Origin of the sequence: Cellulophaga sp. 3_MG-2023 (assembly GCF_030546975.1) — a bacterium.
Lineage (GTDB): Bacteria > Bacteroidota > Bacteroidia > Flavobacteriales > Flavobacteriaceae > Cellulophaga.
This window is the reverse complement of sequence record NZ_JAUOPS010000001.1, coordinates 346,030-461,372: the sequence shown is the minus strand read 5'-3', so window position 1 is coordinate 461,372 and position 115,343 is coordinate 346,030. Positions and strand designations below refer to the sequence as shown.

Annotated in this window: 96 protein-coding genes (2 of these 96 only partly in view); 42 read left to right on the top strand and 54 right to left on the bottom strand. The window is 31.1% G+C overall.

Annotated features, from left to right (window positions below; all coding sequences use genetic code 11):
* On the top strand, positions 1-219 hold the 3' portion of the coding sequence (locus Q4487_RS01825) for an FMN-binding glutamate synthase family protein (protein WP_303542719.1). Its footprint begins 1,362 nt before the window's first position; only the last 219 of its 1,581 coding nucleotides appear in the window; its start codon lies off the left edge, out of view; its stop codon occupies positions 217-219.
* 33 nt (positions 220-252) lie between these two features.
* Here Q4487_RS01825 and Q4487_RS01820 read toward each other — a convergent pair whose 3' ends face one another.
* Together Q4487_RS01820 and Q4487_RS01815 are read right to left on the bottom strand one after the other, a co-directional pair.
* The gene (locus tag Q4487_RS01820) at positions 253-1,674 is read right to left on the bottom strand and encodes a glycosyltransferase family 39 protein (RefSeq protein ID WP_303542717.1); all 1,422 of its coding nucleotides are present in this window, start codon (positions 1,672-1,674) and stop codon (positions 253-255) included.
* Positions 1,675-1,686: 12 nt separating this feature from the next.
* A complete protein-coding gene (locus tag Q4487_RS01815) occupies positions 1,687-2,436 on the bottom strand; it encodes a glycosyltransferase (protein ID WP_303542715.1) in 750 nt (249 codons plus the stop codon).
* Between the two features lie 189 nt (positions 2,437-2,625).
* Between Q4487_RS01815 and Q4487_RS01810 the strand changes: the two genes are divergently transcribed.
* Both Q4487_RS01810 and Q4487_RS01805 read left to right on the top strand, forming a co-directional pair.
* The gene (locus Q4487_RS01810) at positions 2,626-3,369 is read left to right on the top strand and encodes a hypothetical protein (protein WP_303542713.1); all 744 of its coding nucleotides are present in this window, start codon (positions 2,626-2,628) and stop codon (positions 3,367-3,369) included.
* An 88-nt stretch (positions 3,370-3,457) separates the two neighbouring features.
* Positions 3,458-3,976, top strand: a complete 519-nt coding sequence (locus Q4487_RS01805; protein ID WP_303542711.1) for a hypothetical protein — start codon at positions 3,458-3,460, stop codon at positions 3,974-3,976.
* A 140-nt stretch (positions 3,977-4,116) separates the two neighbouring features.
* Here Q4487_RS01805 and Q4487_RS01800 read toward each other — a convergent pair whose 3' ends face one another.
* The 4 genes from Q4487_RS01800 to Q4487_RS01785 all read right to left on the bottom strand — a co-directional run bounded on the left by Q4487_RS01800 (position 4,117) and on the right by Q4487_RS01785 (position 9,174).
* Positions 4,117-5,190 carry a hypothetical protein gene (locus tag Q4487_RS01800; RefSeq protein WP_303542709.1) on the bottom strand — a complete coding sequence of 358 codons (1,074 nt, stop codon included), beginning with the start codon at positions 5,188-5,190 and terminating at the stop codon, positions 4,117-4,119.
* A gap of 83 nt (positions 5,191-5,273) precedes the next feature.
* Positions 5,274-6,179 (bottom strand): patatin family protein, encoded by a 906-nt coding sequence (locus Q4487_RS01795; protein WP_100896117.1) that lies wholly within the window; start codon positions 6,177-6,179, stop codon positions 5,274-5,276.
* Positions 6,176-7,081, bottom strand: a complete 906-nt coding sequence (locus tag Q4487_RS01790; protein ID WP_303542707.1) for a patatin family protein — start codon at positions 7,079-7,081, stop codon at positions 6,176-6,178. The genes Q4487_RS01795 and Q4487_RS01790 overlap by 4 nt, the downstream gene beginning before the upstream one ends.
* Before the next feature lie 2 nt (positions 7,082-7,083).
* Positions 7,084-9,174, bottom strand: coding sequence for a M1 family metallopeptidase (locus Q4487_RS01785; protein WP_303542705.1), 2,091 nt, complete (start codon positions 9,172-9,174; stop codon positions 7,084-7,086).
* A gap of 68 nt (positions 9,175-9,242) precedes the next feature.
* On the opposite strand from Q4487_RS01785, the gene recG reads away from it, so the two are divergent.
* From recG to leuB, 5 genes are all read left to right on the top strand, one after another.
* On the top strand, positions 9,243-11,348 hold the full coding sequence (gene recG / locus Q4487_RS01780) for an ATP-dependent DNA helicase RecG (RefSeq protein ID WP_303542703.1): 2,106 nt from the start codon (positions 9,243-9,245) through the stop codon (positions 11,346-11,348).
* A gap of 145 nt (positions 11,349-11,493) precedes the next feature.
* Positions 11,494-12,885 carry a 3-isopropylmalate dehydratase large subunit gene (gene leuC, locus Q4487_RS01775; RefSeq protein ID WP_100896121.1) on the top strand — a complete coding sequence of 464 codons (1,392 nt, stop codon included), beginning with the start codon at positions 11,494-11,496 and terminating at the stop codon, positions 12,883-12,885.
* Positions 12,886-12,991: 106 nt separating this feature from the next.
* Positions 12,992-13,588, top strand: a complete 597-nt coding sequence (gene leuD, locus Q4487_RS01770; protein ID WP_100896122.1) for a 3-isopropylmalate dehydratase small subunit — start codon at positions 12,992-12,994, stop codon at positions 13,586-13,588.
* A 34-nt stretch (positions 13,589-13,622) separates the two neighbouring features.
* Complete coding sequence (locus Q4487_RS01765; protein WP_303542700.1) at positions 13,623-15,137, top strand: alpha-isopropylmalate synthase regulatory domain-containing protein; 1,515 nt, start codon at positions 13,623-13,625, stop codon at positions 15,135-15,137.
* 39 nt (positions 15,138-15,176) lie between these two features.
* Positions 15,177-16,232, top strand: coding sequence for a 3-isopropylmalate dehydrogenase (leuB, locus tag Q4487_RS01760; protein WP_303542698.1), 1,056 nt, complete (start codon positions 15,177-15,179; stop codon positions 16,230-16,232).
* 66 nt (positions 16,233-16,298) lie between these two features.
* Here leuB and Q4487_RS01755 read toward each other — a convergent pair whose 3' ends face one another.
* Both Q4487_RS01755 and Q4487_RS01750 read right to left on the bottom strand, forming a co-directional pair.
* The gene (locus tag Q4487_RS01755) at positions 16,299-17,882 is read right to left on the bottom strand and encodes a YgcG family protein (RefSeq protein WP_303542696.1); all 1,584 of its coding nucleotides are present in this window, start codon (positions 17,880-17,882) and stop codon (positions 16,299-16,301) included.
* Between the two features lie 68 nt (positions 17,883-17,950).
* Complete coding sequence (locus tag Q4487_RS01750) at positions 17,951-19,141, bottom strand: MFS transporter (protein ID WP_303542694.1); 1,191 nt, start codon at positions 19,139-19,141, stop codon at positions 17,951-17,953.
* Between the two features lie 233 nt (positions 19,142-19,374).
* Here Q4487_RS01750 and Q4487_RS01745 point away from each other — a divergent pair, with 233 nt between their 5' ends.
* Both Q4487_RS01745 and Q4487_RS01740 read left to right on the top strand, forming a co-directional pair.
* On the top strand, positions 19,375-21,531 hold the full coding sequence (locus Q4487_RS01745) for a TonB-dependent receptor (RefSeq protein WP_303542692.1): 2,157 nt from the start codon (positions 19,375-19,377) through the stop codon (positions 21,529-21,531).
* 107 nt (positions 21,532-21,638) lie between these two features.
* Entirely contained in the window at positions 21,639-22,277 is a 639-nt protein-coding gene (locus tag Q4487_RS01740) for a hypothetical protein (RefSeq protein WP_303542690.1), read from the top strand.
* Positions 22,278-22,310: 33 nt separating this feature from the next.
* Here the strand turns inward: Q4487_RS01740 and Q4487_RS01735 are convergent, their stop codons facing one another.
* Positions 22,311-23,897, bottom strand: coding sequence for an NADP-dependent glyceraldehyde-3-phosphate dehydrogenase (locus Q4487_RS01735; RefSeq protein WP_303542688.1), 1,587 nt, complete (start codon positions 23,895-23,897; stop codon positions 22,311-22,313).
* Positions 23,898-24,054: 157 nt separating this feature from the next.
* Positions 24,055-25,305, bottom strand: coding sequence for a threonine ammonia-lyase IlvA (ilvA, locus tag Q4487_RS01730; protein ID WP_303542686.1), 1,251 nt, complete (start codon positions 25,303-25,305; stop codon positions 24,055-24,057).
* A gap of 292 nt (positions 25,306-25,597) precedes the next feature.
* Between ilvA and Q4487_RS01725 the strand changes: the two genes are divergently transcribed.
* Positions 25,598-26,722, top strand: a complete 1,125-nt coding sequence (locus tag Q4487_RS01725; protein WP_303542684.1) for a hypothetical protein — start codon at positions 25,598-25,600, stop codon at positions 26,720-26,722.
* A gap of 83 nt (positions 26,723-26,805) precedes the next feature.
* On the opposite strand, the gene ilvC is transcribed toward Q4487_RS01725, so the two are convergent.
* From ilvC to Q4487_RS01685, 8 genes are all read right to left on the bottom strand, one after another.
* Positions 26,806-28,281: a ketol-acid reductoisomerase gene (gene ilvC / locus Q4487_RS01720; RefSeq protein ID WP_303542682.1), complete on the bottom strand. Its 1,476-nt coding sequence runs from the start codon at positions 28,279-28,281 to the stop codon at positions 26,806-26,808.
* 46 nt (positions 28,282-28,327) lie between these two features.
* Positions 28,328-28,855 (bottom strand): acetolactate synthase small subunit, encoded by a 528-nt coding sequence (gene ilvN, locus Q4487_RS01715; protein ID WP_100896132.1) that lies wholly within the window; start codon positions 28,853-28,855, stop codon positions 28,328-28,330.
* Between the two features lie 60 nt (positions 28,856-28,915).
* Positions 28,916-30,649: a biosynthetic-type acetolactate synthase large subunit gene (ilvB, locus tag Q4487_RS01710; RefSeq protein ID WP_303542680.1), complete on the bottom strand. Its 1,734-nt coding sequence runs from the start codon at positions 30,647-30,649 to the stop codon at positions 28,916-28,918.
* Between the two features lie 80 nt (positions 30,650-30,729).
* Positions 30,730-32,406, bottom strand: a complete 1,677-nt coding sequence (gene ilvD / locus Q4487_RS01705; RefSeq protein ID WP_303542678.1) for a dihydroxy-acid dehydratase — start codon at positions 32,404-32,406, stop codon at positions 30,730-30,732.
* Between the two features lie 405 nt (positions 32,407-32,811).
* Entirely contained in the window at positions 32,812-34,575 is a 1,764-nt protein-coding gene (locus Q4487_RS01700; RefSeq protein ID WP_303542676.1) for a hypothetical protein, read from the bottom strand.
* Between the two features lie 10 nt (positions 34,576-34,585).
* Positions 34,586-35,809 carry a DUF4249 domain-containing protein gene (locus Q4487_RS01695; protein ID WP_303542674.1) on the bottom strand — a complete coding sequence of 408 codons (1,224 nt, stop codon included), beginning with the start codon at positions 35,807-35,809 and terminating at the stop codon, positions 34,586-34,588.
* A 6-nt stretch (positions 35,810-35,815) separates the two neighbouring features.
* Positions 35,816-38,584: a TonB-dependent receptor gene (locus tag Q4487_RS01690; RefSeq protein ID WP_303542672.1), complete on the bottom strand. Its 2,769-nt coding sequence runs from the start codon at positions 38,582-38,584 to the stop codon at positions 35,816-35,818.
* Positions 38,585-39,313, bottom strand: a complete 729-nt coding sequence (locus Q4487_RS01685) for a hypothetical protein (RefSeq protein ID WP_303571872.1) — start codon at positions 39,311-39,313, stop codon at positions 38,585-38,587.
* 311 nt (positions 39,314-39,624) lie between these two features.
* Here Q4487_RS01685 and Q4487_RS01680 point away from each other — a divergent pair, with 311 nt between their 5' ends.
* The 8 genes from Q4487_RS01680 to Q4487_RS01645 all read left to right on the top strand — a co-directional run bounded on the left by Q4487_RS01680 (position 39,625) and on the right by Q4487_RS01645 (position 46,676).
* Positions 39,625-40,068, top strand: coding sequence for a hypothetical protein (locus tag Q4487_RS01680; protein ID WP_100896139.1), 444 nt, complete (start codon positions 39,625-39,627; stop codon positions 40,066-40,068).
* Positions 40,069-40,186: 118 nt separating this feature from the next.
* Positions 40,187-40,873: an SGNH/GDSL hydrolase family protein gene (locus Q4487_RS01675; protein ID WP_100896140.1), complete on the top strand. Its 687-nt coding sequence runs from the start codon at positions 40,187-40,189 to the stop codon at positions 40,871-40,873.
* Between the two features lie 4 nt (positions 40,874-40,877).
* Entirely contained in the window at positions 40,878-41,885 is a 1,008-nt protein-coding gene (locus Q4487_RS01670) for a glycosyltransferase family 2 protein (protein ID WP_303542666.1), read from the top strand.
* A gap of 53 nt (positions 41,886-41,938) precedes the next feature.
* Positions 41,939-43,858, top strand: coding sequence for a BatA domain-containing protein (locus Q4487_RS01665; protein ID WP_303542664.1), 1,920 nt, complete (start codon positions 41,939-41,941; stop codon positions 43,856-43,858).
* Positions 43,855-45,111, top strand: a complete 1,257-nt coding sequence (locus tag Q4487_RS01660; protein ID WP_303542662.1) for a dihydroorotase family protein — start codon at positions 43,855-43,857, stop codon at positions 45,109-45,111. Before Q4487_RS01665 ends, Q4487_RS01660 begins: the two co-directional genes overlap by 4 nt.
* A gap of 70 nt (positions 45,112-45,181) precedes the next feature.
* Positions 45,182-45,604: a hypothetical protein gene (locus Q4487_RS01655; protein WP_303542660.1), complete on the top strand. Its 423-nt coding sequence runs from the start codon at positions 45,182-45,184 to the stop codon at positions 45,602-45,604.
* An 87-nt stretch (positions 45,605-45,691) separates the two neighbouring features.
* Complete coding sequence (locus Q4487_RS01650; RefSeq protein WP_100896145.1) at positions 45,692-46,015, top strand: hypothetical protein; 324 nt, start codon at positions 45,692-45,694, stop codon at positions 46,013-46,015.
* A gap of 1 nt (position 46,016) precedes the next feature.
* Positions 46,017-46,676 (top strand): alpha/beta hydrolase, encoded by a 660-nt coding sequence (locus tag Q4487_RS01645; protein ID WP_303542658.1) that lies wholly within the window; start codon positions 46,017-46,019, stop codon positions 46,674-46,676.
* A 67-nt stretch (positions 46,677-46,743) separates the two neighbouring features.
* Here the strand turns inward: Q4487_RS01645 and Q4487_RS01640 are convergent, their stop codons facing one another.
* Both Q4487_RS01640 and Q4487_RS01635 read right to left on the bottom strand, forming a co-directional pair.
* Complete coding sequence (locus tag Q4487_RS01640) at positions 46,744-47,256, bottom strand: hydrolase (RefSeq protein ID WP_303542656.1); 513 nt, start codon at positions 47,254-47,256, stop codon at positions 46,744-46,746.
* Between the two features lie 11 nt (positions 47,257-47,267).
* Entirely contained in the window at positions 47,268-48,035 is a 768-nt protein-coding gene (locus Q4487_RS01635; protein ID WP_232732631.1) for an MBL fold metallo-hydrolase, read from the bottom strand.
* A gap of 89 nt (positions 48,036-48,124) precedes the next feature.
* Here Q4487_RS01635 and Q4487_RS01630 point away from each other — a divergent pair, with 89 nt between their 5' ends.
* Positions 48,125-49,570, top strand: a complete 1,446-nt coding sequence (locus Q4487_RS01630; RefSeq protein WP_100896149.1) for a nicotinate-nucleotide adenylyltransferase — start codon at positions 48,125-48,127, stop codon at positions 49,568-49,570.
* Positions 49,571-49,612: 42 nt separating this feature from the next.
* Here the strand turns inward: Q4487_RS01630 and bcp are convergent, their stop codons facing one another.
* Complete coding sequence (gene bcp / locus Q4487_RS01625) at positions 49,613-50,065, bottom strand: thioredoxin-dependent thiol peroxidase (RefSeq protein WP_303542651.1); 453 nt, start codon at positions 50,063-50,065, stop codon at positions 49,613-49,615.
* A 52-nt stretch (positions 50,066-50,117) separates the two neighbouring features.
* Between bcp and nth the strand changes: the two genes are divergently transcribed.
* Positions 50,118-50,780: an endonuclease III gene (nth, locus tag Q4487_RS01620; RefSeq protein WP_100896151.1), complete on the top strand. Its 663-nt coding sequence runs from the start codon at positions 50,118-50,120 to the stop codon at positions 50,778-50,780.
* A gap of 225 nt (positions 50,781-51,005) precedes the next feature.
* On the opposite strand, the gene Q4487_RS01615 is transcribed toward nth, so the two are convergent.
* Entirely contained in the window at positions 51,006-51,587 is a 582-nt protein-coding gene (locus Q4487_RS01615) for an RNA polymerase sigma factor (RefSeq protein ID WP_077405619.1), read from the bottom strand.
* 255 nt (positions 51,588-51,842) lie between these two features.
* Between Q4487_RS01615 and uvrA the strand changes: the two genes are divergently transcribed.
* Positions 51,843-54,620, top strand: a complete 2,778-nt coding sequence (gene uvrA / locus Q4487_RS01610; protein ID WP_303542646.1) for an excinuclease ABC subunit UvrA — start codon at positions 51,843-51,845, stop codon at positions 54,618-54,620.
* Positions 54,621-54,737: 117 nt separating this feature from the next.
* Positions 54,738-55,946, top strand: a complete 1,209-nt coding sequence (locus Q4487_RS01605; RefSeq protein ID WP_303542644.1) for a hypothetical protein — start codon at positions 54,738-54,740, stop codon at positions 55,944-55,946.
* Between the two features lie 62 nt (positions 55,947-56,008).
* Here Q4487_RS01605 and Q4487_RS01600 read toward each other — a convergent pair whose 3' ends face one another.
* The 4 genes from Q4487_RS01600 to Q4487_RS01585 all read right to left on the bottom strand — a co-directional run bounded on the left by Q4487_RS01600 (position 56,009) and on the right by Q4487_RS01585 (position 61,559).
* Positions 56,009-57,478: a lipopolysaccharide biosynthesis protein gene (locus tag Q4487_RS01600; protein WP_303542642.1), complete on the bottom strand. Its 1,470-nt coding sequence runs from the start codon at positions 57,476-57,478 to the stop codon at positions 56,009-56,011.
* Positions 57,462-58,748: a glycosyltransferase family 4 protein gene (locus Q4487_RS01595; RefSeq protein ID WP_303542640.1), complete on the bottom strand. Its 1,287-nt coding sequence runs from the start codon at positions 58,746-58,748 to the stop codon at positions 57,462-57,464. Before Q4487_RS01595 ends, Q4487_RS01600 begins: the two co-directional genes overlap by 17 nt.
* Positions 58,748-61,183, bottom strand: coding sequence for a YfhO family protein (locus Q4487_RS01590; protein ID WP_303542638.1), 2,436 nt, complete (start codon positions 61,181-61,183; stop codon positions 58,748-58,750). The genes Q4487_RS01595 and Q4487_RS01590 overlap by 1 nt, the downstream gene beginning before the upstream one ends.
* Before the next feature lie 109 nt (positions 61,184-61,292).
* On the bottom strand, positions 61,293-61,559 hold the full coding sequence (locus Q4487_RS01585; RefSeq protein WP_100896157.1) for a DUF4834 family protein: 267 nt from the start codon (positions 61,557-61,559) through the stop codon (positions 61,293-61,295).
* A gap of 104 nt (positions 61,560-61,663) precedes the next feature.
* Here Q4487_RS01585 and Q4487_RS01580 point away from each other — a divergent pair, with 104 nt between their 5' ends.
* Positions 61,664-62,686 (top strand): transporter, encoded by a 1,023-nt coding sequence (locus Q4487_RS01580; RefSeq protein ID WP_303542635.1) that lies wholly within the window; start codon positions 61,664-61,666, stop codon positions 62,684-62,686.
* 84 nt (positions 62,687-62,770) lie between these two features.
* Positions 62,771-63,889, top strand: coding sequence for a GTP cyclohydrolase (locus Q4487_RS01575; RefSeq protein WP_303542633.1), 1,119 nt, complete (start codon positions 62,771-62,773; stop codon positions 63,887-63,889).
* Positions 63,890-63,946: 57 nt separating this feature from the next.
* Here Q4487_RS01575 and Q4487_RS01570 read toward each other — a convergent pair whose 3' ends face one another.
* From Q4487_RS01570 to Q4487_RS01560, 3 genes are all read right to left on the bottom strand, one after another.
* The gene (locus Q4487_RS01570; RefSeq protein WP_100896160.1) at positions 63,947-65,206 is read right to left on the bottom strand and encodes an aminotransferase class I/II-fold pyridoxal phosphate-dependent enzyme; all 1,260 of its coding nucleotides are present in this window, start codon (positions 65,204-65,206) and stop codon (positions 63,947-63,949) included.
* 123 nt (positions 65,207-65,329) lie between these two features.
* A complete protein-coding gene (locus Q4487_RS01565) occupies positions 65,330-66,370 on the bottom strand; it encodes a PLP-dependent cysteine synthase family protein (protein ID WP_100896161.1) in 1,041 nt (346 codons plus the stop codon).
* Between the two features lie 74 nt (positions 66,371-66,444).
* Positions 66,445-68,583 (bottom strand): S9 family peptidase, encoded by a 2,139-nt coding sequence (locus Q4487_RS01560; RefSeq protein WP_303542629.1) that lies wholly within the window; start codon positions 68,581-68,583, stop codon positions 66,445-66,447.
* Positions 68,584-68,652: 69 nt separating this feature from the next.
* Here Q4487_RS01560 and Q4487_RS01555 point away from each other — a divergent pair, with 69 nt between their 5' ends.
* Together Q4487_RS01555 and Q4487_RS01550 are read left to right on the top strand one after the other, a co-directional pair.
* The gene (locus tag Q4487_RS01555; protein WP_303542627.1) at positions 68,653-68,979 is read left to right on the top strand and encodes a YbaB/EbfC family nucleoid-associated protein; all 327 of its coding nucleotides are present in this window, start codon (positions 68,653-68,655) and stop codon (positions 68,977-68,979) included.
* 41 nt (positions 68,980-69,020) lie between these two features.
* Positions 69,021-69,476 (top strand): thioredoxin family protein, encoded by a 456-nt coding sequence (locus Q4487_RS01550; protein ID WP_303542625.1) that lies wholly within the window; start codon positions 69,021-69,023, stop codon positions 69,474-69,476.
* Between the two features lie 305 nt (positions 69,477-69,781).
* Here Q4487_RS01550 and Q4487_RS01545 read toward each other — a convergent pair whose 3' ends face one another.
* Positions 69,782-70,882, bottom strand: coding sequence for an OmpA family protein (locus Q4487_RS01545; RefSeq protein ID WP_100896165.1), 1,101 nt, complete (start codon positions 70,880-70,882; stop codon positions 69,782-69,784).
* A 239-nt stretch (positions 70,883-71,121) separates the two neighbouring features.
* Between Q4487_RS01545 and Q4487_RS01540 the strand changes: the two genes are divergently transcribed.
* Positions 71,122-71,427 (top strand): YegP family protein, encoded by a 306-nt coding sequence (locus Q4487_RS01540; RefSeq protein ID WP_100896166.1) that lies wholly within the window; start codon positions 71,122-71,124, stop codon positions 71,425-71,427.
* Between the two features lie 5 nt (positions 71,428-71,432).
* On the opposite strand, the gene Q4487_RS01535 is transcribed toward Q4487_RS01540, so the two are convergent.
* Together Q4487_RS01535 and Q4487_RS01530 are read right to left on the bottom strand one after the other, a co-directional pair.
* Positions 71,433-72,455, bottom strand: a complete 1,023-nt coding sequence (locus Q4487_RS01535; protein ID WP_100896167.1) for a low specificity L-threonine aldolase — start codon at positions 72,453-72,455, stop codon at positions 71,433-71,435.
* A 20-nt stretch (positions 72,456-72,475) separates the two neighbouring features.
* On the bottom strand, positions 72,476-74,875 hold the full coding sequence (locus Q4487_RS01530; protein WP_303542621.1) for a zinc-dependent metalloprotease: 2,400 nt from the start codon (positions 74,873-74,875) through the stop codon (positions 72,476-72,478).
* Positions 74,876-74,967: 92 nt separating this feature from the next.
* Between Q4487_RS01530 and prfB the strand changes: the two genes are divergently transcribed.
* The 4 genes from prfB to Q4487_RS01510 all read left to right on the top strand — a co-directional run bounded on the left by prfB (position 74,968) and on the right by Q4487_RS01510 (position 79,513).
* Positions 74,968-76,066 (top strand): peptide chain release factor 2 gene (prfB, locus tag Q4487_RS01525; protein WP_303542619.1). Its coding sequence is split into 2 segments (ribosomal slippage): positions 74,968-75,030 and positions 75,032-76,066, totalling 1,098 coding nucleotides; the frame shifts between segments, so codons are not numbered across the junction.
* 17 nt (positions 76,067-76,083) lie between these two features.
* On the top strand, positions 76,084-76,425 hold the full coding sequence (gene arsC, locus Q4487_RS01520) for an arsenate reductase (glutaredoxin) (RefSeq protein WP_100896169.1): 342 nt from the start codon (positions 76,084-76,086) through the stop codon (positions 76,423-76,425).
* Between the two features lie 107 nt (positions 76,426-76,532).
* Positions 76,533-77,006 (top strand): hypothetical protein, encoded by a 474-nt coding sequence (locus Q4487_RS01515; RefSeq protein ID WP_100896170.1) that lies wholly within the window; start codon positions 76,533-76,535, stop codon positions 77,004-77,006.
* Positions 77,003-79,513, top strand: a complete 2,511-nt coding sequence (locus tag Q4487_RS01510; protein WP_303542616.1) for a TonB-dependent receptor — start codon at positions 77,003-77,005, stop codon at positions 79,511-79,513. The genes Q4487_RS01515 and Q4487_RS01510 overlap by 4 nt, the downstream gene beginning before the upstream one ends.
* Positions 79,514-79,689: 176 nt before the next feature.
* Here the strand turns inward: Q4487_RS01510 and Q4487_RS01505 are convergent, their stop codons facing one another.
* A complete protein-coding gene (locus tag Q4487_RS01505; protein ID WP_013622269.1) occupies positions 79,690-79,863 on the bottom strand; it encodes a hypothetical protein in 174 nt (57 codons plus the stop codon).
* A 267-nt stretch (positions 79,864-80,130) separates the two neighbouring features.
* On the opposite strand from Q4487_RS01505, the gene Q4487_RS01500 reads away from it, so the two are divergent.
* Positions 80,131-82,563 carry an outer membrane beta-barrel family protein gene (locus tag Q4487_RS01500; RefSeq protein WP_303542614.1) on the top strand — a complete coding sequence of 811 codons (2,433 nt, stop codon included), beginning with the start codon at positions 80,131-80,133 and terminating at the stop codon, positions 82,561-82,563.
* A 113-nt stretch (positions 82,564-82,676) separates the two neighbouring features.
* A complete protein-coding gene (gene fumC, locus Q4487_RS01495) occupies positions 82,677-84,074 on the top strand; it encodes a class II fumarate hydratase (RefSeq protein WP_303542612.1) in 1,398 nt (465 codons plus the stop codon).
* A gap of 73 nt (positions 84,075-84,147) precedes the next feature.
* Here the strand turns inward: fumC and Q4487_RS01490 are convergent, their stop codons facing one another.
* Positions 84,148-85,035 (bottom strand): hypothetical protein, encoded by an 888-nt coding sequence (locus tag Q4487_RS01490; RefSeq protein ID WP_100896174.1) that lies wholly within the window; start codon positions 85,033-85,035, stop codon positions 84,148-84,150.
* 167 nt (positions 85,036-85,202) lie between these two features.
* Here Q4487_RS01490 and Q4487_RS01485 point away from each other — a divergent pair, with 167 nt between their 5' ends.
* Together Q4487_RS01485 and Q4487_RS01480 are read left to right on the top strand one after the other, a co-directional pair.
* Complete coding sequence (locus tag Q4487_RS01485) at positions 85,203-85,670, top strand: GNAT family N-acetyltransferase (protein WP_303542609.1); 468 nt, start codon at positions 85,203-85,205, stop codon at positions 85,668-85,670.
* A 1-nt stretch (position 85,671) separates the two neighbouring features.
* Positions 85,672-86,460 (top strand): MBL fold metallo-hydrolase, encoded by a 789-nt coding sequence (locus tag Q4487_RS01480; RefSeq protein ID WP_303542607.1) that lies wholly within the window; start codon positions 85,672-85,674, stop codon positions 86,458-86,460.
* Positions 86,461-86,532: 72 nt separating this feature from the next.
* Here Q4487_RS01480 and ettA read toward each other — a convergent pair whose 3' ends face one another.
* The 3 genes from ettA to Q4487_RS01465 all read right to left on the bottom strand — a co-directional run bounded on the left by ettA (position 86,533) and on the right by Q4487_RS01465 (position 89,537).
* A complete protein-coding gene (ettA, locus tag Q4487_RS01475; RefSeq protein ID WP_100896177.1) occupies positions 86,533-88,224 on the bottom strand; it encodes an energy-dependent translational throttle protein EttA in 1,692 nt (563 codons plus the stop codon).
* An 87-nt stretch (positions 88,225-88,311) separates the two neighbouring features.
* Complete coding sequence (locus Q4487_RS01470) at positions 88,312-88,488, bottom strand: CAL67264 family membrane protein (RefSeq protein ID WP_170854685.1); 177 nt, start codon at positions 88,486-88,488, stop codon at positions 88,312-88,314.
* A gap of 65 nt (positions 88,489-88,553) precedes the next feature.
* Entirely contained in the window at positions 88,554-89,537 is a 984-nt protein-coding gene (locus Q4487_RS01465; RefSeq protein ID WP_303542603.1) for a Gfo/Idh/MocA family protein, read from the bottom strand.
* A 92-nt stretch (positions 89,538-89,629) separates the two neighbouring features.
* On the opposite strand from Q4487_RS01465, the gene Q4487_RS01460 reads away from it, so the two are divergent.
* Positions 89,630-91,258 carry an acyl-CoA carboxylase subunit beta gene (locus Q4487_RS01460; RefSeq protein WP_303542601.1) on the top strand — a complete coding sequence of 543 codons (1,629 nt, stop codon included), beginning with the start codon at positions 89,630-89,632 and terminating at the stop codon, positions 91,256-91,258.
* A 29-nt stretch (positions 91,259-91,287) separates the two neighbouring features.
* A complete protein-coding gene (locus tag Q4487_RS01455; RefSeq protein WP_303542836.1) occupies positions 91,288-92,562 on the top strand; it encodes an MFS transporter in 1,275 nt (424 codons plus the stop codon).
* 39 nt (positions 92,563-92,601) lie between these two features.
* On the opposite strand, the gene Q4487_RS01450 is transcribed toward Q4487_RS01455, so the two are convergent.
* The 15 genes from Q4487_RS01450 to Q4487_RS01380 all read right to left on the bottom strand — a co-directional run bounded on the left by Q4487_RS01450 (position 92,602) and on the right by Q4487_RS01380 (position 108,399).
* Positions 92,602-94,698: a von Willebrand factor type A domain-containing protein gene (locus Q4487_RS01450; RefSeq protein ID WP_303542599.1), complete on the bottom strand. Its 2,097-nt coding sequence runs from the start codon at positions 94,696-94,698 to the stop codon at positions 92,602-92,604.
* 5 nt (positions 94,699-94,703) lie between these two features.
* Positions 94,704-95,123: a Plug domain-containing protein gene (locus Q4487_RS01445; protein ID WP_303542598.1), complete on the bottom strand. Its 420-nt coding sequence runs from the start codon at positions 95,121-95,123 to the stop codon at positions 94,704-94,706.
* A 92-nt stretch (positions 95,124-95,215) separates the two neighbouring features.
* The gene (locus tag Q4487_RS01440) at positions 95,216-96,271 is read right to left on the bottom strand and encodes an AMP-binding protein (protein WP_303542596.1); all 1,056 of its coding nucleotides are present in this window, start codon (positions 96,269-96,271) and stop codon (positions 95,216-95,218) included.
* Positions 96,261-97,199: a CPBP family intramembrane glutamic endopeptidase gene (locus Q4487_RS01435; RefSeq protein WP_303542594.1), complete on the bottom strand. Its 939-nt coding sequence runs from the start codon at positions 97,197-97,199 to the stop codon at positions 96,261-96,263. Before Q4487_RS01435 ends, Q4487_RS01440 begins: the two co-directional genes overlap by 11 nt.
* Positions 97,190-98,239, bottom strand: a complete 1,050-nt coding sequence (locus tag Q4487_RS01430; RefSeq protein WP_303542592.1) for an o-succinylbenzoate synthase — start codon at positions 98,237-98,239, stop codon at positions 97,190-97,192. The genes Q4487_RS01435 and Q4487_RS01430 overlap by 10 nt, the downstream gene beginning before the upstream one ends.
* Before the next feature lie 12 nt (positions 98,240-98,251).
* The gene (locus Q4487_RS01425) at positions 98,252-98,932 is read right to left on the bottom strand and encodes a metal-dependent hydrolase (protein WP_303542590.1); all 681 of its coding nucleotides are present in this window, start codon (positions 98,930-98,932) and stop codon (positions 98,252-98,254) included.
* Positions 98,933-98,954: 22 nt separating this feature from the next.
* The gene (locus tag Q4487_RS01420; RefSeq protein ID WP_303542589.1) at positions 98,955-100,985 is read right to left on the bottom strand and encodes a sensor histidine kinase; all 2,031 of its coding nucleotides are present in this window, start codon (positions 100,983-100,985) and stop codon (positions 98,955-98,957) included.
* 301 nt (positions 100,986-101,286) lie between these two features.
* The gene (locus Q4487_RS01415) at positions 101,287-102,033 is read right to left on the bottom strand and encodes a LytTR family DNA-binding domain-containing protein (RefSeq protein WP_100896187.1); all 747 of its coding nucleotides are present in this window, start codon (positions 102,031-102,033) and stop codon (positions 101,287-101,289) included.
* A 37-nt stretch (positions 102,034-102,070) separates the two neighbouring features.
* On the bottom strand, positions 102,071-102,976 hold the full coding sequence (gene menA / locus Q4487_RS01410; RefSeq protein ID WP_303542585.1) for a 1,4-dihydroxy-2-naphthoate octaprenyltransferase: 906 nt from the start codon (positions 102,974-102,976) through the stop codon (positions 102,071-102,073).
* A 2-nt stretch (positions 102,977-102,978) separates the two neighbouring features.
* Positions 102,979-103,587 (bottom strand): SPOR domain-containing protein, encoded by a 609-nt coding sequence (locus tag Q4487_RS01405; RefSeq protein WP_100896189.1) that lies wholly within the window; start codon positions 103,585-103,587, stop codon positions 102,979-102,981.
* Between the two features lie 152 nt (positions 103,588-103,739).
* The gene (locus Q4487_RS01400; RefSeq protein ID WP_100896190.1) at positions 103,740-104,567 is read right to left on the bottom strand and encodes a S1 RNA-binding domain-containing protein; all 828 of its coding nucleotides are present in this window, start codon (positions 104,565-104,567) and stop codon (positions 103,740-103,742) included.
* A gap of 83 nt (positions 104,568-104,650) precedes the next feature.
* A complete protein-coding gene (locus Q4487_RS01395; protein WP_100896191.1) occupies positions 104,651-104,995 on the bottom strand; it encodes a DUF2853 family protein in 345 nt (114 codons plus the stop codon).
* Positions 104,996-105,036: 41 nt separating this feature from the next.
* The gene (gene menD, locus Q4487_RS01390) at positions 105,037-106,794 is read right to left on the bottom strand and encodes a 2-succinyl-5-enolpyruvyl-6-hydroxy-3-cyclohexene-1-carboxylic-acid synthase (protein ID WP_303542581.1); all 1,758 of its coding nucleotides are present in this window, start codon (positions 106,792-106,794) and stop codon (positions 105,037-105,039) included.
* A 65-nt stretch (positions 106,795-106,859) separates the two neighbouring features.
* Positions 106,860-107,969, bottom strand: coding sequence for a chorismate-binding protein (locus tag Q4487_RS01385; protein ID WP_303542579.1), 1,110 nt, complete (start codon positions 107,967-107,969; stop codon positions 106,860-106,862).
* 4 nt (positions 107,970-107,973) lie between these two features.
* Entirely contained in the window at positions 107,974-108,399 is a 426-nt protein-coding gene (locus Q4487_RS01380) for a PaaI family thioesterase (RefSeq protein ID WP_100896194.1), read from the bottom strand.
* 90 nt (positions 108,400-108,489) lie between these two features.
* Between Q4487_RS01380 and Q4487_RS01375 the strand changes: the two genes are divergently transcribed.
* On the top strand, positions 108,490-109,137 hold the full coding sequence (locus tag Q4487_RS01375) for an alpha/beta hydrolase (RefSeq protein ID WP_100896195.1): 648 nt from the start codon (positions 108,490-108,492) through the stop codon (positions 109,135-109,137).
* Complete coding sequence (locus Q4487_RS01370) at positions 109,134-109,700, top strand: GNAT family N-acetyltransferase (RefSeq protein ID WP_303542578.1); 567 nt, start codon at positions 109,134-109,136, stop codon at positions 109,698-109,700. The genes Q4487_RS01375 and Q4487_RS01370 overlap by 4 nt, the downstream gene beginning before the upstream one ends.
* Before the next feature lie 2 nt (positions 109,701-109,702).
* Here the strand turns inward: Q4487_RS01370 and Q4487_RS01365 are convergent, their stop codons facing one another.
* Together Q4487_RS01365 and dnaK are read right to left on the bottom strand one after the other, a co-directional pair.
* The gene (locus Q4487_RS01365) at positions 109,703-110,644 is read right to left on the bottom strand and encodes a hypothetical protein (RefSeq protein ID WP_303542576.1); all 942 of its coding nucleotides are present in this window, start codon (positions 110,642-110,644) and stop codon (positions 109,703-109,705) included.
* Between the two features lie 123 nt (positions 110,645-110,767).
* Positions 110,768-112,666, bottom strand: a complete 1,899-nt coding sequence (gene dnaK / locus Q4487_RS01360; protein ID WP_100896198.1) for a molecular chaperone DnaK — start codon at positions 112,664-112,666, stop codon at positions 110,768-110,770.
* Between the two features lie 235 nt (positions 112,667-112,901).
* Here dnaK and Q4487_RS01355 point away from each other — a divergent pair, with 235 nt between their 5' ends.
* Entirely contained in the window at positions 112,902-114,326 is a 1,425-nt protein-coding gene (locus tag Q4487_RS01355) for an L-serine ammonia-lyase (RefSeq protein WP_303542572.1), read from the top strand.
* A 24-nt stretch (positions 114,327-114,350) separates the two neighbouring features.
* Positions 114,351-115,343: the 5' portion of a Xaa-Pro dipeptidyl-peptidase gene (locus Q4487_RS01350; protein ID WP_303542570.1), read on the top strand. Its footprint extends 855 nt past the window's final position; 993 of the gene's 1,848 nt are visible here — the first part of the coding sequence; its start codon is at positions 114,351-114,353; the stop codon falls past the right edge of the window.

Here is a 115,343-nt window from a genome sequence, read left to right as displayed (position 1 = left end):
GAATTGATAGAGATTACGCATGCCTCTGGTTATGAGCATCCTTGCCAATATACGATGGATGATATACAAGTAAACTTAGATGATAATGAACTAAATAGAAGTTTAGCTTTTACATACGGTTATAACAAAGCAAAAGTTCCTTTTAACGGTATGCAAGAACTATATGATTGTGATCACTTAGGCGGAAAAGAGTATATGAAAAACGAGCCTAAAAAATAGACTCGTTTTATACATTAATATTTAGAAAAGCACTTATTTATTATAAAGATAAAGACGTGCTTTTTTTGTTGTATCTATTACCTGTAATTTACTTACGTACTTTTTAGGTAAAAGGTAAAACTCTCTTTTATCCGATAAAATATAAAGTTTATCATAAGCCCCTAAAATAGAATCTATTTTAGCAGGTTCATCTCTAGTATCTATAACATTACCCTTATTATAAAACTGACTAGAATAGGTTTTAGAGTCAAGGTACAAAATAGGCGGGTTCTTATCAATTTTTAATTCTTCTGATTTTGCTATAAGTAACTTATCAGAGTTCATATATACTTTCCACTGGTCTGTAACCAAAAGTCCTGCACCAGCTATAAAAACTAAAACAGGAAATATAGAGCACGCAATTAAAGCCCTTCTTTTATGCTTGTACTCTGGCCACCAATGCGCTATTAATAATGCCAAAGGTATTGTAGATGGTAAAATATAAGTATGCAAAATGTTTTTAGAAATAGTGAAGAAAATTGGTGTCCACAACAACCAAAACAATAAAAAAGCTGTGTATTTATCATCTAAAATACGCTTTTTAAGCTTTACTATTTTTGCTATTACAATATAAAACCAAGGCAAACAAAAAGACAACATAAATACCCAAATTAAACCTAATGGTTGTGTTTTTGGCTGACCATATAAATCACCACTCCATCCTGGTTTTAAAAACCTATTAAAATGTTCACCTACTATAAAATAATCTATAAAGCCTGGTGATCTTTGTTCTGTTAACAAATACCAAGGTAAAGCTATTATTATAGTTGTTAGTAAACCAACTATCCAAGGTAATTTGCCTAGGTTATAAAAAAATGTTTTACGGTCTAACAACAACCAGAAAAATACTGGAGCTCCCGTTAACACCAACACTAAAGGCCCTTTAGCTAAAAACCCTAAACCTAAGCCAACAAAAAATAGATAGTTCCAAATTGTTTTTTTATCTGTTGTAATACTTTTCCAGAATGATAGCATAATTAACATTACACTAAAACACAAAGCAGAATCTGTAGACACTACCCCCATGTGTATTAAAAATTCTGGAGTTGTAACTAAAACTAAAGCTGGGAGTAACGGAGATACTTTTGTTTTTTTAACAAAATATCCTAATATAAATAACATTGCCACACCTAATAAAAACGAAGGTAGCCTTGCAGTTAATTCATTTACACCAAAAAGTTGAAAACTCATTGCAGACATCCAAGTAGATAATGGTGGTTTTGCCCAAAAGGGTTCATTATAATCAATTTGTAAAACAACCCACTCCCCTGTTTCTTGCATTAATCTAGATATTTCTGCATAACGAGCTTCTGTTTTATCTAGTAATGGTATGGCTCCGGTAATAATAAACCTAAATACAACGATAGACAAAACGGCTATCAACATATAATTAATGGTAGTTTTTTTATCAGTCATTTTATACTGTTATTATTGTGCATTAGCACTTTGTTTACAAATTTTATTAATTTTATATAAGTCTAACCAAAGCTGAAAAAAGTAAGATGTTTTTACTTTAGAATCTCCTTGATCTACCCAACGTTTAAGTGGAATTTCTAACATTTTTTCTAATGCTTTTTCTTTACCATAAAGCACTACAATTCTGTTAAAAATTTCTACATCAAAAAGCCAACGAGAAACAAAAGGTTTATTAAAAACTTCTATAGCCAATTCTTTCTTAAATAGTTTACAACCACATTGTGTATCGTAAACTTTTAAATCTAATATAATAGAAATTACAGTAGCTATAAATCTTCCAATAAAAAAACGAGACGTTTTACGCTCTATTGTAGAACCTAGCTTCATAATTCTAGATCCAAAAACAAAAGAAACATTTTGGTCTACATAGTTTGTTAATGAAGTAAACTCTTCTAAAGATGTTGCCAAATCTGCATCTAAATAACCAACAAGGTTTATATTGTAATTAGTGCAAACAAAGTTTACTCCGTTCCTTACAGACTCTGCTTTTCCTGCATTTTTTGGATTTTTGTAAACAACAACTTTATTAGGGTATTGTGCTTCTAACGATTTTAGCTGTGAGTATGTACCATCTGTGGAGCCATCATCTACAAAACAAATAAGTGTATCTGTATTTTCTTTTAAAAAACCATCATAAACTCTATTTTTAAGTTCTTTAACTTCATTATAACAGGGTATTACTACACATGTAGTATAAGACATTTGCTGCAAACTAATTAATTTTGGGCTGCAAGATATTAAAAAACAATATGACAGTCATTATTACGGTACATCTTTAAGTTAATATTAAAGTATAAAGAGTCTATTTTAATTGAAAAAAAGCAACTTCATAAAATTAATTTGTCACCTTAATTAAATGTTTAAATTTGTCTCTTAAATCTTATATGTTTTATGAAAAAAATTACCCTATCTACCCTACTATTTTTATGTTTTACAATTACCACTATCGCACAAAAAAAGAGCGACTTAATAGAACAAGTTGAAACCTTGAAAGATAGTATTGCACAGACTAATATTGCTTTAGCCGAAGCAAAAAAAATAGCTAAAGTTAGCGTTGCAGAAGCTGATTTATACAAAAGCCAAGCAACAGAATTGCAAAATGCAAACAAATCATTACTTACTAACCTTAAGAACTTTACACAAGTATCTAGTCAAAATTCTAAAAATATGGCTAAAACTTTAGAAGCCTTAAAGTCTAAAGAATCTCAGCTTTCTATTATTGAAGATACTTTTAGTAAAAATGATTCTACAGCAATAGTTATACTAACTAATGCCAAGCAGTCTTTAGGAGAAAATGCAAAAATTGCCGTGACTAATGGTGAAGTAGTAATTACAGAGACAGAACAAAATATCTTAGATGCCTCAAAAACCAAAGTAAGTGCTACAGGAGAAGCTTTTCTAGAAAAAATATCTAATATTTTACTTTTAAACGTAGATTCTAAAATTACAATATCTAGTACAGCTACAAGTTTATTTGCCATACAAAACTCATTAATAACTAAGTATAATATTCTTGCAGAGCGCATAACTCTAGAAAGCACTACGCAGAGTAATTCTAATGTTAATTTTAAAATACATACAAATTACGCTAACTTTTACTTACGTGTTAGAGAGCATATGAAAAGTATAAAGTAATTTTAGTTACTTGATATTTTATAGTCATATAATTTTTGTGAAAATTGTGCGTTTTAAAATCGTAATCAAACTTTAAAGATAACCCGCAATGACAACAGAAATAATATTACAAATGTTTGCCTATTTATTACCAAGTGTTGTAACTGGTATGGTAGCTTTTTACTTTTTTAAAATGCATACTAAAAATGAAGAAGGCAGAAGACGTTTTTTATTACATAAAGATTCTCAAAAAAGTACTATACCTACTAGATTACAAGCTTACGAGCGTATGGCTTTATTTTTAGAGCGTATTTCTATACCAAGTTTAGTTGTACGTGTTGCACCTGTTGGTAATGACAAAAATGCATACGAAACTTTATTAATAAAAAATATTGAAAAAGAATTTGATCACAACTTATCTCAACAAATATACTTGTCTGATGAAAGTTGGAATGTTATAAAAACAGCTAAAAGTGCTACTGTACAAACCATACGTAAAGCAGCTATGAGTGAAGCTGACTCTGCAGATAAATTAAGAGAAGATATTTTAAGTAGCACTATGGATAAAGCATCACCATCTGCAACTGCTTTAACGTACATAAAAAAGGAAATAAGCGAATTATGGTAACATAAGAAGTTTATTGCAAAATATAAAAGACTGTCTTAATAGGCAGTCTTTTTTTTACGATCATTTTTAAATTTATTATAAAACAAAAGCATCTAAAGTAACTCTTAGATGCTTTGTTAGTACTGTAAATAATTTAGTTGTTATTCTTTTTTAGGTGTTGGAATCTCTATATTTAAGGTTGCCTTTTCTTTAGTAGCTTGCCAAAAATTATAGGTATTACTCCAAGAAGCATCTGGCGCACTATTTCTTGAAAAATTCTCTATGTCATCTTCTATCTTTTGTAGTTTATCCTTAGATATAGCATTTTTAGAAATTACAACTACAATAGCATTAAATGCTTTTTGAGAAGTAGCTACTGATGGCTTTCTTTCACCATGTTTAGCTACTATATCATTAGCAGTTAAGGTTATTATTTCATCTGCAGTAAACTCGCCATACTTTGTGCTTTTGGCGTTTTTAGCTATTTTAATGTCCTTTAATTCGTCTGCACCAATTAAACCCATTATATAAAGTTCTGCATTACCATAAGCAATACTATTACCACCATTAGCAAAAGTTCCAAATCCTTCTTCGCCATTTAATTTCCCTATGTATGTGCCATCTCCAGAAGCAATTAACTCATCAAAACCTCCCAATTGACCACCTACTGAAGAAAAACCCCAATGTCCGCTTTCTTGCGTTTCTATAAAGTTATAATTTCCCCAATAATGCATTATTTCATGTAAAAAAGGACCATTTTTAATATACTCTGTTTTAGGCATATGAATAATGCTTTTTAATCTTCCTAAAGAACCATATTTTGCAGTACCATTATAAAGGTTTCCTCCTATTCCTTCAACATCATTTTGCGCAGTATATGAGACACCGTAATATAGTCCGCTAGGCTGATCATCTTCTGTAGAGAGAATAAAAATAAAATCGAACTCATCTTCAAAATGACTATATACTTTCTTTGTTATTTTTGAAAAATCTTTCTCTGTATCAGGCACTAAAAAAGAATTGTAATCTTTTGCTGAAAGAATGTAGTTTGCAACAGTTTTATCTTTATTTAAATAAAAATCTTCATCTAACTTTAACTCATCTTCAACAACCTCTTCTTCTTCTTCATTATTATTACTAGTATCATCCTTACTACAGGAGGTAAAACTAAAAATACTTACAGAAAGTAAAGATATAAACAAAGGAAATCTATAAAACTTAGGTCTTATTATCATAATTTAAGTATACATATTTTTGTAAACATAAATAACGATAAAAAACAGCTTTTCGTATTAAAAACACGGCAATTATGAAGAGCCTATTGTAAGATTTTTTTAAATTTTGCTGCTTTCTTTTCGGCATAGTTAAACCCTTGTTCCCACCATTGTGCCATTAATTTTTTATTAAACACCAATGAGTTTTCTGTTAATTTAGTTGGCGTGTAGTATAAATTTAATTTAACACCTTTGTGCTTTGCGTAAATTACACCTTCAGAAATGTCATGATGCTCTATTTGGTCTAAAACAAAACCGTAAATACTTAGCATTAAAGAAAAAGGGTTTTTTCCTAAAACCTTATTATGCTCCATTTTTTCTGACTCTAAAATTATAGCATCTACCTCAGTAGCACCGCGTTCTATAGCCTCTCTAATTGGTAGTACGCAACCTAAGCCGCCATCACCATACTCATAACCATCTTTTTTTACCAAAGACATAAATGGTATGTAATTGCAAGAAATCCATACCCAATCACAAAACTCTTCATAACTAAAATCTCTAATAGACTTATACTCTACTCTATTTTTAGATAAATTAGATACTGTAACAACTACATCTTTAGACGTATTTTCTATAATTTGCCTATAGTCTGATATTGTAAAATGTTTTTTTATTGTAGAACGTAAAGACCTACTTTCTCCAAATGTTCTTTTACGCTTTATAAACTGTAATAAAACATTAAAATAATTAATAGATACAAACTCCCTATCTCCTTTGCGTTTAACTACAAAAGGATTTAAACTAAAAATTTTACGCTGATTTACATTGGTATACAAATCATACAGCAAACCAACATTGTCTAATGCCAAATGAGAAATTAATAAACTACCTGTAGAAGTACCAACAAGAATATCGTATTTTCTATTTTCAATTTCCATTAAATACTGAGCTACACCACCAGCAAATGCACCTTTACTACCACCACCACTTATTACTAATGCTCTCATTCTATATCTATATGGTTTGTTTCTGTATTCTTGTTTTTTGCAAAATCATAACCACTCTTCCACCAAGTAGTCATTTTTTTCTCTTCAAAAATAAGAGAATTTGTAGTTAAAATTGTAGGAGTATAGTAAAAGTTAATAATTGCGTTATTATGATTGGCCACATATTTACCTATACGTATGTTTTGTTGCTCTATCCTATCTACCATAAAAGCAAACATATTTGTTAATAAAGAGAATGCGTTTTTAGATGGCATTCTATTAAATAAATTAGTTTCTGTTTGTAAAACAATAGCATCTACAATGGTTGCTCCTCTTTTAATAGCTTCTTCAATTGGCACCATACTACCTAAACCACCATCTGCATATTCACAGCCATTTTTTTTAACTAAGCTCATAAAAGGCGTATAGTTACAAGAAATCCATACCCACTCACAAAACTCATTATAAGTACAATCTTTTATAGACTTATACTCTACTTTATTTAAAGACAGGTTGGCAACAGTAACAACAATTTCTGTATTATTTTTTTTAAGTTGATAAAACTCTTGCTCCGTAATAGATTTTTTTATCAATTTTAAAAGGCTATAGCTCTCACCAAAAGTTTTACTACCACGTAGTATATTTTTTAAGACTCTAAAATGATTAATACCAATGGTTTCTATACCGTGTTTTTTTGAAATAGTATACGGACAAGAACTAAAAATATCCTGTTGATTAACAGACGTATAAATTTGCTTTATTTTATCAATTTTTTGCAATGCTAAATGAGAAATAAGTAAACTTCCTGTAGATGTACCAATAAACATATTGTACTTATGCATAGCATCTTGTATTAAGTATTGTGCAACACCACCTGCAAAAGCGCCTTTGCTACCACCACCAGAAATTACCATTGCACGCATATTTACAACTTACTTTTTACATAGTTAAAATTAGACTTAGAAACCTTTGCTTCTAAAGCTACAAAAAGCTTTTTATATTCTTTTTTTTGTATTAAATCATCAACCATATTTCTAGCAAACTTTTTAAACTGCCATACTGGGTGGTTTGTAGCATATATTAAATCTACTAAATTAGTTTCATCTAAATAAAACAAATCATTTAAATAAGAAAAAGCTAGTTGTCTAGTTTCAAAATACTCGCTATTATTTGTATATCCTTGTAACTCTTTTAGGTAATCACTTTTGTAATCTACATCATATTCCTTTGTCATAATAGCCAATGCCAACCACAATTGTCTAACGTTTTTGTTAGAAAAACCTATAACACCTTTTGTTTTATTTAAATATGTAGCTCTTTTAGCAGGGTTATATATCCATAATTTATACAGTGCATTTTCTATTATAGTATAACTTTTATCAGTTAAAAAAGATTCAAAATAAGTAACATCTTCACCTAATAACTTTTGTGTATTTAGCAATAACGTTTGTCTTAATACTACATCATTAGAATTTAAAATCTCAGTTTTAATTTTAGAAGATAAGAATTTAGAATAAAATTCTACAATGTATTTTTTTAGTTGGGCTGATGCTGCTTTATCCCAATACCTTTCTATAATTACATTATTTTGCTCTTTATTAACAGTGAGCTCTTTTTGTAATTTATAAAACGTTGCTATTGATGAAGAAGATTTTTTTAAAATTGACTTAGCCTTACTTATAGGAAATTCTTTTGCTGTTAACCAGTTTAATTTATAATCCTGTAAACTAACACCACTAGCCTCTTCTATACTAGATATAAAATCTGTTACTTTAACATTTTTATACTTATACTTTTGTAAGTAACTTTTAACTCCTTTATTAAAAGCATCTTTACCAACCTTGTGTACTAATGCGTGTAGAGCCCAAGCTCCTTTTTCATAAAAAGTTAAACTACTAGCTTTTGGGTTTAACAAAGCTTCGCCTCCGTTTTCCCTACTAAATTTATCTAGTTGTAAGCTTGTAGCAAATAGTTTCCAATTAAATTGCTCTTCGCCTAATACTTCTTTTTCTGCTAAATACGCATAGTAAGTTGCAAAACCCTCATGTAACCAATGACTTTTACTATCTACTTCTGTAACTAAGTCTCCAAACCATTGGTGAGCCAATTCATGTGCATTTACATTTATATAATTTTTATCATTATAAGCAATAGAATCTACAACATAAGCATCAGAAAAAATAGTTGTTGTTGTGTTTTCCATACCTGCGTACAAAAAGTCTCGTACTGGTACCTGCTTGTAAACTTGCCATGGATATGCTATACCAATTTCTTGTTCTAAAAAATTAAAAATAGCTTTGCTATACCTATATGTTGGCTCTACTTTTACAGAATCTTTTGGGTAATAATACAGCTTTAGTGGTACACCAGAGTCAGAAATTTGTTTATGTACAGTGTACTTACCAATTGCAAAGGCCAATAAATAACTAGACATTGGATTATTCATACCGTACTGCCACCTTTTTAAAGTATCTTTTACACTCGTATTTTTAAGTTTTCCGTTAGCAATTACTTGATAGTTTTTATTGAAAGTGATATTTAAATTAAAAACAACTTTCTCGTTCATATCATCAAAACTCGGTAACCAATTACTAGTATATTTTCCTTGTCCTTGTGTCCAAATTTGATTGTTTTCATCATCACTATTATTCCAACCAAAAAAGTACAACGCTTGCTTTGGCTTTGCACTGTAAACTAATTTTAAGGTATATTTCTTATTCTTTTTTAGTTTCTTAAAAATTGTAATTTTACTATCATTAATAGTAAATTTTACACGCCTATTATTAAGTAAAACTTTTGTGAAATTCATTTTTTTAGCATCTAAAAAAACCGAATCTACTGCTGCCAACGTAGTAAAAACATAGTTAACAGTACCACTAATCATTTTTGTTTGTACATTTGGTTGTACATCTATATCTGCTGTTAAAAAGTCAACTTTTGACTGCTCTTGTGCCTGTAAAACAAGACATTGTGCGCATATAAAAAGTAAAGAAAAGTATCTAAAAAAAATCATCATTCTAATTTTCAACCAAAATAAGCATTTTCATCTTTTGTGGTTGTTCAGATTCGGTTTATTTTAGTCGTATGAATCCTAATTATTTACAAACTCCTATTGCATACCTAAAAGGTGTTGGTCCTAGTAGAGCTCAAACTTTACAAGGAGAGTTAGGTGTGTATACCTATCAGGATTTATTAAACCTTTTTCCTAACAGATATTTAGATAAAACCCAGTTTTACAAAATAAATTTATTACAGCGTAATAGCGCAGAAGTACAAGTAATTGGTAAAATAATACACTTAAAAGAAATTGGTCAAAAAAGAGGAAAAAGACTAGTTGCAACCTTTGTAGATGACACCGGAAAAATGGAACTTGTGTGGTTTAGAGGTCAAAAATGGATTAAAGAAAATATTAAACTAAATGTGCCGTATGTTATTTACGGTAAAACAAATTGGTTTAACGGTACATTTTCTATGCCTCACCCAGAAATGGAACTACTAGAAGACCATAAAAAAGGGCTTAAAGTTAGTATGCAACCTATTTACCCTTCTACAGAAAAACTAACAAATAAAGGCATTACTAATAAGGTTACAAGTAAATTACTACAGCAACTATTTTTAGATACAAAAGCAAGGTTTGCAGAGACCTTACCTAATTATTTATTAAATGAATTAAAGTTAATTGGTAAGAGTGATGCACTACTAAACATACATTTTCCTAAAAGTCAAGAAGAATTAGCAAAAGCACAATTTAGACTTAAGTTTGAAGAGTTGTTTTACATACAAATGCAGCTTATTGCTAAAAAAATGGTTCGTAAAAACAAAATTAAAGGCTTTCCTTTTAATGCTGTTGGCACCTATTTTGGTGATTTTTATAACAACCACTTACCTTTTGAGCTTACAAACGCTCAAAAACGCGTAATAAAAGAAATTAGAGCAGATTTAGGTAGTAATGCACAAATGAACAGGCTTTTGCAAGGAGACGTTGGCTCTGGTAAAACCATTGTTGCTCTAATGACTATGTTGTTGGCTTTAGATAACAATTTTCAGGCGTGTTTAATGGCTCCTACAGAAATTTTAGCAACCCAACATTACCACGGAATAACAGAGTTGTTACAAGGTTTAGACATTAAAGTATCTTTACTAACAGGTTCTGTAAAAAAATCGGCAAGAAGAATTATTCATGAAGAATTAGAAAGTGGTGAATTACACATATTAATAGGTACGCACGCACTTTTAGAAGATAAAGTGCAATATAAAAATCTAGGGTTAGCAATTATAGACGAGCAACACAGATTTGGAGTGGCACAACGCGCTAAACTATGGCGTAAAAATACGATGCCACCACATATTTTGGTTATGACAGCTACACCTATTCCTAGGACTTTAGCTATGAGTTTATACGGTGATTTAGACATTTCTGTTATAGACGAACTACCACCAGGACGTAAACCAATTAAAACTGTGCATAGGTTTGACTCCAACCGATTAAAAGTATTTAGTTTTTTAAAGGACGAAATAAATTTAGGCAGGCAAGTATATGTTGTATACCCATTAATTAAAGAATCTGAAGCTTTAGATTACAAAGACTTAATGGATGGTTACGAGAGTATTGCAAGAGATTTTCCTGCTCCAAAATATCAAATATCCATTGTACACGGCCAAATGAAACCAGATGACAAAGAGTTTGAAATGCAACGCTTTATTAAAGGAGAAACTCAAATAATGGTTGCCACAACTGTAATAGAGGTTGGTGTAAACGTGCCCAATGCATCTGTAATGATTATAGAAAGTGCAGAACGTTTTGGCTTATCTCAGCTACACCAATTGCGCGGTAGAGTTGGTAGAGGTGCAGACCAAAGTTATTGTATTTTAATGACTAGTCATAAACTATCTGAAGATGCAAAAACAAGACTAGAAACTATGGTGCGCACCAATGATGGTTTTGAAATTGCAGAGGTAGATTTAAAACTTCGCGGTCCTGGAGATATTATGGGTACACAACAAAGTGGAGTTTTAAACCTTAAAATAGCAGATATTATTAAAGACAACGACATTTTACAAACGGCTAGGCATTATGCTATTAAAATTTTAAAAGAAGACCCAAGTCTTAGCAACCCCAATAATTCCGTGGTTTCTGAAGCTTATGCACAACTTATAAAGCATAAAAACATATGGACTTACATAAGTTGAACATCGTAATTTAAAACTATCTTTTAACAGTTAAATTATAGTATTCTTTATTTTTGAGAGTTAGAGGTTTTATATAGATTATAAAACAAGAATAGCGTAATAATACCCTATTTTTTATCTAAACCAAGACGAAAATAAATTATACATGAAAACACTGTTTGACAAGGTGTGGGACTCCCACGTAGTAAGAAAAATAGAAAACGGACCAGATGTTCTTTTTATAGACCGACATATGGTACATGAAGTTACAAGTCCGGTTGCATTTTTAGGTTTAAAAAGTAGAAATATTGGAGTAAAACATCCAGAAAAAACATTTGCTACTGCAGACCACAACACACCAACTATTAATCAGCACTTACCGGTTAAAGATCCTTTATCTGCTAACCAATTAAAAGCATTAGAAGAAAACTCTAAAGCACACGGTATTAGCTACTGGGGATTAGGTCATGAAAAAAACGGTATTGTGCACGTTGTTGGTCCAGAATATGGTATTACACAACCAGGAGCTACTATTGTTTGTGGAGACTCACACACCTCTACTCACGGTGCCTTTGGCGCTATTGCTTTTGGTATAGGAACCTCTGAGGTAGAAATGGTTTTAGCTACACAATGTATTATGCAACCTAAGCCAAAAAGTATGCGTATTAATGTTGTTGGCGACTTAAACAAAGGAGTTACACCTAAAGATGTTGCCTTATATATTATATCACAACTTACCACATCTGGTGCTACAGGTTACTTTGTAGAGTATGCTGGTGATGTATTTAAAAATATGACTATGGAAGGCCGTATGACGGTTTGTAACCTAAGTATAGAAATGGGCGCCCGTGGCGGTATGATTGCTCCTGATGAAAAAACATTAGACTACGTAAAAGGAAGAGAGTTTACACCAACTGGTGCAGCTTGGGATAAAGCAAAAGCATACTGGGATACTTTATATACAGAAGAAGACGCTACTTTTGATAAAGAACTAACATTTAATGGCTCAGATATAGAGCCAATGATTACCTATGGTACTAACCCTGGTATGGGAATGGGTATTGGTAAAGATATACCTACTGCAGAAAGCTTAGAGGGTGGTGTATCTACCTATAAAAAGTCTTTACAATATATGGCTTTTAATGAAGGGGATTCTATGATTGGTAAGCCAATTGATTTTGTTTTCTTAGGAAGTTGTACTAACGGAAGAATTGAAGATTTTAGAGCTTTTACAGAGATTATTAAAGGAAAACAAAAAGCACCAAACGTTACTGCTTGGTTAGTTCCTGGTTCTCATAAAGTAGAGGCTGCAATTAAAGAAGAAGGATTGCTAGACATTTTAACAGCTGCTGGTTTTGAGCTTAGAGAACCTGGTTGCTCCGCTTGTTTAGCTATGAATGATGATAAAGTACCTGCTGGTAAATATGCGGTAAGTACATCTAACCGAAATTTTGAAGGAAGACAAGGTCCTGGATCTAGAACCTTATTAGCTTCTCCGCTTGTGGCTGCCGCAGCTGCAGTAACCGGTAAAGTTACAGACCCTAGAGAATTGCTATAAAATAGCTGTTAGTTGTTAGCGCTTAACCCTTGGTTAAAAGCTACATAAAAATTGATAATTAAAATATACCAATAGCCAAAAGCTAGAGGCCAAAAGTAAATTTAAAATGGCATACGATAAATTTAATATATTAAAAAGTAGCATTGTACCGCTACCTATAGAAAACGTAGATACAGACCAAATAATACCAGCAAGATTTTTAAAAGCTACTGAACGTGTAGGTTTTGGAGATAATTTATTTAGAGACTGGCGTTACAATGCAGATAATACACCTAAAGAAGATTTTGTATTAAACCAAGATAAATATTCTGGTAAAATATTAGTTGGTGGTAAAAACTTTGGATCTGGTTCTTCTCGTGAGCACGCTGCTTGGGCTGTTTACGATTACGGATTTAGATGTGTAGTATCTAGTTTCTTTGCTGATATTTTTAGAAATAACTGTTTAAACGTTGGTGTTTTACCTGTACAAGTATCTGCAGAGTTTTTAGAAAAAATATATGCAGAAACAGAAAAAGATGCTACTGCACAGGTTGAAGTTAATTTACAAGAACAAACAATTACTATTGCGGGTACTGGTGAAAAAGAATCTTTTGATATTAATGCATACAAGAAAGAAAATATGCTTAATGGATTTGATGATATAGATTACCTATTAAATATGAAAGAAGAAATTACTGCATTTGCAGAAAATACTCCTTTGTAACTTAATACGTACCAGAATAACCGCCAACACTAGAATGAAAAGAAAAATAGAAATAATGGATACCACACTTCGTGATGGTGAACAAACCTCCGGAGTGTCCTTTTCTGTTTCTGAAAAACTAACTCTTGCTAAATTATTATTAGAAGAGTTAAAAGTAGACAGAATTGAGGTTGCATCGGCACGAGTATCTGATGGTGAGTTACAAGCTGTACAACAAATAACAAGTTGGGCAGCTACGCATCAGTTTTTAAATAAGGTTGAAGTTTTAACTTTTGTAGACAAAGGTGTCTCTATTAAGTGGATGCAAGATGCGGGTGCTAAGGTTCAAAATTTGCTAACCAAAGGCTCTTTAAATCATTTAACTCATCAGCTTAAAAAAACACCTAAACAGCATTTTAAGGAGATTGAAGAAACTATTTTGCTTGCTCAAAAGCATCAAATAGAAACAAATGTTTATTTAGAAGACTGGAGTAACGGTATGCGTAATTCTAAAGAATATGTGCATCAATTTTTAGACTTTTTATCACATCAACCTATAAAAAGAGTTTTACTACCTGATACTTTAGGTGTTTTAACTCATACTGAAACGTTTGAATATATCTCAGAATTAGTACAAAAATATCCTAATCTGCATTTTGATTTTCACGGTCATAACGATTATGATTTAAGTGTTGCCAATGTAATGGAAGCCCTAAAAGCAGGTTGCCACGGTTTGCACTTAACTGTAAATGGTATGGGAGAACGCGCTGGTAATGCCCCTATGGCTAGTGTGGTTGCTGTAATTAACGATTTTTTACCAGATATTGAAATTGCCTTAAAAGAAACATCTTTATACAAAGTAAGCAGACTTGTTTCTACGTTTACTGGTTTTGGTATACCTGCTAACAAACCTATTGTTGGTGAAAATGTGTTTACGCAAACCGCAGGTATTCATGCAGATGGAGACAGTAAAAAGAATCTTTATTTTAATGATTTGTTACCCGAGCGTTTTGGCAGAAAAAGGCAATATGCTTTAGGCAAAACGTCTGGCAAGGCTAATATTTTAAAAAACTTACAAGATCTTGGATTAACATTAAATGATGATGATTTAGGTAAGGTTACCCAACGTATTATAGAGCTTGGTGATAAAAAAGAAAAAGTTACTAAAGAAGATTTACCATTTATAATTTCTGATGTTCTTGATAGTGATAGCTATCAAGAAAAAGTAATTATAAAAAGCTATGTACTAACCCACTCTAAAGGTTTAAAACCAAGTACAACAGTTGCTGTAGAGATTGAAAATGAGGTTTTTGAAGAAAATGCTCAAGGAGACGGACAGTATGATGCTTTTATGAATGCAATCATCAAAATTTTTAAAGCTAAAAAAATTAAGCTTCCTAATTTAATAGATTATGCTGTGCGTATACCACCTGGAAGTAATTCTGATGCCTTATGCGAGACAATTATAACATGGCAAAACGGAAGTAATGAATTTAAAACTAGCGGATTAGATTCTGACCAAACAGTATCTGCTATTAAAGCAACAGAAAAAATGCTAAACATTATTTAGCAAAAAAATAGAAATAAAACTAAAGAGAAAAACATACTTATGAAATTAAATATAGCTCTACTAGCAGGAGACGGTATTGGTCCAGAAGTAATAGACCAAGCAGTAAAAGTATCTAATGCTATTGCAAAAAAATTTAATCATGATATTAACTGGACACCAGCATTAACTGGTGCTGCAGCTATTGATGCTGTTGGAGAACCTTACCCAGATGAAACACATGCTATTTGTGAAGCTGCTGATGCTGTTTTATTTGGTGCTATTGGTCATCCTAGGTTTGATAATGACCCGTCTGCTAAAGTAAGACCAGAACAAGGTTTGCTTAAAATGAGACAAAAATTAGGTTTATTTGCTAATGTTAGACCTACATTTACATTTCCTTCTTTAATAGATAAATCGCCTTTAAAAAGAGAGCGTATTGAAGGCACAGACCTTATAATTTTAAGAGAACTTACTGGCGGAATTTATTTTGGTGAACGTGGACGTAAAGACAATGGCGATACTGCTTTTGATACTTGTACCTATACAAGAGCTGAAGTACAGCGTTTGGCTAAAAAAGGATTTGAATTAGCTATGACACGTTCTAAAAAGCTTTGTTGTGTAGATAAAGCAAATGTATTAGAATCTTCTAGATTGTGGAGAGAAACTGTACAGGCAATGGAAAAAGAATACCCTGAGGTAAAAGTTTCTTATGAGTTTGTAGATGCTGTAGCTATGCGTTTGGTACAATGGCCAAACTCATATGATGTAATGATTACAGAAAACCTTTTTGGTGATATTTTAACTGATGAAGCTTCTGTAATATCTGGATCTATGGGATTAATGCCATCTGCATCTGTAGGAAAAAAAGCAAAGTTATACGAACCAATTCACGGATCTTACCCGCAAGCTGCTGGTAAAGATATTGCAAACCCATTAGCAACAGTATTATCTGCTGCAATGTTATTTGAAGATTTTAAATTGACTGAAGAAGCACAGGCCATAAGAGATGTTGTAAACAAATCTTTAGCAGAAGGCATAGTTACCGAGGATTTATCTGAAGGTGGTAAAGCATACAAGACTAGCGAAATTGGAGACTGGCTAGCCAAAAACATATAATCTTAGTACAATTATATAGTAGTTAAAAGCCTCTAAATTTGATTTCAGAGGCTTTTTTTATGTTTATTACCAACTAACACCTGCTCCACCACCACCAGAACTACCACCACCAAAACTTGATGATGAATAGGATGACGATGATGATGAAGATGAATAACTACTTGAAGAACTAGAACTGCTTGATGAACTAGAGCTTTCTCTAACCAACTTAGCTAAAACAACTACTTGAGATGTTTTATCATTACAATTTTTACACTCGTAATAATCTACACGTTCACCTTCTCTATCGTAATTTGGACTTTTTGTAACCCTTGACCTAGTTTTACCTTTAGTTTTATAATTACACTGGCTACATTTTGAATATTTTCTACTAGAATTACCATCATATTTTAATATTAAAATATCACTTTTATCCTTAGTTACCCAAACATCATAGTCTACAGAATTTATATCTTCTTCTACAATTTCACCCTTTTTTAAAAAATCTCTTTCTTTTTTAGAATCTAATAAAATTAAAGGTTTACCATTCACTTTACTAAATCTTGGGTCATATCTATATTGCTTTAACCTTGTTTTTATAGTTTGACTCATACCCCATAGAGGAAAAGGAAATAAAAAAGCAAAACAACCTATTTCTATCTTTTTTAAGCTATTGTATTTATCATAATAATCTTCTTTAGATGTATCTATAAATTTAATTTTTAGAGAATAATAAATGGTAAGAAAAATTAGAAAAAACACATATATAATCGAAAAAAGAATCCACTTATTTATTGCTATTACATCATCTATAAATAATAAAAATGCAGAATCGCCATCATCTACTTCATAAGTAACATCATTAGAGTATATATAATCTATAGCATCTGGAGTTTCTACAAACTCTTTTACCCTTTCTGTTGCTTTTAAAAGGCCTTCACCATATTCACCTTCTTTAAAAAACGGAACAATTTCATCTGTACCAATTCTGTAACAAATATTATCTGTTAATATAGCCTCTAAACCATAACCAGTTTCAAACTCGGTTCTACGTTGGTCCATTACGGTTAAAATTAGTAAACCATTATCTTTATCTGCTTTACCTATACCCCATTTATTAAAAAGTTGTGTTGCAAATTTTTTAGGTATTTCATCACCTATACTTTTAACAACAACAATGGCAACCTCTGCAGATGTATTCTTTTCTAACTCAAATAATACTTTATTAATCTCCTCTTCATAAACAGCAGAAATATAACCGTCTGGGTCTGATACATATCCTAAAACACCTTTTCCTCTTGGTTTAGGAATTTCTAATATAGAGTAATAGTCTATTTCTCTATTAGAATATTTTGGTGCTTTAAAAACAGGGTATTTAAAAGGCTTTTTAGTATGTTTAGTAGATGTTGTTTCATCAAAAGTTGCATCATCAACTGTTTCTGATATTTCTTCGTTTGTAATATAGCCTTGAGTTACAACTTCTTCTACTTCTTCTACTTCTTCTACTTCTTCTTCAACTGTGTTTAATTGTATTGGTATTTCATCTTCTGAATCATCATAAATTACAGCTTCTTCAATTTCAGAATAATCTATTTCTTCGGTATTTTTCTCTTTACAAGACGCAACTAAAAAAAAGAACAGTAAAAAATAGCAGTAGTGTTTAAATTTCATAGGTTAGTTATATAAAAAACTAATCTAGAAATAAAAAATAAGGCAGGCAAACTAAAATTACTTGAGCATTAATCTTCAGAAATATTTAATTTTCTTTTTCTCCTTCTACTAATCACAATACCAACTGCTATTAGTGCTCCTGTACCAGCCAATATAGCACCTACATAACTAGAAGAAACCACACTATACCCCATTGCAATTGGTAAACCTGCCAAAAATGCACCAGAAGCATTTCCCATATTAAAAGCACTTTGGTTCATAGAAGAACCCAACATTTCTGATCCTTTAGATGCATTAATAATAGCCATTTGTAAAGGTGTAACGACGCTAAAAGAAATAGCCCCTATAACAAATGTTAGCACTAATACTAAAACCGGACTAGCAGCCACTAATGCATTAATTATTAAAACAGTTGCCATTAGCCCTAAGCTAGTAATTACAGCTCTCATTGGCGACAATTTTTCTGTTAGTTTTGCTCCTAAAAAGTTACCGGCAACCATACCCAAACCAGCTAAAATCATAGCATAACCAATCATATACTCTGGGTATTTAGAGACATCTGTAATTAATGGTGCTATGTAACTATACCAAGCAAAAAAGCCACCTGTACCTACAGTTGTTAATAGTATTAATATCCAAAGTTCTATTCTTTTAAAAATTTTAAAATCTTGTTTAATACTAACTGTAGATGCTGGTTGTAGTTTTGGCATCCAAAAATAAACCGTTAGCATTGCCAATATACCAACAACACCTACCATTATAAAAGCTACATTCCAGCTAAAATGATGTCCAAAATATGTACCTATTGGCACACCAATAACATTAGCCACAGTAAGACCTGCAAACATAATTGCCATAGCTTGTGGCTCTTTACCTGGTGTTGCTAATTTACCTGCAACAACTGCTCCTATTCCAAAAAATGCTCCGTGAGGTAAACCAGATAAAAATCTGAAAATTAATAAAGACGTGTAATTATCTGCAAAGGCAGATAGCGTGTTAAAAACTGTAAACCAAAGCATTAAACCAAGTAGCATTTTATGAGATGGCCACTTACTCCCAAGACTAGACAGGATTGGGGCACCAACTACTACACCTAAAGCATATACGGCAATAAAATGCCCTGCCTCTGGAATTGTTATATTTAATGCATTAGCTACATCTGGCAAAATTCCCATAATAACAAACTCGGTCATACCAATACCAAACCCACCAATTGCTAAAGCAAGTAACGCTTTTTTATTCATCTTTTTTGTGCTCATTTTTCTACTGCTTTCTAAATAAATTAGAGTCTCTTTTACATTTAAAATAAGCAGACAAAGGTAGCCAGAATACAATTGAAACTAGTATGTAGAATTAACACATTTATGTTAATTAATGCATAAAAAACAATTGGTCTCTAAAATTCTACAATTGGGTATTTCTTTTTATTAAAGCATTAGAAACAAGATCACATTTGTAGCATCAATCAAAATAAACAATAAAAAAAATTAAAATGAAACAGCTTATTTTTTTACTCTTTACATTATCAACTTGTTCTTTAATTGCACAAACAACAATTAGTGGTAAGGTTACAGACAATAAAGGTGTGCCAATAAGTGGTGCTAATGTATATTTAAATGGTACTTATGATGGTACAGCAACTATAAATGATGGTACCTTTAAATTTACAACTGAAGAAATAGGAGAGCAAACTCTAATAATTTCTTTTGTTTCTTTTGAAAGCTATAGTAAAACCGACTTAGTAAAGAACCTTAATAACCTACAAATAAAACTTAAAGAAGATGTAAATACTTTAGATGCAGTTATTGTAAATGCAGGGTCTTTTAAAGCAGGTGAAAATGCTAAGGTTACAGCGTTAAAACCCTTAGATGTAGTTACAACTGCTGGCGCAATGGGAGATTTTATTGGAGCTTTGCAAACATTACCAGGTACCTCTAATGTAGCAGAAGATGGCAGATTATTTGTACGTGGTGGCGATGCAGAAGAAACTCAGATTTTTGTAGATGGTATGCGTGTTTTTACGCCCTACTCACCTACAGCCAATAATATACCTACACGTGGCAGATTATCTCCTTTTTTATTTAAAGGAATTACTTTTTCTACTGGTGGATATTCTGCTGAATACGGACAAGCATTATCTAGTGTTTTACTCTTAAATAGTATTGATGAGCCCGATGAAGAACGTACAGACATATCTTTAATGACTGTTGGTTTAGGCGTAGGAAACACACAAAAATGGGAGAAAAACTCTTTAAGCGTAAATGCTTCTTATATAAATTTACAGCCTTACCAAGAACTTTACCCAGACAATAATGAGTGGCATAGACCAGTACAGTCTTTAGGTGGTGAAGCTGTTTACAGACATAAAATTAATGACAATGGCTTACTAAAATTATACGGCGCTTTTAGTGCTTTGGATTTTGATTTAACACAAGAAGATATAAATATTGATGAAGGTGTGCGTTTTGGAATGAAAAACAGAAATTTATACTTTAATGCATCTTACAAAGACTTTTTTAAAAACGATTGGAGCATACAAACTGGTTTGTCTTATGCCAATGATTATTCTGATTTAGATATTGTAGATGATACAGTACAAGACACAGAAAACTCGGCTCACTTTAAAATAAAACTAAGTAAGTTTTATAATAGCAGATTTCGTTTAAATTTTGGCTCAGAATATTTTATAACCAACTTTAATGAAGATTATATTAATAATCTTAACCAAAAATATAATTTAGATTTTAGCAATAATATAGCAGCTTCTTTTGCTGAGACAAATATCTTTTTCTCTAAAAAATTAGCTGCAAATGTTGGCTTACGTGCAGAATACTCTAGCTTATTTAAAGATTTTACAATATCACCTAGAGCATCTATTGCATACAAATCTGGTCAAAATTCTCAAGTTTCATTAGCGTACGGACAGTTTTATCAAAATCCTAAAAACGATTATTTAAAATTTAATACCAATTTTTCAGCTCAAAACACAACGCATCTAATTGCTAATTATCAATATGTAAAAAACAAACAAATATTTAGAGCGGAAGCATACTACAAAGATTATAATAGTCTTGTAAAATATAACACAGAACAGCCCATAGCAACTTCAAATTATAGCAATAATGGTTCTGGTTTTGCAAAAGGATTAGATTTATTTTGGAGGGATAATAAAAGTATTAAAAATACAGAATACTGGGTGTCTTACTCATATTTAGATACTGAACGAGATTATAAAAATTACCCAACTAAAGCTACTCCAAGTTTTGCATCACAACATAACGCCTCTTTGGTTCTAAAGCATTTTATAAGCGATTTAAAAAGTCAGGTCGGTATAAGTTATAATTTTGCCTCTGGGCGTAACTATACAGACCCAAACAAAAGTGGTTTTTTAAATAGTAAAACAAAAAACTACAATGCTGTAAATGCTAACTGGGCATATTTAATTAATCAGCAAAAAATATTGTATTTCTCTGTTAGTAATGTTTTTGGTACGCAAAATGTAAATGGGTATCAATTTAAAAATCAATTAAATAGTAATGGTGTTTTTGAAAGTAGAACTATAAGACCAGCTGCGGATCGTTTCTTTTTTGTTGGGTTCTTTTGGACTATTAGTGATAATAAAAAAGACAACCAACTAGATAATTTATAAATCTACGTTTCAGAAACTAAAAGTAACAATTGAGTAACTTAAAAATGCATAACCAACCAAAGGTTATAATATTTGAAGAAATAAACAACAACATAAAAATTAATAAGATGAAAAAGATTGCCCTATTATTAGCCTTTGTATGTGTAACAAGTTTAAGTGCACAAACACAATATGAAAAAGGAATGACCAAAGCTTTTGAACTATGGAAAAATAACGAGAGTGCAAAAGCAATACAAATGTTTGAGCGTATTTCTAGTGTAGAAAAAGAAAATTGGCTACCACCTTATTATGCTGCTACCGTAGAAATTATTAGTGCATTTGGTGTTAAGGATGAAGCCGTACTAACTGCTAAACTAAACAAAGCAAAAACATTTTTAGATGCCGCTGACAAACTATCTAAAAACAACCCAGAAATATTAATGTCATATGCGTTATTAAACACAGCATATATTGCTTTTGACGGACAAAAATATGGAATGACGTTATCTGGTAAAAACGTTGCAATTTATAATAAAGCATTAGCAATTGCACCAAATAACCCAAGAGTAGTTTTAGGTAAAGCAGAATGGGATATGGGAGCTGCTAAGTTTTTTGGACAACCACTAGAACCATTTTGTAAAGATGTAAAGAAAGCTATAGAGTTATTTGAGAAAGAAGAACAAACAATTAAATTTTACCCATATAGTGGTTTAGACAGAGCTAAAGAAATATTGGAAAACTGCGAAAAAAAATCCTCTCAAAATTAATTGAGAGGATTATTATATGTTTAAAATTTAATTCTATAAAATATAATCTGTACTAATAAAGTTAGATAATCTAGTCTCTAACAATTGCTCTATAATTTCGTTATTAAGCTCATTGTCTTTAGAAGCTACAAAAGTACGTACAGAAAAAGAACGTAAAGCATCGTGCACACTTAATGTTGCTTGTGCAGAGTCTTTACGACCTGTAAATGGGTAAACATCTGGACCTCTTTGGCAAGAGCTATTTAAGTTTACTCTACAAACTAAGTTTACTAACGTATCTATTAAAGGAGCTAGTGTATACACATCTTTACCAAATAAACTAACTTGTTGCCCATAATTAGATGCAGCCATATCATCTAAAGGTTCTTCTATGTTACTAAAAGAAACTACTGGTACTACTGGTCCAAATTGTTCTTCTTGGTACACACGCATATCTTTAGAAACTGGGTATAATACCGCAGGCCAAATGTAATTATCTGTAGTTTCTCCTCCTTTTTTATTTAAAATTGATGCTCCTTTTGATTTAGCATCATCTATAAGTTCTTGTATGTATGCAGGTTTATTAGGCTCTGGTAATGGTGTTAGTTTAGCTCCATTATCCCAAGGGTTACCAAACTTAAGTTCGTCTACACGTTTAGCAAAACGCTTGTTAAATTCTTCTGCAATACTCTCGTGTACATAAACAACTTTAAGAGCTGTACAACGCTGACCATTAAAAGATAAGGTACCTGCAATACATTCATCTATAGTTAAATCTAAATCTGCATCTGGTAAAATAATTGCAGGGTTTTTGGCTTCTAAACCTAAAACCAAACGTAACCTATTACTTTTTGGGTGCTGATCTTGTAATGCATTTGCAGACTTACTATTACCAATTAAAGCAAGTACATCTACCTTACCTGTTTTCATTATAGGACTAGCTACTGCTCTACCTCTACCAAAAATAATGTTTACAACACCATTTGGGAAAGATGATTGAAAAGCCTCTAACAAAGGAGTAATTAACAAAACACCGTGTTTAGCAGGTTTAAATATTGTTGTATTCCCCATTATTATTGCAGGAATAAGCAATGCAAAAGTTTCGTTTAATGGGTAATTATAAGGTCCTAAACAAAGAACAACCCCTAACGGTCCTCTACGTATATGAGCATAAACACCATCGTGTTTTTGAAACTTAGCAGCATCCCTGTCTAACTGCTTATAGTCTTCTATAGTATCTTTAATATAAATTACTGTACGGTCAAATTCCTTTTCAGAATCTGGTAAAGACTTACCTATTTCCCACATTAAAAGTTTTACAACTTCATCACGCTTAGTAATCATTTTTTCTACAAACTTCTCCATACAATCTATACGTTCTTTAACACGCATAGTTGGCCAAGCTCCTTGACCTTGGTCGTAGGCTTTTAAAGCTGCATTTAATGCATCTAAAGCCTCTTCTTCTCCCATATCTGGAATACTACCTAATAAAGTAGGTTTATATTCTTCAGTAGATGATATTGTAGAAAATACTTCTGTTGTTGCACCATCCCATTTTTTAAGATCGCCACCAACTAAGTATTCTTTTTGCTCTATTAACTCTGTAATTTTATATTCTTCAGGTATTTTTATTGTACTCATTTTATATCAGTTTAAAGACTATTTCTAATATCTTGAGTAGTGAATTTACTAAATCTTACGTTTAAACTTGTTGTTATAATAGATTATATTTTCTGTTGTTAGAGCGAAAACGTTTTCAATTTGATTTTTTAATAAAAAATTAGCAAAATGTTTATTTTTATACTAAATATTGAAACAAATCTGGCTTATTATTTAAGTAGTCTCCAAAGAAATTATTTTCTTTCATTCTAGTAATTAATGGTTCTAAATCCTCAGGAGTTTTCAACTCTATACCAACTACAGCAGGTGCATTTTCTTTGCTCGATTTTTTAGAATATTCAAAATGAGTAATATCATCTGTTGGACCTAAAATTTCTGCAACAAATTCTTTTAGGGCTCCAGGACGTTGCGGAAAACGAACAATAAAGTAGTGCTTCAAATTTGCAAATAGCAAAGCACGCTCTTTTATTTCTGCAGTTCTAGTAATATCATTATTACTACCACTAACAACACAAACCACATTTTTACCTTCTATTTGTTTTGCATATTGGTCTAAGGCTGCAATAGTTAAAGCTCCCGCAGGTTCTACAACAATAGCATCTCTGTTATACAAGTCTAAAATAGTTTGGCATACTTTACCTTCTGGCACTGTAATAACAGCATCTAAATAATCTTTACAAATCTCAAAAGTTAAATCGCCCACACGTTGTACTGCAGCACCATCAACAAATTTATCAATTTGTGTAAGTTGGGTATTTACTCCATTTTCTATACTAGTTTTCATAGATGGTGCACCAGCAGGCTCTACTCCTATAATTTTAGTAGTAGGAGATAACGCTTTAAAAACACCACACAAACCAGCAGCTAAACCACCACCACCAATAGCTACAAAAATATAGTCTATTGTTTTTTTAGATTGATGAATGGCTTCTAAGCCAACTGTAGCTTGGCCTTCTATAGTTTTTGGATCATTAAAAGGGTGTACAAATACCTTTTGGTGCTCTTCACAAAACTGAAGAGCTGCTTTAGAAGAATCGTCAAAAGTATCGCCTTCTAAAACAATAGTAACCCAATCTCCACCAAACATTTCTGTTTGTTCTACCTTTTGCTTTGGTGTAACAGAAGGCATATAAATTGTGCCTTTAATTCCTAAATGATTACACGCAAAAGCTACACCTTGAGCGTGGTTACCTGCACTTGCACAAACAACTCCTTTTTTTCTTTCCTCATTACTTAAAGAGCTAATTTTATTATATGCTCCTCTAATTTTATAAGATCTGACTCTGTGTAAATCTTCTCTTTTTAAAAGGATATTTGTGTTAAATAATTTAGAGTAGCGAATACTCTCTAATAATGGTGTTGTATCTGCAACTGCACTTATTGTATCAGCTGCTTTGCGTATGTTTTCTATATTAGGAAAATAATTCATAGTGTAAATTTAAAAAACCTTTGTTGTTGAAACCTAAATATTTTTATGAATTTATCTTTAAATAGACACTTAAATTAACTTAACAATCTCCAAAAGTTAACACCTACTATTTTTTATAATAAAAAGCTATTAAAACCAATTTTCCCCTCTAAATTATAATTTGTCAGTTCTTGTCTAGTCTGTATACAGTACATTTTTCTTTTTAAAATTTATTTTAGCGACATTATTAATCATTATCAATTTAATACCTATAAAAATATTGAATTGACAATTTATACTCCAAATATATATTATGAAAAACTGTAAAATTTTTATTTACTCACTACTTACTTTTATGTTAAGCTGTAGCTCTAAAGACATAGAGTCTCCTGATTTAGAAAATGAAACATCAGAAATTGTTAATTTAGATATTAATGACCACATAATTTCTACAAAGTCTGATTGTAATCTTACCAATACTCAATTATTTGACACCCCTGCTACTAAAAATGGAGTTTCTGTAAACAGAGGCGAATTTGATATGGGGGCTTGGAAAAAAGTTGAAGAATTATCTGATGAGTTTAATTACCCTGGAGGAAAAACTTCTCCTACCTTTTCTGAAAAATGGAACTTAGGTTATGTAAATAGTTACACTGGACCTCTCCCAACTGTATGGACAGGAAACTCTATTGGTTTTGAAAATCAAGGATCTAATGATAATAGAGTATTGACATTAACAGCACAAGTAGAAGGTTCTGGGAATTCTAAAACATTAGAATGTGGTATGATTTCTACTAAAGCTACAAGCAGTTACCCATTGTTTCAGGAAGCAAGAGTTAAAGTAAGTAATTCACAATTAGCTAATGCTGTTTGGATGATTAGTAATGACTCTGGACAGTTTGAAGAAATTGATAATCTAGAAACATATGGGCCAAGAATTAGACTTGATGGAGAAGAATGTGATAAACCTTATTTTGCTGATAGGTTACATTTAAGCCATCATACCTTTAAAAATGTAGATGGTGAGAGACTAGATTATCAACCTCAGAAAGAAACTTGGATGTCTAGAAAACAAAATTCTTCAAGTTGTGGCAGGGATAATGATGTAAAATGGAATGAAGCATACCATACCTATGGTGTAAAATGGGTAAGTCCTGAAGTACTTGAATATTTTGTTGATGGAAAAAGAGTGAAAATCATATCTGGATTACGAGACGAAGACGGTATTGATCCGGAGAATTATACAACTTGCGGAGATGGTCTTACAAAAGAAATGCATATGCTAATTAGTCAAGCTGCTCAAGTATGGAGATATGGCGGAGTTACTGAGTTTTGGAATAGTACCGATATTAAATTTGGAGCCGACACCAAAATGTCTGTTGATTGGATTCGTGTATATACACCAACTGGAACTACTAATAAAATAACCTGTAATTAAGAGAAAAGCTTAAAAAATAAAAAACGTATTTAACTCCACTGTAATTGTTTTGTTAAATACGTTTTTTATAAAAGATATATTAATTATACAATAGGTTTCATTGCAGTCATAGACGCTCTTAATCTAGCACCAACAATTTCTACAGGATGCTCTCTTAATGCTTTGTTTACAGCAATTAATTTAGCATTATCTACACCATTACCTGCGTCTGCAGCATATGATTTTCCAATAACAGAAGTATCTACTTTAGCCATAAAATCTTTTAATAGAGGTTTACAAGCATGGTCAAATAAATAACAACCATATTCAGCTGTATCAGAAATTACTCTATTCATTTCAAATAACTTTTTACGGGCAATTGTATTTGCAATAAGTGGTGTTTCATGCAAAGACTCATAGTATGCAGATTCTGCAATAATACCAGAGTCTGTCATAGCCTCAAAAGCAAGCTCTACTCCTGCTCTAACCATTGCAATCATTAACACGCCGTTATCATAAAATTCTTGCTCAGAAATTTCTACATCACCAGCAGGTGTTTTTTCAAAGTTAGTTTCTCCTGTAGCTGCACGCCAATCTAACAAGTTTTTGTCGCCATTGGCCCAGTCCTCCATCATTGTTTTAGAAAACTCACCTTCCATAATATCATCCATATGTTTTTGGAATAACGGACGCATTATGTCTTTTAACTCTTCAGCTAATTCAAATGCTTTTATTTTTGCAGGATTAGACAAACGATCCATCATATTAGTAATACCACCATATTTAAGACCTTCAGTAACAGTTTCCCATCCGTATTGAATTAATTTAGAAGCATAACCAGCATCTACGCCTTCAGCTACCATTTTATCAAAACAAAGAATAGAACCTGTTTGTAACAAACCACATAAAATAGTTTGCTCTCCCATTAAATCTGATTTTACTTCAGCAACAAAAGAAGACTCTAAAACACCAGCCTTATGACCGCCTGTACCTGCTGCATACGCTTTAGCTTGTGCCAAACCTTTACCTTCTGGGTCGTTCTCTGGGTGTACCGCAATTAATGTTGGTACACCAAAACCTCTTTTATATTCTTCGCGCACCTCTGAACCTGGAGATTTAGGAGCAACCATTATTACAGTTAAATCTTTACGTACTTGTGTACCTTCTTCAACAATATTAAAACCGTGAGAATACGATAACGTAGCTCCATTTTTCATTAATGGCATTACGGTGTTCACAACATTTGTATGTTGTTTATCTGGAGTAAGGTTAATTACTAAATCTGCCGTTGGTATTAAATCTTGGTAGTTACCTACTGTAAATCCGTTTTCTGATGCATTTTTGTACGATGCTCTTTTTTCTTGTATAGCAGCATCACGCAAAGCATAAGAAATATCTAAACCAGAATCTCTCATATTTAGTCCTTGGTTTAAACCTTGTGCTCCACAGCCAATAATTACTATTTTTTTGCCTTTTAAGGCTGTTACACCATCAGAGAATTCTGTAGTATCCATAAATCTACATTTACCCAACTGAGTTAATTTGTCTCTTAGTGATAAGGTGTTAAAATAATTTGACATTTTCTGTACTCTTTTTTCTCTCAATATCTAAACTGAGAATGATTAATTAATTATGTTGAAATTCTTCTAATAAGCTACTAATTCGCATTTCTGCTTTACTCACTGCAATTCTACCAGAACGTACAAACTGCATAATACCATAAGGTTCTAGTTGGTCATGCATTTTATTAATCTCGTCTCTTTTTCCGGACTTAGAAAGCACAAAAAAATCTCGTGCAACAGTAACTATTTGTGAGTTATTTTCTTTGATAATGTTTTGAATCTCTCGCTCATCAAACAATAAATCTGATTTTATTTTAAACAAAGCAGACTCTTGATAAATAATATCATCATCACAATGGTAATATGCTTTAATTACCTCCACCTGTTTTTCTATTTGACCTACAATATTTATGACCCATTGCTCTGTTGTATTTACAACAATTGTAAATTTAGAAACACTATTGATCTCTGATTTTGAAACATTTAAAGCCTCTATATTGATGTGTCTTTTTAAAAATATGCCTGATATTCTATTTAACAATCCAACGTTGTTTTCAGAATAAACCGATATGGTATACCAATTATTTTCCATTTTTTTATTGCCCCAATTTTACTTTAATAAAAAGTTATTTTGGAATTTTTTTAATTAAACTTATTTTAATCTAACGTCTGATACTGAAGCTCCCGAAGGAATCATAGGAAATACATTATCCTCTTTCTCTACCTTAACTTCTAAAAAATATGGATCTTTAGATGCTAACATTTCTTCTATAGTAGATTTTAACTCACTACGCTCACTAACACGTTTAGATTTAATATGATAGCCTTCTGCAATTTTTACAAAATCTGGATTTACCATTACAGTAGATGCATATCTTTTGTCAAAAAATAACTCTTGCCATTGGCGTACCATACCTAAATGATCGTTATTTAAAACAATAATTTTAACAGGCACGTTATGCTGAAAAATAACACCAAGTTCTTGTATTGTCATTTGATAACCGCCATCACCAATAACGGCAACTACTTCCCTATCCATAGCACCCATTTTAGCTCCTATAGCTGCAGGTAAAGCAAAGCCCATTGTACCTAAACCACCAGATGTAATATTACTTTTTGTTTGGTTAAATTTTGCATATCTACAGGCTATCATTTGGTGTTGACCAACATCACTAACTATAACAGCACTGTTTTGGGAAGCAAGATTTACCTGTTCTATAACCTCGCCCATTGTGAGCTTCTCTTTAGTTGGCTTAATATCTTTTTTTATAACTGTATCATACTCTACTTGATACATGTCTTTAAACTTATTGTGCCAATTAGTATGTTTGTTATCATTTAAAAGAGGAAGTAATGCCTCTAAACTATCTTTAGCATTACCCAATACAGCTACATCTGTAGGAACGTTTTTGTTTATTTCTGCAGGATCTATATCAAAGTGTATAATTTTAGCCTGTTTAGCGTAACTATCTAAATTACCAGTTACACGATCATCAAAACGCATACCTATAGCAATTAAAACATCACACTCATTAGTTAAAACATTTGGCGCATAATTACCATGCATACCAACCATACCAACATTTAAAGGATGTTCGCTATCTAAAGCAGCAACGCCTAAAATTGTCCAAGCAGCAGGTACACCTGTTTTTTCTATTACAGCTTTAAGTTCTTTTTCTGCTTTACCCAAAATAACACCTTGTCCAAATACTATTAATGGCTTTTTAGCAGAGTTAATTAGTGCAGCAGCAGCCTCAACCTTTGCTATATCTATTTTAGGAAACGGATTGTAACTACGAACACCAACACAAGCTTCATAACTAAAATCAAACTCTTCAAACTGAGCATTTTTTGTAATATCTACTAATACAGGACCTGGTCTCCCAGATCTAGCAATGTAAAATGCTTTAGCTAATATCTCTGGGATTTCTTCTGCTTTTGTAACTTGATAATTCCACTTTGTAACCGGAGTAGAGATACCAATAATATCTGTTTCTTGAAAAGCATCTGTGCCTAATAAATGTCTTGGAACTTGGCCTGTAATACAAACCATTGGAGTAGAATCTATTTGAGCATCTGCTAAACCTGTAACTAAGTTTGTTGCTCCAGGACCAGAAGTTGCCATAGCAACACCTACTTTACCAGAAACTCTTGCATATCCTTGCGCAGCATGTGTAGCTCCTTGCTCGTGACGCGTTAAAATGTGCGTTAATTTATCTTGAAATTTGTATAATTCATCATAAACGGGCATAATTGCACCGCCAGGATAACCATAAATTAAATCTACACCTTCAGCTAATAGACAATGTATAATTGCCTCTGCTCCACTTATTTTTATGGTCTTTTTGTTTTTTGATGTCGTCTTTTTTTCTTTTACTGTTTCCATCTTCAAAGAGTTAAAGTAAAAGTGCTATTGTTAAGTTTTTAAAAACCGAACAATGGTACTTTTTTTATTTTATTTTTTAGTTAAAATTCATCAGTTACACAACCCTGTGCAGCAGATGATACTGAACGTGAATATTTATACAATACACCTTTTTTAAATTTTAATTCTGGTGCTACCCAAGCAGCTTTACGCTTTGCTAATTCTTCTGAAGTTATGTCTACATTAATAGCATTTGTTTCTGCGTCTATAGTAATTACATCACCATCTTTAACAAGTGCAATTGTACCACCGTCTTGAGCTTCTGGCGCAATATGACCAACTACAAAACCGTGCGTACCACCAGAAAAACGACCATCTGTAATTAAAGCTACGTCTTTACCAAGACCAGCACCCATAATAGCTGCTGTAGGTTTAAGCATTTCTGGCATTCCTGGCCCGCCTTTTGGACCTTCATACCTAATGACGACTACATCTCCTTTTTTAACTTTTCCGTCTCTAATACCATCATTAGCATCATACTCACTATTAAAAACCTTTGCTGTACCTTTAAATAGTAAACCTTCTTTGCCTGTAATTTTTGCTACAGAACCATTTTCTGCCAAATTACCATATAACATACGTAAGTGACCAGTTGCTTTTATTGGATTTTCTAGAGGACGAATAACATCTTGACCTTCTATTAAACTTGGTACATTTTCTAAGTTTTCTGCTAGCGTTTTACCTGTAACAGTTAAGCAATCTCCGTGTAATAATCCGTTTTCTAATAAGTATTTTAATACAGCTGGTATACCACCAATACGGTGTACATCTTCCATTAAATATTTACCACTAGGTTTTAGATCTGCGATAAAAGGTGTAGTGTCACTAATTTTTTGAAAATCTTGAAGAGTAAAGTCTATATCTGCTGCTCTTGCAATAGCTAAAAAATGCAATACAGCATTTGTAGATCCTCCCATAATTGTTACCAAACGAATAGCGTTTTCTAACGATTTTCTAGTAACTATATCTAACGGTTTAATATCCTCTTTTAGCAAGTAAAACATTTGTTTACCGGCATCTATACACTCTTGTTTTTTTTCTTTACCTGTTGCAGGATTAGAAGAATTATAAGGTAAAGACATTCCTAAAGCTTCTATTGCAGATGCCATTGTATTTGCTGTGTACATTCCGCCACAAGCGCCAGCACCAGGAATAGCTTTTTTAATAATACAACCAAACTCTTCTTGCTGCATTGTACCTGCAACCTTTTCTCCCCAAGCCTCAAAAGCAGAAACAATATCTAACTTTCTATCGTTATGACAACCAGAGGCAATAGTACCTCCATAAACTAAAATAGATGGTCTATTTAAACGTATCATTGCCATTAAAGCACCAGGCATATTTTTATCACAACCAACAACGGTAACTAAACCGTCATAAGACATACCTTGTACAACAGTCTCCATAGAGTCTGCTATAATATCTCTAGATGGTAAAGAGAAGCGCATACCAGGAGTTCCCATAGATATACCATCACTAACACCAATTGTATTAAAAATTAAACCAACAGATTCGTTTGTATTAACACCTTCTTTTACCTCTTTAGCTAAGTCATTTAAATGCATATTACACGGGTTACCTTCATAACCAGTACTTGCAATACCCACAATTGGTTTACTAAAGTCTTCATCTTTAAAGCCTATCCCGTACAACATAGCTTGTGCTGCTGGTTGTGTTGGATCTTGTGTTACGTTCTTACTATACTTATTTAACTCCATTTGGTTATATCTTGTAATTCTTTGACTTTTTTGAATATAATTTACTATTCAAATATAATTCTTTCACTTTCTTCATTTTTTTAACAATGTTTTTTAGTATAAATTCAACCTACTGTATATTTATTTAATTCACTTATAATCAACATATTAAAACCTTATTTTGTATCACATTCAGCTATTTTTATTTGTATAAATTGATAGTTATTTTAAAAAGCACTTATAGTTTAAAACAAAAAAAAGCCTGTGTCAATTTTATATGACACAGGCTTTTCTTAAAATCAATATAAGACCGTATCACCCCCAGAGAGAGATAATAATGACTAATACGATAATAATTACGTTGTTTTTCATTCTAATAACAATATTAGATATTATTTTTATAAATATGCACTATTTTTGAAAAAATTATTCAACTATAAAATCCTTTTCTACTGATACTTCTTTACCATTATCTGTAAATCCTTTTAAAGTTAGCGTAAAACTTCCTTTTACATCTGATGTATAGAACTCTATTTCTTTAGCTTTCAAATCTTTAAAAGTAATATTTGGATCCCATAATAATTGATATCTAAAATCTGGAATATGCTTATTAATATCATTTTTTTCATATTTAGGTTTGTAATAAATTATTTCTTGTGTAGGTTTGAATAAGTTATGATTTAAAATACCAGAGTTAGGATTAGATAATTTGAAATCTCTTTTTTTAGTGAAAATTTCAATTATTCCTTGATAGACTTCTTCTCCATAAACATATTTTCTTTTTAAAAGACTAATACTCTCTATTTTTCTAGCGTCGTAATCCATCATAATTGTATGATCCTGTATTACTACACCATCTACAAGAACAAGAGCCTTTATTTCAGGTAATTCAAAATAATCATAAGCTTTATTTTCCATCCTTACTTGAAAAACATATTTATCATTATTTATTTTTTTAGACCAAACATTGTCTATCACTTCTATTAATGTTTCTTTTACTGTTTTAAAACGAGTGTAATCATCTAGTCTATAAACAATCTTATTATCCATTGTAAAAGGCTCGCTATTTTTATGAATTAAAATTGAATCTGGTTTTAATTCAAAATAAGCATTCTCTATTTGGTTGTGAATACTTCGATTTAATATTAATTGATTAGCCGAATATGGTATTCTTGGTTTTTTATATATTAAGTTTGACAAATCTACTCCTGCATGTGGTAACATTGTTAACTTGTAATCTTCAGCGTTTTTACTAATAACTTGAATAATAGCATTAGCTGCATCATATTCTTTATCCAAAATAAATTCAAACTCCCCTTTATTATTTGTTTTTGAAAATTTTAAAAAGTATCCATTACTACTAGGAATAGAAATAGAAACAGATATATTTTGAATTGGTAAAGAAGTATCAGTTGTTTTTATAGCTCCTTTTATTAGCTCTCCACGTAACTCCGGTAATGAAATATTATTCTCTTTTACTAAGTCTATATAATTAGCTTCTTCAGTTTTAAAATCTTTGTAATTATTTAAAAAGTCACTTTTGTTTAATATTATTGAGTTTTTCTTATAAACAGACACAGAGTAATTACCGTTAGTATGTATTTGTGTTGGAAATAACGATACATTTACCTTTGATCTTTGCTTGTAAACTTTTTTTGATAATTTAACATCAATACTATTATTACTGGAGATATTATTAACTACACCTGGATTATTACTTACTAAATTTTCCTCTGCAACAAAATCTATATTTTGTTTATTTTGATAAGGATTTATGAGAGCTATATCTCCTTCAAAAAAAGATGTGCTTTTATTATTTTTCATCCAATTGGTATACCCTATAATTTTATAGTTTCCAGTAGGTACAGAAACGGGTATAAAAAAATCTCCTCTTCCTAAACCATCAACAAGCCTAACTTTTTGACGAACAATAACCTTATTACCTTTTCCTACTAGTGCTACATAACCAATTTTACTAATACTACTTGGTTCTTGATTTTTTAAATAGGTACAATACATAGTGTAATGTATATACTCACCTACAAATAACAAATTAGAATTATAGTGTATATAAACCTGTTCCTTTAAAGCTTTGGAGGTTACGTGTTTTATATTATTATCCTGACCGTTTAAATGATTAGAAAATTGAATAAAAAAACACAAAATAAAAATTTGATATATTTTTTTCATTAACTAGATTTTAATCTTCCCAAAAATCAGGAACTATACTACTACTAAAAACGGTACAATCTCCACATTCTACTTTTACATAAACATTGGGACCATTTTCTATGTCACCATAAGGGCAAAACTCATTAGTACAAGGCTCTGGCTCATCTGTTACCCATGTGTAGCTATTATTTTTAAGAATTTCTATTACTTTCCTTGCATCTGCAGGTGCTATAAATGAACAAGAATAAGGGTACTTAGCTGTAGAAGATTTATCTGTAAAAATATCTTTATACTCAAAAAATATTCTTTTGGAAGAAACAGATGAAACTTCAAAAAAACCAACGACTTTTTCATTTTCATCATTTATACTCTCTATATTACCCTTTAACAAACCTGGTTGTATTTGAGAAAACAAACCCTCCGAACTAGAAAAATTCTCTAGAGTTTGGTAAAAAGTATGCGCTTCTCTAGATATAATATATTGTTTAACTAATACGGTATACCTGTTCAAAATTTTGTAATCATTTCTATCTATAAACCTTACGGGAAAATTAACTAATTGTCCTGCACTTAACTCCTCTGTAGACCCTATAATTAAAGAATTAGACTTTTTAGTACTAAAACAAACTTTGCCCGTTTCATCATTAAAATATTCAATTTTTATTTGAGGTGGTTCTTCTGAAACAATAACAGCTTTTCTCTTTCTAAACCAAGGTGCTATAATTTTATGTGTCTCTTCATACTCATATCTGTAATACTTTACTTCTCCTGAAGCTTCATTAACATCTACCATTATAGAAACACCTTCTTCTAAATTAGAGTTAGTTGTTTTTTTAACAGATACTTTATCTATACCACTACCTGTACTTAAAAAGCTAGGAGTAGATTTATATTCTTTACCTTTAGCTGTTTTTATATGTAATACATAAGCTATATTTTCTGCTTTAAAAGCCATATCAGACACATATTCTCCTGACTCTAGCTCACTAAAACTATATTCATTATTTAAATCATCTAAAATAGTAACAGTAGCTCCTTCTTCGCTTTTAGCTCCGTCCTCTTCAAATTTAAAAGTTCTACTTAATTTTATTTTCTGATACTTGTACTCGTCTGTTAAAACAGCTTCTACAACTAATATGCTGTCATAGTCTTTGGTTACTGGAGAAAACTCCTCTATACAACCTGCTAATAAAAAGGTAGCTAGTAAAAAAACGAACAAATATTTATAATGTTTTATAATGTTTTTTATCATTTGCAGTTAAAATTTAATATTATAGGTTATGGTAGGAATTGGAATAGAAAAAATAGAGCTTTTATAAGCCTTAACTTCATTGTTCTCTGTTACAAAATAAACCGAATAAGGATTATTTCTTCCTAGTACATTGTATATAGATATGTTCCAAAAACTATGTCCTAACTTTTTAAGTTTATGATTACCTTCTACATTAAAACTTAAATCTAACCTATAATAATCTGGTATTCTAAACTTATTTCTGTCGCTATAAATTGGATAATCTGATCCTTGATATGTAAAATTACCTATAGGGTATGTTACTGGTCTTCCTGTTTGATATGTAAAATTACCTGAGAAGCTAAACCTACGGGTTATTTTAAAATTAGAAACCAAATTTAAATTATGTGGTTTGTCATAATTTGAAGGGAAATAATCGCCATTATTAACTTGCTCTTCGGAAAACTCACTGTTTAACTTTAAAAAAGATTTAGAATATGTGTAACTTAACCACCCATTTACATCTCCTGCATTTTTACGCACTAAAAATTCTACTCCATATGCTTTTCCTTTACCTTGCAAAATTTCAGTTTCAATATTTTCATTTAAAGTTAACTGTGCTCCTGTTTTAAAATCTGGCACATTATTAGACAATTTATAGTACCCTTCTAAACTTATTTCATAGTCGTTACCTGCTATATTTTTATATATTCCTAAAGCAAACTGTTCTGCTTTTTGAGGTTTAATGTTATAGTCTGATAGTTTCCAAGTATCAATAGGAGAACCCGTAGTATTATTAGATAAAGTGTGTATGTATTGATACATTTTATTATAACTAGCCTTAATAGATAAATTATCTTTTAGTAAATATCTAGCAGCTACTCTAGCTTCTAACCCTCCATAAGTTTTTACTTCTTCATTTTTATCAAAGTTTAATATCTCTTCTACTGTTTCATCATTTTTAGGTTCTCCTTCTTTATAAACTCTTGTTGTATTTTCTCCTAAAGTTGTAAAGGTTGAATATCTAACTCCCAAATTAAACATCAATTTATCATTAAATTCAAAGTCATCTGATAAGAAAAGAGCTGATTCTAGTCCTTTTTCTTTATCCAAGTTAATTTTTTGTACATCAGACTCATCTCCTAAAGGCTCTTTATTACCTGGGGTAACATTATATAACTTACTAGTTATTCCATAGTTAATTTTATGCTTGCTATTATATAAATAAGTTATTTTGTATTTAAAACCTGTTTCTACTATTCCGTAATCAAAAGCAAAGTCAGTATTTGTATCCCCATCATAATCTATGTTAAATCCGTAATGAGTATTAAAAAGAGATAAATTCCCTACGTTTTTATCGCTTAATTGATTGTCCCAACTTAGCGAAAAAACTGCATTATTATAACTGTATAAAGAATCTGAAGTTATACTAAAAACATCTTTACTATAGTATGCTGTAGCTCTTATATCATTTTTATCATTAATTTTATGATTATACTTTGCTATTACATCATAAAAATTTGCCTTACTCTTTTTTAAATCATCATCGTCTAATGATTTAAGAACCCAGTCTGAATAAGTAGATCTACCACCAACCATTAATGACGATTTACCTTTAACAATAGGAAGTTCTAATGCTATATTATTTGTAATTGGCCCTATAGATGCCTCGCCTGCAAAATTATCTACATTACCATCTTTAGATTTTATATCAAAGACTGATGATAAGCGTCCTCCAAATTCTGAAGGAATACTACCTTTATAAACTTTTAAACTCTTTGTTGTAAAGGGATTTAAAGCCTGAAAAATACCAAAAAAATGAGATGGGTTATAAATAACAGCATCATCTAAAAGTATTAAATTCTGATCTGTTTTACCTCCTCTTACATTAAAGCCTGTAGCTCCTTCACCTGCAGTGGTAATACCTGGTAATGTAGTTGCTACTTTTAGTATATTTCTTTCTCCTAAAACCAGTGGTATGTTTTTAGACTCTTCTGAATCTATTTCTGAAGTCCCCATTAAGGTTTCTTCTACATTAACATCTTGTGCGCCATCTACTATAATTTCATCTAATTGTTCTATATCTTCTTTTAAGCTAAAATTTAACTGTCCATTATTAAATAAAAAGACTCTTTTTACTTGTGCTTTTACACCTATAGAACTCACTTCTATTAAGTTTTCTCCTTTTGGCAACTTAATTTCGTAAAAACCATTATTGTTTGTAGATACCCCTAAATTTCTATTCTTTACATATATAGTCACATTAGGAATGGGTTCATTATTTAAATGTTGTTTTATGTAACCACTTAATATAAAAGTACTTTTAGTATCATTTATAGTAGACTTACCAATCCTAAGAGTTTCAATAAAACTATTACCTAAATCATTACTTTTTTTATTGTAAAAAACAGGAGTAATAGTATTATTTTTTTTCTCTTTAGTACTAGTTGTATCATTTACTGGAGCAGAAAAAATTTTAGGTAACTCATTATATACTATTCTATTCTGTAAAACATAAACATTTGTTTTATCAACAAAATAATTTAAATCTGTATTTTTAAAAATGTCTTCTAAAATGGTTGTTAATTTCTCATCTTTATAAATACCAGAAACTTTACCATTGCTAAACCAGTTATTAGAAAAATAAAAGTTAAAGTTATAACTGTTTTCAATTTTACTTAAAACGTCTTTAATAGGAGAATCTTTAAATTGAATAGTTATCAAAGTTTCTTTTTGCTGAGAGTAAATTGTAAAACTAAAGAATAATATTAAAAATAAAATTATATATTTTTTCATTTATAACGCTTTAGTTTTTTTATTCATTAATAAATTTATTTTTTTTAATAAATCTATAATATTAGAGTCATTGCTTTTGTAATTCACTGAATATTTTCTAATGACAGATTTATACTCTGGAAAAATTTTACTTAGATTTCTAATTTTTTTTATTTTTATTAGACTCTTATTATAATGTAATAAGTTATAATTCCTATCTGAGAACTGATATAATAACTTGTTATTAGATCTTTTTTCTATTCTACTTTTTATATGTTTTTTGTAAAATTGAAAATTCTCATTATTCAATAATAATTCCACATATCCATTATAACTCCCCTGCTCAACAGTCAAGTTATCTATATTTACAAAGTATTGAGAATTCAACATAAAACTATCTACCTTATTATTTATTGGCTGAATAGTTATTAAGTTATTATTACTGTTTTTTAAATTAATTAGTAATTCATCTTCAAAAACATCATATTTAATTTTTACATTATTAAATAACTGCTTATCATATACTATACTTCCATTAAAAAATTCAAATTGTTTATAATATCTATTTGTATTTTCAAATGATCTATTTTTTTCAAAATAACCATCTCCATCATCTAAAAAACCGTTATAAATAACTGTTTTTTCTAATCCAATTTCTTTGTCAAACCAACTATATAGGTCAACATTGGATCCTACAAAATCATTTTCAAGCTTTAATTGACCATAAGAAAAAGGAGAAATATAAAACATAGTAATACATACTATGATCATTATGCATTTGTGGTTCATTCTAGAGACAGAGGTTTGGTAAGGTTACTTTTTATCTCAAATATATATTTTCTAACAAGAATTAATAAAATTTTAACAAATATTCATAAATTTTTAACAATCTAACAGTTTAATATTTATAATTCTCAGGAACATATAAATATCAATTATTATCCTAAAAGTGTGCATTTCATCTAAAAAGTAAATGCAAGTGTGTATTTCATCGAAACGTAAATAATAAACCTAAAAAAGTACGGTTATAATAACCCCAAACCTTATTAAACCTACTATTAATGACTTGTTTAGAATGTAAGAAAGAGCTTAGCTATATTGACCATAAAAATGCAATAGACGCATTTGGAGTAGAGTTGTGTGCAAAGCATCAAGTGAGATTAAACAGACTCATCTTAAAAAATAATACACCCATAGAGGCCATACAATTATATTATGGACTTAAAAGCAGAGGATTAACACCTATGTTAGAATGGTGGGATGGTAAAAAATCTATAGATATTGCTATTTCTAGAGTTAAATTAAATATAGAAATAGATACCGAATATAATATGCTTACTCACGAGCAAGCAATTAACGACTTAGAAGAGGCTATGCATTCTTTTAAAAACGGTTTTACGACTATCCGAATCCCCAACGATTTAATTAAACATCATTTTACAGAGACTATTAATAATATTCTTGGCATTGTAGAAGGGCTAAACGCTAATATTAAAAAAATATAGAAACGTACTTTACTAAGTAATTTAATAATTTTTAGGCCTACCTACACCCTATTACTTTTATTAAATTACTATTACTTTTTCATTTTTTATTATCTTGGTACTTTAACCTCAATAAAAAATGAAAAAAGTAATAACATTTCGTATTTTAATTCTATGTTTTTTTATGTCATGCAACTCACAAGCACAAGACTGGGCTAACCTAAATAAATATAAAAAAGCAAACACAGAACTAAAGGCTCCTACATCTAATGAAAATAGAGTTGTTTTTATGGGCAATTCTATAACAGAAGGCTGGAGCAATGCAATGCCTAGTTTTTTTGAAAATAAAAATTACATTAACAGAGGTATAAGCGGACAAACAACTCCGCAAATGTTATTACGTTTTAGACAAGATGTTATTAACCTTAACCCTAAGGTTGTTGTAATTTTAGCTGGCACAAATGATATTGCTGGTAATACTGGGCCAACTACTTTAAATGAAATTACCGATAATATTAAAAGTATGGCAGAACTTGCTACCAAAAACAATATTAAGGTTATAATTTCGTCAACACTACCAGCTTTTGATTATCCTTGGGCTCCAAATAAAAACCCAAATACTAAAATACCTAAGTTAAATGCGATGTTAAAATCATATGCAACTGATAATAATTTTATCTACTTAGATTATTTTTCTGCTATGGCTACTAAAGAAAATGGACTTAGAAAAGAGCATTCTGGAGACGGTGTTCATCCTAACAAAAAAGGATACCAACTTATGGCTCCTTTAGCAAAAGAAGCAATTGCTAAAGCATTAAAGAAATAATAAAATGCCAACCCCTTTAGTTAGTATATTAATACCCTTTAAAAATGTTGAAGCTTTTTTAGATGAATGTATTAACTCTATAATATCACAAACCTATACCAACTGGGAAATACTGGCTATTAATGATCATTCTACAGATAGTAGCGCTTCAATTTTAGAAAATTATGCTAAAAAAGATAGCAGAATTAAAACAACACTAAATAATGGGCAAGGTATAATTAAAGCTCTACAATTAGCCTATAAATTATCTAACGGTACTTATATAACCAGAATGGATTCTGATGACATAATGTTGCCTAATAAGATTGAAATAATGCTTTCTTCGCTCTTAAAAAATGGCACCAAGCATATTGCTGTAGGAAAAGTAAAATATTTTGCAAAAAATGGTGTAAATGATGGTTATAAAAAGTATGAAGAGTGGTTAAACCAATTAACTACAACTGGTGATAACTACTCAGAAATATATAAAGAATGTGTGATACCGTCTCCTTGTTGGATGGTACATAAATCTGATTTTGATGCAGTGGGTGGTTTTGAGCCTAACACCTACCCAGAAGATTATGACTTAGCCTTTAGATTTTACAAACACAAAATAGAATGTATTCCGTGTAATACTATTTTACATAAATGGAGAGACTACTCAACAAGAACATCTAGGACTAGTGAACATTATGCGCAAAACTACTTTTTAGAGTTAAAACTTAATTATTTTTTAGAGATAGAATATCTACAAACAAATACACTTGTAATTTGGGGAGCTGGTAAAAAAGGAAAAGAGATTGCTAAAAAACTAATAGAAAAAAATATTCCTTTTCTCTGGGTATGTAACAACCAACAAAAAATAGGCAAAGACATATATAATCAAAAATTAAAACATTTTTTAGCTATAAACAATGTTAAAGATCTACAAATAATAATTACAGTTGCTAACCAAAAAGAGCAATTAACTATTAAAAGTCATCTTAATACATTAAACCTTAAAGCTGTAAAAGATTATTTTTTCTTTTGCTAATGTGCTATTTCCTTTGGTTCAATTTCATTATATTTGAAAAATTAAATTAAGGAATGCAGTTTAAATATCCGGAACTTCTTTGGGCTTTATTTTTACTATTGGTTCCATTATTTATTCATCTTTTTCAACTCCGTAGATTTAAAAAAACGCCTTTTACCAATGTTGCTTTGCTTCAAAAGGTAAAAACACAATCTAAAAAAGCTCGTAATCTAAAAAAATGGCTTCTTTTAGCTGCTAGACTTTTTTTATATACCGCATTAATAATTGCATTTGCACAACCATATTTTGCTAAAAAAGATGTTTTTAAAAAGAGAGAAACTGTTATTTATTTAGACAACTCTTTTAGTATGCAAGCGCTAAATAATGGTACTACCCTTTTACAAAATGCCGTACAAGAACTTATAAAGAGTAACGCCAAAGAAAAAGAGTTTAGTCTTTTTACTAATACTAATACGTATAAAAATGTTGTTTTAAAAGATATTCAAAATAATCTACTTTCATTAGATTATAGTAGTAATCAACTACAGATAAAAGATGTTATTTTAAAAGCAAATACCTTATTTAGCAAATATAATAGTAGTGTAAAGGATATTATAGTTATTTCTGATTTTCAGCAAAAAAATGAAGCTTATACTATAGACAGCTTACAAACTAATATATACTTTGTAAAGCAAAATACTGAGAACTTTACAAATATTAGTATTGATAGTTTGTATGTTTCTAATACAGACGCTACAAATTTAGAACTAACAGCTAACCTTAAAGCTAATACTAATGCAGAGAACACTGCTGTTGCGTTGTATAATAATGATACTTTAATTGCAAAAACATCTGCCTTATTTAATAATAGCAAAGAAGCTAAAGTTAACTTTACATTACCAAAAGACGTTGGTATTAAGGGCAAAATAGAGCTAACAGATACAGGTTTAATGTATGACAACAATTTTTACTTTAACATTAATAAAAGAGATAAAATAAAAGTGTTAGCTATTTCTAACACTGATAACACCTTTTTAAATAAGATATTTACTAATGATGAGTTTAAAACCAATACAACCACTATAAACCAATTAAACTACAGTCTAATTCCTACTCAAAATTTAATTATATTAAATGAGCTTAAGGCAATACCAGAATCTTTAAAAAATGCATTAACTTCATTTACTAAAAACGGAGGTTCGTTGGTTGTTATCCCTTCTTTAAAATTAGACATTAATAGTTACAATGCATTGTTATCTAACTATTTTTCAACCAAACTAAAAGGTTTAATCAATATAGAACGTAAGGTAACTGGTATCAATTTTTCTCATCCATTATATACAAATGTATTTCAAAAAAGAGTCACTAATTTTCAATATCCAACGGTAAACAGTTCTTTTATTACTAACAGTTCTGCTCCTAGTCTTTTAAGTTACCAAGATAATTCTCCTTTTTTAATGGGTGCAAATGGCTTTTACTTTTTTACAAGTAGCTTATCAAAAGAAAACTCTAATTTTAAAGGTTCTCCGCTAATTGTTCCTACACTATATAATATGGGTTACACAAGTTTTAAAATTCCAAAACTATACACAACACTTGGTAAAGCCACAACTGTAGACGTAGAAACTAAAGTTAATAAAGATCTTGTTTTAAAAATTACAAAAGATAAAAACGAATTTATTCCGCAACAACAATCTTTTACAAATAAAACCACATTAACTTTTTCTAACACTCCGCAAAATGCTGGTATTTATACCATAAAAAAAGGAGAGTCAGAATTAGGATCACTAAGTTTTAATTATAATAGAGAAGAAAGTAAACTTATATATACAGACATTAATAGTATTGCAAATATCAAACAAAGTACTAGTATTAGTCAACTATTAACCAATTTAGAAAATAACCAAAAGGTAAATGAGCTTTGGAAATGGTTTGTTATTTTTGCGTTGTTTTTCTTAATACTAGAAGTTCTTATTCAAAAATATTTTAAATGAATATATTAATAAAATCTGCCAAAATTTTTGATAAATCTAACAAAGATTTACATTTAAAAACTAAAGATATTTTAGTACAAAATGGTGTTATTACAAAAATTTCTGATGCTGTAACACCTACAGAAGATGCCGTAATTGTATCTAAAAAAAACCTATGTATTTCTATTGGTTGGTTAGATACTAGTGTATCTTTTGGTGAGCCTGGTTTTGAAGAAAGAGAAACAATAGAGAACGGACTAAAAACTGCAGTTAAAGGTGGTTTTACAGATATTATACTTAATACAAATACAAACCCAATACCATACACTAGCGCTACACTTGCTTTTATTAAAGATAAAGCCAAAGAAGAAGTAACCAATTTACATCCGCTAGGTGCTTTAACTGTAAATAGTGAAGCAATAGATTTAGCGGAATTGTATGATATGAAAAATGCTGGTGCAGTTGGCTTTTCAGACTATAAGAAACCGACTAGCAACTCTAACCTACTAAAAATAGCGTTGCAATATGCTCAAAATTTTGATGGCTTAATTTACTCTTTCCCTTTAGATTGCAAAATTGCTGGAAAAGGAATTGTTAATGAAGGTGATGTATCTACAAGTCTTGGCTTAAAAGGTATACCTGCTTTAGCTGAAGAATTACAAGTTGCCAGAGATTTATTTATTTTAGAATACACAGGTGGCAAATTACACATACCAACCATTTCTACTGCAGGCTCTGTAAAACTAATAAGAGAAGCAAAGAAAAAAGGATTAGACGTAAGCTGTAGCGTTGCTTTATATAACCTACTGTACACTGATGATAAACTAACAGAATTTGACACTACTTATAAAGTATTACCTCCGTTAAGAACAAAAGAAGATATTACTGCGCTTATAGAAGGTGTTAAAAACGGAACCATAGATTTTGTAACTACAGACCATAACCCTTTAGATATAGAACAGAAAAAAGTTGAATTTGATAATGCTGCTTATGGTACCATAGGTCTAGAATCATCATTTGGTATATTAAATACTATTTTTGATACGGAAACTACTATAGAAATTTTAACTAAAGGTAGAGAGCGTTATGGCTTACAAACTCCAAAAATAAAAGAAGGTAATACTGCTTGTTTTACCTTGTTTGATAATGACACATTACACTACATTAACAAACAAACATCTAATAGTAGAGCTAAAAACTGTATGTTTTTTGAAGAAAAACTAAAAGGACAAGTTTTTGGTGTTTTAAATAAATATGTAGCAGAAATACTATAATTTGTTTAGGTGCGTTAATTAATAGACTAAAAGTTAGTCAACTTTTTTAACCAACTAATACCACAAAATTATGATTTTCGGAATTACGCTAATAATACTAGGTATTTTAGCAGCACCATCTTTATTACTATCTAAAAAACCAAATGCACAAGAACTTCTAGACAAAATTACACCTTACCAAGGCTGGATAGGTTTAGTATTTTGTTTTTGGGGGGTATGGGGAATTATTTCTTCTATATTAAACCTTGGGTGGCTTACCACTTATCCTATTTATTGGATAACTTGGATAGCTGTTAGTGCATTATTGGCTGCATTAGGTTTTATTTTAGGTTACGGAATGATAAACAAACTTTTATTATCTAAAAATGAAGAAGCAAAAGCAAAAGGAGAAGCTTTACTTGCAAAACTTAGACCTTTACAAGGTAAATTAGGTATTGCCGCAATTGCTTTAGGAGTATGGCAAATTATTTCTAGCTTATTATTTTTTATGTAAGTATAAGCATCATATAAAAATGTAAAAAGAGGTCTTAATTAGACCTCTTTTTTTTTGCAAAATTTTTACCTTGCACAAAAAAATAAAATGAATAAAAAACCTAAAGGAAAAACTACCGCAATAGTATCTTACTTTACAGGTGTAGGCACCTTAATTGCAATTACTATGAATATGGATGACAAACATGAGTTTGCTCGTTTTCATATTAGACAAAACTTTGGTTTAAATTTATTTTTTGTAGGTTTTGCATTATTTATTAGCCAATGGTTAAGTATTTACGCTTCTATGGGTTTATATATATCATATATTGTATTATGGACCTATGGTTTTATTGGTATGCTAAACAATAAAAAACAAGAAATTCCTTTTATAGGAAAAGCTTCTCAAAAATGGTTCACTTTTATAAATTAGTATGACGACAGCACCACTATCATTAGAACACATTATACAACCAGCAACTATAGAACAAGAAAAAACTCCTGTTTTATTTATGTTACACGGTTACGGTAGTAATGAAGAAGATCTTTTTTCTTTTGCTACAGAATTACAAAAAGAGCTTTGTATTATATCTATACGTGCTCCCTACCCTATGCAGCCATATGGCAATGCTTGGTATGCTATAAATTTTGATGCCGAAAAAGGAAAATGGAGTGATGATGAACAAGCCGCAGAATCTATAGAAAAAATACTTGTTTTTATAGATGAAGCTTGTAAAGCTTACCATCTAGACAAAGATAATGTTACACTATTAGGCTTTAGTCAAGGTGCAATTTTAAGTTATGCTACAGCAATTTCTTATCCTGATAAAGTAAAAAATGTAATTGCACTAAGTGGTTACATCAATGAAAATCTAATAGACAAATTAAAGACTGATAAAGACCCTACTAAGCTAAACATTTATGCTTCTCACGGCACAGTAGACCAAGTAATACCTGTTAGCTGGGCACAAAAGACACCTAATTATTTAAAAGGTTTAGGTATAGATTGTACTTATGAGGAATATCCTGTTGGTCACGGTGTTGCGCCACAAGGTTTTTATTCTTTTAAAGAATGGTTGTCTACTAAAATATAACTTAAAAAAAGTCAAAAAATAACCCCTGAATTTTCATTCAGGGGTTATTTTTATATGGTAAGCTAGATTAATCTCTTCTGTACAAAAGATGATCCATCATTGTAAAATCTACTCCTAAATTGTCTTTAAGGTCATACTTTATAAGTAATTCTCCCCAATATTTGCCATCAGAAAAATCGGCTATAATCCATTTATGGTTTAAAACCTTAATTTTATTTATTTTAAAATTTCCTTCCATACCAGCATATGGCACTAATGGGTTATCTCCTTTAGATTCGTTGGTTTCTATCAATTTATCCTCAATATATCTTGCCGGATTTTCTAACTTTAAATGATCAAAATTAGTTAAAGCATCATCATTATTTTCTAGTAAAAAATACTTTAAATCTAACTGGTTTATAGTGGCCTGTTGTATAGAATCTTCTAACTTAGTATTTTCAGTTTCTAGGTTTTCTATTTTATCCTGTAGCTGTGCAAATCTTGTGTTAGTAGCATCTATCATTTTATTTGCACTTACAAATTGGTATAAGGCTATTAATGCTGCAAAAATAAATAGGTATAAATATAAATACTTTTTCATTTGGTATTATTCTATATGTTTATGGTTAAATTATCGTATGCCAAATGTACATTTTTTGGCAAAGATTTTTCTACTTCTTCATGAAAACCTAACAAGTGACTTATGTGTGTTAAATAAGCTGTTTTTGGCTTTACTAAATTTATAAACTCTAATGCTTCTTCTAAATTAAAATGAGAATGATGCGCCTCTAAACGTAAAGCATTTACAACCAACACCTTTACATCTTTAAGTTTAGCTATTTCTTCTTTAGAGATACTTTTTACATCTGTTAAATACACAAAATCATCTATTCTAAAACCAAAAACTTCTAACCTATTATGTAGCGCTTTTATAGGTATAGCAACTTTATTTCCTATTTTAAAAGGTGTATTCTCTTTAATTTGATGAATAGCTACTGCCGGAGCACCTGGATACCTGTTAATATCTGCAAAAATATAAGCAAAGCGTTTTTTAAGAGCTTCTATTACTTGACTATCTGCGTATATTGGTATATCTCCTTGTCTAAAGAAAAAAGGTCTAATGTCATCTATACCCGCAGTATGGTCTGAGTGTTCATGAGTAAACAATATACCATCTAAATTTGGTATAGGATTTTGCAACATTTGCTGCCTAAAATCTGGACCACAATCTATTACAAAGTTATAGTCATCCCATGAAATTAAAACAGATACTCTTAATCTTTTATCCTTTGGATCCTTACTTAAACATACAGGATGTTTACTACCAATAACTGGTATTCCTTGAGAAGTTCCTGTACCCAAAAATGTGATTTTTAACAATTCGGCCTTTTTTATCAAATTTATAACATATTTATTTAATAGATAAATCTATCTTGTTAACTTTGTATACCGTAAAAAAACAACAAAGAATGTCATCAGTCTTAAAAAAAGATTTTGCTTTTGAGAATATTCCTTCTACTAAAGCCAAAACACTAAGAATAAATTTAAATCCTGATATCTACGGTACTTTTGCAGAAATTGGTGCCGGACAAGAGACTGCCAGACACTTTTTTAGATCTGGTGGCGCATCTGGAACCATTGCTAAAGCAATGAGTGCATATGATAAAGATTTTAGTGACGCTATATATGGCGTAGAAAACGATGGTAGATATGTTACCCAAGCTCGTTTAAAAACGATGCTTTCTCATGAAATGGGATTAATGGAGGAGCGTATTAGTAGAGAAAAACACCCAGAGCGTTTATTTTTCTCCTATGCAAATACTGTTGCCACTATAGATTTTGCTAAAAAATACAAGGGGCACGGATGGATTGGAATTCGTTTTCAATTAGATCCAGACCAAAAAGAATTTGATGAAATTATTATGCACGTTCGTTTTAAACAGAACGAAGCTAGATTGCAGCAAGAAACTTTAGGTATTTTAGGTGTTAACCTTATATATGGTGCTTTTTACAAATACCATAAACCAAGAAAATTACTTAAATATCTTTATGACCATATAGATAAGGATACTGTAGAAATTGATATGATTAATTTCTCTGGTCCAAATTTTGAAAAAGTAGACAATAGGTTAATTAGCTTACAGTTAATTAAAAATGATATGACGGATGCCGTTATGTTTGGCCCTGATGGTAACAACTTATTACCTGCTGCTGTACTTTATAAAAAAAACATACTTGCTTTACGTGGTAGTTATAGACCCGTAACAAAGGTAAATATGGATATGTTTGAAAAGTCTCATAATATTTTTATGAACGAACAAACAGTTAATCCTGATAAAACCATTGTAATTTTTGAAATTACTTTAGCTAATTTAAAAGCTAGTGGAGAAATAGACGAACAAGATTTTATGGACAGAGCAGAACTTTTATGTTCTCTTGGCCATACAGTAATGATCTCTAAATTTCAGGAATACTTTAGACTTGTAGAGTACTTTAGTAATTATACAAAAGCAAAAATTGGTTTAACAATGGGCGTTAACAACCTTGTAGAGGTTTTTGATGAAAAGTATTACAGACACTTAAGTGGCGGTATACTTGAAGCTTTTGGTAAATTATTCTTTAAAGATTTAAAAGTTTACTTATACCCAATGAAAAACGAAGAAACTGGTCAGATTATGACGAGTAACAACGTTAAGGTACACCCAAGAATGAAAGAACTTTATAAGTTCTTTAAGTATAACGGTAAAGTAATGGACATTTTTGATTATGATCCTGAAATACTACATATTTTCTCTAGAGATGTTTTAAAGAAAATTACAAACGGAGATAAAGACTGGGAGAAAATGCTACCAGAAGGTATTGCAGAAATTATAAAAAGAAAAGAGTTATTTGTACGTAAGGCAGATAAAAAATAATAAAAAAGCCACATTTTAAAATGTGGCTTTTTTTATATGATATTATTCTAATATTTGTGCAGCGTGGTCTTTTGTTTTAACCTTATCTATTACTTTGGTTACAACACCGTTTTCATCTATAATAAATGTTTTTCTATGAATACCGTCATAAACTTTATCCATAAACTTTTTTGTACCCCAAACGCCAAAAATATTTAATACAGTATGGTCTTCATCTGCTAGTAGAGGAAAAGGAAACTCATACTTTGTTTTAAAGTTAGATTGTCTTTTTGCAGAATCTGCACTAACACCTAAAAGTTCATATCCTTGGTCTTGCAATTCTTTATAATTATCTCTTAAATTACAAGCTTCTGCAGTACAACCAGGAGTACTTGCTTTTGGATAAAAGAACACAATCAACTTTTTTCCTTTATAATCTGATAAGCTTACAGCATTACCATCTTGATCTTTTGACGTAAAATCTGCTACTTTGTCTCCTACTTTTAAAGTATTCATAAGTAATTTATTTAAATTCGTTTTTTCTAATTTTTAGTAAAGCTAATCAAAAATGACCAAGGCAGAAAAAGTTACTTTTACAATAGACAAACTTAAAGAGTTATACCCAACAATACCAGTACCTTTAGACCACAAAGATCCGTATACACTACTAATTGCAGTATTAATGTCTGCACAAAGTACAGATGTACGCGTAAATAAAATTACACCATTATTGTTTAAAAAGGCCGACAACCCATATGATATGGTAAAACTAACCGTAGATGAAATTAGAGAAATTATAAAACCTGTTGGTTTGTCTCCTATGAAGGCTAAAGGAATACACGGTTTATCACAAATGTTAATAGATAAACACAATGGCATAGTTCCTAAGGATATGGAATCTTTAGAAAAGTTTCCAGCTGTAGGTCATAAAACTGCAGGTGTTGTAGTGTCACAAGCATTTGGTATACCTGCATTTCCGGTAGATACACACATACACAGATTAATGTATAGATGGGGATTTACAAATGGTAAAAATGTAGTACAAACAGAAAAAGATGCAAAAAGATTATTTCCTAAAGAATTATGGAACGATCTGCATTTGCAAATTATTTGGTACGGTAGAGATTATTCTCCTGCTAGAGGATGGAATCTAGATAATGATATAATTACAAAAACGATAGGAAGAAAAACAGTAATTGAAGAATATTATAAAACAAAAAAGAGCCGTTAAGGCTCTTTTTCTAGTTCAAAATGTTTTCAAATTGCATCTCCTTGTATGTAATTACATTCATCGATTTTGAATAATTCAGTAAAAACTGAATTTTGCTTGCCGATGTTGTCATTCCACAAGAATTGTTTTGTTGTTTAGAGTAAATTTTTTCCATATAAAATAGTATTGTTATAGTAAGATAACGGTACTATTTTAGAAATATTATACTCTTAGGTTAAAAACCTATTAATTCGTTAAAACGATATTATGTTTTTCTATAATTTTTCTCATATTAATTAAAGCATATCTCATTCTTCCTAATGCAGTGTTAATGCTAACTCCTGTATTTTCAGAGATTTCTTTAAAACTCATATCCTTATAGATACGCATTAATAAAACTTCTTTTTGATCTTCTGGTAATTCTTCAATAAGAACTTTAAGGTCAGAATCGATCTGATTTTTTATTAATTGTTTTTCTGCGTTTAATTTATCATCACTTATTACAGAAAAAATATTAAAATCATCGCTACCTTCAAACATTGGCATACGCTTATTTTTTCTAAAGTGATCTATAATTAAATTGTGTGCAATTCTCATTACCCACGGTAAAAATTTACCTTCTTCACTATAAGAACCCTTTTTTAAAGTTTTTATCACTTTAATAAAAGTATCTTGAAATATATCCTCAGTAATGTCTCTATCTAATACTTTAGAGTAAATAAAACTACTAATTCTTTGGTTGTGTCTATTTATTAATATTTCTAGAGATTTTTCATCTCCTGTAATATATTTTTTTACTAATACTGAGTCTTCAATTTGTAGATCCATTTCGAGTTACTTTTTTTGGTTATTTAATGCGTACCCCTTCCCTATATGGGAATAAGTTCATTTAATAGTGTTTAATAATTTTTAAAAAAGTAATGTTCGCTATATAGGCCTATAAGTTTAATTACACTTCAAATATATATAAAATAAGAGGTTCCTAAAAAATCTATGTTGTGATTACCCTTATTTTTGATGTAAAAGCGTCTTTTATGGTTATTAAAAGGTACATATTGTATCTTTACAGTATTAATTACGGATATGAATACACTTTTAGACGTCGACCCAAAACACAATATTATTATTAAGGGTGCTAAACTGCACAACCTCAAAAATATAGACGTGATAATTCCTAGAAATAAATTAGTTGTTATTACTGGATTATCTGGTTCTGGTAAATCTAGCCTTGCTTTTGACACGCTTTATGCAGAAGGGCAACGTAGGTATGTAGAGAGTTTATCATCTTATGCACGTCAATTTTTAGGGAAATTAGATAAACCTAAAGTAGATTATATAAAAGGTATAGCTCCTGCAATTGCTATAGAACAAAAAGTAAACTCTACTAACCCGCGTTCTACAGTTGGTACAACAACAGAAATTTATGATTATTTAAAACTGCTGTATGCAAGAATTGGTAAAACCATATCTCCTGTTTCTGGTAAGCAAGTGAAAAAGCATACCGTTACAGATGTAATAAACTTTATTAAAGAATTTAACGACAATACTAAGTTGTTATTGTTAGCTCCTATTAAAGTTAAAGAAGATAGAGAACCTTTAAAAGCTTTAGAAATGTTTTCTAAACAAGGGTATGCTAGAATAAAACATAAAGGTAAAGTTATACGTATAGACGATTCTATTACAGAAATGGATAGAGAATTCTTTTTAGTAGTAGATAGAATTATAACTAAAGATGATGAAGATTTTTATAATAGACTTGCAAATGCTGTAGATACTGCATTTTTTGAAGGAGAAGGTAATTGTATTATAGAAGAACTAGAAACAGAGAAACAAACTCCTTTTAGTAATAAGTTTGAGCTAGACGGAATTAAATTTATAGAACCAAACGTACACCTATTTAGTTTTAATAACCCTTTTGGCGCATGTCCTACTTGCGAAGGTTATGGTGATGTTATTGGTATAGACCAAGACTTGGTTGTTCCTAATACAGCACTATCTGTATATGAAGGTGCAATTTTTCCTTGGAAAGGAGAAAGTATGGGTAAATATAAGGACGACTTTATAGCTGCGGCTTATAAGTTTGATTTTCCTGTGCACAAACCTTGGTTTGAGTTAACCGATGAGCAAAAGCAATTAGTTTGGGATGGTAATAAATCTTTTACCGGACTAAATAAGTTTTTTGCAATGCTTGAAGATAAAAGCTACAAAATACAAAACCGAGTAATGTTATCTCGTTACAGAGGAAAAACAAAATGTAGTACTTGTAATGGCAAACGTCTACGTCCAGAGACAGATTATGTAAAGGTTAATGATAAATGTATATCTGAACTTGTAGAACTACCTATAGAGTTGCTAACAGAATTTTTTAACTCTTTTAAGCTTAACAAGCACGATGCACAAATAGCTAAACGACTTTTAGTAGAAATTACAACAAGACTTAACTTTTTAAATAAAGTAGGTTTAAGTTACTTAACGCTAAACCGAAAATCTAATACATTATCTGGTGGCGAGAGCCAGCGCATAAACCTAGCAACATCTTTAGGTAGTAGCTTGGTTGGTTCTATGTATATATTAGATGAGCCAAGTATAGGATTACACCCAAAAGATACCGAAAACTTAATAGACGTTTTAAAATCTTTAAGAGATTTAGGAAACACTGTTATAGTTGTAGAACATGATGAGGATATTATGAATGCTGCAGACCAAGTTATAGACATAGGTCCTGAGGCAGGTACACACGGTGGCGAGGTTGTTGCTAACGGTACAATGGCAGATATTTTAAAATCTACATCATTAACAGCTAGTTACCTTAATGGTACTAAACAGATAAAAGTTCCTGAGAAAAGAAGAAACTTTACTAATTTTATTAGAATAAATGGTGCAAGAGAAAATAACCTTAAAAATATAGATGTTACTTTTCCTTTAGGTATACTAACCGTTGTAACGGGTGTATCTGGTAGTGGTAAAAGTACATTAGTTAAAAAACTACTATATCCTATAATATTAAAAGAAATTGGAGGCTATGGAGAAAAAGCCGGACAGTTTACTTCTGTAGAAGGAGAATATAAGGATATTAAAAATGTAGAGTTTGTAGATCAAAACCCTATTGGTAGGTCTTCTAGATCTAATCCTGTAACTTATATAAAGGCTTACGATGATATTAGAGCATTGTTTGCTTCTCAAAAATTAAGTAAACTAAGAGCCTACCAAGCAAAACACTTTTCTTTTAATGTAGATGGTGGTCGCTGTGAAAAATGTAAAGGTGAAGGAGAAATTACTGTAGAAATGCAGTTTATGGCAGATGTACACTTGTTATGTGATGCTTGTAATGGTAAACGATTTAAAAAAGAAGTTTTAGAAGTTAAGTTTCAGGATGCTAATATAGATGATGTTTTAACTATGACTATTGATGATGCTATTGCATTTTTTGAAGAGCATCAACAAACAAAAATAATGAATAAGCTTAAACCATTGCAAGATGTTGGTTTGGGTTATGTTACTTTAGGTCAATCTTCTTCTACCCTATCTGGTGGTGAAGCACAACGTATTAAATTAGCATCGTTCTTAATTAAAGGTAAAACAACTAACAAGTCTTTATTTATTTTTGATGAGCCTACAACTGGTTTACACTTTCATGATATTAAAAAATTATTAAAATCTTTTAATGCTCTTATAGCCAAAGGACATTCTGTTGTCGTAATAGAACACAATATAGATTTAATTAAATGTGCAGATTTTATTATAGATTTAGGGCAAGAAGGTGGTACTAAAGGTGGCCAATTAATAGCTACTGGTACTCCAGAACAAATTGCAAAAAGTAAAAAATCGTTCACAGCTAAATATCTTCAAGAAAAACTATAGCTTAAATTTTACTGATTTACAAGTGGTTACAGTTTAAATCTGTTTTTTGGCACGCTGTTTGTATTATAGATACCAGAATGTAAATAGTTACATTCAGAATTTATAAAACCTTATAGTATGAAAAAATCAGTACTACTTTTTACAGCACTTTTAATAGGTACTTTTAGTACAATGGCTGTAACTACAGAAAACACAGAGAATAAGGTTGCAAGCAGCAATACTTTATTACAAAACAACTCTTTTACTTTTATAGAGAACGGAGTTACATTTTCAGTTTTCCCTGATGGCGAATTCGATTTCTTTATTGATAATAGAGTAAATGTAAATGCTAATATAAATTTAGGAAGAAACGCAAATATTACCTTTAACACAGGTTACAACTACAATGCTTACGTACAGTATGATGATTACGGAGCTGTAATACAAGTAGAAAACGTTCCTATTTATTATGACTATTACGGTAGAGTTGAGCAAATTGGTGATATAAACATTAATTACAGAAACAATAGAGTTCATAGATTAGGTGGTATGTATGTATATTATAACTCTAGAGGTTATTATGACTACCATAGAGGTTATATAAACAGGTACAACAGAAACTATACATTTAACAGATACAATAGTTATTTTCATAGACCAGCAGTAAACTTTTGTTTAGTACAATCTAGACCATACAGAAGATATTATGCACCTACTAGATATACATACTATAGTCCTTACAGAAATAACTATAGAAAATCTTATGTAAGAGTTGGTAAGTCTTATAAATATAACAAACGTAACAATTATAGGTCTGCTAATGTGTACAGAAACGATAAAAGAGTTACACCAAGAAGCAACAGAACTGTTGGTATTTCAAGAACAAACACTAGAACCGTAGCTCAAAACTCAAGAAAAAGCGACAGAAATATTATTAACAGAAATAATAGAGCTGCAAGGTCTACAACAGTAACTAGAACAAGTAGTAGAAAACCAACTACATCTAGAACAGTTTCTAGATCTACAACATATAAAACTCCTGCTAAAAGCAGAACAAATAGTAGAGTTGGTAATACTAGAAGTACAACAACTAGAAGTGTTGCTAAAACACCAAATAGAACAAGTACTACAAAAAGCACAACGGTTAACAGAAGACCACAAAGTACAAATAGTAGAGCAACAAGAAGTACTACTAGAACCACTACAAGAGTTACAAAAACTCCAAGTAGAAGTAGTTCTTCTAAAAGTAGAGCTACATCAGTAAAAAGTAGCTCTAGAACATCAAGTAAAGCAAAAACTCCTTCTAGATCTAGTAGAACTAGCTCTAGTACTAGAAGCAGAAGATAATAAAGACAGTTTTTTAGGTTGTTAGTTGTTAAAGCCCTTGGAGAATTTATTCTTCTGGGGCTTTACTTTTGCTTACTTTTTTTCTTTAAATAAGGTGATAATATGCTGTACACATCTTCAGAAACTCTAAGTTTATAAAGCACAAAAATATAAACAAGACTAATTATGATACTTTTTAAAGCAATATTTATTACAGGATAAAAATTAAAATTAACAAAGAAAAATAAACCTCCTAACACACATAAAAGTAACAACACCTTAAGAGTGTCTAAACTAAACGGATGCATTTTAAATTTGGAATACACATAGCCTATTTTTACAGCATTAAAACTTGCTATAGCTATAAATGTTGCCCATGCAGCACCTTCTAAACCATAAGCAGGAATTAGAACATAGTTTAAGACCACAACTAAAATAGCCAGCATTACTCCCATTACTAAAATTGCTCTGTAATAGTCAGAATTAAAAAGGATAGAATTACTATTTCCTAAAAGAGCATCTAAAACTTTTGTTAGACCAATTAAAAAAACAACTAACATTCCTCCTCTATAAGCCACAGGCATTAGCTTGTATAGCTCCTGAAGATTTAAGATTATCAACAAAAAAATAATTCCTGATATAATAAATAAGGTTAAAGAAGATTTTTTATACAATTTACGTAACTCTGGCCTGTCATTATTGTTAAGCAATTTTGCCGTAAGCGGATGTGTAATTTGGTGCATAGCTCTAGACGGTACAGTAATTACAGTAGCTATAAACACAGAAACGCCATAAAAAGCAACATTTTCTATAGCAACATACTGGTTAAGCATAAATTTATCTATCTCTAATAATATAACAGCTGCAGAACCACCTAGTATTATAAGTGCACTGTATTTTACAATTGAAATATAATTTTTTGGAAGCTTAAAACTAAAACCAGGCATTTCTAAACTAAAGGCATAAAGTTTCATTATTAGCAAACGCAGTACGTAAACACCAACCAAAGCTTTTAAAAAAAAGTCTACTCCAATTATGTTGTAATATACCAATACAAGTAAAATAGCTATACAAAGCCTACCAAAAACTTCTTTCATAAAGTTTCCAAAAACAGATTTCATATGCACTTTTACCCAGGAATAAAAAATTTCAAAATAAGACATAGCAAGGCCTACTAAAAAAATATACCAAACATAACCTCTTACTTCTTTATTTTTTTCAGCTAAAAAATCTCCTATAAAATCGGTAGCAAAAAAAGTAAACAGTGCAAATGGTATAATTATAAGTAAAGGCAAATAAAGCATAAGGCTTAAAAAAGCAGTGGACTCCTCACCATCTTTATAACTACTATAAAATTTAACTAGTGTATTTTGTACACCAAACGTTAGCAGAGGCATTAATAACGCAGCAGTTGCCAATATAACGGTTACTAAACCGTAATTTTCTTTAGATAAAAAATTGGTATAAAAAAAAAGAGTATTAATGGCACCTATACCAAAACCAACAAAGGTTACAATAGTATTGTTAAAAGTTTGTTTAAATACGATACCCATATAAATGATTGGCTAATTTAGCTGTACGTTCTTTTCTACTGTATGTATTAATATTAGTAGAATTAACGTTTAATTTTTTTGTTTGATATTTATAAAACCAATCTAAAAGTAAACTTTTTAAATTAGATGTATCATTGTAATTAAAAGCAACTCCAGTATTTGTCTCTTTTATTATGGTACTTACCTCCCAACCTTTAGGTCCTATTGCTAAAATTGGCCTTTTTGCCCGCATATACTCAAACAACTTGCCTGCAATAATACCAATTGTATCTGCAGAATCTATTTCTGAAAGTAACAATACCTGAGATTTTTCTTGATATGCCAATGCTTCTGTATGTGACACGTAACCAATTAAATTTACGTAAGACTTTAAATTGTATTTGTAAATTGTTTCTAAAACATCTTCACTTACAACACCAATAAACTGAAGCGATAAACTATTTTTAAACGCTTCGTTTTCATTACACAACTCAGACAATGCTTGCCACAAATTTTCTGGGTTACGCCCAGTTAGTAAAGATCCTATATGAGATATAGTAAACATAGCATCTAAGGCTACACCACTAGAAATAGCACCATCAAAGCCGTTAGTTATTACTTCTACAGGCTTATCTGTAATTTCAATAAACTCCTTTTTAGTAGTATTACTTGTAACAATAATACTATCTGCACTATTTAGCACTAAGTGTTCTAAATACTTATGTTTCTTAGCTGATGATTTGCTTAGCCTTAATTTTTTATGATACCCAATAGACGTCCAAGGATCTCTAAAGTCTGACACCCAATTTACCCCTAATTTATCCTTTAGTTTTAAACCTATTAAATGTACACTATGTGGTGGTCCTGTTGTTATTATTGTATTTATTTGCTCTTCTACTAGTATTGAAGATAAATAATTAACAGATGGTTTTACCCAATTTTTACGAGCATCAGGTATAAAAAAATTACCACGAACCCAAAGCAAAATTTTTTCTATTACAGATTGATTTTTACTCTGTATTAGACCTGAACTAATTTTCTTTGTTTTATTTTTTGATAAAAAGCTAGCCCAACCATAAGGTTCATTTATTTTATGTTTGTAAATTTTAATGCCATCTGGAATTTCATTTACAAATGAAGTATCTACAATTGGGTAACTAGGATTTTCTGGCACATAAACTACAGGCTCTATATTAAAATCCCTTAAGTATGTAACAAATTTAAGCCAGCGCTGCACACCAGGACCACCTGCCGGTGGCCAATAATAAGCAATAATTAGCACCTTCTGCATTATGCATCTTCCTTTTTAGTTGTTTTTTTAAAACTAAAAATAATACCTCCAATAACTATTAAAGCTAAAAGAATATTACTAGCTAATGCAATTTTACTTCCGTTTTTAACCACTTCTGGTTCAAACTTAAATTCAATTTTATGTTTACCTGCTGGTATCTGTAATGCTCTAAGCGTATAATTTACTTTAAAATATGGAGAACTTTTCCCATCAATATAAGCGTTCCAACCATTTTTATAATACATTTCCGAAAACACAGCTAAAGCTTCATTTTGTGTTGTTGCTGTATACGTTAAATGGTTAGGCTCATACTTATCTAAATTAATAGTAGCTGTAGAATCTTTTGCAAATGAAAACTTAGTTAACAACGGAAATTCTGACGTATTTACAACAGCATCAGTCTTTATATTTAAACTATCTAAAGCCATTATTTCATCATTAGAAGAAGTTACCTTTCTTAAATTCTGAACAAACCAAGCATTACCCATAGCATTAGGGTTTACAGCTGGGTAAGATCGTCCTTCTTCATCTTCCTGAATTACATATTTTACGTTAAGCATACTTAAAACCCTAACGTTATTTTTATAAATATGAAAATCAAATAAATCTTGCATAGTAGCCGGCTTAGCGCCGTGGTAACCACCAATAGAGTTGTGGTAATAAGATGTGCTTGCACCATTTAAACCTTCTTTTGGGTTGTAAACGCGGTACACAGATGTATCTTGATTAATTTGCTTATTTGTAGTTGTTAACGGAAATGGTTGTTCCATTTGTCTAGCACTAACAAAATCATCCTCTGTAACATACCTTTTTGCAACAGGTACTAAATCTGCTAAAATTAATATTCCTATTACTATTACAAATATGTTTAACTTAAGTCTTTTATGTATAAATAAAGATATGGTTACAGCTGCAAGTAATACATAAATTAAAGAACGTAACACATCACTAGTATATACTTCTTGGCGGTCTAGTTTTATCATAGTTAAAACTTCATCACCAAAATATTTTCTATAAGTATCATCACTTAAAGCATCAAAAGTAAAGGTTCCTTTAACTAAAAATAATAGTATTAATGTTCCTAAAACTAATCCCGCGCTTATTAGTAATGATTTGTTGTATTTAGCTCTGTTTTCTTTCTCCTTAAATAAAGTCATTAAAGCTAAAATACCAAGCAAAGGAATACATAATTCTAATACTACTTGTATAGATGAAACTGCCCTAAACTTATCATATAAAGGAAAATTATCTATCATAAAATTGGTTAAACCACTAAAGTTTTTACCCCAAGAAAGTAGTAAAGACATTATTACGCCTGCTAAAAGCCACCATTTTACTTTACCTTTTACAATAAATAATCCTAAAACAAACAAGAAAAATAAGACCGCACCAACATAAGCAGCTCCAGAAACTCCGGGTTGGTCTCCCCAATACAAGGGTAAGCCTTCTGCAAAATCTAATGCTTGTTTTCTTGGCAATCCCTTACGAATTAGAAATTCATATGCTTTAGAATCTGTTCCTAAATTCTCTGAGTTAGAGCCTCCAAATAACCTTGGCACAAAAATGTTTAAAGATTCTGCTATTCCGTAACTATATTGCGTAATATATTCTTTATCTAAACCTCCTGTACTTTCTCTAGGAGACCCATCATTATTTATAGTTAAATTAGATTTTCCTCTAGTACTCCAATCAGAGTATTCTTTTGTTGCCATTAAATTAGTGGCATTTGTAGCAACGCCAATAAGTACAGCTACTAACAATAAACCAACAGAAGTAAAATAATGTTTTAACTGTTTTTCTTTAATTGCATATATTAAGTAAATAATACCCAAAATTAATATAAGCAACATAAAATAATAGGTCATTTGGTAGTGGTTTGCATTAACCTCTAAAGCCATTGCAAATGCTGTAAGTATAAAACCTAAAATATATTTTTTTCTAAACATTAAAACAATACCACCTAATAACATTGGTATATACCCCAGTGCGTGTGCTTTTGCATTGTGTCCAACCCCTAAAATAATTATTAGATAGGTACTAAAACCAAAAGCTAATGCGCCAATAGCTGCTAATCTATAATCTACCTTTAGGCAACATAAAAGAATGTAAAAACCTAAGAAGTATAAAAACAAATAATCTGCGGGTCTAGGTAAAAACCTAATTAGCTTATCTAATTTTTTAATGTAATTATGCGGATAATTAGCTCCTAATTGGTAGGTAGGCATTCCGCCAAAAGCACTATTTGTCCAATATGGTTCTGTATTTGTTTTTTCTCTAAAGTTATTTTGTTCTTTTGCCATTCCTGTATATTGAGCAATATCAGACTGAAATATTTTTTTACCTTGTAAAACAGGAGTAAAATATGCCAAAGAAGCAACTACAAATAAAATAAGAACAAAAAAGTTTATTAAAATTGATTTAAAATTGATTTTCATTATGTTGTTAGTGTTGTATTTAAATTATCACACAATAGTTTAGCAAAATAAGCATTTTTTAATTGCCCAAATACTAAACTCATTAAAGGTTGGTTGTTATTTATTAGGACTATTCTACTTCTTCAAAATCTATATACTCCCCTACTTTTTTTGATGGGTTAGATTTAAATTTTGTTTTCTTTTTTGAAGCAGAAGACTGTGTTGTATTAGGATTACCTTGATTAGGGTTTTGAGAAAATTGTTCAAATTTTTTCTTTAAATGTTCCTCTGTTTTTTTAGCTGCATAGTTCATCATTTTTGGTGCATATAAGCGCACTAAAAACTTTAGCAGGTAATAAACCGTAATAATTACGAGAATAGCTATTAAAAAATCCATAATTGTTGTAAAAATTTATATCAAAAATACAATTCTACCGTTGTATATAAAGATTATATCTCTTAAAATAATAATAAAAGTGACATTTAGGTAAGCTCATAGGTATGAAAAAATTAAAAAATATATTCTCTTTATTTCTTTTTACACTTCCTTTTTTAGGAATATCACAATACACAGACGTTATAAACTCTAACAGACCAGGACAATCTGTAAGCGCATATTCTATTGGTACTGGGGTAATACAAGCCGAAACAGGAATGTCTTATGAAAAACAAAGTCACAACACTTTGCAAACAGACTCTAAATTACTTGGCATAGATTTAGCCCTTAGATATGGTTTGTTTTTTGAAGAATTAGAAATTATTTACGAGGGCACATATACTAATGAAAATAGAACTTATTCTACCATTGGATTCCCTGATCAAAAATATACAGACTTTAAAAGAAACAGAATAGGGCTAAAATATTTAATTTTTGACCCCTACAAGAGTGAAGAAAGAAGAAAACCCAATTTATATAGCTGGAAAGCCAACAATACTTTTCAGTTAAAGAATCTAATACCAGCAATATCTGTATATGCAGGTGCTAATTTTGTTTTAGGCGACAATCCTTATTATCCGGGTGAAGCCACTATTTCTCCAAGAGGTATGATTGCAACACAAAGTAGATTATCTCCTAAATTTGTACTTATTACAAATGTAGCTTATGACCGTATTGGTACAGATTTTCCTGAGTGGAGCTATATTGTTTCTTTATCTCATGCTTTTAGAAACCCTAAATGGAGTGTTTTTGCCGAAAACCAAGGAATTAAAAGTGATAGGTATTCTGATGTTGTTTTTAGAGGCGGTACTGCTTATTTAATTGATGAAAATATGCAAGTAGATATGCACTTAGGAGCTAATATAAAAGATACACCTACACGTTTATTTTTTGCTGCCGGATTCTCTTATAGAATAGACAACCACAAGGATAAAGAAATTGCAATTGAAGATCAAAATGCAACCACCAAAGACGGAAAAATTAGAAAAAAAGATCTTAAAAAGAAAAGAAAGCAAGCCAAAAGAGATGCAAAATCTAAAAAAAGTACAAAAAAGAAATCTAAAAATGAAGAACCTATAGATTTTTAATCCAATCCTATAATTTTTATAAGTACAAACTTTCTCTTATTAATTAATATCCCTAATATTGATGTAGCAAAAAGATATTAGAATATGATTACTATTGTTGAAGCTAAAACGAAAGCAGATTTAAAAAAATTTGTAAAATTTCCATTTAGTATATATAAAGATTCTCCGTACTGGGTACCTCCTATTATAAGTGATGAATTAGACTCTTTTAATAAAGATAAAAATCCTGTATTTAAAGATGCAGAAGCTTGGTTTCTGTTAGCTTATGACGGACCTAAACTTGTAGGTAGAGTTGCCGCTATTATTAACTGGATAGAAATAAATCAGCAAAAAGTAAAAAAAATGCGTTTTGGTTGGTTTGATTTTGTTGATGACACAAACGTATCTGAAGCGTTACTACAAAAGGTTGAAGAAATAGGAAAAGAACACAACTTAGAGTATATGGAAGGGCCTGTTGGTTTTTCTAACCTAGACAAAGTTGGTGTTGTTACAGAAGGTTATGAGCATATTGGTAATATGATAACTTGGTATAACCACCCTTACTATGTAAACCACTATGAGCGTTTAGACTTTAAAAAAGAAAAAGAATATTTAGAAAATAAGTTTCCATTTGCAAATGCTAAACCAGAGTTTTTTGAAAGGATACAAGCCTTAATAAAAAAGAGATATAACTTAAGAGAGCTAAACTTTACAAAAACTAAAGATGTAATGCCTTTAGCAGACAAAATGTTTGACCTTTTTAATGAGTCTTATGCTTCTTTATCTTCATTTGTACCTATAAACGACATACAAAAAGAGCATTTTAAAAATAAATACATAAGCTTTATAAACCCAGAGTATATAAAATTTGTAGTTGATAAAGATGATAACTTAGTAGCTTTTTCTATAGTTATGCCATCATTTTCTAAAGCTTTACAAAAATCTAAAGGAAAGTTATTTCCTTTTGGTGCATACCATTTGTTACAAGCAAAAAAACACAGTAAAGATGTTATTTTCTATTTGATAGGCGTGCATCCAGATTACCAAAACAAAGGTGTTACAGCTATTCTTTTTAATGAATGCTACAAGACCTTTAAAGCTAAAAATATAGAAAACTGTATACGAACTCCAGAATTAGAAGAAAATACAGCAATTAGGCAAATTTGGAAGAATTTTGATCCTAAAATATTTAGAAGACGTAGAACATACCGTAAAAACTTATAAAAACTAAAAAACCCAAGCTAGCAGCTTGGGTTTTTTACTATATGTAATAAAAGATTTTTACTCTCCCATTGCAGCTGCAACAGCGGCAGATAATCTTTTGTATGTACCGTTAGTTAAACGCTCACGTATTGCATCAAAAGCATTAAGTGTTTCGTTTACATCTTCTAGTGTATGAGAAGTTGTAGGTATCATTCTTAATAAAATAAGTCCTTTTGGAATTACTGGGTAAACTACTATAGAGCAGAAAATACCATAATTTTCTCTTAAGTCTCTTACCAATGCCATAGCTTCTGGTATACTACCATTTAAAAATACTGGAGTTACACAACTTGTTGTTGTACCAATATCAAAACCACGATCTTTTAATCCCGTTTGTAATGCATTTACATTTTCCCAAAGTTTATTTTTTAACTCTGGCATAGTCCTAAGCATATCTAAACGTTTAAGTGCACCTACAACCAATTGCATTTGCAAAGATTTTGCAAACATTTGAGAACGTAAGTTGTATTTTAAGTAATCTATAATTTCTTTATCTGCAGCAATAAAAGCTCCAGTACTAGCCAAAGATTTAGCAAATGTTGCAAAGTAAACATCAATATCATCTTGTACGCCCTGCTCTTCACCTGCACCAGCACCAGTTTTACCTAAAGTACCAAAACCATGAGCATCATCAACTAAAAATCTAAAGTTATACTTTTTCTTAAGTGCTACTATTTCTTTTAGTTTTCCTTGCTCGCCACGCATACCAAAAACACCTTCAGAGATAACTAAAATACCTCCACCAGTTTGCTCTGCCATTTTTGTAGCACGCTCTAAGTTCTTTTCTAAACTCTCTACATCGTTGTGCTTATAAGTAAAACGCTTACCCATATGCAAACGTACACCGTCTATAATACAAGCATGAGAATCTACATCATAAACTATAATATCATCCTTAGATACCAAAGCGTCTATAGTAGACACCATACCTTGGTAACCAAAGTTTAATAAGTAAGCTGACTCTTTGTTTACAAATGCCGCTAACTCATTCTGTAATTGTTCGTGTAAGTCTGTGTGTCCAGACATCATACGTGCACCCATTGGGTATGCAGAACCGTAATCAGCTGCTGCCTGTGCGTCTACTTTACGCACTTCTGGGTGGTTTGCTAATCCTAAATAATCATTAACACTCCATGTAATTACTTCTTTCCCTTGAAACTTCATTCTGTTAGAAATAGTTCCTTCTAATTTAGGGAAAACAAAATATCCCTCTGCTTGCGATGCCCATTTTCCTAATGGTCCTTTGTTCGCTAGTATTCTATCAAATAAATCTCTCATCTAAGCTATTTTGGCTGTCTGCAAAAGTACAGAATTTCAGCAAGGTTTCATAACATTTTTATGAACAAAAAAAAACAATGAATTAAAATTCATTGCTTTTTTATTTTTTATATTCTAAGTTTTCTACTTAACAAATTGAATTTCTGGCTTTTCCTCTGTTTCTACAGCATTTAAAAAACCTTGAGCTTCCATCCATTCATCACTATATATTTTACTCATATATCTAGATCCGTGGTCTGGAAATATAACTACTACTCTACTGTTGGCATCAAATTCACCTTCTGCATATAGTTGTTTTACAGCTTGCATAGCAGCTCCACTTGTATACCCAACAAACAAACCTTCTGTTCCTGATATTTGTCTTGCTGTGTGTGCACTTTCTTCATCTGTAACTTTAATAAACTTATCTATTACATCAAAATCTGTGGCTCCTGGAATTAAGTTTTTACCTAAACCTTCTATTCGGTATGGGTAAATCTCATTAGCATCAAACTCACGTGTTTCATGATATTTTTTTAGTACAGATCCAAAAGCATCTACACCAATAACTTTTACATCTGGGTTTTGCTCTTTTAAATACTTTGCAGTACCTGATATTGTACCTCCTGTACCACTACAAGCTACTAAATGTGTAATATTACCATTTGTTTGCTCCCAAATTTCTGGGCCTGTAGATGCATAGTGTGCAGCTCTGTTTAACTCATTAAAATACTGATTAATGTAAATAGAACCTTCTGTTTCTGTATGCAATCTTTTTGCTACTTCATAATAAGAACGTGGATCATCTGCACTTACGTGAGCCGGACAAACATAAACTTGCGCACCCATAGAGCGTAACATGTCTATTTTATCTGGAGATGATTTAGAACTTACCGCTAGTATACATTTGTATCCTTTAACAATACTTGCCATTGCTATACTAAAGCCTGTATTACCAGATGTAGTTTCTATTATTGTACTGTCTTCGTGTAATAATCCTTTACGTTCTGCTTCTTCAATAATATGAATTGCAATTCTGTCTTTAGCAGAATGTCCTGGATTAAAAGCCTCTACTTTAGCGTAATATTCTCCTTTAAAGGAGCTAGTAACATTATTAATTTTAATTAACGGAGTGTTACCTATTAACTCTAAAACATTGTTATAGGCATTAATTTTATTTTCCATGCGTATTTGGTTATAAAATGATAAGACTTCGTTGGTTTGCTTATCAATTACGTGACAAATTTAGCCTTTTTTTTTTACTTAGCTATTTTTCCTTCTAAATCTATTAAAAAAGCATAGTCTTTTGCTACTTCTTTTAATGCTTCAAACCTACCTGACGCACCACCATGGCCTGCATCCATATTGGTATCTAAGAACAATAAATTAGTATCTGTTTTATATTTTCTTAGCTTGGCAACCCATTTAGCTGGTTCCCAATACTGTACCTGTGAGTCATGCAAACCTGTTGTTACCAACATTGTTGGGTAGTTTTGGGCCGTAACATTATCATACGGAGAATAAGATTTCATATAATCATAATACTCCTTGTCATTTGGGTTACCCCATTCATCATATTCACCTGTTGTAAGCGGTATAGAATCATCTAACATTGTAGTTACTACGTCTACAAAAGGTACACTTGCAATAACACCATTGTAAAGTTCTGGTGCCATATTAACTATTGCACCCATAAGTAAACCACCTGCAGAACCTCCTGATGCATACAAATGTTTATTACTTGTGTAGTTATTATCAATTAAATGTTTAGAGCAATCTATAAAATCTGTAAAAGTATTTCTCTTTCTAAGTAACTTACCATCCTCGTACCATTTTCTACCTAAATACTCACTACCACGTATGTGCGCTATTACATAAATAAAACCTCTATCTAGCAAACTTAAACGCACTGTAGAAAAATAAGGATCTATAGTATGCCCATAAGAGCCGTAAGCGTATTGTAATACAGGGCTAGAACCATCTAACTTAGTATCTTTATGGTATACAACAGACATAGGCACTTTTACTCCATCTCTGGCTGTTGCCCAAATACGTTCGGACTTATAATTATCTTTATTAAACTTACCACCTAAAACTTCTTGCTCTTTTTTTATTTCCTTAGATTTTGTTTCCATATCAAAATCTATAACAGAACTTGGCGTAGTTAAAGAGTTGTACCCATACCTTAGTATTTTAGTGTCAAAATCTGGATTTGTACCAACATAACACGTGTAAGTTTCATCTTCAAATGGTAAGTAATACCCATTATTAGTATCCCAACGTACTATTTTTAGTTTATTTAAACCGTTTTCTCTTTCAGACAAAACGTAATAGTCCTTAAAAATATCTAAATCTTCAAGTAATACATCTTCTCTATGTGAAATAAACTCTGACCAATTTTCAGATGCCGTAGCAGAATCACTACAAGTCATCAATTTAAAATTAAAGGCATTATCTTTATTGGTAAGTATAAAAAACTTGTCCCCGTAATGAGCTATAGAATACTCTAAACCTCTTTCCCTTGGTGAAAATATTTTAAATTCTGAATCTGGCTCCTCTGTTTTTATAAACCTATATTCAGATGTTAAGGTACTAGATGAGCCTATAACTATAAACTTTTTAGATTTTGTTTTGTATATATAGGTGTTAAAAGTTTCATCTTGTTCATGATATACCAACTCATCTTTAGATGCTGGTGTACCCAACCTATGCTTGTATATTTTATCAGATCTTAAAGTAACTGGATCTTTTTTAGTGTAAAATAAAGTTAAATTATCTGCAGCCCAAACACTACTACCTGTTGTTTTTTCTATAACATCATCATAAATTTCACCCGTTTCTAAGTTTTTTATTCTAATGGTATATTCTCTTCTAGAAATAGTGTCTACACCAAATGCAGCCAATGTGTTATCAGGACTAATTGCAATACCATTTAAGCTAAAATAGTCTTTATCCTTAGCTAAGTCATTACAATTAAAAATAATTTCTTCATCTGCTGTTTCAGCTCCTTTTCGTCTAGAATATATTGGATACTCTTTTCCAACTTCATACCTAGTACCATACCAATAACCATTCAATTTATAAGGTACAGAAGAATCATCTTCTTTTATACGACCTTTCATTTCAGCAAAGAGCTCTTTCTGAAAATCTTTGGTATGCGCTGTTAATGTATTATAGTAAGCATTTTCTTCCTCTAAGTATGCAATTACTTCTTTATCTTCTCTGTTATTTAACCAATAGTAATCATCCACTCTAACATCATTGTGTTTAGACAGTTCTTTTGGTTCTTTTTTTGCAACAGGAATTTTAATAGTAGCCATAGGCTTATCTTTATTTTGACATGAAGCAGCAAAAATAATACTAACTAACAGAACTATGCATTTTTTTATGACTTTCATTTTTTTTTAAGATTGATTGACTAACAATTTAGTAATTTTGAAACATATTAACTATAATAAAGAAAAATTATGTTTGGAGATATGATGGGAATGATGGGTAAATTGAAAGAAACCCAGCAAAAAGTTGAAGAAACAAAACAACGCTTAAACACTGTATTAATTGATGAAAAGTCTACTGATGAAGCAATTAAAGTAACTATAACAGCTAATAGAACTATAAAAAGTATAGAGATAGATAAAAGTCTTTTAAATGACAAAGAACAACTTGAAGATTACCTAATTATAACATTAAATAAAGCTATAGAAAGAGCAACAAAGGTTAATGAAACCGAGCTGGCCGCTGCTGCAAAAGATGGTTTACCCAATATTCCAGGAATGGATTCGTTATTTAAATAAAAACTGGCAGGTTTTTTGCAAGAATATAAAAAAAGACACAAATGAAACACTTATTAATTGCCTTAATTTTTCCATTACTATTTGGAACAACTTCAACCAACAAAGTTATTGGAGATGTAGAATGGAGCACAGATTACGAAACGGTTATTAAAAAAGCCAAAAAAGGAGATAAAAACATTATACTTTATTTTACTGGTAGTGATTGGTGTGGACCTTGCAAAATGCTTAAAAAAGATTTGTTTGCAACTGAAGAATTTAAAGAAATTGCAAAGCACTACGAGCTGCTTTATATAGATATTCCTAGAAATAACGATTTACTTACAGAAAAGCAATTGAAACACAATATGGATTTAATGGCTAAATATAATAAAAAAGGAGTTTTTCCTAATTTAAAAGTACTGGATAGTAAAGGTAGGGAAAAAGGAGCTTTACACGGCTATAGTATGAACGGTGAAGTACAACACCACATTAAGTTTTTAAAAAAATATATGGATTAAAAATCCTTATATAAAAAAAGCAAATTAAAGCCTTCAATTAATTTTGAAGGCTTTTTTTATAGATCAAAATAAGCCTGTTTTATATATTAGACTAACACTTAAATACTTTAATACTAAATATAAAGCTTACACATTAGTTAATGTAGCAGTAACTAATTAGGTTAAAAAACTAAATAGTAATAAAGTTATATGTAATATAATTACTAAAATAAAGAATAGCTTTATGTATTAAAAAGCAAAAAGGCTTTCAAAATTAATTGAAAGCCTTTTGTTATTATTTAATAATTAACTTTAATAGTTACCTATTAGTTGTTAATTAATCTAAATTCAGTTCTTCTGTTTGCTGCGTGCTCTCTTTCAGTACAAGAAACACCGTCTTTACATCTGTTCTTTAATTTGTTTTCACCGTAACCATTAGCTACTAATAAGCTAGAGTTTATACCTTTAGAAATTAAGTAATCTGCAACAGATTTAGCTCTTTTTTCAGATAAACTTTGGTTAGATGCATTATTACCTCTTGCATCTGTATGAGAAGCAATCTCTAATTTAACACCTGGGTTTTGCTTTAAAACTGGCATTAATCTAGAATCGATAATACTTTTAGCTGCAGGAGTTAAAGTAGAGCTACCTAAGTTCCAGTTAATAGGTAAAGCTTGGTATTGTACTAAAGAACACTCAACTTCGCTCCAAGTAGTTAAACCACCTTTTTCCTTTAATACTTCTTTTGTAATTGTTTTAGTTACAGCTGGTACAGATACGTTTGTAGTGTAAGCATCTTTATCTAATACAGTTTTAGTAATTTCTTTGTACTCAGCAGGAATAACAGTTTCTACAACAGAAGGACCAGAAATTAATACTGTTTTCTTGTAAGTTGCGTTTCTTGATCCAATTGGAGTTTTTGATACAGAAGCATCTGCACCTAAAACCTGAGTTTGAATAGTTGTAAATTCTGCTGGATAACCTTTGTAACACCAGTATCTACAATCATCTGGGTTACCAGAAGCACAATCAGGAGCAGAAGCACCTAATTCCCATACTGCATAAGCAGGTTTAACTTCTACAGTTTCTGAGCTAGGGTTAAAACTAGCTGGTGTAATGCTAATAGTGTTACCACCTTCTTTAGCTACATAAGAAATTGTTTCTGTACCCCATTTAGCAGGAACTACTTTTAACGTCTTACTTTCATCTTTTATTAATACACGCTCTGTAACAGTCTTAAAAGTTGCTGGTACTGCCTTTAATACAGAATATGCAGGCTTAGTAGTAATTGTAATTGACTCATTTACGTAAACATCTGGAGTAGTACAACGTACATAACATTTACCTGGTTCTGGATTAGTTGGCAAGTCTTGAGCCATTGTAACAGATGCAGTCATAACTGCAAATAAGAATAATAATTTTTTCATTTTTGGTTAATGTGTTTAATTAATGTTAAAATATGTTAAATAATTATACTGCAAATATAAAATTTTATGATCGATAAAACACAAAAAAGCAGACAAAATTATTAAAAATACCAGTTTTACTGATATCAACGGGTTAACAGAGGTTAATTATTGGGTAAATACATTATCTTAATTAAATCTTAAAATTAATTTAACCAACTCCTTTAAAAAAATCTTATCTTTAAGAAAAATGTGGAGTTATGATAGATATAATTAAAAAAGAGGATAACACTTTCACTTTTCGTTTAAAAACAAAGAATAATATTGTTTTGCTACAAGGGAATAGTTTTAATAGTAAGGAAGAAATAAATAATACTATAAAAGAAATAAAGCCGTCTATAAACAGTTTAAACGTTTTTGAGCGCAAAACAGCTTACAACGGCAAATTTTTATTCAATTTAAAAAACCTGAACGGTAAAATTATAGGTAAAAGTCAATTCTACTCTTCTGAAGCAGGAATGGAAAATGGTATAAAAAACTTAAAAAATAGTTTTTTATCAATTTAATAAACTTATAAATGTTTTAAAATAGACAAAAAGGAATTATGCATGCTATCTGTATAATCTAAATGCGTTACTATACGTAGTTTACCTTGTCCCATTCCTATAATTTCTATATTGTTTTTAAGTAGTTTTTCTAAAAATTCTTCTTGGGTAATTTTAGTTTCATCAATAGCAAAAATTATAATGTTAGTTTCTATTGGTTCTACAGATTTTACAAAATCAAGATTTGTTAAAACCTCTCCTATTTCTTTTGCTTTTGTATGATCTTCTTGTAAACGCTCTATATTATTATCTAAGGCATAGATAGCCGCTCCTGCCAAATAACCAGCCTGTCGCATACCGCCACCAAATAGTTTACGCACACGTATTGCCCTTTGTATATCTGCGTTAGAGCCTACTAAAACAGAACCAACAGGACAACCTAAACCTTTACTTAAACAAACACTTATAGTATCAAATAAATCTCCGTATTGCTTTGTAGTCTCTCCTTTGGCTACTAAAGCATTCCATAAACGAGCACCATCTAGATGGTATTTTAAATTATGCGCATCACAAACTGCTTTAATTTTTTTTAACTCTTCAAAATCCCAACAAGCTCCTCCTCCTTTATTAGTTGTATTTTCTATACTAACTAATGTTGTTAAAGGGCTATGGTAAAAATCTGGTGGATTTATAGCTTCCTCTACCTGTTTTGCCGTCATCATACCTCTATGACCATCTACTAACCTACATGAAACTCCACTATTAAAACTAACACCACCACCTTCATAATTAAAAATATGCGCATATTTATCGCATATTAATTGCTCTCCGGGTTGTGTATGCAACTTTATTGCTGTTTGGTTAGCCATAGTTCCACTAGGAAAAAACAAAGCAGCTTCTTTACCAAACATAGCTGCCACTTTAGCCTCTAATTTATTTATGGTTGGGTCGTGTTTAAAAACATCATCTCCTACTTCTGATGCAAACATTGCTTGCAACATTTCTGGTGTTGGCTTTGTGACTGTATCACTAATAAGGTTAATCTTCATTCTTTACAATTTATATTTTTTTAATTTATAAAACATTCCATTCCTATAGGTGAACCATCTGGCATTTTAGGAGAAACTATTGTTTTAAAAAGTTCTGGATGTTTTTGAAAATATTCAATTCTATTTACAACCTCTAAGGCATAAGGCTTATTTCTATCTAAAAATTTATCTTTTAACTCTTGTAATTTAAAATTAGCTATTGCATTTACTTTTGGATGCACATTTTTACTTGCTGCTAAGTTTTTAATATAGTACAACACTCTAAAATTAATATTCTGTTGCACTTCATTTAAATAAGTATCTCTATAATTATTTTTAAATGTGTTATTTATTAGTTGATCTAGCACCTCTTGCAATCCAATTTGTTTAGCATTTAAACTTTTTTGCTGTACTAATCTAGATGCTCTCTGCGGGTGCAACAAAAATGAAAGAGTCATATCTGCAGCAGTTTCTGCAGCTGAAAAAGCATCAAAAGAAACTCCTGTTTTACCACTAAAAGATTCTCTTGTACTATTGTATCCTAAAGCTCTTGGCGGAAACAAAGACAACTTATTTTTTGGAATTGCTATTTGTTCTGCGTTTACTGTTTGTAATAAACTGCTTAAAGCATCTTCTTGTTCTTTTTTAGAAACTGTTTTTACAGTAAACTGCGAGTCGCCTTTTACAGTGTAATTATAATCTAACCCTCCTATCAATTTAGATGTAGCTTCGGTTTGGTATCTATGAAAAAAATATAGAGGAGCAAAAACATCTTCTAAAACCGAATTTGGTTGTCCGTCTTTTATATTATCAATTGAAAAATTAGAAATACCAATAGCTCTTATTTTTAAAACTTTATCTAATTCATCTGCCGCATTTGCTCCATTGTCCCAAAGATGTGCATATGCGTGCGCACCACCACTTGCTCTTGCATCCCTGTCTGATATAAACCGGTAGCCTTCTTTGTGAGATTTTTCAATAATACTTTTTAATTCTTTTTCTTCGTTTACACCGTCTTTAAAATCCGAATAAGAATAGGCTACTGCATACTTATCCCATTCTCCTATTCCTTCTGCATAAGCATTAGAAAAATCAATTGTAGAACCTTTTAATTTAAATTGAGGATGCGGATAATCCATTACAGAAGCTCTGTTATTACTACTTGCTGCAAAATTATGTGCAAAACCTAAAGTGTGCCCAATTTCGTGTGCAGATAATTGGCGTATACGTGCCAAAGCAAGTTTTAGCATTTCCTTGTAATTATCATCGTTTTTAGCAAAGGGTTTATTTGTAAGCGCTTGTGCAATTAAAAAATCCTGTCTAATTCGTAAACTACCTAAACTTACGTGTCCTTTTATAATTTCTCCTGTTCGTGGGTCTGTTACACTTGCGCCATAACTCCATCCTCTAGTAGACCTATGTACCCACTGTATAACATTGTATCTAACATCCATTGGGTCTGCATCTGCTGGTAATATTTTTAACTGAAAAGCATTTTTATAACCAATAGCTTCAAAAGCCTGGTTCCACCATTTACCACCATCTAATAATGCAGAACGTACAGGTTCTGGTGTACCATTATCCAAATAATAAATTATTGGTTCTACGGCTTCACTTATTGCTGCATTAGGATTTTTCTTTTCTAATCTATGCCTAGTAACAAACCTCTTTTTTATATCCTCTTGTACTGGAGTAGCATAATCAAAATAAGAAAACATAAAAGAACCACTACGCGGATCATAAGCCCTTTTTTTATAGTTACCATCTGGAAGTTCTATAAAAGAATGATGTTGCGCTACAGTAACCAAACTAGATGTTGGTGTTACAGAACCAATGTTTCTTCCTTTAGCTTGCCCCTTAAAAGTTAAAAATACATCAAACTCTATATTTTTAGGAAACGCTTTAATACGTTCTAAATTAAAAGCACTTTTACTAACATCTAAACTATAAGATCCTTGTGACGTATTCTTTAACGTATTAATAACACCGTGAGTGTCTTGCATAAATAAACTTGTAATATCTATTACAAATTTCCCATCTTTTTCTTCTTCTATTTTAAAACCTCCTAAAATAGATTTTGCAAAAGCTTGTTCTACAGACTGCTTTTCTAATACATTTTCTGTTAATGCCCTATATTGTAAGTTTGGTTGCACTAAAAGCAACTTACCACCTGCTCTTTTAAAATAAACTACACGAGTTTTGCCTAATTGCCCCCTATCTAAACCAATATCGTTACTACCTACACCGCTACTTAATGAGTTTACATATAAAAACTCTTTTTCTAAATCTTTAACCTCTAAATAAACCTTATCTGTTTTATTATCATAATAAAACGAAAAATAGCCAGAGTATTTTTTAAGATCCTTTTTATTACTTGTAAATTGTGCATTTACAGAGAAACAATAAGTTATCAATAATAAAAATATAGATATATGCCTCATAGGTTGGTTTTTTTTAGATTTTCTAAATTTATATAAAATAGATTGTACAACCATAGTTTAGTGCTATTTTTGCTTTTAAATTATTTTAATAAATGATAACAACAGATCAATACAAAGATCTTTTAGATCGCCTTGGTGCGTTAAGGAGGTATCTTTGACATAGATGCCAAGCTTATAGAAATAGAAAACGAAGAAGAAAAAACCCTAGCTCCAGATTTTTGGAACAATGCGCAAGTGGCCCAAGCGCAAATGAAAGTTTTACAGTCCAAAAAAAAATGGGTTAAAGATTTTGATGATGCAAAAATTCTTATTGCAGATTTAGAGGTTCTACTAGAGTTTTTAAAAGAAGGCGATGTTACTGCTGAAGAAGTAGAAAACCATTACAACAAAGCAAAAACTCATATTGAAGGCTTAGAGTTTAAAAATATGCTTTCTGATGAGGGAGATGAACTCACAGCTATTTTACAAATAACAGCAGGTGCTGGTGGTACAGAAAGTTGTGACTGGGCAGCTATGCTTATGCGTATGTACTTAATGTGGGCAGAAAAACAAGGCTTCAAAGTAAAAGAACTAAACTACCAAGCAGGTGATGTTGCTGGTATAAAAACTGTTACATTAGAAATAGAAGGCGATTATGCTTTTGGCTGGTTAAAAGGTGAAAATGGCGTACACCGCTTGGTACGTATTTCTCCGTTTGATAGTAATGCTAAAAGACACACCTCTTTTGCTTCTGTTTATGTTTATCCCCTTGCAGATGATAGTATAGAAATAGAAATTAACCCTGCAGATATAGAAATTACAACAGCACGTTCTAGCGGTGCTGGTGGGCAAAATGTAAACAAGGTAGAAACAAAAGTACAGCTAACTCACAAACCTACAGGCATTCAAATTTCTTGTTCAGATTCTCGTTCTCAACACGATAATAGAGCTACAGCAATGAAAATGCTTAAATCTCAGTTATATGAAATTGAACTTCGTAAAAAACAAGAAGCTCGTAGCGAAATAGAAGCAAGTAAAATGAAAATTGAATGGGGATCTCAAATACGTAATTACGTAATGCACCCTTACAAACTTGTTAAAGATGTACGTACAGCAGAAGAAACAGGTAATGTAGATGCAGTAATGGACGGACAAATAGACCAATTTTTAAAAGCCTATCTAATGATGATGGGACAAAAAGATGAAGATTAACAATTAGAGAATAAAAAATGATACAAATTTACCATAATAATAGGTGCAGCAAGTCTAGAGCCGGTGTTGCTTTTTTAGAAGAATCTGGTAAACCTTTTAAAATTGTAAAGTATTTAGAAAATGTACCTACAAAACAAGAACTAAAAGATATTATTAAACTTTTAGCCATTGAGCCATTAGCTTTAGTGCGTAAAAACGAGGCTATTTGGAAAGAGAACTACAAAGGTAAAGAACTGTCTAACGAAGATATTATTGATGCTATGATAGCTAATCCTAAATTAATAGAGAGACCAATAATTATTAACGGAGACAAAGCTGTTATTGGCAGACCAACTGAAGCAATAAAAACTGTAATTTAGTAACAGTTTAATTTTTGGCATTTTTATTGTTATTCATTTTAACAAACATTTAACCAAACCAGATTAAACCTTAGGGTAATTTTAAAATCTTACTAATTCAGAAAGTTATGAAAATTAATAAAATATTTTTTTATGCAACAATAGTATTTGTATTGTCCTTTTCTACTGTAGAAGCACAGTATGGCTATGGCAACGGCTATAATAATGGTTATGGAAGTGGTAGAGTTAGAAACCAAATGCCACAAACACAATCAAATGAAAAGCCAGACCCACTTACAGCAGAAGAAATTGTAGAATTACAAATGCCAAAAATTCTGGAGGTTATAGAACTTAATAGTTTTGAAGAAGCAGTACTTAGCACAACATTAACTAAATACATAAAAAAGTTTATGGAGCTGCAGATTTTAAAGCTAGAGGGTGATAAAATGAAAGAAAGCATAGAAAAATTAAAAAAAGAACAGACTGAAGAATTAAAAGCTGCACTGCCAAAAGAAAAATATGAGGCATATGTTGCTTTAGAAAAAGAAGGTTTTAAAAAAGCCAAAAAAAAGAAAAAGAAAAAAACTAAACGAAAAGAATGAAACAACTACTTTCCTTTGTACTATTATTTGCAACAGTAATCACGTACGCACAAGGTCCCAACGCACAATCTACAAATCCTAAAAAAATTAAGGTTACCGGTACCGTAGTCGATGATGAAACAGGAGATCCGTTAGAATATGCAACTTTAATATTGCAAAGTGTAAAAGACCCAGCAGTAGTTACAGGCGGAATTACAAATCAACAAGGGAAATTTGATGTTACTGCTGATGCAGGTTTATACAACATTAAAATAGAGTTTTTATCTTATAAAACTTATACTTTAAACAATCAAAACCTAAGTAAATCTACAAACTTAGGTGTTATAAAATTAGGTTTAGATGTAGAGCAGTTAGACGCTGTTGTCTTGGTTGCCGAAAAAACTACCGTAGAGCTTAGATTAGATAAAAAAGTTTATAACGTAGGTAAAGATTTAACTGTAAAAGGTGGTTCTGTTACAGATGTTTTAAACAACGTACCATCTGTAGATGTAGATGTAGAAGGCGCTATTAGTTTACGTGGTAATGAAAGTGTTAAAATATTAATTAACGGTAAGCCATCTGCCCTATCTGGTTTAGACAATGCTGCATTAAAGTCGTTACCTGCAGATGCTATAGAAAAAGTAGAAGTTGTAACAAACCCATCTGCTAGATATGATGCTGAAGGTACTGCTGGTATTTTAAACATAATTTTAAAACAAAGTAAAACTGCTGGTCTAAATGGCTCTGTTTCTGCTACTATTGGCGACCCAGAACAATATGCTGGTTCTGCAAACATAAACCTTAGAAGAGACAAGTTTAACCTGTATACAAACTTAAGCTACAGAGACAGAACAGGTCCTGGTAATGCATTTTTTGAAAATGAATATTTTAATGAAGATGGAACTACTGCAAGTTTTGAAAACGAATACAGAGATTACGACCGAAGTAATAAAAACTACAATGCTAATATTGGTTTTGAATATTTTATTGATGAAACAAGCAGCATTACAAATTCTGTATTATACAGAAAGTCTAATGGTTTAGACAAAGCAAATATAAACTTCTTTAATTTTGATGGCAATATGAATCCTACCATCGAAAGACAAAGAAATACTTTAGAAGATGATGATGAAGAAACTGTACAATACTCTTTAAATTACGAAAAGAGGTTTAATGATGATGGAAACAAGTTAACTATAGACTACCAGTACTCAAGATCAGACGAATTAGAAAATGCTAGCATTCAAGAAACAGTTAGTGGTAGCACAACTAATAGCCCACTAGAACGTACAATTACAGACAACAATCAAATAAAGCAATTAGTACAATTAGATTATGTGTTGCCATTTGGTAAAGATTTTGGCTCTCAGTTTGAAGCTGGTTACAGAGGTAACTTTAACAATTACACTACTGATTATGACTTTGGTCAAGAAACAAATGGTGTATTTAACAGCAATCCAAACTTTAGTAACACACTGTTTTTTAATGAGACAGTAAATGCTGCTTATGTACAATTAGGTACTAAAATTAATAAATTTAGCCTTTTAGGAGGTTTACGTGTAGAAGATACAGACATAGAAATAGAATTAGCAGAAACTAGTGATGTTAACACTAAAAAATACACAAACTGGTTTCCTTCTGTCTTTTTAGGATATGAATTATCTGAGATGGAGCAATTTACTGTTAGTTACAGTAAAAGATTAAGAAGACCAGGTTCATGGTTTATTAACCCTTTTCCTTCTAGATCTAGTAACACAAACTTATTTTTTGGTAATCCAGATTTAGATCCAACATTTACAGATGCTTACGACTTAGGCTATTTAAAAAGATGGGATAAAGTTTTATTCAACATTTCTGGTTACTACAATCACTCTACTGGTGTTTTTCAATTTATAACACAAGAGACGGGAGATTTTGTTAGTATTGAAGATCCTGCAAACCCAGGTAGTTCTGTAGATATTCCTGTACAAGCAAGAACACCAATTAACTTAGCTACAGAAACTAGGTATGGTTTAGACATTACATCAACCTACACGCCAATGAGAAATTGGAGATTTAGCTTAAACCTTAACTTATTTCAGCAAAACGTAGAAGGTGAACATACGTATACAAATTTCCAAGACGAAATTATTACGCAGAACTTTGATGCTGAAAACTTTAGTTGGTTTACAAAATTTAGTGCAAAAATACCTTTACCTGCAGAAATAGATTTTCAAACTAACTTAACGTACAGAGGTCCTTCTAAAAATGCTCAAACAACAAGAAAAGGAATGTTTAATTCTGATTTAGCTTTAAGTAAAGATCTACTAAATGATAAGGCTACATTATCATTTAGTGTAAATGATATTTTTAATTCAAGAAAACGTAGATCAGAAAGTAGAACAGAAAACATTTTTTCTAACAGTGAATTTCAATGGAGACAAAGAAGTGTAGCACTAACTTTTACTTACAGATTTAACCAACAGAAAAATCAACGTAGTAAAGGAGAAATGAGAGATAGTGGCGGAGATATGGAAATGCAAGGGTAACACACCAACTATATAAATATAAAAAAGAGGCTGTTTTTTTTTAAACAGCCTCTTTTTTATTATGTTAATAGATTAATTTATTGGATATAAACTAAAATACAAACGTGCATTTCTATTTTTAATATTTAAAATAGGACACAAAAAAAGAGACTTTTTATAAGTCTCTTTTTTGTTTTTTATTCTAAACGCTTTGCTTTTTTAGCTTCTCGTTTTTCTTTCAGAAATTCTATAAGTGATCCGCCCAACCAATAAGGTATAACAAATGTTAATAAAAATATCATTAGCCAAAATCCTATTGTTAGGATAGTTAAAAAAGCTAAAAAACCTAAATACTGGTCAAATTCAAACATAAGTAATTTATTTTAACGGTTACAAAGATACTTGTTAAGATGAATAGAACAAATCTAAATCAAAAAAAAATAGAATTATTTTAATATTTTTATATATTTGTAGTATAAGACGTACTAATTTTACCTTAAAACACTTATAAAAAATAAGGTAAAACAAAACGTTTTAAACTAACAAACTCAACCCAATAACCTACTTTAAACTCATGCGTAAGAATATACATAATTGCCTAGTCTTTTTATATATCAATTATTAAAGACTAGCCACTAATGAAAAATATTTTATTTTTGTTTTTAGCCTTAACCACAGCTATTAACGCTCAACAAAATCAAGATAGCAACAATAATAATTCTGTTAAACTAACAGGCACAATTATAGATGCCAACACACAAAACCCTTTAGAATTTGCTACACTTATAATACAAGATGTTAATAATCCCCAATACATTTCTGGAGGCATTAGTAACAAAAATGGCAAGTTTTCTATTAATGATCTTCCTAAGGGAGAATACAATATTAAAATTGAGTATATTTCTTACAAAACATATCATTTAAAAAACTTAAAGCTTCAAAAATCTAAAAATATTGGAAGCATTAAGCTAGAGTTAGATGTTGAAGAATTAAATGAAGTTGAACTTATAGCCGAAAAAACTACGGTAGAATTAAGGCTTGACAAAAAAATATACAATGTTGGCAAAGATTTAACCTTAAATGGCGGTTCTGCATCTGATGTTCTAAACAACATACCTTCTGTTTCTGTAGACCCAGAAGGATCTATTAGTTTAAGAGGTAACAATAATGTAAAAATACTTATTAACGGCAAACCCTCTACCCTTTCTGGTATTAGTCCAGAAGCTTTAAAACAAATGCCTGTGAGCACTATACAAAAGGTAGAGGTTATCACAAATCCTTCATCTAAATATAGTTCTTCTGGTACTGCTGGTATATTAAATATTATTCTAAGAAAATCTAAAAAATCTGGTTTTAATGGATCTATTACAACTACAATTAAAGATCCTGAGTATTATAAAGTTGGACTTGCTTTAGGCTTAAAAAAGAAATTATTCAATATATTTTCTAACATCACATATACAGACAGAGAAAGACCTGGATATTCACTTTTTTATAACGATTTTTTTGATACTAATAATACTAACATTGGTTTTGAAAATGAATACAGATCATTAGACCGTAATTATAAAAATATTACTGTAAATGCTGGCATAGAGTTGTTATTAAATAAAACTTCTAGCATAACTAATTCTGTGGCTTATACAAAAGCATCGGGTTTAAATTATACCAGTATAGATTTAAATAATTTTAATGCTGTAAACAATACAACCATTAACAGAAATAGAAATACGGAGGAAGATAGCGATGAAGAAAATATACGCTACTCATTAAATTATAAAAGAAAATTTAATTTAAAAGGTCATATTTTAAGTGCAGATTACCAATTTTCTAGAAGTTATGAATTAGAAGATAGAGCTATTAATGAAGTTATATTAGACAATAACAACATTGGTTTGTTTGAAAAAGCAATTACTGACGACCACCAAATAAGTCAACTTGCACAAATAGACTATACACTTCCTTTTGGTAAAGATTATAGCTCTAAATTAGAAATTGGATATAGAGGCGTTTTTGATGACTACAAAATAGACTATACAGAAGGTTCTATAATAAATAGTCAATTCTTTAAAAACAATACATATAGCAACAATCTTGTGTATAGGCAAGATGTTAATGCTGGTTATCTACAGTTTGCACAGGGTTTTAATAAATTAACCGCTTCATTAGGAATACGTGTAGAACATACAGATGTATCTGTATTATTAACTAATTTAAATACAAAAGACGGAAAGTCATACATTAATTGGTTTCCTTCTATGTTTTTAAGTTATGAATTTACTAATACAGAAAAAATTAGTTTAAACTACAGTAAAAGAATTAAGAGACCAACAGCTGGTAACTTAAATCCTTTTCCTAATAGAGTTAGTAAAACTAATTTATTTTATGGCAATCCAAATTTAGACCCAATGTTTACAAATTCTTTTGAGTTTAATTATTTAAACAAATGGGATAAAATAACTTTTAATGGCGCCCTATTCTATTCTAAAACTGAAGACGTAATACATAACGTTTTAATAGAAACAGGAGAAACAATAGTAATTACTAATAATAGCAATACTATTTCTACACCTGTAATTGCTAAAACTAAAAGAAATATTGCAGAAGAAGATAGGTTTGGGTTAGATGCTACATTTACTTATGTTCCTATAAAAAAATGGCGTTTTTCTTTAAACCTGTTTATGTACAAACAAAACTTAACCGGTAAATATGCATACGCAGATACTAATAACCAAATGGTTAACGTAAATTTTAATGCAAACCAGTTTAGATGGACAACTAGTTTTAGTGCTAAACTTCCACTACCCTATGATGTTAATTTTCAAACAAATTATTACTATATAGGAGCAGACAACAACTCACAAACAAAAACAAATGCTTTAGACAGACTAGATTTTGCTTTTAGTAAAACTATTTTAAAAAATAAAGCTTCAATTTCTATAGGAGTTACAGATATTTTTAATGCGTACAGACGTTATTCTACTACCAACCTAGACAGCTCTACTTCGTACAACGAGCTTCAATCTGACCAAAGAAATCTTAGAGCTACACTTACATATAAATTTAATTAACATTATTTTTAATTAAAGTTCATATTTACTCCAAAATAAACTAAAATCACCAAATAAATAAGCACTAAAAATTTTCCAAATTCTTACCTTTGTATCTATAAAAAATTAGTACAATGAGCTTTAGAATAGAAAAAGATACAATGGGCGAGGTACAAGTACCTGCTGATAAATATTGGGGAGCACAAACAGAACGCTCTAGAAACAATTTTAAAATTGGACCAGCTGCATCTATGCCATTAGACATAGTTTACGGATTTGCTTACTTAAAAAAAGCAGCAGCTTACACCAACTGTGAATTAGGTGTTTTATCTACAGAAAAAAGAGATTTAATTGCAAAAGTTTGTGATGAAATTTTAGAAGGTAAACACAACGATCAATTTCCTTTAGTTATATGGCAAACAGGCTCTGGCACACAGAGTAATATGAATGTTAACGAGGTTGTTGCTAACAGAGCTCATGAAATAGCTGGTAATGTTATTGGTGAAGGTGAAAAAACAATACAACCAAATGATGATGTAAACAAATCACAATCATCTAACGATACATTCCCTACTGGAATGCATATTGCTGCCTATAAAAAAATAACTGAGGTTACTATTCCTGGAATTAAACAATTAAGAGATACTTTAGAAAAAAAATCTAAAGAGTTTGCTAATGTTGTAAAAATAGGTCGTACACACCTTATGGATGCTACACCATTAACATTAGGACAAGAATTTTCTGGGTATGTATCTCAATTAAATCACGGTTTAAAAGCACTAGAAAACACATTACCACACTTAGCAGAGCTTGCTCTTGGTGGCACTGCTGTAGGTACAGGTTTAAACACACCTGCTGGATATGATGTTCTAGTTGCTAAATATATTGCAGAATTTACAGGTTTACCTTTTATTACTGCTAAAAATAAATTTGAGGCATTAGCTGCTCATGATGCAATTGTAGAAAGCCATGGAGCTCTTAAGCAATTGGCGGTTTCTTTAAACAAAATTGCCAATGATATTAGAATGATGGCCTCTGGACCACGTTCTGGTATTGGCGAAATAATTATACCAGCTAATGAACCTGGAAGTTCTATTATGCCAGGAAAAGTAAACCCTACACAAGCAGAAGCTATAACTATGGTTTGTGCACAAGTAATGGGTAATGATGTTGCTATAACTGTAGGTGGTACACAAGGACACTATGAGCTTAACGTTTTTAAACCAATGATGGCTGCAAATATATTACAGTCTGCACAATTAATTGGTGATGCTTGTGTTAGTTTTGATGTTAACTGTGCTGCTGGTATAGAGCCAAACCATGCTATAATTAAAGAATTATTAAATAACTCTTTAATGCTTGTAACTGCTTTAAATACTAAAATTGGATATTACAAAGCTGCAGAAATTGCAAATACAGCACATAAAAATGGTACTACATTAAAAGAAGAAGCTATTAATTTAGGTTACGTTACTGCAGAACAGTATGATGAATGGGTAAAACCAGAAGAAATGGTAGGTTCTCTAAAATAGTAAACCAAACCAGTATAAAACAAAAAAGGTGCAATTTTAAATTGCACCTTTTTTTATATCTATAAATAAAAGTTTATTTAAGAGTAAACTCGCTTTTACCTAATATTTTTAATTTAGAATCATAAACTATAGCCATATAATTTCCTTTTTGAAAATCACCAGCTGGCTTATTTACATAATCACAGATGTCTAAAGTTCTGTTCTCGTAGTAAAAAGCAGTTGCTTTACTATAAGTTAAAGATGCTCCACCTTCGTTAGATTTTGTAGTTCCTTCTCCTAAAACATTTCCTTGAGGATCTAAAACTTCTAAATAAAATTCTCTATCACCTGCTTGTGCAATTGCATTGTCTGCAACTGTAAAACAAATTTTAAGTTTATCTGCTCTACCTGCTCTAGTTGTAGAAACTAATTTACCACTACTACGCTCTTTTACTGCATCTACAGAAAACTTAGCTAAATTTAATGCAGAACCTTTTTCTACTGCATCAGCTAATTGTGTATTTTGTACAACTAAAGAATCATTAAAAACTGTTTGTCTAGATAATTCTTGGTAAGTACTATCTCTTTCTATTGCTAACATAGTGTTAGAAGTAGTTAAAGAATCTACTTTTTTAAGTAAAAAAGCTCTTTCTTTCTTTAATAAACTAACTTGTCTTCTATATCTAGATAATGAAGAGATATCTGTTTTCATTGTTTTAACAGAATCAATGTATTTAGCAATTCTGTCTCTAGCTTCAACTAATTCCTCATTAGTAGCGTTACTTTCCATAATAGCTTTGTCATACTCAGACTGTAAGCTAGTTAAATCATTAACTACATATTCTTTCTCTTGTGTTAAAACAGTTTTGGTCTTTTCCCTATCCTTATATAAAGATACAGTATAGGCTATAGACCCTAACAATCCTACTCCTAATAAAACAGCAAGTACTTTTAACCCCGTATTACTCTTTTTCTCACTCATAACAATACTATTAATTCAGTTTAATTTATTAACTTGACTTAAGTTAATCTTTTGGTTCAATTTATATACGTTTTGGTTTAACCATTTAGATTATCTCTACCCAAAAATTGGTTGTAGGTATAGATTAATCGTCTAACGGAAATAATTACTTAAAATTATAATTAACAATGAATAATTTAACATTTATTCCCTTTCAGCCAAAATACGCTAAAACCTTTAAAAAACTAAATTTAGAGTGGATAAAAAAGTATTTTGAAGTAGAAGAAAAGGATATAGAGCTCTTAAACAAGTGCGAAGAGAATATTATAAATAAAGGAGGATACATTTTTTTTGCTAAAATTGATGATACCATTGTAGGATGTGTGGCTTACATTAAAATTAAAGAAAACGTTTATGAGCTAGGTAAAATGGCAGTAAATGAAGATTATCAAGGAAAACGAATTGGCCAAGCATTGTTAGATTATGCTATTGACTTTGCTAAAAAAGAACACTGGCAACAAGTAATTTTATACTCTAGTGTTAAACTTAAAAACGCTTTGCATATTTATAAAAAAATTGGTTTTGTAGAAATTCCTATAGAACCAGATGTTGTATATAAAAGAAGTAGTATAAAAATGGAACTAAACTTAAAATAAAATGAAAAAACTAACGAGTATTGTTGTTATTTGCTTATTTCTAGTGAGCTGCAAAGACGAAAAAAAAACAGACATAGCAACAAAAAATACCACAATAGAAAATTCTAAAGAACGTAAAAGCAACTTTAAAGTTATTCCTATAGAACACGCAACAGCTGTTTTTAACTGGGGAGATACAACTATTTACATTGACCCTGTTGGTGGAGTAAATATGTTTAAAAACCAAGATAAACCAAATTTAATTTTAGTTACAGATATTCACGGAGATCATTTAAATGTAGAAACCCTAGAAGCTATCAACACAGAAAAAACAACAATTATTGCTCCGCAAGCTGTTGCTGATAAATTGTCTGATAATTTAAAAACTAAACTTACTGTACTAAATAATGATGAGTCTGTGGATTTTACTGACATAAAAATTACAGCAATACCAATGTATAATTTAAGAGAAGAAGCTATTAAATTTCACAGTAAAGGTCGTGGTAATGGTTATCTATTAGAAAAAAATGGAGAACGAGTTTATTTCTCTGGTGATACAGAAGACATACCAGAAATGCGCGCTTTACAAAATATAGATAAAGCCTTTATTTGTATGAATTTACCATATACAATGACGGTTAACAGTGCTGCAAGTGCCGTACTAGAATTTAAACCTAAGCAAGTGTACCCTTACCATTACAGGGGAAAACCAGATGTTAGTGACATTGATAAATTTAAAAAATTAGTAACCGAAAGTAATAAAGATATTGAAGTTGTACAATTAGACTGGTACCCAAATAACTCATACTAAAAAAATTAATAAAAGTAAAAAGCTCCTTATATTTTTATAAGGAGCTTTTTTTATCAAAATAATTAAAGGTAATTACCTAATTAATTTTTTATACTTAATACGTTTAGGAATCAAGTCACCACCTAATCGTTTCTTTTTATTCTCTTCATAATCAGAGAAAGAACCTTCAAAGAAATAAACTTGCGAATCTCCTTCAAAAGCTAAGATATGCGTACAAACACGATCTAAAAACCATCTATCGTGAGAAATAACTACAGCACAACCTGCAAAATTATCTAAACCTTCTTCTAAAGCACGCAGTGTATTTACATCCAAGTCATTTGTTGGCTCATCTAAAAGTAACACGTTACCTTCTTCTTTTAACGTCATTGCTAAATGTAAACGGTTACGCTCACCACCAGACAACATACTTACTTTTTTATTTTGCTCACTACCAGAGAAATTAAACCTACTTAAATAAGCTCTAGAGTTTACTTGCTTACCGCCCATCATTACCAACTCTTGCTCATCACTAAAGTTTTGCCAAATTGTTTTTTCTGGATCAATTTTAGAGTGACTCTGATCTACATATGCAATTTTAGCTGTTTCACCAACACTAAACTCGCCCTTATCCGGAGTTTCCTCTCCCATTATCATTCTAAATATTGTTGTTTTACCAGCTCCGTTAGGACCAATAATACCTACAATACCAGCTTGTGGTAAATTAAAGTTTAAGTCTTCATACAATAATTTATCATCAAAAGCTTTACTAACACCTTTAGCCTCTATTACGTTTGTTCCTAAACGTGGACCATTAGGTATGTAAATCTCTAATTTTTCGTCAAGTTGTTTTTGATCTTGACTCATTAATTTATCGTAGTTTTTTAAACGTGCCTTTTGTTTAGTTTGGCGACCTTTAGCTCCTTGGCGTACCCAATCTAACTCTCGTTCTAAAGTTTTTTGGCGTTTAGAGGCTGTTTTGCTTTCATCTGCCATACGTTTAGATTTTTGATCTAACCAGCTAGAGTAGTTTCCTTTCCAAGGAATACCTTCACCTCTATCTAATTCTAAAATCCAACCAGCAACGTTATCTAAAAAGTATCTATCATGCGTTACGGCAATAACAGTACCTTTATACTGTGCCAAATGGTGCTCTAACCAATGTACAGACTCTGCATCTAAGTGGTTGGTAGGCTCATCTAATAATAAAATTTCTGGTTCTTGTAATAACAGTCTACATAAAGCAACTCTTCTACGTTCACCACCAGATAATACACTTATTTTTTTATCGCCATCTGGAGTACGTAATGCATCCATAGCAATTTCTAATTTAGTATCTAACTCCCAAGCATTGCTAGCATCTATCTGGTCTTGTAACACAGCCTGTCTGGCCATTAACTTATCCATTTTATCTGCATCAGAATACACTTCTTCTAAGCCAAACATATCGTTTATCTTATTGTACTCATCTAAAATAGCAACAGTTTCTGCAACACCTTCCTTAACTATTTCTATTACCGTTTTATCATCGTCTAATTGTGGCTCTTGCTCTAAATAACCTACTTTGTATCCTGGAGAAAAAACTACATCACCTTGGTAATTTTTATCTAAGCCAGCTATAATTTTTAATAAAGTAGATTTACCAGATCCGTTAAGACCAAGAATACCAATTTTGGCACCGTAAAAGAAACTTAAATATATATTTTTTAATACTGGTGTATTTGCCGTTTTAAAGGTTTTTGTAACACCAGACATTGAAAAAATGACTTTTTTATCGTCAGACATATCTTTTATTATTATTTAGTTGTTAATTGAATTAAAAAAAGGCAAAACAGCATAAGATTACGCTGTTTTGCCCAAATATATTGTGTTTTACACTCTTCCTTTAAGTGCATTAAAAACCCAAGCAATAGCAAAAAAGCCAAATCCTACGGCTGCAAATCCCCATCCGGCAACATCATCATACCTAAAAGCACCAAGTGCAATTAACGCCAAGCCTACAAATATCATTATAAATGTAGCCCACGCTAAAACTGTATTTTTATTCATCTTCTAATTTTGTTGGTTTAGTAATTGTCAAATATCGTAATTTTATAGGTAATTTACCTAATAAATTAGGCTTCAAAAGGAAAAACTATGTTTGTTTTTTCTCTAATTTGATCTAATAATTGTATTAAGTCTAAACTATTTTGATGAGACCATAGTTTACTTTCTATTTGGTTGTTAGTTATACATTTATGCACCTCCTCTATTTCATAGGTGTAACCTACTCCTAATTTTGGTGTTTTAAAATATTCTTTTTCTCTAGACTTTTCAATATAATAACCTTCTGCTTCATGCCATCTAGTTTCTAATTTTAAAAGACCTTTATCACCTGCTATCTCAGAGCTTGTCTCGGTATTAGCAGTTAAAGCACTATACAAATGCGCCTGTGCATTATCATACTTAAAAATAATAGAAACTTGTTTTTCTACACCTGTTTTATAAAAATTTGCTGTAGCTATTATTTCATTAGGCTTACCCAAAAGTAAATACGCTAAAAAAACAGGATAAATACCAATATCTAATAAAGACCCACCCGCTAAATTTGGATTTAAAAGCCTGCTTTCCTCTGCTCTATCTAAACCATAAAAAGCAAAGTCAGATTTTATATAGCTTATTTCTCCTAACTCTTTTGCATCTACAATTTGCTTTACTTTTTGTATTGATGGCAAAAACCTACTCCATAAAGCTTCCATTAAAAAAACATTGTTTTTTACAGATGCAGCAATCATATTTTTAACCTGTTTTGTATTAACACCCATAGGTTTCTCGCACAAAACGTGTTTACCGCTATTCATTGCCATAACGCTTAGCTCTTTATGTAACGTATGTGGTGTTGCTATATAAACCACGTCTACATCTGCACAGTTAAACAAATCTTGTGCGTTATTATAACTATTTTTTACATTATGCTTGGCAGCAAAGTCTTGACCTTTAGTTTTACTTCTAGAAGAAATTGAAACTAATTTTCCAGTATTCACCAATGCTAAATCTTTAGCAAATTTCTCTGCAATATTCCCTAAACCAACTATACCCCAACCAATTTTTTCTCGCATAAAATAAACTTTTTTTCTAACTTTTATCAAAGTTAAGTAATATCATATATATTATTCCACTTATCTTTATGGTCTAAAGCAATTTTTACAGAATGGATATAAATTTCAATAAGAACGAGGATCACAACAAACTTCTTTTATCAGATTTAAAACATAAATTAAGTAAAGTAAAGTTGGGTGGTGGCAAAAGTAAAATTGAAAAACAACACGCTAAAGGCAAAATGACAGCCAGAGAGCGTATAGATTACCTTTTAGATGATAAAGCAGATGCTATAGAGATAGCTGCTTTTGCCGGTGAAGGTATGTATAAAGAGCACGGTGGTTGCCCATCTGGAGGAGTTGTTATTAAAATAGGTTACGTACAAGGCAAGCAATGCATAGTTGTTGCTAATGATGCTACTGTAAAAGCTGGTGCTTGGTTTCCTATTACCGGAAAAAAGAATTTAAGAGCGCAAGAAATTGCCATAGAAAATAGACTACCAATTATTTACTTGGTAGATAGCGCTGGTGTTTATTTGCCTATGCAAGATGAAATTTTCCCAGACAAAGAACACTTTGGCCGTATTTTTAGAAATAATGCTGTTATGAGTAGTATGGGAATTACTCAAATTTCTGCAGTAATGGGAAGTTGTGTTGCTGGTGGTGCTTATTTGCCAATTATGAGTGATGAAGCTTTAATTGTAGACAAAACAGCTAGTATCTTTTTAGCAGGTAGCTACCTTGTAAAAGCGGCTATTGGTGAAAGTATTGATAATGAAACTTTAGGTGGTGCAACCACACATTGCGAAATATCTGGTGTTACAGATTACAAAGCTAAAGACGATGCTGATGCTTTAGATAAAATTAAAAAAATAGTAAATAAAATTGGTGATTTTGATAAAGCTGGTTTTAACAGAATTGAAGCTAAAAAGCCAAAATTAGACCCTAAAGATATTTACGGTATTTTGCCAAAATCTAGAAGTGACCAGTATGATATGCTTGAAATTATTAAGCGTTTGGTTGATGATTCTGAGTTTGAAGAATACAAAGAAGGTTACGGAAAAACTATAATTACAGGGTATGCTCGTATAAATGGTTGGGCTGTTGGTATTGTTGCAAACCAACGTAAGCTAGTAAAAACCAAAAAAGGAGAAATGCAATTTGGTGGTGTTATTTATAATGACAGCGCAGACAAATCTACCCGTTTTATAGCAAATTGTAACCAAAAGAAAATTCCGCTTGTATTTTTACAAGATGTTACTGGCTTTATGGTTGGTAGTAAAAGTGAGCATAGTGGCATTATAAAAGATGGTGCTAAAATGGTAAACGCTGTTAGCAACTCTGTTGTTCCAAAATTTACAATTGTTATTGGTAATAGTTATGGAGCTGGTAATTATGCTATGTGTGGTAAAGCATACGACCCTAGGTTAATTGCTGCTTGGCCAAGTGCAGAACTCGCTGTAATGAGTGGTAACTCTGCAGCTAAAGTTTTAATGCAAATTGAAAAAGCTTCTTTACTTAAAAAAGGAGAAGAAATAGACGAGAAAAAAGAAAAAGAATTATTTAACAAAGTAAAAGCAAGATATGATGAGCAAATATCTCCTTATTATGCTGCTTCTCGTATTTGGACTGACGGTGTTATAGACCCTTTAGATACTAGAAAATGGATCTCTATGGGTATAGAAGCTGCAAACCACGCTCCTATTGAAAAGCCTTTTAACTTAGGAGTAATACAGGTTTAAACTAGCAATACACCACAATAAAATTATATATCGACACTAAAAAACAACATAATTGGTTATACCTGTTTCTCCTAATATTATCAGGAGAAGCAGTGTTTATATTACCTTTTGTTTTAGCTAGAGTTTTTAGACCTACAGTTTTGGAGGTTTTTAATCTCACAAATTTAGAACTAGGAACTTGCTTTTCTGTTTACGGTTTTGTTGCAATGGGTTCTTATTTATTAGGCGGACCAATTGCAGATAAATTTCCTCCTAGAAAGCTAATTGCCATTGCTTTATTTTCTACTGCTTTAGGTGGATTAGTACTTGCTGCAAACCCTAGCTATTTTGTACTAAAAGTATTGTACGGTTATTGGGGTTTTACAACCATTTTTTTGTTTTGGGCACCAATGATAAAAGCTACTCGTGTTTGGGGCGGAAATACTTCTCAAGGTAAAGCATTTGGCTTTTTAGATGGTGGCAGAGGTTTAGTTGGTGCTAGTTTTGGAGCCTTAGGAGTTTTTATATTTTCTTTATTTATAATTGGTTCTGTAGAAACTGCAAGTTTAGCAAATAGAGCAGAAGCATTTAATTACATTGTTTGGGTAACATCTGCCATAATTGTTGTAATTGGCATAATTGTATGGTTCTTTTTAAAATCTAAAGAAATTAAAGAAGAAGAAATACAACTACAGTCTATCTCTACGCATCAAATAAAAACGGTATTAAAAATACCATCTGTTTGGTTGTTAATGGTTATTATTTTGTGTGCTTATGTTGGCTACAAAATTACAGATGTTTTCTCGCTCTACGCAAAAGAAGTAATGTTATATAATGAGGTTAAATCTGCAGAAATTGGAACACTTTTACTCTTTATTAGACCAGTTATTGGTATTTTAATAGGATTTTTAGCAGATAAAAGCAAAACTACACTTTGGCTTATTATTAGTTTTATACTTAGTATTATAGGAGCTTTACTATTTGCATCGGGAGTTATAACACCTACTAGCACAGCACTATTTATTACATCCATACTAATTACAGTAACCGGAGTTTACGCTGTACGCTCTTTATATTTTGCAACTATGCAAGAAGGTCACATACCTTTGCTATTAACAGGTACTGCCGTAGGCTTAATTTCTATTATTGGCTACACACCAGATATTTTTGCAGGTCCGTTAATGGGTATGTTACTAGATAATTCTCCTGGAGAACTAGGACATCAACACGTATTTGTAATGTTAGCTAGCTTCTCTTTAATTGGCTTACTAGCTTCTGTTTTTTTTTACAGGTTGCAACATAAAAAAAGTGCCAACAGTATTTAGTCAGCACTTTTTAAAAAACACAACCACCATCACTTTTCCTTATAACTCTTTATCCGTTGCATTTACCAAGCGTATAAACTCTGCTCTATACCCTTGCTTATCTTCTCCTCTGCCCTCTTGTGCTAACTTAATAATTGTACTTAAACGTGCATTATTTGTAAACTGAGATTTACGTAATTTAAGTCCAAATAAAACAACTGCAGAAGCAAATTTAAAATCTGCAGACATTACTGTTTCTTCATTTTTTTGAATGTGAACCATTTCTACACTTGTATCAGAATTTGGTTTTTTATATCTAAACTTAACCGTAAACAACTCATCTGTATAGTTAGCTGTAGCTTCTGTATTTGTATACTTTAAATCTGCTACATCTTTTACATAATCACTTTTTACGCCAACGGGAACAACCTCGTAAAGAGCAGTAACCTTATGTCCGCTTCCTAACTCACCAGCATCCTTTGTATCATCTACAAAATCTTCATCTGCCAAAAGTCTATTTTCATAACCAATTAAGCGGTATGCTTGTACTTTAGCAGGATTAAATTCAACCTGAATTTTTACGTCTTTAGCAATAGTATATAATGTACCCCCAAACTCTTTACCAAATACTTTTTGTGCCTCTTGCATAGTATCTATATAAGCGTGGTTACCATTGCCTTTATCAGCAAGAGTTTCTAACTTAGAGTCTTTGTAATTACCCATACCAAAGCCAAGTACAGATAAAAACACACCAGATGCTCTTTTTTCCTCTATTAGCTTTTCCATATCGCTATTACTAGACGCACCAACATTAAAATCGCCATCAGTAGCAAGTATTACCCTGTTATTTCCGTTCTTTTTAAAATTCTTCTCTGCTAATTTATACGCCAATTGAATACCTTGTCCGCCAGCTGTAGAACCTCCAGCTTCTAATTTTTGCAATGCATTTATTATTTTTTCTTTTTGATTTCCATTAGTTGGCTCTAAAACAACTCCTGCAGCACCAGCATATACAACTATAGCTACTTTGTCTTTTTCTCTAAGTTGATGAACCAATAATTTAAAAGCAGATACCAAAAGTGGTAACTTATTATGGTCTTCCATAGACCCCGAAACATCTATTAAAAAAGTTAAGTTAGAAGCTGGTAATTCTTCATTTAAATACTCTTTTCCTTGTAAACCTATACGAACCAATTGTGTTTGTATATTCCAAGGCGTTTTAGCTACATCTGTAGATATAGAAAATGGATGCTCGTCTGTTGGTTGTGGGTAATCATAATCAAAATAATTAACCATTTCTTCAATCTTAACAGCATCAAAAGGAATATTTTCTCCGTTATTTATCATTCTTCTTATATTACTATAACCAGCTTTATCAACATCAATAGAAAAAGTAGAAAGCGGATCTAGTGTAACTTTTTTAAACTGACTTTCTGATAACTTAGCATATTCTTCATCATAATTAATTGTACTAGTATATCCTTTTGTTGTAATAATTACGCATCCATTTTTACCTGCTTCACCAAACAAAACACTTGCCTTAGCAGATTTAAAAACCTCCATAGATTTAATTTTTGATGGTTTAATTTTATAAATAGCTCTGTTACCCTCTTTTGCTGGAACTCCGTTTACAACGTATAATGGTTCATTACCTGCGCTAATTGAAGATACACCTCTAATCTGTATTGGCTTAGCTGTTTTTTTTGTACCCTTTGTAACCTGCACACCTGCAACATTACCTGCTAATTGACTAGAAATATTGTTTTGTATTTTTTCTCTCTTTGTAACCTTTCTAACATTACGCACTCTACTTGAGTATGCTAACTCTGAAGAACTTACATAACTTGTGATAACTACTTCATCCAAAGCTGTATTATCTTCTTCTAAAACTACATCTATTTTAAGATTATCTTTTACTACAACCTCTTTGTATTTATAGCCTATGTAGGTATATGCTAACGTATCTCCTTTAGTAGCTTTTATAGTATATATGCCATCAAAATCTGTGGTAGTGCCATATTTTGCTCCTGTACTAATAATATTTACTCCTGGTAAAGGGCCAGTAGCATCTGTAACTGTACCCGTAATTGTTAGTTCTTGTGCGTTTGCTTGTATGCTACATACAATTATGCAAAGTATAAATAATAGATTTTTCATAAGGTTTAGTTTCTTTTGGTTAGTAAATAGTTAGATGCTGCTACAGAATTAGCTACATATACCTTTTCTATATCTAAAGGGTTTATAGTCTGTAAGATTGAAGTATCTGTATAACGAATACCATCAATAATAACAATGGTATTACTATCACCACGCATTGTAATTTTTGGTATGTTATTATTTTGAGTATTGGTTATTTGTACACCCGGAACTTTAGCTCTAATTGTATTGTACAAGTCTTGCTGTGTGTTTATATTCTCAGTTCCTAACTCATAGATGTTGAATGGAAGATTATCTGATAGTTTTGGAAAGCAGCTATAAAATACATCTCCGTTGTCTGCAACTACAACTTTATCCGTTTTTGTCTGAGCACTTAATTGTGTGCTACAAAAAATAATACATAAGGCAATTAAAAAGTTTTTCATAATGACTGGTTTATAAGTTTAAAACAAACCTACAATACAGACATTGATAGAAAAACATAGAATTAGGGAAGTGTACTTTTGAGTGAGTAAAGTTACTTTTTAAGTAATTGCAGAGTTTTAATACGTTGAATTTTACCAGAATTGGTACGTGTAAACTCTTGTATATAGTATACATCTTTAGGTATTTCATAAAAAGTAAACACCTCAGATTCTTTTAGTGCAGCTAAAATATCTTCATTTTGTTGCTCACCTTCTATGAGCAAAACAAGCTTGTTTTCTAAAACAGGGTCTGGCAAACTAGATACAAAAAAATCGGTTTTAATATAATCAGATAATTTAGCTTCAATCTGCTCTGGATTCAATTTTATTCCTCCAGAGTTTATAATATTATCAAACCTACCTAACCATATAAATTCAGATTCTGAAACTAATTCTACTACATCATTAGTTGTTATAATTTGTGTTGATACTTTTGGTGCATCTATTACCAAACAATTACGATTATCTAAAGAAATTTTTACGTTTGGCAGAGTTTTAAATGATGCCGATTTTATTTCTTTTAAAGCAATATGAGTAATAGTCTCTGTCATCCCATAAGTTTCATACAAATGTGTAGAGGCATTTTTTAATTTATCTTTTAAATCTAAAGAAACTGCTGCACCACCAATTATAAGTGTATCTATTATATGTAATTTTTGTAAACTATTATTTACCTGCATAGGAACCATTGCAGAAAACTTGTATTGTTTGCTTACTTTATTTAAAGGATTAGAACTAGGATCTACATAGTCTATTTCTAAACCAAGAACTAATGCTCTAACTAACATCATTTTACCTGCTATATAACTCGCTGGCAAACACAACAAAGCACTATCACTTTCTTTTAAATGAAAAAAAGCACCTGTTGCTAAAGCAGAATTCATCATCTGCTTTTTATGTATTATTATTGGCTTAGGTGTACCTGTAGAACCAGAAGTATGTACAATTAATGTAGGCGAATTAGAAAGCCAATCTTGCAAAAATAAACCTATGGCATTTTCAAAATTATCTTTCTTAATTAATTCTAAAGTAAACGCTTTTAGACTATCATAAGAGAAAGAAACACCATTAAGTTTAAATTTAGGATGTATTTTTGTATTAAAATGCATTGTCTGTAAGTTGCTCAGGAGTCAATTCCTCTTCTTTTAAAACTTTACCAGTTAGTTTTTCTTTCCAGTTTGTCCACTTATATTTTTTAGCAAAAAGGAATATTAATATTGGATATATTACTAAAACAGGCACAAAAATATCCCAACCTAGTTCTGGCTTACTCACATCTACATAAATAGAATCTGTCTGGAAAACGGTCCAATCTGCAGTAACCAACAAAGCACCAATTAAATTATTAGCAGCGTGAAAACCAAGGGCAAGTTCTAAACCGTCATCCATTAAAGTTATAATACCTAAAAAGAAACCTGTACCAATGTAGTACACCATTATACCATAACCAAGTGTTTCTACCTCTGGGTTAGCCATATGCATAACACCAAACAAAACAGATGTTACAATTAAAGGCACTAGCTTATTACCTGCTAAAATACCCAGACCTTGCATCATATGTCCTCTAAAAAGGTATTCTTCAAAACTGGTTTGTAAGGGTATTAAAAGTATGCTAATAATAGCTAAAGTTATAAAAGGTCCTAGTTTAAAGTTAAAAACAAAATCCTCTGGAGAGAGTACAAAACCTATAGCAAATAAGAATATGGTTAGTAATCCCCAAAAAGCAAAAGAAAAGCCTATACGTTTAAAGTCTATTTTTTTTCTTGCGGTAGTTAAAGATGTTACAGACTGCCCGTGAACAAGTTTTGTCCAACCTAAAACAACCAACAAACCAAAAGCTAAAGGTACTAGGTTAATAGCAAACACAAGGTTTCTGCCAAGTTGCTCTATCATTTTATCCATTAACTCATCTACAGGTACAGGAGAAGCTTTAACAGAGATATAATTAAATATCATTAAAATTATAAAACCTGTAGGAAGAATAAAATACTTCCACATACCTCTTGTTTTTGCTTTTAGTCCTTGTTCTATATACATAAATCTTCTATTAAATTTTGTTGCCAATCTAAGTTATTACGGTAACTAATAGCTCCGTTACTAACCTCCAAAGGACTATTAAAATTGTTGGTATACAAACTACCTGTACCCAAGCCTTGCGGCATTTTACTCTGTAAACTGTAGGTCCATTGTGCAATGGCATTTAAGCCAATATTACTTTCTAAAGCACTTGTAACCCACCAACCAATATTATACTTCTCTGCAATGGTAACCCATTCTTGACAACCTTTAAAACCACCAACTAGACTAGGCTTTAAAATAATATATTGAGGTTGTATAGTTTGTAGCAGGTTTTCCTTTTTTGTTACACCAAAAACACCAATTAATTCTTCATCTAAAGCAATAGGTAATGGCGTAACGGCACACAAATTTTTCATTTGCGCATAATTACCTTGCTTAATTGGCTGTTCTATAGAGTGTAAGTCTAATTCTGCTAAAATTTTAAGTTTATCTAAGGCATCTTCTTTAAAAGCACCATTAGCATCTACACGTAACTCTATTTCCTCTTTTTTATATTTTTTTCTGATCGATTTTAAAAGCGAAACTTCTTTATCAAAATCTATTGCTCCTATTTTCATTTTAATGCAACTAAAACCGTCTTGTAGTTTTTGTTGTATTTGTTGATGCATAAAAGACTCCTCTCCCATCCAAATTAATCCGTTTATAGGAATTGTAGCTTCTTTGGTTGAAAAATCATTTTTAAATAGAATAAAAGGATTTTCTGCTGCTAAAGATAAAAATGCTTGCTCTAAACCAAATTGTATGCTAGGATACTCTACTAAAACACTCAAAAGAGCATCTAATCCCAAATGAATGTTGTTACACACCCAATATAGCTTTTCTTCATAATTTGGAACATCGTCTATACTTAAACCTCTTAAAATTCCGCATTCTCCAATTCCTGTTTTATTATCGTTTTTTAAAATAATAAACCAAGTCTCTTTTTGGGTTAGTATACCACGTGACGTACCACTAGGTCTTTTAAAATCTAGAGTGTATTTTTTATAAATTGCTTTCATAAGACTACAGTATTATACTGTAAGAGAATCACCTATTGGCAATAAATGTAGTTGTTTACCGGCTGCTTTAAACTTTTCTACAGCTTTAGCTTCATCAATCTCTATAAAGCCAAAGGTATCAAAATGGTAACCTAAAATAGTATTACATTCTACAAAGTTAGATGCAATAATAGCATCATCTACACCCATTGTAAAATTATCGCCTATAGGTAAAACAGCTAAGTCTAATTTGGCAAACATTGGTATAAGTTTCATATCCATAGTTAAGGCTGTATCGCCAGCTATGTAAATACTTTTATTTGCTGATGTAATAATAAATCCGCCAGGAAGACCACCTTCAGAACCATCTGTAAATGAAGATGTATGTATTGCGTTTACATATTTTACGGTTCCAAAATCAAAAGTCCAACTACCACCGTGGTTCATTGGGTGCACTTTTAAACCTTTGTTTTCATAATATGTAGCAATTTCAAAATTACTAACAATTACCGCATTAGTTCTTTTTGCTATGTCTTCTACATCTAAAACATGATCTTGATGCGCATGCGTAACTAATATATAATCAGGATTTAAAGTATCTTTATCTACTTGATTATTATTCTTTGGGTTTCCTGAAATAAATGGATCTACTAAAACAGTTTTGCCTCCAACTTCTAGTAACAAAGTTGCGTGACCAAGAAATGTAATTTTCATAGTATGTTATTTTAGTTCAAATTTATTTAAAATTGAACCAAAAACGAACTCCTTCTACAGATTTATCTATATTAAGTGTAGATTGTAACTGATTTACCAAACGGTTCATTAAACGAATACCCATAGATGACTTTGTTCTTTCATCTGTATCCTCTGGTAAACCTACACCGTTATCTGTATACTCAAAGTAACCACCAGTTTCTGTGTTTCTTAAATGAATGTATATTTTTCCGTTTTCATCATTATCTGGAAAAGCATATTTAAAGGAATTAGATACAAGCTCATTTAATATTAAACCAAAAGGGATTGCTCTGTCAATATCTAACTCTACACCTTCTGCATCAATGGTAATATTAATGTTATGTCCGCCTTTTTTAAATACAGACTGCACACTGTTTACCAAACTCTCTACGTAGCCTTGCATTTCTATTACCGATAAATCATCATTCTGATATAATTTTTGATGAATTAAAGCCATTGCTTTTACTCTACTTTTACCCTCTTCTAAAGCCATAATTGCAGCCTTACTTTTAGTATTTTTAGTTTGCAAGCTTAACAAACTAGATACCATTTGAAGGTTATTTTTTACTCTATGGTGAATCTCTTTTAAAAGCGAATCTTTTTCTGTTAACTGACTTTCTATAATGTTATTTTGCTTTGCAATAACACGTTGGTTTTTAATACTTTTAATGTACGCAAATACTAAACCTCCTAAGCCTAATAATGTAAATATTAGTGATATTAAAATAAGACTCATACGCTCATCACTAGCTTGAGCCTCTATTTTTGCATTCTCTAATTCTATCTTTTTTTCGTCTAATCTATCCTCAGAATTTTCTAGTTCTTTTTCAAAAACTGTTGCTATTTGCTGATGCTTTTTTAGCGTTTCATTAACTCTGATAGAATCGTTAATTCTTATATTATTATTTAAATAGAAGTTTGCTCTTCTATAATCGTCCATTTTTTGGTAATAAACCGCTAACAATTGGTTTTTACGCAACACATTAGACACCTTAATTGTTTTTAAGTCATCGTTAATAAGCTCTAAAACCTTGTCTAATTTATTAGTTTGCAAATAACAGTTAGCTAGGTCTAGAGTATTTTCTACAGCATCTTGAGAATACACTTCTACATTATTTTCTCTAATTTTTACCAAACTAGAGTCTAACAAGGGTATTGCCTCTTCGTATCTTTTTAATAACATATAGCATTTACCAATGTTACCTTCTATAACTCCTTTTAACAGCACTCCTTTTACCAATTCATCTTCAGTCTTTGGTCTTGCTATTGTATCTAGATATGTGTTTATAAATTTACGTGCTTCTTGGTATTTTTCTAGTGCTACTTGTGATGATTTATCTAATCTTAAAAAATCTCCAATTTTGTTGTTATAAACAGCTTGCCCGTAATAATCTTGACTAATAACAACATTGCTTTTTTCTCTTATATACTCACTTCTTGCTTTTTGATAAAGTCCTTGATCTGCATATATATCAAAGAATGAAATATTATCTGCTAAACCTAGTTCCTTTTTTTCTTTACGTATTGCAATTTGCTTTTCATATAATTTAAGTTGAGAATAATTCTCATCCATAATATCTAAAAGAGCACTTTTAAGCGTATCACTTAGCTTTGTTTTATCAATATACAACTCGTTGGTAATTGCAATACTTTTATCATACTGAACTAAGTCTTGGTGTATGTGAGCTTGTAATATTCTATAATATTCTACAGAACCATCATCTGGAGCATTTTTTGCCTTTGTTAGCATAGAGTCTATACGCTCTAACCACTCATAACTAGAGTTTTCCTTATACCTATTTGGTGTTTTATAAAAGTATGCAAACTTGTCTTTTGCAGACGGAATTTTAACAAAGCTATCCAAAACAGTTTGTTGTAACTCTATATCTTGTGCTACAGAGGTATTAGTAATTGCAAGTAAAAAAAATAATACTGTTACACATATTTTTGTAGAAAATACGCTGGTGTTAGTTTTTAAAGTGTACTCTATGTTTTTATTGTTACTTAAAAATTCAGCAATTTTTGTAATCATATTAGGGGTCTATTATAAAAAAATTTTGACTTACTTGGGTATAAGTAAAAGAGTGAATTGCCCTAAAACGCTCTTTCTTCTTAAGTTTTTGTTAAACTATAGGGCAAGTTATGATTTTCTTAATAATTATAAGCTCAAAATAGCAAAAATAATAAGGCAAAACTGCTTAAAATGTATAAATGAACCGTAGTTATGTAAGAATGGTAATATATTATTTAATATTACAAGGTTTCATTAAATATTAGCAACAAAAAAGCCTTGCTAGAAAATTAGCAAGGCTTTGTAATATATTTTAGGGTAACTAGGAGTTCATTGAAGAAATAATAAACTCTTTAAATTCTTTTGATATAGGGATTAACTTATCATTAATCATAACATCTTTGGAGTTCACAGCACCAATATGATCTACATTAACAATGTAAGATTTGTGAGCTCTATAAAACTTGTCCCTAGGTAGTTTTTCTAAATAATCTTTTAGTGGTGATCTAACTAGGAATTTTTTATCTGCAGTGTTTACTTCTAGGTATACATTATCAGCTTTTATAAACTGTATATCTGTAAAGTTTATTCTGTAATATAAATGTTGCTTTTTAACAAAAATAGAATCCTTTAATACAGAATTGGACATTGGCTTTTCTACATCATCCTCTGTAAGACCTTGTTTATCTAAATAATTAAAGTTAGATAATGCAATTTCTATTGACGTATATAAATCTTGTTGCTCAAAAGGTTTTACTAAATAACCATTTGGCTTAACAACTTTTGCCTTTTCTACTGTAGCTCTATCAGAGTTAGATGTTACAAAAATAAATGGTATGTTATAGTTGTCTCTAATATGCTTACCTAAATCTATACCGGTTTTGTCTGATGCTAGTATGATATCTATAAGAACTAAATCTACCTCTGTTGTTCTTAATACTTCTTCCGCTTGCTCGTATACAATTACGTTACCAACTATTTCATAGCCAATTTCTTCTAGCATAGATTGCATATCATCTGCTATAATAACGTTATCTTCTACAATTAATATTTTTATGGGTTTTTCCAATTCTGTTGGTTTTATAATGGACTTTATCTATGCTAATTTACAAAAAATTATTAAAACTAAAATAAAACAAAATAGCGAATAAAAAACTGCTTAAGGCTACTATTTTGAGTTCTGGATCCATTGTTGATGAATCCTTCATTTTTAAAACTTTTATAAAGTGTTTAGCAATAGGGATATAAGCTAATATCCACAGAAAGTTTAAAAAATTTGTATAATTATATACCGTAAAACACAATACGCATATAAAGCTAGTTATAAGTATTGAATAATGGTATCTTTTTCCGTTTAAAAAACCCATTTTAACTACAATCGTGTTTTTTCCTGAGTTTTTATCAGAAACAATATCTCTTAAATTATTTAAGTTAAGTACAGCTACACTTAGCAACCCTATGGTAACTGCCGGTAAAATAGTTATTATATACAAAGACTTTGTAAGCAAAAACATAGAACCAAGTACACTTACAAGTCCAAAAAAGATAAATACAAAAACATCTCCTAGACCTCTGTAGCCGTAGGCAGATTTACCAACAGTGTATTTTATTGATGCCCAAACAGCAAAAACTCCTAGTAAAAAAAATATTCCTATATAAATAAGGCTATCTGTTGTAAAAGCAGATAATATTAATGCTATTATTAAAAAAAGACTAATTGCAATAGCAACTATAATTCCTTTTTTAAGTTCCTTACGGCTAAGTATACCACTTTGCAAGGCACGTTTTGGACCTATTCTGTCATCATTATCTGTGCCTTTTACGCCATCTCCATAATCATTAGCAAAATTAGATGTTACCTGTAAGGCAACAGTAGTTAAAAGTGCTAATACAAAAATGGTAATATTGTCAAAACCATAAAAACTAGCTAAAGCATAACCAACAATAATTCCGGAAATAGATAATGGTAAGGTTCTTAACCTGGCTGCATTTACCCAAGCTTTTAATTTCATTCTTAGTTAGGATTCTCTATTTTTAGTCTTTTGCCATCTTTATATGAGGCAACAAAAGCATCTTCAAAACCCATTTTTACAAGCTGCAACCTAAAAGTTCTTGCTTCTTCAATAGTTTCAAAATTTCCAATAGAATATGTATAAAAAGGATTATTCTTTACAAATAATGTATTTGCTAAAGAGTTAGATACCAATGTGACATTGTTGTCTACAAATGTTTTTACTTGTACAGAATAAATTGTTTGTTTTTCTAGAATATTACGAGCTAAATAAAAATCATTAACAAAGTTTAATTCTTCGTTTTGCTCTTTTAGGTTATTTATACGAGATTTAATAACATCTAAACTATCTATAGAAACTAAAATATTATTATTCTCTTCTGTATTAAAAGCTCTTGCTCTTGTAGATAAACCTGCTGAGAAAGAAGTAAACACCAAAGTACCAAGAAAAAATACAGCCGCAATTACACCTAAGACATTACGCTGCCTTCTCTTCCTCTTTAATTCTTTATTTTTATATTTAATTTGATCTAATAAACGTTCGTTCATTAATTGAGCCTTATCAATATCTTTGTGTAGCTCTAATAAATCTACTTCTTCAATAAATGGCATATTTTAAATTTACAGGTTGGTTAATGTTTGCTTATAGTTATATGGTCTATGCAATTTAACGTTTTTTAAACTAAAATAAAATATTGTAGTATTTAATTTAAGGCACAATATTACTATTGTAAGTTTAATTTTACAAACTAACTCCTAATTATTTAAATCAAATATATTCCGTCTGGTTTAATTTCTATTCTACGTTCTCTGTACAATGTTCCAATTCCTTTTTTAAAGGCCTTTTTACTTAGCTGTAGTTCTCTTTTTATATCTTCAGGATCAGATTTATCATGTAAGCCTAAAAAGCCTCCATTATCCTTTAATTTTTCGTAAATAGTATTAGCCGTTGGCTCTAAAATTAAATGCCCTAGAGGTTGTAGAGAAACATCAATTTTATTGTCTGGTCGTATGTTTTTAATATATCCTATTTGTTTATCACCAATTGCTATATCTTTAAATACTTCATTAGCATACACCAAGCCTTTATGCAGGTTATTAATTATTACTTCCCAACCAAGATCGGTTTTACGAGTAAATAATACATTTACCTCATCATTATTCTCTACAGTTAACTCTTCGTTAGATAAAAACTTATCTAATTTATTAGATGCAACCAACCTATCTGTTTGCTCATCCAAATAACAATAAACAATATACCATTGATTGTCTACCATTTTAGTTCGTTGTTCTCTAAATGGCACTAATAAATGCTTCTCTAATCCCCATTCCATAAAAGCACCAAAGTTATTAACCTCAGCTACACGCAACAAATGAAAATCATTACGAATAATGTATGGTTTTAATGTTGTAGCAATAGGTCTCTCATCATAATCTAAATAGCAGAATACAGTAAGCATATCTCCTATTTCAAAATTCTCTGGCACATATTTATTTGGTAACAAAACATCGTTACCGTCTGTATCTCCTAAAAACAAACCAACACTGGTATCTCTTAATATTTCTAAAGAGTTGTATTTTCCTAATTCCATTTTACTATTATATGCTACAAAAGTACAGTAAAAAAAAGAGGCTACCTTACTTAGGTAGCCTCTTTTACATAATTTATTAAAATCTATTTATTGTAAACAGACTCCTTTTTAAAATGTTGTGCTAATTTGTAATACACAACAGCTCTATGTTTGTTTCTGTTAGAAGCACCGTATTTATCCATAACAGCTTTAATACCTTCCATTAACTTAGGATCATCACTCATCCCTAACTTTTTCATTAAAAAGTTTTTCTTCACTGTTTCTAATTCTTTTTCATCTGAACCAGATACTTTAGAAGAATCTTTATTATAAATAGACGGACCTAAACCAATAGTTACTTTTGTTAATAAATCCATATCTGCAGTTTCTCCAAACTTATCTTTTAAATCCGCTGCATACTTTGTAATTAAATCATCTCTTTGACTCATAATTTTAATGTTCTTTTGTATAGTTAATGTTAATAATGCTTCTAAGATATAAAATCAAAATAACTAAGCAAAATTTTATTGTTTATTATTCTAGGTGTTTTCACCTCTAATAATTTTGCTTTATCAGATTCATTGTAAAAATCTTCTAAATGTTGCTTTAACGTTTGTTCGTCCTCAGCCAACTTATAATCAACACCATACATAGTACACAAATTAGAAATTTCTAAATTATGAGCGGTTTCAAAATATGTTTTATAATTTTCTGTTTCTTCTTGCCCTGGTAGAATCCTAAAAATACCTCCACCACTATTATTTATTACAATTATTCTAAAATTAGGTTTTATATAATTGTTCCAAAGTGCATTGCTATCATACAAAAAGCTTAAATCTCCTGTAACCAGTAACGTTGGCTTTTTGTTATAGATTGATGCACCTACGGCTGTAGACGTACAACCATCTATACCACTAGTTCCTCTATTACAATATACCTTTAGCGTATTTTTTAAAGGAAATAACTGCGCATACCTTACCGTAGAGCTATTAGATAAATGTACTTGGTACCCATCTGGTATGCTTGGTAATATGTTTGAAAAAGCTAGCATATCAGAAAACTCAATAGTCTTTAAGTAAGCATTACGTTTTTCTTCATAATTCTCTTTTACTTTAGACCATTTAGCAAAGTACGTACTATCTACAAACTTTGTCTTATCTAAAAAAGTATTAAAAAACGTATTTGTGTCTACTTTAAAGTGATGAGACAAACTAAAGAATGTATTGTATGCCTTTTTACCATCTATATGCCAATGGTGTTTAGGCTTATAATTGCGTAAAAAATGTTTTATTTTTTTTGATACTACTAACCCACCAAAGGTTAACAATACATCTGGTCTTAGTGCAGAAAATAACTCTTCTTTATTCTCAGATTTTTCAATAGGAGCTAAAATGCTATCTATACTATTAAAAAATGTTGGATGGTGTATGTTAGATGTTGTTTCTGTAAATACAATTACAGATTCATCTTCTGCCAATTCATCTAAAAACTGCTGTTCTACTACATTTGGCTTATTAACACCTACTAAAATCATTTTTCTAGTAGACGTATTCCATATAGAAGCAAAATCATCTAACCTAGAGCAGGCTTTTGGCATAACATCTTCTTCTTCCTTTACTGTAGGATATACACAACTATGCTCCTCTGTATTATACAAAGGCTCCTCTAAGGGCACATTAATATGTACTGGAGCAAACTCCTGCATAGCATAATCTATAGCATTTTCTAACTCAACGCCATTGTACACATTAATATTTTTTTGTTGCTCTTCTATTGTTTTTTTAGAGGATAATATAGACTGTCCAAATTTCTCAACTGTTTCAGTAGCATGGGAAACATCTTGCTTTAAATTGGCTTGGTAACCAATATGGTTTTTAAAAGCATCCTCTTGCCGTATTGTTTGTCCGTCTCCTATGTCTATTCTATAACTTGGCCTATCTGCAGAAATTACAAGTAAAGGAATATCACTATAATAAGCCTCTGCTACTGCTGGGTAATAGTTAAGCATAGCACTACCAGAAGTACACACTACAGCTACAATTTTACCCGTATTTTGTGCAATACCTAGTGCAAAAAAAGCAGCACAACGCTCATCTACTACACTATAACACTTAAAATACGGATCTTCTGTAAACCCAATAGTTAATGGTGCATTTCTAGAACCTGGTGATATTACAATATCTTTAACCCCTTTAGCCTTACAATGCAGTATTACAGATTGGGCAGTAGGTATGCTAGAGTATCTCAAATTATAAGAATATTTATTAGTAATTTAATTATGCAAAAGTACATCCTAAAGCATAGTTTACCCAATTATTTTAAAATAATACGCAACATAGTACCACTTTTAGCAACAGTTTCTTCCCATTCCTTTTCTGGGTTAGACCCAATGGTAATACCACCACCTACGTATACTTTAACGGCGTCATTAGTAAGTTCTGCACAGCGTAGATTAACGTATAAATTACTAACCTTAGTTATAGCTGAATATGCTCTGTTTTCTATATTTCGCTTTGTTTTTGCCCTATATTGCTCTTTACTAAAGTTTAGTTCTCCTAAAAAACCAGTATAAAAACTTCTTTTATAACTTTCGTTTTCTAATATAAAGTCTTTAGCTTTTTGCTTAGGCAAACCACAAGTAGCTGGCGTAGGATGTAGTGCTTCTAAAATATCTTTTAAATTGTTTTGCATTACTCCCGTTATTTTGGTGCGTAAATGCCATAATTTGCCTGCTCTTACAGATGCTACTTCTGTAGCTTTTAAATTAGTTACTTTATCTGCCAGTTCTTTTTTAATAAACTGCGTAACAACATCCTGCTCATTATATTCTTTTTCTCCCCAAACTGGCTCCTGTCCTTTTTTATATACTTGAGTACCTGCTAAAGACGAAGTCTCTAAACGCTGGTTATTTGTTTTTAGCAATACTTCTGGTGTTGCCCCCAACCACATTCCTACTTTAGGATGATACCACAAATAACAAAACGCAGTATTATAAGTAGCCAATAACTCTTTAAATAACTGTAAAGGCTCTTTTTTACTTGGTTCTTTTATACTGCGAGACAAAACAACTTTTGTTAACAATCCTTCTGAAATTGCAGCTACGCCACTTTTTACAAGTGCAATATGTGCTTCTTTTTCTTTTTGGGTTGATGAAATAACTACATCACCATCTACAGTAGAAGTTGTTTGTTCTTCTACAATGTAGTTTGATGTTATAACAGTTGTGTTAGGTATTATGATTGATGCCGCAGTACTATCAAACGGAGCAAATACAAAACCAGACTCCTGATAGTCTTTTACGTGGTGTAATACAGTATCTTGCTGTAAAACAGCTGTAACTACAGCTTCATTTGGTTTTCTGTAAACTACAAAAGGCTTTTGGTTATTAAGCTGCGCTTGTAATTGCTCAAAAAAATGATTCATTTAATTACTTTTTTCTTGGTAAAGAAATAGTTGTTAACTTACATAAAGATACCAATTCTTCAGCATCATTAGTAACTCTAATTTCCCATAGCTGCGTAGTTCTTCCTCTATGTATAATACTAGCTTTAGCATACACATTACCATCCTTAACGCTCTTAACGTGGTTTGCAGTAATTTCTAAACCACGTACAAAATATTCTTTTCCATCTAAAAAAATATAAGACGCTGCACTACCAACACTTTCTGCTAATGCTGCTGTTGCTCCGCCATGTAAAATACCATCTGGTTGATATACCTTTGGTGTTACTGGCATTTTAGCAACTAAAAAATTCTCACCAACTTCTACATACTCTATATCTAATGTTTCCATTAGCGTATTCTTAGAGTTTTCATTACAAATACGTAGTATTTTTTCTTGAAATTCGTTCATCTTCTATTTTTTTGTAAAAATAACCAATCCAAATACAACAAAAGCCATAACTTTAAATTTTGATTTTTATACCTATACAAACAATAGTTTATGCAGCTTACAGAAAAAGAAGTAACTTATACTACAACTAACTCTTACGCTACTCTTAATACCTTAACCAAGGATACTAAAAACGTATGGCTTGTATGTCACGGAATTGGTTATTTAAGTAAATATTTTCTACGTTACTTTAAAGAACTTAATACCAAAGAAAATTACATAATTGCACCACAAGCACCATCTAAATATTACTTAAACAATAAGTTTACCCATATTGGCGCAAGTTGGCTTACTAGAGAAAATACCGTTGCAGAAACAAAAAATATTATAACATATTTAAACACCGTTTACAAAACAGAAAACATCCCTGAACATACTAATTTTATAGTATTAGGGTATTCCCAAGGAGTATCTGTTGTTACAAGATGGTTAGCTCAGGAAAAAATTAAATGCAACCACTTTGTGTTATATGCTGGTACTGTGCCAAAAGAACTCTCTAAAGAAGACTTTACTTACCTAAGTGATAATAAAACAAAAACTACTTATATAGTGGGTGATGAAGATGCTTATTTTGATGATGATCGCAAGCAGTTAGAAAAAATAAGAATTAAAAACATTATAGACCCTAACACCAACTTTATAACTTTTAAGGGGGTACACGAAGTAAAAAAAGAAATAATAAATTCTTTAGTAGAATGATACATACTATAAACAACTTAGAGGACAACACCGTACAACTAATACCTTTACAACAAAAACACATAAGCTTGCTATGGCCTACTGCACAACAAGTAGATTTGTATAAATATGGTTCTAATGATGTATCTACCATAGAAAAATTAACCAATTATATAACTACAGCATTAGAGGCTGAAAATGCAATTGCCTTTCTTATTTTTGATAAAAGAACCTCAGCATATATTGGTTCTACGCGTTTTGGCAACATTGACTATAAAAATAAAGTTTTAGATATTGGGTGGACGTGGATTTCACCTGCTACGCAAGGAACAGGACTAAATCATAAAATGAAATACCTAATGCTTTCCTATGCTTTTGAAAAATTGAACTTTGAAAAAGTAGAGTTTCGTATAGATGAAAGAAATATAAAATCTAGAAAAGCTGTTGAAAAACTTGGAGCTTCTCTTGAAGGTATTTTAAGAAAAAATGTAATCACAAAAGATAATTTTAGACGTAGCTCTTGCTGTTATGGTATTTTAAAAGAAGAATGGCCTACTATTAAACAAAAGTATTTTAACAAATAAAACTATTTCTTAATCTCCTCTTCTACTGCTTGCAACTCTTCTGGGTAATACTCTATCTTACGTGTAGTATACGTATTGTCTGGTGATATTACCTGTTTAATCCAGTTTCCATTATCACCGTCAAACTGGTGCATATAGGTTATTTCTTTAGTTGTTTTAACTTTTGTTACTGTTATCTTATCTATAACTAGTTCTTCTGGCTTGTAGGTGTAAGTTTCTTTTTTATCAAAAACAAATTTAGACTCTGTAGCATCTGGTACAAAGTAATCTTTATAAATAATAGTACCATTTTCTTTACTAACTACTTCCTCTGCCTTTAAAGGTTTGCCATCTAAGAATTGCTTGGTTAAAACCGTTTTTATTTTTTCGTTTTTTGTATTTGTCTTGTATGATTCTCTAACAGATTTTAAAATTTTTCCGTTTAAGTAGAATGCTTGTTCCTTTTCGTTATCTCTAGTAGTGTACCTTATTGTGGTTTCATCTACCTCTTCATTATTAATACGCTTAATTACTATTAATTTATCATCAGCATCAAACTCATACTCATACTGGTCTAAAAACTTTTTACTGTATGTAAGTATCTTCTCTGTAATATGTTTGTTGTTGGTAGTATCAATTTTAAAAATATGAGCTATAGATGTGCTTTTATCAAAAACACCATCTCTATAGTTCTCTAGACGTTTTTCTAAAATCTCGTTGTTCTTGTACCTGTAGTATGTTATACTGTAATCTTGGTCTGTATAACGTGTAATAGACTTATTTAACTTTCCATCCTTATTAAAGTAAAATTCCTCTTTACCGTACTTAGTAATTACGGTACTCTTTTTAACATTGCCAACTAAATTAAAATCTGCTTTTGTAAAAATACGTAACTCTTGTGCGCCTATAGAAAAAGGCAATAGAAAAATAGCTAATAAGTAAAGATGGTGTTTGGTTAACGTCATACTCCAAAATTAGGTTATTTATTAGTTATAAAAAATTAAATAGAAGGTAAAACATTACTTTTAATTACTAAAAAACCCACTAAAAATTAATTTAGTGGGTTTTTATATGGTAAGTTAAAAATGTTACTTTACTTCTTCAAAGTCTACATCTTCTACATCATCACCTTCTTTTGCTTCTGCACCAGCATCTGGTCCTGGAGCTGCACCGCCTTGAGCTTCTGCTTGGGCTTTGTACATTTCTTCAGAAGCACCTTTCCAAGCTTCATTAATTTTATCTAAAGCCGGAGTAATAACTGCTAAGTCTTTAGTTTCGTAAGCTTTTTTCAATTCTTCTAAAGCTTCTTCTACTGGTTTCTTATTGTTATCAGAGATTTTATCTCCAAACTCTTTTAATTGCTTTTCCGTTTGGAAAATCATTCCGTCTGCTTCATTTAATTTATCAGCAGTTTCTTTAGCTTTCTTATCTGCTTCTGCATTAGCTTCAGCTTCAGCTTTCATTTTCTTGATTTCTTCTTCAGTTAAACCAGAAGAAGCTTCAATTCTAATGTCTTGCGTCTTGTTAGTCGCTTTATCTGTAGCAGATACTTTAATAATACCGTTAGCATCAATATCAAAAGTTACTTCAATTTGTGGAGTACCTCTCTGTGCTGGTGGAATACCATCTAAATGAAAACGACCTATTGTCTTGTTATCATTAGCCATTGGGCGCTCACCTTGTAAAACGTGTATTTCTACAGATGGCTGATTGTCTGCTGCCGTAGAGAATACTTGAGACTTTTTAGTTGGTATTGTAGTGTTAGCTTCAATTAACTTAGTCATTACACTACCCATAGTTTCTATACCTAAAGATAATGGTGTAACATCTAATAATAATACATCTTTAACATCACCAGTTAATACACCACCTTGTATAGCTGCACCTACTGCAACAACCTCATCTGGGTTAACACCTTTTGATGGTTTTTTACCAAAGAATTTCTCAACAGCTTCTACTACTGCAGGAATACGTGTAGAACCACCTACTAAAATAATCTCATCAATATCACTCTTAGATAAACCTGCAGATTTTAATGCAGACTCACAAGGAGCTATTGTTCTTTTTACTAAATCATCAATTAACTGATTAAATTTAGCTAACGTTAACGTACGTACCAAGTGCTTAGGACCAGAAGCCGTAGCTGTTACGTATGGTAAATTAATTTCTGTTTGTGCAGAAGAAGACAATTCAATTTTAGCTTTTTCAGCAGCTTCACGTAAACGTTGTAATGCCATAGCATCTTCACGTAAGTCTATGCTTTCTTCGCTTTTAAATTCATCAGCTAACCAATCAATAATTTTTTGGTCAACATCATCACCACCTAAGTGTGTATCTCCGTCTGTAGATAATACTTCAAAAACACCATCACCTAATTCTAATATAGATACATCATGTGTACCACCACCAAAATCAAATACTACTATTTTCTGGTCAGTATCTTTTTTATCCATACCGTATGCTAAAGAAGCAGCAGTAGGTTCGTTAATAATACGCTCTACTGTTAAACCAGCAATTTCACCAGCTTCTTTTGTAGCTTGTCTTTGCGCATCATTAAAGTATGCAGGAACTGTAATTACAGCTCTAGAAACATCTTGTCCTAAGTAATCCTCTGCTGTTTTCTTCATTTTCTGAAGAATCATTGCAGATAATTCTTGTGGAGAATATAAACGACCATCTATATCAACTCTAGGTGTATCGTTATCTCCCTTTACTACGTTATAAGGTACTCTATCTGCTTCTTTATTAGACTCAGAGTATTTGTTACCCATAAAACGTTTAATAGAATATATGGTTTTAGTAGGATTTGTAACCGCTTGCCTTTTAGCAGGGTCACCAACCTTAATTTCTCCACCTTCTACAAATGCAATCACAGATGGTGTTGTTCTTTTACCCTCTGCATTTGGAATCACAACCGCTTCATTTCCTTCCATTACAGAAACACAAGAATTGGTTGTTCCTAAATCTATACCAATAATTTTACTCATATTATATTACTTAAATAATTAGCGTTTATATTTTTTAATTTTGATAATACAATGACAAACAATATGCCAAGCAAACAAAATATGACAAGGTGGCAGTACACATTTTTCATTTTATTTTAATACTTTTATTTTGGCTGATGACACACAACCACTATAAATAAACAAATACCACAAAAAGGTTTAATATATGATTCCAAAATGTATATTTGTCCGCAGTAATAAAACGTTTTCGTAAATGGAATGTATCAGTGTTTTTGATATGCTTAAAATTGGTGTGGGACCATCTAGTTCGCACACACTTGGACCTTGGAGAGCTGCAGAGCGTTTTCTGCAAGAACTACAAGAGATTCACTCTATAAATAGTGTTAAAACTATACACACAGAATTGTATGGTTCTTTATCCTTAACTGGTAAAGGTCACGCAACAGATTTAGCCGTAATGCTAGGCCTTTCTGGTGAAGACCCCGTAAATATGCAAGTGCAGAATATAGGGACTATTATAAATACTATAAAAGAAACCAGCAAATTATTGCTTCTTGGCAAATATGCCATTACATATAATATTACAGAACATATTGTTTTTTTAAAAACATCTTTGCCATTTCATGCAAATGGTATTAAATTTTCTGCCACTTTGGACAATGGTAGTACTTATGAAGACACTTTTTACTCTATTGGTGGTGGTTTTGTTGTAAAAGAAGAAAGAGTACACGCCAAAGAAAACATACAAGTATTTAAAACTTTTCCGCATCCAGTAAATTCTGGTGTTGCTTTATTAGAGCATTGTAAAGCTGGTAACAAAACAATATCTGAAATTGTTTTAGAGAACGAGCTATCATTACGTACACCGGAACAAGTAGATACCGATTTAAAAGCTGTTTGGGAGACAATGTTAGAGTGTATGCATATTGGCTGCCATACTCAAGGTACTTTACCTGGCGGATTAAATGTACGTAGACGTGCTTTTGATATGCACGAAAAACTTAAAGGAGAACTACCTTATAACTCTCCTGAAGAATGGCTACAAACCATACGTAAAACCGAAGTTAAGTTTAGACAAATATTAAAATGGGTTAGTTGTTTTGCATTAAGTGTAAATGAAGTTAACGCATCTCTTGGCCGTGTTGTTACTGCACCAACTAATGGTAGCGCTGGTGTTATACCTGCGGTATTAATGTATTATATGGTAATAGAAAATCACGAAGCAGATTTTAATCACATTAAAAAGTTTTTACTAGTTGCTGGTGAAATTGGTAGTTTATTTAAAAAAGGAGCTACTATTTCTGCTGCTATGGGCGGTTGCCAAGCAGAAATTGGAGTGTCATCTGCAATGGCAGCTGGTGCTTTAACCGAATTACTTGGTGGTACCCCAGAACAGGTTTTAATGGCCGCAGAAATTGCTATGGAACACCATTTAGGCTTAACTTGTGACCCTATTGGTGGTTTGGTACAAGTACCGTGTATAGAACGTAACTCTATGGGAGCTATTAAAGCTATAAATGCTGCAGAATTAGCATTAGATTCTGACCCTGCAAACGCTAAGGTCCCAATAGACAAGGTAATTAACACTATGTGGGAAACCGCAAAGGATATGAATTCTAAATACAAAGAAACATCTACAGGCGGTTTAGCTGTTGGTGTATTTTTAAGTGATTGTTAAATAATAAATTAAAAATTGATTGTTATGAAAACTACAATACAACGCAAGATAAACAGTGTATCTAAATTTTTATTTTTTTTAGTATCTGTAGTCGGAATTGCGCAAACTGAAAAAACCGTCCCCGTATTTAAAGATGGTGAAGCACAAATTGTAGAAGGTTTTAGCAATCCTGATAAATGGATAAGACACGATTTATTTGTAGAGACTACTTTTGATACTGATGGCGATGGCAAATTAGATCGCATGCACGTTAGCGTTACTAGACCAGAGCAAACTTCTACTGAAGATTTAAAACTACCAGTTATATTGTGCTCTAGTCCGTATTACGCAGGCACAGCTACTGGCGCTGAAGAAGGTTTATTTTGGAATGTAAAGCATGAACTTGGAGAAAAAGCACCAGAACGTTCTCACCCAGAAGTAAAACGTAGAGGACAACGCCCAATAATATCTAACTCACATATACAAAAATGGGTTCCTAGAGGATATATAGTTGTACATACATCTGCTCCTGGAACAGGTTTTTCTCAAGGTGCGCCAACAGTTGGTGGCCCAAATGAAGCTCTTGCCCCAAAAGCAGTTATAGATTGGCTTTGCGGACGTGCTAAAGGCTACGCATCTCCAGATAATAGCGAAGAGGTTAAAGCTTTTTGGTCTACTGGTAAAGTAGGTATGACAGGAACATCATACAATGGGACAATTCCGCTTGCTGCTGCAACTACTGGTGTAGCTGGTTTAGAGGCTATAATACCTATTGCGCCAAACACATCATCATACCACTATTATCGTTCTAATGGTTTGGTTAGAAGTCCTGGAGGTTACTTGGGTGAAGACATAGATGTTTTGTATGATTTTATACACAGTGGAGCCCCTGAAAAACGTGCTTACAATAATAAAACCATTAGAGACACAGAGCTTAGAAATGGTATGGATAGGGAAACTGGAGATTTTAATGATTTTTGGGCTGGTAGAGACTACCTAAATAAAATGGCTCCTATGAAAGCTGCTTTATTAATGTCT

What these genes read in the sequence shown, in the direction of transcription:
- Q4487_RS01590 (WP_303542638.1), bottom strand. Translation starts at nt 61,183, where the DNA reads ATGAAAATCAATTTTAAATCAATTTTAATAAACTTTTTTGTTCTTATT.
- menA (WP_303542585.1), bottom strand. Translation starts at nt 102,976, where the DNA reads ATGAAATTAAAAGCTTGGGTAAATGCAGCCAGGTTAAGAACCTTACCA.
- Q4487_RS01795 (WP_100896117.1), bottom strand. Translation starts at nt 6,179, where the DNA reads ATGAGAGCATTAGTAATAAGTGGTGGTGGTAGTAAAGGTGCATTTGCT.
- Q4487_RS01530 (WP_303542621.1), bottom strand. Translation starts at nt 74,875, where the DNA reads ATGAGGCATATATCTATATTTTTATTATTGATAACTTATTGTTTCTCT.
- Q4487_RS01515 (WP_100896170.1), top strand. Translation starts at nt 76,533, where the DNA reads ATGAAAATTAATAAAATATTTTTTTATGCAACAATAGTATTTGTATTG.
- ilvA (WP_303542686.1), bottom strand. Translation starts at nt 25,305, where the DNA reads ATGAATTATTTTCCTAATATAGAAAACATACGCAAAGCAGCTGATACA.
- Q4487_RS01385 (WP_303542579.1), bottom strand. Translation starts at nt 107,969, where the DNA reads ATGAATCATTTTTTTGAGCAATTACAAGCGCAGCTTAATAACCAAAAG.
- nth (WP_100896151.1), top strand. Translation starts at nt 50,118, where the DNA reads ATGACCAAGGCAGAAAAAGTTACTTTTACAATAGACAAACTTAAAGAG.
- Q4487_RS01470 (WP_170854685.1), bottom strand. Translation starts at nt 88,488, where the DNA reads ATGAATAAAAATACAGTTTTAGCGTGGGCTACATTTATAATGATATTT.
- leuB (WP_303542698.1), top strand. Translation starts at nt 15,177, where the DNA reads ATGAAATTAAATATAGCTCTACTAGCAGGAGACGGTATTGGTCCAGAA.
- Q4487_RS01380 (WP_100896194.1), bottom strand. Translation starts at nt 108,399, where the DNA reads ATGAACGAATTTCAAGAAAAAATACTACGTATTTGTAATGAAAACTCT.
- Q4487_RS01480 (WP_303542607.1), top strand. Translation starts at nt 85,672, where the DNA reads ATGAAAAAACTAACGAGTATTGTTGTTATTTGCTTATTTCTAGTGAGC.
- Q4487_RS01395 (WP_100896191.1), bottom strand. Translation starts at nt 104,995, where the DNA reads ATGAGTCAAAGAGATGATTTAATTACAAAGTATGCAGCGGATTTAAAA.
- Q4487_RS01405 (WP_100896189.1), bottom strand. Translation starts at nt 103,587, where the DNA reads ATGCCATTTATTGAAGAAGTAGATTTATTAGAGCTACACAAAGATATT.
- ettA (WP_100896177.1), bottom strand. Translation starts at nt 88,224, where the DNA reads ATGTCTGACGATAAAAAAGTCATTTTTTCAATGTCTGGTGTTACAAAA.
- Q4487_RS01565 (WP_100896161.1), bottom strand. Translation starts at nt 66,370, where the DNA reads ATGGAAAATAAAATTAATGCCTATAACAATGTTTTAGAGTTAATAGGT.
- Q4487_RS01575 (WP_303542633.1), top strand. Translation starts at nt 62,771, where the DNA reads ATGATTACTATTGTTGAAGCTAAAACGAAAGCAGATTTAAAAAAATTT.
- Q4487_RS01540 (WP_100896166.1), top strand. Translation starts at nt 71,122, where the DNA reads ATGATAGATATAATTAAAAAAGAGGATAACACTTTCACTTTTCGTTTA.
- Q4487_RS01690 (WP_303542672.1), bottom strand. Translation starts at nt 38,584, where the DNA reads ATGAAAAAATATATAATTTTATTTTTAATATTATTCTTTAGTTTTACA.
- Q4487_RS01450 (WP_303542599.1), bottom strand. Translation starts at nt 94,698, where the DNA reads ATGAAAAATCTATTATTTATACTTTGCATAATTGTATGTAGCATACAA.
- Q4487_RS01750 (WP_303542694.1), bottom strand. Translation starts at nt 19,141, where the DNA reads ATGAGCACAAAAAAGATGAATAAAAAAGCGTTACTTGCTTTAGCAATT.
- Q4487_RS01460 (WP_303542601.1), top strand. Translation starts at nt 89,630, where the DNA reads ATGGATATAAATTTCAATAAGAACGAGGATCACAACAAACTTCTTTTA.
- Q4487_RS01370 (WP_303542578.1), top strand. Translation starts at nt 109,134, where the DNA reads ATGATACATACTATAAACAACTTAGAGGACAACACCGTACAACTAATA.
- Q4487_RS01615 (WP_077405619.1), bottom strand. Translation starts at nt 51,587, where the DNA reads ATGGATCTACAAATTGAAGACTCAGTATTAGTAAAAAAATATATTACA.
- Q4487_RS01440 (WP_303542596.1), bottom strand. Translation starts at nt 96,271, where the DNA reads ATGCATTTTAATACAAAAATACATCCTAAATTTAAACTTAATGGTGTT.
- Q4487_RS01550 (WP_303542625.1), top strand. Translation starts at nt 69,021, where the DNA reads ATGAAACACTTATTAATTGCCTTAATTTTTCCATTACTATTTGGAACA.
- Q4487_RS01650 (WP_100896145.1), top strand. Translation starts at nt 45,692, where the DNA reads ATGAATAAAAAACCTAAAGGAAAAACTACCGCAATAGTATCTTACTTT.
- Q4487_RS01570 (WP_100896160.1), bottom strand. Translation starts at nt 65,206, where the DNA reads ATGAGAGATTTATTTGATAGAATACTAGCGAACAAAGGACCATTAGGA.
- Q4487_RS01505 (WP_013622269.1), bottom strand. Translation starts at nt 79,863, where the DNA reads ATGTTTGAATTTGACCAGTATTTAGGTTTTTTAGCTTTTTTAACTATC.
- Q4487_RS01765 (WP_303542700.1), top strand. Translation starts at nt 13,623, where the DNA reads ATGAAAAGAAAAATAGAAATAATGGATACCACACTTCGTGATGGTGAA.
- Q4487_RS01745 (WP_303542692.1), top strand. Translation starts at nt 19,375, where the DNA reads ATGAAACAGCTTATTTTTTTACTCTTTACATTATCAACTTGTTCTTTA.
- Q4487_RS01595 (WP_303542640.1), bottom strand. Translation starts at nt 58,748, where the DNA reads ATGCAGAAGGTGCTAATTATTGCTTATTATTGGCCACCGGCAGGTGGT.
- Q4487_RS01820 (WP_303542717.1), bottom strand. Translation starts at nt 1,674, where the DNA reads ATGACTGATAAAAAAACTACCATTAATTATATGTTGATAGCCGTTTTG.
- Q4487_RS01585 (WP_100896157.1), bottom strand. Translation starts at nt 61,559, where the DNA reads ATGGATTTTTTAATAGCTATTCTCGTAATTATTACGGTTTATTACCTG.
- Q4487_RS01680 (WP_100896139.1), top strand. Translation starts at nt 39,625, where the DNA reads ATGACTTGTTTAGAATGTAAGAAAGAGCTTAGCTATATTGACCATAAA.
- Q4487_RS01545 (WP_100896165.1), bottom strand. Translation starts at nt 70,882, where the DNA reads ATGAAAAAATTATTATTCTTATTTGCAGTTATGACTGCATCTGTTACA.
- dnaK (WP_100896198.1), bottom strand. Translation starts at nt 112,666, where the DNA reads ATGAGTAAAATTATTGGTATAGATTTAGGAACAACCAATTCTTGTGTT.
- Q4487_RS01785 (WP_303542705.1), bottom strand. Translation starts at nt 9,174, where the DNA reads ATGATGATTTTTTTTAGATACTTTTCTTTACTTTTTATATGCGCACAA.
- Q4487_RS01815 (WP_303542715.1), bottom strand. Translation starts at nt 2,436, where the DNA reads ATGTCTTATACTACATGTGTAGTAATACCCTGTTATAATGAAGTTAAA.
- Q4487_RS01355 (WP_303542572.1), top strand. Translation starts at nt 112,902, where the DNA reads ATGGAATGTATCAGTGTTTTTGATATGCTTAAAATTGGTGTGGGACCA.
- Q4487_RS01700 (WP_303542676.1), bottom strand. Translation starts at nt 34,575, where the DNA reads ATGAAAAAAATATATCAAATTTTTATTTTGTGTTTTTTTATTCAATTT.
- Q4487_RS01365 (WP_303542576.1), bottom strand. Translation starts at nt 110,644, where the DNA reads ATGACGTTAACCAAACACCATCTTTACTTATTAGCTATTTTTCTATTG.
- Q4487_RS01605 (WP_303542644.1), top strand. Translation starts at nt 54,738, where the DNA reads ATGAAAAAATCAGTACTACTTTTTACAGCACTTTTAATAGGTACTTTT.
- Q4487_RS01655 (WP_303542660.1), top strand. Translation starts at nt 45,182, where the DNA reads ATGATTTTCGGAATTACGCTAATAATACTAGGTATTTTAGCAGCACCA.
- Q4487_RS01800 (WP_303542709.1), bottom strand. Translation starts at nt 5,190, where the DNA reads ATGATAATAAGACCTAAGTTTTATAGATTTCCTTTGTTTATATCTTTA.
- arsC (WP_100896169.1), top strand. Translation starts at nt 76,084, where the DNA reads ATGATACAAATTTACCATAATAATAGGTGCAGCAAGTCTAGAGCCGGT.
- Q4487_RS01430 (WP_303542592.1), bottom strand. Translation starts at nt 98,239, where the DNA reads ATGAAAGCAATTTATAAAAAATACACTCTAGATTTTAAAAGACCTAGT.
- Q4487_RS01485 (WP_303542609.1), top strand. Translation starts at nt 85,203, where the DNA reads ATGAATAATTTAACATTTATTCCCTTTCAGCCAAAATACGCTAAAACC.
- Q4487_RS01645 (WP_303542658.1), top strand. Translation starts at nt 46,017, where the DNA reads ATGACGACAGCACCACTATCATTAGAACACATTATACAACCAGCAACT.
- Q4487_RS01400 (WP_100896190.1), bottom strand. Translation starts at nt 104,567, where the DNA reads ATGGAATTAGGAAAATACAACTCTTTAGAAATATTAAGAGATACCAGT.
- Q4487_RS01695 (WP_303542674.1), bottom strand. Translation starts at nt 35,809, where the DNA reads ATGATAAAAAACATTATAAAACATTATAAATATTTGTTCGTTTTTTTA.
- leuD (WP_100896122.1), top strand. Translation starts at nt 12,992, where the DNA reads ATGGCATACGATAAATTTAATATATTAAAAAGTAGCATTGTACCGCTA.
- Q4487_RS01630 (WP_100896149.1), top strand. Translation starts at nt 48,125, where the DNA reads ATGTCATCAGTCTTAAAAAAAGATTTTGCTTTTGAGAATATTCCTTCT.
- Q4487_RS01665 (WP_303542664.1), top strand. Translation starts at nt 41,939, where the DNA reads ATGCAGTTTAAATATCCGGAACTTCTTTGGGCTTTATTTTTACTATTG.
- Q4487_RS01445 (WP_303542598.1), bottom strand. Translation starts at nt 95,123, where the DNA reads ATGAAAAACTTTTTAATTGCCTTATGTATTATTTTTTGTAGCACACAA.
- Q4487_RS01685 (WP_303571872.1), bottom strand. Translation starts at nt 39,313, where the DNA reads ATGTTTTATATTTCTCCTTTTTCTTATGGTCAATTAAAGCTTGAAAAT.
- Q4487_RS01490 (WP_100896174.1), bottom strand. Translation starts at nt 85,035, where the DNA reads ATGAGTGAGAAAAAGAGTAATACGGGGTTAAAAGTACTTGCTGTTTTA.
- ilvN (WP_100896132.1), bottom strand. Translation starts at nt 28,855, where the DNA reads ATGGAAAATAATTGGTATACCATATCGGTTTATTCTGAAAACAACGTT.
- Q4487_RS01790 (WP_303542707.1), bottom strand. Translation starts at nt 7,081, where the DNA reads ATGCGTGCAATGGTAATTTCTGGTGGTGGTAGCAAAGGCGCTTTTGCA.
- Q4487_RS01735 (WP_303542688.1), bottom strand. Translation starts at nt 23,897, where the DNA reads ATGAGTACAATAAAAATACCTGAAGAATATAAAATTACAGAGTTAATA.
- Q4487_RS01465 (WP_303542603.1), bottom strand. Translation starts at nt 89,537, where the DNA reads ATGCGAGAAAAAATTGGTTGGGGTATAGTTGGTTTAGGGAATATTGCA.
- Q4487_RS01670 (WP_303542666.1), top strand. Translation starts at nt 40,878, where the DNA reads ATGCCAACCCCTTTAGTTAGTATATTAATACCCTTTAAAAATGTTGAA.
- Q4487_RS01500 (WP_303542614.1), top strand. Translation starts at nt 80,131, where the DNA reads ATGAAAAATATTTTATTTTTGTTTTTAGCCTTAACCACAGCTATTAAC.
- Q4487_RS01435 (WP_303542594.1), bottom strand. Translation starts at nt 97,199, where the DNA reads ATGTATATAGAACAAGGACTAAAAGCAAAAACAAGAGGTATGTGGAAG.
- Q4487_RS01640 (WP_303542656.1), bottom strand. Translation starts at nt 47,256, where the DNA reads ATGAAAAAGTATTTATATTTATACCTATTTATTTTTGCAGCATTAATA.
- Q4487_RS01375 (WP_100896195.1), top strand. Translation starts at nt 108,490, where the DNA reads ATGCAGCTTACAGAAAAAGAAGTAACTTATACTACAACTAACTCTTAC.
- Q4487_RS01555 (WP_303542627.1), top strand. Translation starts at nt 68,653, where the DNA reads ATGTTTGGAGATATGATGGGAATGATGGGTAAATTGAAAGAAACCCAG.
- ilvD (WP_303542678.1), bottom strand. Translation starts at nt 32,406, where the DNA reads ATGGAGTTAAATAAGTATAGTAAGAACGTAACACAAGATCCAACACAA.
- fumC (WP_303542612.1), top strand. Translation starts at nt 82,677, where the DNA reads ATGAGCTTTAGAATAGAAAAAGATACAATGGGCGAGGTACAAGTACCT.
- recG (WP_303542703.1), top strand. Translation starts at nt 9,243, where the DNA reads ATGAATCCTAATTATTTACAAACTCCTATTGCATACCTAAAAGGTGTT.
- Q4487_RS01535 (WP_100896167.1), bottom strand. Translation starts at nt 72,455, where the DNA reads ATGAAGATTAACCTTATTAGTGATACAGTCACAAAGCCAACACCAGAA.
- Q4487_RS01560 (WP_303542629.1), bottom strand. Translation starts at nt 68,583, where the DNA reads ATGAAAGTCATAAAAAAATGCATAGTTCTGTTAGTTAGTATTATTTTT.
- leuC (WP_100896121.1), top strand. Translation starts at nt 11,494, where the DNA reads ATGAAAACACTGTTTGACAAGGTGTGGGACTCCCACGTAGTAAGAAAA.
- ilvB (WP_303542680.1), bottom strand. Translation starts at nt 30,649, where the DNA reads ATGGAAACAGTAAAAGAAAAAAAGACGACATCAAAAAACAAAAAGACC.
- Q4487_RS01725 (WP_303542684.1), top strand. Translation starts at nt 25,598, where the DNA reads ATGAAAAACTGTAAAATTTTTATTTACTCACTACTTACTTTTATGTTA.
- ilvC (WP_303542682.1), bottom strand. Translation starts at nt 28,281, where the DNA reads ATGTCAAATTATTTTAACACCTTATCACTAAGAGACAAATTAACTCAG.
- Q4487_RS01510 (WP_303542616.1), top strand. Translation starts at nt 77,003, where the DNA reads ATGAAACAACTACTTTCCTTTGTACTATTATTTGCAACAGTAATCACG.
- Q4487_RS01810 (WP_303542713.1), top strand. Translation starts at nt 2,626, where the DNA reads ATGAAAAAAATTACCCTATCTACCCTACTATTTTTATGTTTTACAATT.
- Q4487_RS01600 (WP_303542642.1), bottom strand. Translation starts at nt 57,478, where the DNA reads ATGGGTATCGTATTTAAACAAACTTTTAACAATACTATTGTAACCTTT.
- bcp (WP_303542651.1), bottom strand. Translation starts at nt 50,065, where the DNA reads ATGAATACTTTAAAAGTAGGAGACAAAGTAGCAGATTTTACGTCAAAA.
- Q4487_RS01425 (WP_303542590.1), bottom strand. Translation starts at nt 98,932, where the DNA reads ATGAAAATTACATTTCTTGGTCACGCAACTTTGTTACTAGAAGTTGGA.
- Q4487_RS01660 (WP_303542662.1), top strand. Translation starts at nt 43,855, where the DNA reads ATGAATATATTAATAAAATCTGCCAAAATTTTTGATAAATCTAACAAA.
- Q4487_RS01740 (WP_303542690.1), top strand. Translation starts at nt 21,639, where the DNA reads ATGAAAAAGATTGCCCTATTATTAGCCTTTGTATGTGTAACAAGTTTA.
- uvrA (WP_303542646.1), top strand. Translation starts at nt 51,843, where the DNA reads ATGAATACACTTTTAGACGTCGACCCAAAACACAATATTATTATTAAG.
- Q4487_RS01580 (WP_303542635.1), top strand. Translation starts at nt 61,664, where the DNA reads ATGAAAAAATTAAAAAATATATTCTCTTTATTTCTTTTTACACTTCCT.
- Q4487_RS01805 (WP_303542711.1), top strand. Translation starts at nt 3,458, where the DNA reads ATGACAACAGAAATAATATTACAAATGTTTGCCTATTTATTACCAAGT.
- Q4487_RS01420 (WP_303542589.1), bottom strand. Translation starts at nt 100,985, where the DNA reads ATGATTACAAAAATTGCTGAATTTTTAAGTAACAATAAAAACATAGAG.
- Q4487_RS01755 (WP_303542696.1), bottom strand. Translation starts at nt 17,882, where the DNA reads ATGAAATTTAAACACTACTGCTATTTTTTACTGTTCTTTTTTTTAGTT.
- Q4487_RS01675 (WP_100896140.1), top strand. Translation starts at nt 40,187, where the DNA reads ATGAAAAAAGTAATAACATTTCGTATTTTAATTCTATGTTTTTTTATG.